The sequence below is a fragment of the Sphingobacterium sp. N143 genome (assembly GCF_030325625.1).
Taxonomy (GTDB): domain Bacteria; phylum Bacteroidota; class Bacteroidia; order Sphingobacteriales; family Sphingobacteriaceae; genus Sphingobacterium.
This window is the reverse complement of sequence record NZ_JACAIS010000001.1, coordinates 230,686-346,028: the sequence shown is the minus strand read 5'-3', so window position 1 is coordinate 346,028 and position 115,343 is coordinate 230,686. Positions and strand designations below refer to the sequence as shown.

Annotated in this window: 115 protein-coding genes, 1 tRNA gene and 1 riboswitch (2 of these 117 only partly in view); of the genes, 51 read left to right on the top strand and 65 right to left on the bottom strand. The window is 40.8% G+C overall.

What is annotated here, in order from left to right:
* The 4 genes in view from yajC to HX021_RS01450 are tightly spaced (at most 60 nt apart) and all read right to left on the bottom strand, a layout consistent with a single transcriptional unit that may run on beyond the window.
* A protein-coding gene (gene yajC / locus HX021_RS01465; protein ID WP_286587770.1) for a preprotein translocase subunit YajC crosses the window boundary here: on the bottom strand, positions 1–74 show its 5' end (the start). Its footprint begins 244 nt before the window's first position; only the first 74 of its 318 coding nucleotides appear in the window; the start codon lies at positions 72–74; its stop codon lies off the left edge, out of view.
* Positions 75–100: 26 nt separating this feature from the next.
* On the bottom strand, positions 101–562 hold the full coding sequence (locus tag HX021_RS01460; RefSeq protein WP_286587768.1) for a DUF1573 domain-containing protein: 462 nt from the start codon (positions 560–562) through the stop codon (positions 101–103).
* A gap of 17 nt (positions 563–579) precedes the next feature.
* The gene (gene nusB, locus HX021_RS01455; protein WP_286587766.1) at positions 580–1,527 is read right to left on the bottom strand and encodes a transcription antitermination factor NusB; all 948 of its coding nucleotides are present in this window, start codon (positions 1,525–1,527) and stop codon (positions 580–582) included.
* Between the two features lie 60 nt (positions 1,528–1,587).
* Complete coding sequence (locus HX021_RS01450) at positions 1,588–2,667, bottom strand: Glu/Leu/Phe/Val family dehydrogenase (protein ID WP_286587765.1); 1,080 nt, start codon at positions 2,665–2,667, stop codon at positions 1,588–1,590.
* A 181-nt stretch (positions 2,668–2,848) separates the two neighbouring features.
* Here HX021_RS01450 and HX021_RS01445 point away from each other — a divergent pair, with 181 nt between their 5' ends.
* Both HX021_RS01445 and HX021_RS01440 read left to right on the top strand, forming a co-directional pair.
* Positions 2,849–4,630, top strand: coding sequence for an ABC transporter ATP-binding protein (locus HX021_RS01445; protein ID WP_286587764.1), 1,782 nt, complete (start codon positions 2,849–2,851; stop codon positions 4,628–4,630).
* A 115-nt stretch (positions 4,631–4,745) separates the two neighbouring features.
* Positions 4,746–5,090: a magnetosome magnetite crystal formation protein family gene (locus HX021_RS01440; protein WP_286587763.1), complete on the top strand. Its 345-nt coding sequence runs from the start codon at positions 4,746–4,748 to the stop codon at positions 5,088–5,090.
* 143 nt (positions 5,091–5,233) lie between these two features.
* On the opposite strand, the gene HX021_RS01435 is transcribed toward HX021_RS01440, so the two are convergent.
* From HX021_RS01435 to HX021_RS01410, 6 genes are all read right to left on the bottom strand, one after another.
* Positions 5,234–6,469, bottom strand: a complete 1,236-nt coding sequence (locus HX021_RS01435) for an MFS transporter (RefSeq protein WP_286587761.1) — start codon at positions 6,467–6,469, stop codon at positions 5,234–5,236.
* Positions 6,470–6,551: 82 nt separating this feature from the next.
* The gene (locus tag HX021_RS01430; protein ID WP_286587759.1) at positions 6,552–7,643 is read right to left on the bottom strand and encodes a dipeptidase; all 1,092 of its coding nucleotides are present in this window, start codon (positions 7,641–7,643) and stop codon (positions 6,552–6,554) included.
* A gap of 1 nt (position 7,644) precedes the next feature.
* Positions 7,645–8,751 (bottom strand): D-TA family PLP-dependent enzyme, encoded by a 1,107-nt coding sequence (locus tag HX021_RS01425; protein ID WP_286587757.1) that lies wholly within the window; start codon positions 8,749–8,751, stop codon positions 7,645–7,647.
* 9 nt (positions 8,752–8,760) lie between these two features.
* A complete protein-coding gene (locus HX021_RS01420; RefSeq protein WP_286587756.1) occupies positions 8,761–9,225 on the bottom strand; it encodes a RidA family protein in 465 nt (154 codons plus the stop codon).
* 33 nt (positions 9,226–9,258) lie between these two features.
* On the bottom strand, positions 9,259–10,587 hold the full coding sequence (locus HX021_RS01415; protein ID WP_286587755.1) for a GntT/GntP/DsdX family permease: 1,329 nt from the start codon (positions 10,585–10,587) through the stop codon (positions 9,259–9,261).
* Positions 10,588–10,935: 348 nt separating this feature from the next.
* The gene (locus HX021_RS01410) at positions 10,936–12,405 is read right to left on the bottom strand and encodes an aminoacyl-histidine dipeptidase (protein ID WP_286587754.1); all 1,470 of its coding nucleotides are present in this window, start codon (positions 12,403–12,405) and stop codon (positions 10,936–10,938) included.
* 81 nt (positions 12,406–12,486) lie between these two features.
* Here HX021_RS01410 and HX021_RS01405 point away from each other — a divergent pair, with 81 nt between their 5' ends.
* On the top strand, positions 12,487–14,016 hold the full coding sequence (locus tag HX021_RS01405) for a glycoside hydrolase family 130 protein (protein ID WP_286587753.1): 1,530 nt from the start codon (positions 12,487–12,489) through the stop codon (positions 14,014–14,016).
* Here HX021_RS01405 and HX021_RS01400 read toward each other — a convergent pair.
* Entirely contained in the window at positions 13,964–16,201 is a 2,238-nt protein-coding gene (locus HX021_RS01400) for a glycosyltransferase family 4 protein (RefSeq protein ID WP_286587752.1), read from the bottom strand. The two genes, HX021_RS01405 and HX021_RS01400, sit on opposite strands and share 53 nt — an antisense overlap.
* 154 nt (positions 16,202–16,355) lie before the next feature.
* Between HX021_RS01400 and HX021_RS01395 the strand changes: the two genes are divergently transcribed.
* Together HX021_RS01395 and HX021_RS01390 are read left to right on the top strand one after the other, a co-directional pair.
* On the top strand, positions 16,356–16,946 hold the full coding sequence (locus HX021_RS01395) for a sugar O-acetyltransferase (protein WP_286587750.1): 591 nt from the start codon (positions 16,356–16,358) through the stop codon (positions 16,944–16,946).
* Between the two features lie 217 nt (positions 16,947–17,163).
* Positions 17,164–18,660, top strand: a complete 1,497-nt coding sequence (locus HX021_RS01390; RefSeq protein WP_286587739.1) for a DUF3943 domain-containing protein — start codon at positions 17,164–17,166, stop codon at positions 18,658–18,660.
* Here HX021_RS01390 and HX021_RS01385 read toward each other — a convergent pair.
* A complete protein-coding gene (locus HX021_RS01385; protein ID WP_286587738.1) occupies positions 18,634–19,056 on the bottom strand; it encodes a GNAT family N-acetyltransferase in 423 nt (140 codons plus the stop codon). The two genes, HX021_RS01390 and HX021_RS01385, sit on opposite strands and share 27 nt — an antisense overlap.
* Positions 19,057–20,562 (bottom strand): NAD(P)H-hydrate dehydratase, encoded by a 1,506-nt coding sequence (locus tag HX021_RS01380; protein ID WP_286587736.1) that lies wholly within the window; start codon positions 20,560–20,562, stop codon positions 19,057–19,059.
* Positions 20,563–21,165: 603 nt separating this feature from the next.
* Between HX021_RS01380 and hmpA the strand changes: the two genes are divergently transcribed.
* The 3 genes from hmpA (at position 21,166) to HX021_RS01365 (ending at position 24,752) form a co-directional block, all read left to right on the top strand.
* Positions 21,166–22,368 carry an NO-inducible flavohemoprotein gene (hmpA, locus tag HX021_RS01375; RefSeq protein ID WP_353621003.1) on the top strand — a complete coding sequence of 401 codons (1,203 nt, stop codon included), beginning with the start codon at positions 21,166–21,168 and terminating at the stop codon, positions 22,366–22,368.
* Between the two features lie 108 nt (positions 22,369–22,476).
* Positions 22,477–22,932 (top strand): RrF2 family transcriptional regulator, encoded by a 456-nt coding sequence (locus tag HX021_RS01370; RefSeq protein WP_286587734.1) that lies wholly within the window; start codon positions 22,477–22,479, stop codon positions 22,930–22,932.
* Positions 22,933–23,999: 1,067 nt separating this feature from the next.
* The gene (locus HX021_RS01365) at positions 24,000–24,752 is read left to right on the top strand and encodes a GNAT family N-acetyltransferase (RefSeq protein WP_286587732.1); all 753 of its coding nucleotides are present in this window, start codon (positions 24,000–24,002) and stop codon (positions 24,750–24,752) included.
* A 145-nt stretch (positions 24,753–24,897) separates the two neighbouring features.
* On the opposite strand, the gene HX021_RS01360 is transcribed toward HX021_RS01365, so the two are convergent.
* A complete protein-coding gene (locus HX021_RS01360; RefSeq protein WP_286587730.1) occupies positions 24,898–25,320 on the bottom strand; it encodes a cold-shock protein in 423 nt (140 codons plus the stop codon).
* 328 nt (positions 25,321–25,648) lie between these two features.
* Here HX021_RS01360 and HX021_RS01355 point away from each other — a divergent pair, with 328 nt between their 5' ends.
* Positions 25,649–25,930, top strand: a complete 282-nt coding sequence (locus tag HX021_RS01355) for a GNAT family N-acetyltransferase (protein ID WP_286587729.1) — start codon at positions 25,649–25,651, stop codon at positions 25,928–25,930.
* Positions 25,931–25,985: 55 nt separating this feature from the next.
* On the opposite strand, the gene leuS is transcribed toward HX021_RS01355, so the two are convergent.
* Positions 25,986–28,769 (bottom strand): leucine--tRNA ligase, encoded by a 2,784-nt coding sequence (gene leuS, locus HX021_RS01350; RefSeq protein WP_286587727.1) that lies wholly within the window; start codon positions 28,767–28,769, stop codon positions 25,986–25,988.
* Positions 28,770–28,987: 218 nt separating this feature from the next.
* Here leuS and HX021_RS01345 point away from each other — a divergent pair, with 218 nt between their 5' ends.
* The 5 genes from HX021_RS01345 to HX021_RS01325 are packed head-to-tail and all read left to right on the top strand — an operon-like array spanning position 28,988 to position 32,687.
* Entirely contained in the window at positions 28,988–29,866 is an 879-nt protein-coding gene (locus HX021_RS01345) for a cell division protein FtsX (RefSeq protein WP_286587725.1), read from the top strand.
* 2 nt (positions 29,867–29,868) lie between these two features.
* A complete protein-coding gene (locus HX021_RS01340) occupies positions 29,869–30,114 on the top strand; it encodes a DUF3098 domain-containing protein (RefSeq protein WP_286587723.1) in 246 nt (81 codons plus the stop codon).
* Between the two features lie 15 nt (positions 30,115–30,129).
* Positions 30,130–30,924 carry an undecaprenyl-diphosphate phosphatase gene (locus tag HX021_RS01335; RefSeq protein WP_286587721.1) on the top strand — a complete coding sequence of 265 codons (795 nt, stop codon included), beginning with the start codon at positions 30,130–30,132 and terminating at the stop codon, positions 30,922–30,924.
* A gap of 10 nt (positions 30,925–30,934) precedes the next feature.
* Complete coding sequence (gene truB / locus HX021_RS01330) at positions 30,935–31,657, top strand: tRNA pseudouridine(55) synthase TruB (protein WP_286587720.1); 723 nt, start codon at positions 30,935–30,937, stop codon at positions 31,655–31,657.
* A 55-nt stretch (positions 31,658–31,712) separates the two neighbouring features.
* Positions 31,713–32,687, top strand: a complete 975-nt coding sequence (locus tag HX021_RS01325; RefSeq protein ID WP_286587718.1) for a bifunctional riboflavin kinase/FAD synthetase — start codon at positions 31,713–31,715, stop codon at positions 32,685–32,687.
* Positions 32,688–32,800: 113 nt separating this feature from the next.
* Here the strand turns inward: HX021_RS01325 and aroQ are convergent, their stop codons facing one another.
* Both aroQ and HX021_RS01315 read right to left on the bottom strand, forming a co-directional pair.
* The gene (gene aroQ / locus HX021_RS01320; RefSeq protein ID WP_286587716.1) at positions 32,801–33,220 is read right to left on the bottom strand and encodes a type II 3-dehydroquinate dehydratase; all 420 of its coding nucleotides are present in this window, start codon (positions 33,218–33,220) and stop codon (positions 32,801–32,803) included.
* Between the two features lie 154 nt (positions 33,221–33,374).
* Entirely contained in the window at positions 33,375–35,048 is a 1,674-nt protein-coding gene (locus HX021_RS01315; protein WP_286587714.1) for a gliding motility protein RemB, read from the bottom strand.
* A 196-nt stretch (positions 35,049–35,244) separates the two neighbouring features.
* On the opposite strand from HX021_RS01315, the gene HX021_RS01310 reads away from it, so the two are divergent.
* From HX021_RS01310 to HX021_RS01295, 4 genes are all read left to right on the top strand, one after another.
* Positions 35,245–36,660: a glycoside hydrolase family 125 protein gene (locus HX021_RS01310; protein ID WP_286587713.1), complete on the top strand. Its 1,416-nt coding sequence runs from the start codon at positions 35,245–35,247 to the stop codon at positions 36,658–36,660.
* A gap of 54 nt (positions 36,661–36,714) precedes the next feature.
* On the top strand, positions 36,715–37,539 hold the full coding sequence (murI, locus tag HX021_RS01305; protein WP_286587711.1) for a glutamate racemase: 825 nt from the start codon (positions 36,715–36,717) through the stop codon (positions 37,537–37,539).
* 70 nt (positions 37,540–37,609) lie between these two features.
* Positions 37,610–37,855, top strand: a complete 246-nt coding sequence (locus tag HX021_RS01300) for a hypothetical protein (RefSeq protein ID WP_286587709.1) — start codon at positions 37,610–37,612, stop codon at positions 37,853–37,855.
* A 127-nt stretch (positions 37,856–37,982) separates the two neighbouring features.
* A complete protein-coding gene (locus HX021_RS01295; RefSeq protein WP_286587708.1) occupies positions 37,983–39,236 on the top strand; it encodes a PQQ-dependent sugar dehydrogenase in 1,254 nt (417 codons plus the stop codon).
* 407 nt (positions 39,237–39,643) lie between these two features.
* Here HX021_RS01295 and HX021_RS01290 read toward each other — a convergent pair whose 3' ends face one another.
* Positions 39,644–39,772 (bottom strand): hypothetical protein, encoded by a 129-nt coding sequence (locus HX021_RS01290; RefSeq protein ID WP_286587706.1) that lies wholly within the window; start codon positions 39,770–39,772, stop codon positions 39,644–39,646.
* A 45-nt stretch (positions 39,773–39,817) separates the two neighbouring features.
* Entirely contained in the window at positions 39,818–40,291 is a 474-nt protein-coding gene (rlmH, locus tag HX021_RS01285) for a 23S rRNA (pseudouridine(1915)-N(3))-methyltransferase RlmH (RefSeq protein WP_286587705.1), read from the bottom strand.
* A 233-nt stretch (positions 40,292–40,524) separates the two neighbouring features.
* On the opposite strand from rlmH, the gene HX021_RS01280 reads away from it, so the two are divergent.
* Positions 40,525–41,430 carry a DUF3078 domain-containing protein gene (locus HX021_RS01280; protein ID WP_286587703.1) on the top strand — a complete coding sequence of 302 codons (906 nt, stop codon included), beginning with the start codon at positions 40,525–40,527 and terminating at the stop codon, positions 41,428–41,430.
* A gap of 123 nt (positions 41,431–41,553) precedes the next feature.
* Here the strand turns inward: HX021_RS01280 and dnaB are convergent, their stop codons facing one another.
* Positions 41,554–43,164: a replicative DNA helicase gene (gene dnaB / locus HX021_RS01275; protein WP_502958991.1), complete on the bottom strand. Its 1,611-nt coding sequence runs from the start codon at positions 43,162–43,164 to the stop codon at positions 41,554–41,556.
* 430 nt (positions 43,165–43,594) lie between these two features.
* Here dnaB and ubiE point away from each other — a divergent pair, with 430 nt between their 5' ends.
* The 6 genes from ubiE (at position 43,595) to HX021_RS01245 (ending at position 47,894) form a co-directional block, all read left to right on the top strand.
* Positions 43,595–44,335 carry a bifunctional demethylmenaquinone methyltransferase/2-methoxy-6-polyprenyl-1,4-benzoquinol methylase UbiE gene (gene ubiE, locus HX021_RS01270; protein WP_286587699.1) on the top strand — a complete coding sequence of 247 codons (741 nt, stop codon included), beginning with the start codon at positions 43,595–43,597 and terminating at the stop codon, positions 44,333–44,335.
* A gap of 76 nt (positions 44,336–44,411) precedes the next feature.
* Complete coding sequence (locus tag HX021_RS01265) at positions 44,412–45,173, top strand: SDR family oxidoreductase (RefSeq protein WP_286587697.1); 762 nt, start codon at positions 44,412–44,414, stop codon at positions 45,171–45,173.
* Between the two features lie 9 nt (positions 45,174–45,182).
* Complete coding sequence (locus HX021_RS01260) at positions 45,183–45,632, top strand: GatB/YqeY domain-containing protein (protein ID WP_286587695.1); 450 nt, start codon at positions 45,183–45,185, stop codon at positions 45,630–45,632.
* Positions 45,633–45,705: 73 nt separating this feature from the next.
* Positions 45,706–46,164, top strand: a complete 459-nt coding sequence (locus HX021_RS01255; RefSeq protein ID WP_286587694.1) for a GNAT family N-acetyltransferase — start codon at positions 45,706–45,708, stop codon at positions 46,162–46,164.
* A gap of 9 nt (positions 46,165–46,173) precedes the next feature.
* A complete protein-coding gene (locus HX021_RS01250; protein WP_286587692.1) occupies positions 46,174–46,548 on the top strand; it encodes a DUF423 domain-containing protein in 375 nt (124 codons plus the stop codon).
* A 6-nt stretch (positions 46,549–46,554) separates the two neighbouring features.
* Positions 46,555–46,617, top strand: a riboswitch (Fluoride riboswitch).
* Between the two features lie 35 nt (positions 46,618–46,652).
* The gene (locus HX021_RS01245; RefSeq protein ID WP_286587691.1) at positions 46,653–47,894 is read left to right on the top strand and encodes a chloride channel protein; all 1,242 of its coding nucleotides are present in this window, start codon (positions 46,653–46,655) and stop codon (positions 47,892–47,894) included.
* Between the two features lie 83 nt (positions 47,895–47,977).
* On the opposite strand, the gene mgtE is transcribed toward HX021_RS01245, so the two are convergent.
* The 4 genes from mgtE to HX021_RS01225 form a co-directional block, all read right to left on the bottom strand.
* Positions 47,978–49,294 carry a magnesium transporter gene (gene mgtE, locus HX021_RS01240; protein ID WP_286587688.1) on the bottom strand — a complete coding sequence of 439 codons (1,317 nt, stop codon included), beginning with the start codon at positions 49,292–49,294 and terminating at the stop codon, positions 47,978–47,980.
* A 167-nt stretch (positions 49,295–49,461) separates the two neighbouring features.
* The gene (gene pepE / locus HX021_RS01235) at positions 49,462–50,172 is read right to left on the bottom strand and encodes a dipeptidase PepE (RefSeq protein WP_286587687.1); all 711 of its coding nucleotides are present in this window, start codon (positions 50,170–50,172) and stop codon (positions 49,462–49,464) included.
* A gap of 79 nt (positions 50,173–50,251) precedes the next feature.
* The gene (locus HX021_RS01230) at positions 50,252–50,428 is read right to left on the bottom strand and encodes a type II toxin-antitoxin system antitoxin (RefSeq protein WP_286587685.1); all 177 of its coding nucleotides are present in this window, start codon (positions 50,426–50,428) and stop codon (positions 50,252–50,254) included.
* A gap of 10 nt (positions 50,429–50,438) precedes the next feature.
* Complete coding sequence (locus tag HX021_RS01225; protein ID WP_286587683.1) at positions 50,439–51,302, bottom strand: SPFH domain-containing protein; 864 nt, start codon at positions 51,300–51,302, stop codon at positions 50,439–50,441.
* A 76-nt stretch (positions 51,303–51,378) separates the two neighbouring features.
* On the opposite strand from HX021_RS01225, the gene HX021_RS01220 reads away from it, so the two are divergent.
* From HX021_RS01220 to rimK, 4 genes are read left to right on the top strand one after another with little or no spacing between them, the layout of a single operon-like run.
* Positions 51,379–51,882 (top strand): DNA-deoxyinosine glycosylase, encoded by a 504-nt coding sequence (locus HX021_RS01220; RefSeq protein ID WP_286587682.1) that lies wholly within the window; start codon positions 51,379–51,381, stop codon positions 51,880–51,882.
* Positions 51,883–51,935: 53 nt separating this feature from the next.
* Positions 51,936–53,114 carry an AIR synthase related protein gene (locus tag HX021_RS01215; RefSeq protein ID WP_286587681.1) on the top strand — a complete coding sequence of 393 codons (1,179 nt, stop codon included), beginning with the start codon at positions 51,936–51,938 and terminating at the stop codon, positions 53,112–53,114.
* A 6-nt stretch (positions 53,115–53,120) separates the two neighbouring features.
* Entirely contained in the window at positions 53,121–53,624 is a 504-nt protein-coding gene (locus HX021_RS01210; protein ID WP_286587679.1) for an ATP-dependent zinc protease family protein, read from the top strand.
* A gap of 44 nt (positions 53,625–53,668) precedes the next feature.
* Positions 53,669–54,604: a 30S ribosomal protein S6--L-glutamate ligase gene (rimK, locus tag HX021_RS01205; protein ID WP_286587677.1), complete on the top strand. Its 936-nt coding sequence runs from the start codon at positions 53,669–53,671 to the stop codon at positions 54,602–54,604.
* A gap of 39 nt (positions 54,605–54,643) precedes the next feature.
* On the opposite strand, the gene HX021_RS01200 is transcribed toward rimK, so the two are convergent.
* The 5 genes from HX021_RS01200 to thrS form a co-directional block, all read right to left on the bottom strand.
* Complete coding sequence (locus HX021_RS01200; RefSeq protein ID WP_286587676.1) at positions 54,644–55,090, bottom strand: DUF3060 domain-containing protein; 447 nt, start codon at positions 55,088–55,090, stop codon at positions 54,644–54,646.
* Positions 55,091–55,221: 131 nt separating this feature from the next.
* On the bottom strand, positions 55,222–55,566 hold the full coding sequence (gene rplT / locus HX021_RS01195; RefSeq protein WP_046674462.1) for a 50S ribosomal protein L20: 345 nt from the start codon (positions 55,564–55,566) through the stop codon (positions 55,222–55,224).
* 99 nt (positions 55,567–55,665) lie between these two features.
* Positions 55,666–55,866 carry a 50S ribosomal protein L35 gene (rpmI, locus tag HX021_RS01190; RefSeq protein ID WP_002993964.1) on the bottom strand — a complete coding sequence of 67 codons (201 nt, stop codon included), beginning with the start codon at positions 55,864–55,866 and terminating at the stop codon, positions 55,666–55,668.
* A gap of 39 nt (positions 55,867–55,905) precedes the next feature.
* Entirely contained in the window at positions 55,906–56,466 is a 561-nt protein-coding gene (infC, locus tag HX021_RS01185; protein WP_077435368.1) for a translation initiation factor IF-3, read from the bottom strand.
* Between the two features lie 11 nt (positions 56,467–56,477).
* Positions 56,478–58,403, bottom strand: a complete 1,926-nt coding sequence (thrS, locus tag HX021_RS01180; protein WP_286587669.1) for a threonine--tRNA ligase — start codon at positions 58,401–58,403, stop codon at positions 56,478–56,480.
* A gap of 321 nt (positions 58,404–58,724) precedes the next feature.
* Here thrS and HX021_RS01175 point away from each other — a divergent pair, with 321 nt between their 5' ends.
* Positions 58,725–59,348, top strand: coding sequence for a 7-carboxy-7-deazaguanine synthase QueE (locus tag HX021_RS01175; protein ID WP_286587668.1), 624 nt, complete (start codon positions 58,725–58,727; stop codon positions 59,346–59,348).
* 75 nt (positions 59,349–59,423) lie between these two features.
* On the opposite strand, the gene HX021_RS01170 is transcribed toward HX021_RS01175, so the two are convergent.
* From HX021_RS01170 to HX021_RS01160, 3 genes are all read right to left on the bottom strand, one after another.
* Positions 59,424–60,671 carry a WG repeat-containing protein gene (locus tag HX021_RS01170; protein WP_286587666.1) on the bottom strand — a complete coding sequence of 416 codons (1,248 nt, stop codon included), beginning with the start codon at positions 60,669–60,671 and terminating at the stop codon, positions 59,424–59,426.
* A 149-nt stretch (positions 60,672–60,820) separates the two neighbouring features.
* Positions 60,821–61,891 carry a Gfo/Idh/MocA family oxidoreductase gene (locus HX021_RS01165; RefSeq protein ID WP_286587664.1) on the bottom strand — a complete coding sequence of 357 codons (1,071 nt, stop codon included), beginning with the start codon at positions 61,889–61,891 and terminating at the stop codon, positions 60,821–60,823.
* Positions 61,892–61,915: 24 nt separating this feature from the next.
* Positions 61,916–62,506 carry a phosphatase PAP2 family protein gene (locus tag HX021_RS01160; protein ID WP_286587662.1) on the bottom strand — a complete coding sequence of 197 codons (591 nt, stop codon included), beginning with the start codon at positions 62,504–62,506 and terminating at the stop codon, positions 61,916–61,918.
* Between the two features lie 319 nt (positions 62,507–62,825).
* Between HX021_RS01160 and hisG the strand changes: the two genes are divergently transcribed.
* Positions 62,826–63,677 carry an ATP phosphoribosyltransferase gene (gene hisG / locus HX021_RS01155; protein WP_286587660.1) on the top strand — a complete coding sequence of 284 codons (852 nt, stop codon included), beginning with the start codon at positions 62,826–62,828 and terminating at the stop codon, positions 63,675–63,677.
* 20 nt (positions 63,678–63,697) lie between these two features.
* A complete protein-coding gene (hisD, locus tag HX021_RS01150) occupies positions 63,698–64,984 on the top strand; it encodes a histidinol dehydrogenase (protein ID WP_286587658.1) in 1,287 nt (428 codons plus the stop codon).
* Between the two features lie 112 nt (positions 64,985–65,096).
* On the opposite strand, the gene HX021_RS01145 is transcribed toward hisD, so the two are convergent.
* Genes HX021_RS01145 through HX021_RS01135 form a run of 3 tightly spaced genes read right to left on the bottom strand, consistent with a single transcriptional unit; the run spans position 65,097 to position 67,877 of the window.
* Positions 65,097–66,011, bottom strand: coding sequence for a YARHG domain-containing protein (locus HX021_RS01145; RefSeq protein ID WP_286587657.1), 915 nt, complete (start codon positions 66,009–66,011; stop codon positions 65,097–65,099).
* Positions 66,011–66,646: a DUF2306 domain-containing protein gene (locus tag HX021_RS01140; protein WP_286587655.1), complete on the bottom strand. Its 636-nt coding sequence runs from the start codon at positions 66,644–66,646 to the stop codon at positions 66,011–66,013. The genes HX021_RS01145 and HX021_RS01140 overlap by 1 nt, the downstream gene beginning before the upstream one ends.
* Before the next feature lie 7 nt (positions 66,647–66,653).
* Positions 66,654–67,877 carry an ABC transporter permease gene (locus HX021_RS01135; RefSeq protein ID WP_353621002.1) on the bottom strand — a complete coding sequence of 408 codons (1,224 nt, stop codon included), beginning with the start codon at positions 67,875–67,877 and terminating at the stop codon, positions 66,654–66,656.
* A gap of 205 nt (positions 67,878–68,082) precedes the next feature.
* Between HX021_RS01135 and queA the strand changes: the two genes are divergently transcribed.
* The gene (queA, locus tag HX021_RS01130; RefSeq protein ID WP_286587651.1) at positions 68,083–69,132 is read left to right on the top strand and encodes a tRNA preQ1(34) S-adenosylmethionine ribosyltransferase-isomerase QueA; all 1,050 of its coding nucleotides are present in this window, start codon (positions 68,083–68,085) and stop codon (positions 69,130–69,132) included.
* Positions 69,133–69,218: 86 nt separating this feature from the next.
* Positions 69,219–69,902, top strand: a complete 684-nt coding sequence (locus HX021_RS01125; protein WP_286587649.1) for a 2-C-methyl-D-erythritol 4-phosphate cytidylyltransferase — start codon at positions 69,219–69,221, stop codon at positions 69,900–69,902.
* A gap of 6 nt (positions 69,903–69,908) precedes the next feature.
* Here the strand turns inward: HX021_RS01125 and HX021_RS01120 are convergent, their stop codons facing one another.
* The 9 genes from HX021_RS01120 to HX021_RS01080 form a co-directional block, all read right to left on the bottom strand.
* Positions 69,909–70,064 carry a lmo0937 family membrane protein gene (locus HX021_RS01120; protein WP_286587647.1) on the bottom strand — a complete coding sequence of 52 codons (156 nt, stop codon included), beginning with the start codon at positions 70,062–70,064 and terminating at the stop codon, positions 69,909–69,911.
* A gap of 79 nt (positions 70,065–70,143) precedes the next feature.
* Positions 70,144–70,911, bottom strand: coding sequence for an MBL fold metallo-hydrolase (locus tag HX021_RS01115; RefSeq protein ID WP_286587646.1), 768 nt, complete (start codon positions 70,909–70,911; stop codon positions 70,144–70,146).
* Positions 70,908–71,219, bottom strand: a complete 312-nt coding sequence (locus tag HX021_RS01110) for a hypothetical protein (protein ID WP_286587645.1) — start codon at positions 71,217–71,219, stop codon at positions 70,908–70,910. Before HX021_RS01110 ends, HX021_RS01115 begins: the two co-directional genes overlap by 4 nt.
* Positions 71,220–71,321: 102 nt before the next feature.
* Positions 71,322–72,449, bottom strand: coding sequence for a glycosyltransferase (locus HX021_RS01105; RefSeq protein WP_286587643.1), 1,128 nt, complete (start codon positions 72,447–72,449; stop codon positions 71,322–71,324).
* 6 nt (positions 72,450–72,455) lie between these two features.
* The gene (locus HX021_RS01100) at positions 72,456–73,406 is read right to left on the bottom strand and encodes a glycosyltransferase family 2 protein (RefSeq protein WP_286588504.1); all 951 of its coding nucleotides are present in this window, start codon (positions 73,404–73,406) and stop codon (positions 72,456–72,458) included.
* A gap of 97 nt (positions 73,407–73,503) precedes the next feature.
* Positions 73,504–74,106, bottom strand: a complete 603-nt coding sequence (locus HX021_RS01095) for a DUF4199 domain-containing protein (RefSeq protein WP_286587641.1) — start codon at positions 74,104–74,106, stop codon at positions 73,504–73,506.
* 4 nt (positions 74,107–74,110) lie between these two features.
* On the bottom strand, positions 74,111–74,785 hold the full coding sequence (locus HX021_RS01090) for a hypothetical protein (RefSeq protein ID WP_286587640.1): 675 nt from the start codon (positions 74,783–74,785) through the stop codon (positions 74,111–74,113).
* A 3-nt stretch (positions 74,786–74,788) separates the two neighbouring features.
* Complete coding sequence (locus HX021_RS01085) at positions 74,789–76,057, bottom strand: dihydroorotase (protein ID WP_286587638.1); 1,269 nt, start codon at positions 76,055–76,057, stop codon at positions 74,789–74,791.
* Positions 76,058–76,273: 216 nt separating this feature from the next.
* The gene (locus tag HX021_RS01080; RefSeq protein ID WP_286587637.1) at positions 76,274–76,843 is read right to left on the bottom strand and encodes a UbiX family flavin prenyltransferase; all 570 of its coding nucleotides are present in this window, start codon (positions 76,841–76,843) and stop codon (positions 76,274–76,276) included.
* A gap of 348 nt (positions 76,844–77,191) precedes the next feature.
* Here HX021_RS01080 and HX021_RS01075 point away from each other — a divergent pair, with 348 nt between their 5' ends.
* On the top strand, positions 77,192–77,842 hold the full coding sequence (locus HX021_RS01075) for an ankyrin repeat domain-containing protein (RefSeq protein WP_286587635.1): 651 nt from the start codon (positions 77,192–77,194) through the stop codon (positions 77,840–77,842).
* Here HX021_RS01075 and HX021_RS01070 read toward each other — a convergent pair.
* Together HX021_RS01070 and ribD are read right to left on the bottom strand one after the other, a co-directional pair.
* Positions 77,839–79,122, bottom strand: a complete 1,284-nt coding sequence (locus tag HX021_RS01070; protein ID WP_286587633.1) for a DUF2851 family protein — start codon at positions 79,120–79,122, stop codon at positions 77,839–77,841. The genes HX021_RS01075 and HX021_RS01070 overlap by 4 nt on opposite strands.
* A gap of 70 nt (positions 79,123–79,192) precedes the next feature.
* The gene (ribD, locus tag HX021_RS01065; protein WP_286588502.1) at positions 79,193–80,239 is read right to left on the bottom strand and encodes a bifunctional diaminohydroxyphosphoribosylaminopyrimidine deaminase/5-amino-6-(5-phosphoribosylamino)uracil reductase RibD; all 1,047 of its coding nucleotides are present in this window, start codon (positions 80,237–80,239) and stop codon (positions 79,193–79,195) included.
* A 34-nt stretch (positions 80,240–80,273) separates the two neighbouring features.
* Here ribD and prmC point away from each other — a divergent pair, with 34 nt between their 5' ends.
* Positions 80,274–81,134 carry a peptide chain release factor N(5)-glutamine methyltransferase gene (prmC, locus tag HX021_RS01060; protein ID WP_286587632.1) on the top strand — a complete coding sequence of 287 codons (861 nt, stop codon included), beginning with the start codon at positions 80,274–80,276 and terminating at the stop codon, positions 81,132–81,134.
* 118 nt (positions 81,135–81,252) lie between these two features.
* Positions 81,253–81,325, top strand: a tRNA-Lys gene (locus HX021_RS01055).
* Between the two features lie 175 nt (positions 81,326–81,500).
* Here HX021_RS01055 and HX021_RS01050 read toward each other — a convergent pair.
* Positions 81,501–82,046, bottom strand: coding sequence for an OmpA family protein (locus HX021_RS01050; protein ID WP_286587630.1), 546 nt, complete (start codon positions 82,044–82,046; stop codon positions 81,501–81,503).
* 286 nt (positions 82,047–82,332) lie between these two features.
* Here HX021_RS01050 and HX021_RS01045 point away from each other — a divergent pair, with 286 nt between their 5' ends.
* The 3 genes from HX021_RS01045 to HX021_RS01035 all read left to right on the top strand — a co-directional run bounded on the left by HX021_RS01045 (position 82,333) and on the right by HX021_RS01035 (position 84,082).
* Positions 82,333–82,500 carry a hypothetical protein gene (locus tag HX021_RS01045; RefSeq protein WP_286587628.1) on the top strand — a complete coding sequence of 56 codons (168 nt, stop codon included), beginning with the start codon at positions 82,333–82,335 and terminating at the stop codon, positions 82,498–82,500.
* Positions 82,501–82,580: 80 nt separating this feature from the next.
* A complete protein-coding gene (locus HX021_RS01040) occupies positions 82,581–82,757 on the top strand; it encodes a hypothetical protein (RefSeq protein WP_286587627.1) in 177 nt (58 codons plus the stop codon).
* Positions 82,758–83,038: 281 nt separating this feature from the next.
* Positions 83,039–84,082: a LacI family DNA-binding transcriptional regulator gene (locus HX021_RS01035; RefSeq protein WP_286587626.1), complete on the top strand. Its 1,044-nt coding sequence runs from the start codon at positions 83,039–83,041 to the stop codon at positions 84,080–84,082.
* 120 nt (positions 84,083–84,202) lie between these two features.
* On the opposite strand, the gene HX021_RS01030 is transcribed toward HX021_RS01035, so the two are convergent.
* From HX021_RS01030 to HX021_RS01015, 4 genes are read right to left on the bottom strand one after another with little or no spacing between them, the layout of a single operon-like run.
* Positions 84,203–85,057 (bottom strand): hypothetical protein, encoded by an 855-nt coding sequence (locus HX021_RS01030; protein WP_286587625.1) that lies wholly within the window; start codon positions 85,055–85,057, stop codon positions 84,203–84,205.
* Positions 85,054–85,437, bottom strand: a complete 384-nt coding sequence (locus HX021_RS01025; RefSeq protein WP_286587622.1) for a GntR family transcriptional regulator — start codon at positions 85,435–85,437, stop codon at positions 85,054–85,056. The genes HX021_RS01030 and HX021_RS01025 overlap by 4 nt, the downstream gene beginning before the upstream one ends.
* 1 nt (position 85,438) lies before the next feature.
* Positions 85,439–86,254: a hypothetical protein gene (locus HX021_RS01020; RefSeq protein WP_286587620.1), complete on the bottom strand. Its 816-nt coding sequence runs from the start codon at positions 86,252–86,254 to the stop codon at positions 85,439–85,441.
* Entirely contained in the window at positions 86,238–87,089 is an 852-nt protein-coding gene (locus tag HX021_RS01015) for an ABC transporter ATP-binding protein (RefSeq protein ID WP_286587618.1), read from the bottom strand. The genes HX021_RS01020 and HX021_RS01015 overlap by 17 nt, the downstream gene beginning before the upstream one ends.
* A gap of 676 nt (positions 87,090–87,765) precedes the next feature.
* Here HX021_RS01015 and HX021_RS01010 point away from each other — a divergent pair.
* Positions 87,766–88,239, top strand: a complete 474-nt coding sequence (locus HX021_RS01010) for a hypothetical protein (protein ID WP_286587616.1) — start codon at positions 87,766–87,768, stop codon at positions 88,237–88,239.
* Here the strand turns inward: HX021_RS01010 and HX021_RS01005 are convergent, their stop codons facing one another.
* Genes HX021_RS01005 through HX021_RS00995 form a run of 3 tightly spaced genes read right to left on the bottom strand, consistent with a single transcriptional unit; the run spans position 88,240 to position 91,018 of the window.
* The gene (locus HX021_RS01005; RefSeq protein ID WP_286587615.1) at positions 88,240–89,016 is read right to left on the bottom strand and encodes an enoyl-CoA hydratase/isomerase family protein; all 777 of its coding nucleotides are present in this window, start codon (positions 89,014–89,016) and stop codon (positions 88,240–88,242) included. It lies immediately after the preceding gene.
* A 9-nt stretch (positions 89,017–89,025) separates the two neighbouring features.
* A complete protein-coding gene (locus HX021_RS01000) occupies positions 89,026–89,865 on the bottom strand; it encodes a hydroxymethylglutaryl-CoA lyase (RefSeq protein WP_286587612.1) in 840 nt (279 codons plus the stop codon).
* A gap of 4 nt (positions 89,866–89,869) precedes the next feature.
* Positions 89,870–91,018, bottom strand: coding sequence for an acyl-CoA dehydrogenase family protein (locus HX021_RS00995; protein WP_286587611.1), 1,149 nt, complete (start codon positions 91,016–91,018; stop codon positions 89,870–89,872).
* Positions 91,019–91,171: 153 nt separating this feature from the next.
* Here HX021_RS00995 and HX021_RS00990 point away from each other — a divergent pair, with 153 nt between their 5' ends.
* Positions 91,172–92,779: an acyl-CoA carboxylase subunit beta gene (locus HX021_RS00990; protein ID WP_286587610.1), complete on the top strand. Its 1,608-nt coding sequence runs from the start codon at positions 91,172–91,174 to the stop codon at positions 92,777–92,779.
* Positions 92,780–92,861: 82 nt separating this feature from the next.
* Here HX021_RS00990 and HX021_RS00985 read toward each other — a convergent pair whose 3' ends face one another.
* Positions 92,862–94,790, bottom strand: a complete 1,929-nt coding sequence (locus HX021_RS00985; protein WP_286587608.1) for an acetoacetate--CoA ligase — start codon at positions 94,788–94,790, stop codon at positions 92,862–92,864.
* Positions 94,791–94,942: 152 nt separating this feature from the next.
* Positions 94,943–95,989, bottom strand: a complete 1,047-nt coding sequence (locus HX021_RS00980; RefSeq protein ID WP_286587607.1) for a ferredoxin--NADP reductase — start codon at positions 95,987–95,989, stop codon at positions 94,943–94,945.
* Positions 95,990–96,164: 175 nt separating this feature from the next.
* On the opposite strand from HX021_RS00980, the gene HX021_RS00975 reads away from it, so the two are divergent.
* Entirely contained in the window at positions 96,165–96,881 is a 717-nt protein-coding gene (locus tag HX021_RS00975; protein ID WP_286587606.1) for a superoxide dismutase, read from the top strand.
* A 59-nt stretch (positions 96,882–96,940) separates the two neighbouring features.
* Here the strand turns inward: HX021_RS00975 and HX021_RS00970 are convergent, their stop codons facing one another.
* Together HX021_RS00970 and pyrE are read right to left on the bottom strand one after the other, a co-directional pair.
* On the bottom strand, positions 96,941–97,339 hold the full coding sequence (locus tag HX021_RS00970; RefSeq protein WP_286587604.1) for an SRPBCC family protein: 399 nt from the start codon (positions 97,337–97,339) through the stop codon (positions 96,941–96,943).
* A gap of 15 nt (positions 97,340–97,354) precedes the next feature.
* A complete protein-coding gene (gene pyrE, locus HX021_RS00965) occupies positions 97,355–98,011 on the bottom strand; it encodes an orotate phosphoribosyltransferase (RefSeq protein ID WP_286587602.1) in 657 nt (218 codons plus the stop codon).
* A gap of 22 nt (positions 98,012–98,033) precedes the next feature.
* On the opposite strand from pyrE, the gene HX021_RS00960 reads away from it, so the two are divergent.
* The 4 genes from HX021_RS00960 to gloA2 all read left to right on the top strand — a co-directional run bounded on the left by HX021_RS00960 (position 98,034) and on the right by gloA2 (position 100,950).
* A complete protein-coding gene (locus HX021_RS00960) occupies positions 98,034–98,621 on the top strand; it encodes an NUDIX domain-containing protein (protein WP_286587601.1) in 588 nt (195 codons plus the stop codon).
* A gap of 57 nt (positions 98,622–98,678) precedes the next feature.
* Positions 98,679–99,395 (top strand): 3-ketoacyl-ACP reductase, encoded by a 717-nt coding sequence (locus tag HX021_RS00955; protein ID WP_286587599.1) that lies wholly within the window; start codon positions 98,679–98,681, stop codon positions 99,393–99,395.
* A 99-nt stretch (positions 99,396–99,494) separates the two neighbouring features.
* Positions 99,495–100,556, top strand: coding sequence for an NADH:flavin oxidoreductase/NADH oxidase (locus HX021_RS00950; RefSeq protein WP_286587597.1), 1,062 nt, complete (start codon positions 99,495–99,497; stop codon positions 100,554–100,556).
* Position 100,557: 1 nt separating this feature from the next.
* A complete protein-coding gene (gloA2, locus tag HX021_RS00945) occupies positions 100,558–100,950 on the top strand; it encodes an SMU1112c/YaeR family gloxylase I-like metalloprotein (RefSeq protein ID WP_286587596.1) in 393 nt (130 codons plus the stop codon).
* 82 nt (positions 100,951–101,032) lie between these two features.
* On the opposite strand, the gene infB is transcribed toward gloA2, so the two are convergent.
* The 4 genes from infB to HX021_RS00925 form a co-directional block, all read right to left on the bottom strand.
* On the bottom strand, positions 101,033–104,170 hold the full coding sequence (infB, locus tag HX021_RS00940) for a translation initiation factor IF-2 (protein ID WP_286587595.1): 3,138 nt from the start codon (positions 104,168–104,170) through the stop codon (positions 101,033–101,035).
* A gap of 103 nt (positions 104,171–104,273) precedes the next feature.
* A complete protein-coding gene (gene nusA / locus HX021_RS00935; protein ID WP_286587594.1) occupies positions 104,274–105,515 on the bottom strand; it encodes a transcription termination factor NusA in 1,242 nt (413 codons plus the stop codon).
* A 5-nt stretch (positions 105,516–105,520) separates the two neighbouring features.
* Entirely contained in the window at positions 105,521–105,985 is a 465-nt protein-coding gene (gene rimP / locus HX021_RS00930; RefSeq protein ID WP_286587593.1) for a ribosome assembly cofactor RimP, read from the bottom strand.
* Positions 105,986–106,126: 141 nt separating this feature from the next.
* A complete protein-coding gene (locus tag HX021_RS00925; protein WP_286587592.1) occupies positions 106,127–106,903 on the bottom strand; it encodes an XRE family transcriptional regulator in 777 nt (258 codons plus the stop codon).
* Positions 106,904–107,004: 101 nt separating this feature from the next.
* Here HX021_RS00925 and HX021_RS00920 point away from each other — a divergent pair, with 101 nt between their 5' ends.
* Positions 107,005–107,328, top strand: coding sequence for a GIY-YIG nuclease family protein (locus HX021_RS00920; protein WP_286587591.1), 324 nt, complete (start codon positions 107,005–107,007; stop codon positions 107,326–107,328).
* A gap of 101 nt (positions 107,329–107,429) precedes the next feature.
* On the opposite strand, the gene HX021_RS00915 is transcribed toward HX021_RS00920, so the two are convergent.
* A complete protein-coding gene (locus HX021_RS00915; RefSeq protein WP_286587590.1) occupies positions 107,430–109,799 on the bottom strand; it encodes a penicillin-binding protein 1A in 2,370 nt (789 codons plus the stop codon).
* Positions 109,800–110,183: 384 nt separating this feature from the next.
* Here HX021_RS00915 and rpoN point away from each other — a divergent pair, with 384 nt between their 5' ends.
* The 3 genes from rpoN (at position 110,184) to HX021_RS00900 (ending at position 113,970) form a co-directional block, all read left to right on the top strand.
* A complete protein-coding gene (gene rpoN, locus HX021_RS00910) occupies positions 110,184–111,650 on the top strand; it encodes an RNA polymerase factor sigma-54 (protein ID WP_286587589.1) in 1,467 nt (488 codons plus the stop codon).
* A gap of 276 nt (positions 111,651–111,926) precedes the next feature.
* Positions 111,927–112,802, top strand: a complete 876-nt coding sequence (locus HX021_RS00905) for a carbon-nitrogen hydrolase (RefSeq protein WP_286587588.1) — start codon at positions 111,927–111,929, stop codon at positions 112,800–112,802.
* A gap of 91 nt (positions 112,803–112,893) precedes the next feature.
* Positions 112,894–113,970, top strand: coding sequence for an agmatine deiminase family protein (locus tag HX021_RS00900; RefSeq protein WP_286587586.1), 1,077 nt, complete (start codon positions 112,894–112,896; stop codon positions 113,968–113,970).
* Between the two features lie 73 nt (positions 113,971–114,043).
* Here HX021_RS00900 and agaR read toward each other — a convergent pair whose 3' ends face one another.
* Positions 114,044–114,805, bottom strand: a complete 762-nt coding sequence (agaR, locus tag HX021_RS00895; RefSeq protein ID WP_286587584.1) for a transcriptional repressor AgaR — start codon at positions 114,803–114,805, stop codon at positions 114,044–114,046.
* Between the two features lie 185 nt (positions 114,806–114,990).
* Positions 114,991–115,343: the 3' portion of a Rossmann-fold NAD(P)-binding domain-containing protein gene (locus tag HX021_RS00890; protein ID WP_286587583.1), read on the bottom strand. 433 nt of this gene lie beyond the right edge of the window; the window shows 353 of its 786 coding nt (coding positions 434–786); its start codon lies off the right edge, out of view — the gene reads right to left on this strand; it ends in the stop codon at positions 114,991–114,993.

The window sequence follows — 115,343 nt, the reverse complement described above, 5'->3', positions numbered from 1 at the left end:
ACCACGACGATCAAGACCATTGGTAAAAAGCTCATCATATTTCCGCCTGCTGCTTGTAATAATACTGTGTTCATCTTCTGTTATATCGTTTAATAATTTGTTATTTCGCTAATACTTCACCTTTCAACTGCACTGTGGTCATGCCATTGGAAGCATTGGACTGAATGGTAATAATCTTCTGTTGCTTACCGACCTGCCCTTCGCTATTGAAGGTTACGTGAATATCTGATGTTCCCCCCGGCAAAATCGGGCTTTTTGAAAACTCAGGCTGTGTACAACCACAGGAGGCTGTCACCTTGGATAAGATAACGGGTGCATCACCTGTATTTTTTAACACAAAGGTATGCTTTACCTGCTCCCCTTCTTTTACCTGACCAAAATCAAATGCCGACTCTTCAAATTCTACCTTCCCCAATTGGGCCGCAGCTTTAGAAAGACTGTCTGTCGCTACCACCTCACTCCCGGTCTTGGTTCCCGCTTCGTTTTCCTTTTGAGCATTTCCGCATGAAAAGAAAAACACTGCTGCCAAAGCTACAACTGAATATTTGCTTAAGTTCTTCATTCAAATAATTTATTTTTTTAATCCTTTAGTCCTCTACCCGCTTTCTGAATTCTTCCTTGCTGATTCAGATCGTTCAATATTTTATCCAAGATACCATTGATAAAGGTATTGCTCTTCAATGTGCTGAATACCTTAGAGATTTCAATATACTCATTTATTGTTACTTTCACAGGAATAGATGGAAAATTCACCAATTCGCATATCGCCATGCGCATCAATAAGGTATCCATCAATGCGATACGGTCTGATTCCCAATTTTTTGTTTTTTCAGAAATCAGCTTCTGATATTCATTCGTATTGCGAATGGTCTTCCCCAATAACGCAACGATATACTCGCTATCATCCGTCCAATTTTGCGTGATTTCGGCAAGCTTATTTTTACGCGGATCTTCTGAACTAAAGTTCTTAAAGGTCTTGGCGATCAATGCTTGTAGCACTTCCTTATCTACCGGCCAGTTGATAAATTTCTCTTCAAAAACCTGTTCAATTACCGGTGATTTCAGAATAATCTTTTTAAAGATATGCTTAATGATATCTTTCTCTGTTCCGATCGAACGGTCGTCTTGTTGTAAATATTCCAAATAGGCTTCGGAATCTTTTAATTGCAAAAACACCGTACGGACGATCTCTGGATCAAAGCTCCACGAAATCTTATATTTTTTGACCCCTTCAGCATATTGTGGATTCTGTCTCAATGACTCAATAAAAGTATTTGTACTTAACTTGGTCGTCAAAGACAGGTCTTTTTCGGTAGGCAAAAATTTATTGGCCCTACCTTCAGCATCGATCAGTACATAATCAGCAACTTCATCCAATAGGTTCAGTGTCCAGATGTACATCTCATAGACTTCATCCACATTTTTTAAGAGTGCTTTTTCAAATGTTTTGATGTCTTTGTCTTCTGAAAGACTGTACGCATAAAGCGTTTGCACTACTTTTACCCTCAGGTGTCTCCTGTTTAACATAGTAATTTTAAAGAACGATTTTTTATAAAATAATAAATAAGAACGATTTTGGATTGAAGACTATCTTTTGATTTTTTTAATATCTTGGATACGTTTCTCCGCGATGCGATTGGCCGCTTCAAAAGTAGAAATATTTTCTTCTTTTGATTTTTTCAATACGTCCCTGGTCGCATTGTATATATTTTTGATCACAAATTCCGTGTGATCAACACCATAATTCTGAATTTCGGAATAACAGCTGATCAAGGCTCCGGCATTGATCAAATAATCCGGTGCGTACAATATACCTCTTTCATGAAGGATAGTACTTGTCGCTACCTCATCTTTCAACTGGTTGTTTGCCGAACCGGCAATAATTTTGCACTGCATCTTCTGAGCCGACTCCGGATTGACGGTTCCGCCTAATGCACAAGGTGAATACACGTCAAACTCATGATCAAACACCTCATTATATGGCACTGGCTCGGCTTTATATTTCGCTGCCACTTTAAGCATTTTCTCTTCGGTGATGTCGCTCACGTAAACGCGGGCATTTTCTTCACGCAACATGGCGATCAAACGCTCACCAACGCCTCCTACGCCATGTACAATAACCTTTTTACCGGCAACATTTTCTGATCCATACAATTCCTTTAAGCAGGCTTTTATCCCAAAATAAACACCTTGTGCAGCGAAGATCGAAGGATCACCGACACCGCTTCCATGAATTGCTTTTGGTAAACCAGCTACATGGTCAGTCTCTGTATAAATATGTTCTAAGTCACGTTGGGTGGTACCCACATCCAGTGAAGCAATGAAATTACCATTCAACCCTTCAATAAACTGGCCCAGACGGCGCAATAAAACCTCCGATTTGTCCAGACGGCTGTTGCCGATGATAACCGCACTCCCACCACCTAAATTTAATCCGGTGATCGCAGATTTATAGGTAATGGCCTTGGATAAACGTAAAGCATCCTCAATAGCTTCTTCTGTAGTTTCATATGGCAGCATACGAACACCGCCTATAGCTGGCCCCAATGTGGTGTCATGGATAGCAACAATAGCTTTCAGCCCTACTATTTCATCATTACAGAAAAATAAGTTTTGATGGCCAGACTGGCTCATCAATTCAAAAATAGAATTTTGAGATGTTGACATAAAATGTACTACTCTAATTTGTTTTAATTTTTTAAGGTACTTGATGCAAAAGTAGGAAAATTATTCGTTGTGCATAACAACTTTTTTTATCCATGACTTAACATTTGATTTCCTAATGACAGTAATTTCGTTGAAATCATAAAGCATTTTGATGAATTAGTCCTACTTTTGTATTCGTAATATGAAGGATCTTGCCTACTTAAATAAGTACTTTTACAAATACCGCTGGAAACTGATTCCAGGGGTCATTTTTGTCATCATATCCAATTATTTTGGGGTATTGCCCGCGAAAGTCATTCGTGAAGCATTTGACTTGGTTCAGGAAAACATCTATCTATACCGTTTGTTTGATGGCTTTGACAGGCAGGAACTCATTTATAAGGTATTTGGTAGCAGCCTATTATTTTTTGGTTTTGTGGTCCTGTTGCTTTCTTTGCTGCGTGGTATTTTCCTGTTCTTTATGCGGCAGACCATTATTTTGACCTCCAGATATATTGAATACGACCTCAAAAACGAAATTTATAATCATTACCAGGAGCTTAACTTCGGCTTCTTCCGCAAAAATAATACAGGTGACCTGATGAGCCGTGCCACGGAAGATGTCAATCAGGTGCGCAATTACCTGGGGCCCGCCATTATGTATGCGATCAATACCATCGTCCTATCCATCATGGTCATTTATGCCATGTATAGTGTCAATGGACGGCTGGCAACCTACGCCCTGGCCCCTATTCCTGTCCTTTCTGTCATCATCCTGTTTGTCAATAAAATCATCAACAAACGTAGTCTAAAGATACAGAAACAACTGGCCAATCTTTCTTCGTTCGTACAGGAGACCTTTGCCGGGATACGTGTGGTCAAAACCTATACCCGGGAGCAAAACAAAATGCAAGAATTTGAGAAGGAGAGCACCATATACCGCAATACAGCGCTGGACCTGGTCAAAGTACAGGCTGTCTTCTTCCCGCTCATTCTCTTGCTGATCGGACTCAGTACGGTCATCACGATCTATATCGGCGGCATCGAGGTAGCCAAAGGAACAGTAACGGCAGGGAATATTGCCGAATTTATCATTTATGTCAATCAATTGACGTTTCCGGCCATGTCTTTGGCCTGGGTGACCTCGCTGGTACAACGTGCTGCCGCATCACAAAAACGTATTAACGAATTTCTAAAGACGGAATCTCCAATAGTCAACGGTAAAATAGATGCCGAAATAGCCGGAGCCATCAAGGTCGATAACATCTCATTTACTTACCCTGAAACAGGTATCCATGCCATTAAGAATGTCTCCTTCCAGATCCCCATTGGCAAGACGCTCGCGATTATAGGGAAGACAGGTTCGGGAAAATCAACTTTGGCCAACCTCCTTCTCCGGATGTATGATATCGATAAAGGTAACATCCACTATGACGGTCATGCCATCAAAGAACTCAATTTCAAAAGCCTGCGCCAACAGATTGGTTTTGTGCCACAGGACGTATTCTTATTTTCGGATACAATTGCCAACAACATAGGCTTCGGACTTGATCATTTTACACAGCAACAAGTTGAACAGGCTGCAAAAGATGCTGCTGTATATGATAACATCATAGCCTTTGACCAAGGCTTCGAAACTGCTGTGGGCGAACGTGGAATTACACTTTCAGGCGGTCAGAAGCAGCGGGTTTCCATTGCCAGGGCATTGATAAAAGAACCTAAAGTACTGATTTTTGATGATTGCCTGTCGGCTGTCGACACCAAGACCGAAGAAACAATCCTGCGTTCATTAAGTCGCATTATGCAGGGAAAAACATGTATTTTCATTGCTCACCGGATTTCAACGATCAAAAATGCGGATCATATTCTCGTGATGGATCAGGGCGAAATTGTGGAACAGGGCACGCATTTCGAATTAATGGAAAAAAGAGGGGAATATTTTGAACTGCACGAAAAACAGCTCCTGGAAAGCGTCGAAGGATAACGACCATCAAGTTGTACAAAATTAAATATCCCTGAATTCCGCTAAGGAAAACAAGGGATATCTCTCCTAAATTTGCCTTATATATTTAAGTCAAACATTTTATCGAATACAGATCATGGAGAGAAATCCTATTCAAAGCACCTCATCAAATGATGGTAAAACCGTTGCCATCATCTCTTATCTAACAATAATCGGCCTTATTGTGGCTATCATTATGAACAATAAGGAAAAGACATCACTGGGTCAATTCCATATCAGACAGAGCATTGGAATTTCAGTGACAGGGATGGCTTTGGGTTTATTGCGTTTTGTACCCGGAATTGGCGGAATCGCAATCAGCATCGTTGGGGTAATCCTACTTATCGCACTTATCCTGGGGTTATTGGCTGCTTTTTCTGGGGAGAAAAAGGCACTACCTTTCATCGGTGAAAAATATCAAGAATGGTTTAACATGATTTAAACCATCACGCCAGCCATATGCAGCACCTTGCCATACAAGGTGCTGCATATGGCCTTTTGTGCATCCTGCATCAAGCACTTAGTCCAAAAAGCATTCCTTCTGTGCCTAGGCTTGATAAAGGCAACAAGTCCCCCCTATCTATCCTAAAGATGTGCTTGTAGGCTCTTCTCTTCCTTGAAAAAAACGGCAAACAGCAGAAGACAGCACAGTGATATGCCCGCCGGAATAAACCATAGATATTCCCAAAATTGATCGGCAAATGCTGCTTTCAGATAATCGGATACTGCTCCAGCCACCCAAAAGCCAATAAGCATCCCCACACCGTACATGGCGATGGTAATAAGCCCCTGTGCAGAAGATTTATATTTGGCACCAGCGATACGATCAGTATAAATCTGACCAACGACAAACATAAAGTCATAACAGATACCATGCAGAATGATTCCCAAAACCAGCAAATAGGCTTTTTCCTGACCATCACCAAAAGCAAAGAATATATACCGCAAAGCCCAGGCTGCAATGCCCAGCAAGATCATTTTTTTATAGCCCAAGTGCCGAAAGAAAAAGGGGATCAGCAGCAGGCAGATCGCTTCTGAGAATTGTCCCAATGCCATTTTTGCCGTAGGATTGGGCATACCAACATTAACTAAAAATGGATTGGCATTTTGGTAATAGAATGAGATTGGAATACAGATCACAATCGCAGTGACAAAAAATATCAGGAAACTACGTTGCTTTAATAGGCCCAATGCATCCAGCCCAATGGCTTTTCCAAAATCAAATTTTTCTCCCTTAAGGCGTACCTTTGGTGGAGTCTTCGGCAGAAACAGGCTAAATAACGCCAACAGAAGTGAACACCCCGCCCCCATAATAAAAGTATTGTGCAATGCCCCCTGCGCGATGGCTTCAGGCGCATCCCAACGGAATAAATAACTGATCACCAGCCCCGAACATATCCAGCCGATCGTACCCCAGACGCGGACACCCGGAAAATACTTTTTTGGGTCGGCAATATGTCGGAATGCAATCCCGTTAGAAAGCGAAAGTGATGACATGTAGGCCATGAAATACACAAAAATATAAGGATAGAAATGACTGGCATCCGGAGCTTGAGACATGCCATATAGCAATACTGCACCTATAAGGTGTAACACCGCAAGGACACGCTCAGCATTGAAATATCGGTCGGCCACAAACCCTACAAAAAAAGGCGCAAATACAGCTCCCAGCGATTGTGTGGAAAATATATTGGCCACCTCCATACCTGATGCATGCAACGATTTTATCAGGTAGGTACCCAAGGTGACAAACCAGGCGCCCTTGATAAAATATTCCAAAAACATCATTAAAGATAATTGGAGTCTTAAAGTGACTGTCATAAGGATTAGATTTTCTGTGTTAGCTACTAAATTATAATTTATTTCAAGAGCATCGATGCAGGATTTTTTCCTGTTTTTTCTTTTAGGCAGGCAGTACGTTGCGCATAAAATTCAGCCAGTTTTTGGACGCGATTCTTTCGAGATCCTCTGCTGTATACCCGCGTTTTGCCAACAAACCAAAAACTTTCTGTATATCAGCAATGGTCTCCAGATCATACGGACATTGTTCTCTCCCAAAAGCACCATCAAGATCACTTCCCACACCCACATGGCTGACATTGCCGGCCAGTTGACAGATATGATCAATATTATTGGCCATGATCTCCATGGAGCAATTGCTGGATTTAGGATCAGACTTGCCCCGCACCCAGTTGGGTACCATCATCCAGGCATCCAAAGCAACGCCTATGACAGCTTGTTTTTCCACCAAAATTTTAATCATTTCGTCACTGAATTGCCTGTTATGGTCCACAAATTTCCGACAATTGTTGTGACTGGCCCATATGGCACCGTTATACCTACTCATGGCATCCCAAAAAGCATCATCATTGAGATGTGTCGCATCCAATATCATCCCCAACCGTTCCATCTTCTGAAGCAGCTGTATCCCCTCTTCATTGAGTTTTCCCGAAGAATCGGTTCCATTGGCATATCTGCCCGGTCCATAATGTGCCGGTCCAATGGCTCTTAGCCCATAGTCATAGGCCACATCAAGGTAACTTAAATCCACTAAAGAATCAGCTCCTTCCAAACTCAAGAGGTAGCCAATGGGTTTGTCCTCAATCTTTTCTTCACTGGACCATAGCATAAGATGCTGATCCAGATCGGTTTTTGTTTTGATCATTGTCATTTGACCATCGGCTTCCATGGCTTTATACCAAGCCAGCTGAGCTTGGGTCTGGGCCCAGGCCTGCTCGGGGGAATACCATCCCGGCAGTGGGCTTTCTGGTGCTACATAGCGCGCAATCTGGGTAGCTACCACCAAGCCAATATGGCCTTTGCGCAGCTCCTCAAAGGTAACAGTAGCCCGCCCCCGATCCGGCTTATCATCCATACCCATCTCCCGTCTGTTCAGCACTGAAATAGGCAACCGAAGGTCCCGGTTCCACTCCATGGCATTCATACTTAAATCCAGGTGTGCATCTACCAAAAAAGGCATTTCAAATTCGTACATATCAATAGTTTATCTTTTTGTTACGGGCCAGCACCTTCCAGGTGTGGCTGTCCTTACCCTCACCAGCCACCTGCAACTCGCCATAGCAGGCAACCGTTGGACAAATATGCCGTGGTACGCAATACAATGCCTCCCCTATCTTAAAGTCGGAACTATCCTCCACTTCGACGACCAGATGCTCTTCACTTTGCATCTTGATCGCACCGATACGCGGGTCATAAAATTTTACCCTCGGCTGGGGGGATTCACTGGCCACGGACTTATAACCGAGATCCAGGCAGAGATGCTTTTTATCCACAATGGAAACCACACGTGTCAGAAGTACTGCGGCGATCAAAAAATCTTGTTCCGGGTAGTTTTCAGCATAACCAAAATCCCAAAACACAAAAGTCCCGGGGCTACATTCAACATCCGTCCTGGAGGCATGAAAAGGAAAACTGGGTGATCCACCAATGACTTTTGTCAATGCCCTGGAAGTCGTTGCCTGAGCAATCAGATAGGCCGTTTCAAGCATCTCATACGAACGTTCACATTGCTGCGCACGCTGCTGGTAATCTTTATCGTGGATATGCCCATCATAGCCATGTACCCCAACAAGTTGAAGCCCCGGCAAAAGATGGATATCCATCAACAAGCGCTCCATATTGTCTAAAGCAATCCCGGTACGGCCCATCCCCACATTGACATCGACATACACATCAACACAATGCCCTCTGTCCATGCTTCGGTTGGAAATTTCCTGAGCCGCATCCACATGATCGACAAGACAGGCAAAATGTGTATCCGAAAAGGCTTCCACGAGTTGTAGAAAACGGTCAACCTTCGGACCAACCGGCTGATAGGCCAACAGCACGTCTTTTGCACCAATAATACCCAATAACTCTGCCTCCGCAATAGTTGCGCATTTAAATTGTTGTATCCCACTGGCCATCATTAACTGGCAGACTTCTGCACATTTATTGGTTTTGATATGGGGCCGCAATCTTTTCGGATCCCCATTCACAAAACGCAAAGCCCGATCAATATTCTGAACAACCCGATCGGGATAGACCAGCAATGCGGGTGAATCTACTTGATCGCTATGATCTATACGATACCAAGTTTCCATAAGCTGCAATTAATATAGCTCAAATAATGCTTCTATTTCGACGGGAATGTTATCGGGTAAAGAACCAAAACCGACTGCACTCCGTGTTCCGATACCATTTTCTTCGCCCCAGACCGCAGCAAATAATTCGCTGCAGCCATTGATCACAGCTGGATGGTATAGAAAATCTGCTGTACAGTTTACCATACCCAATACCTTGATAACACGCTTGACCTTGCTCAAAGAGCCTAAATTGGTCTTAATGGTCGACAACATGGTCAAGCCAACCTGTCTGGCAGCAAGTTTACCCTCTTCAGGACTGATATCATTGCCGATCCGTCCAATAATGAGTTCGGCATTGTCCTGCACAGGTCCATGTCCTGAAAGATAAAGATACTTTCCATCGATAACATAGGGTTTATAAACACCTTTGGGCGCCGGTGCTGGTGGTAATGTTAAACCTAATTTTTCAAATTGTTCATCTGCATTGTACATCTTTAAGTGATTTTTAGAGTTATAAAATAATAGCTAATATAAAATTAATTGCAATAGCAAAACGGCAAGCAGCCCAACAATAGAAACGATGGCTTCCATCATCGACCAAGAAAACAATGTATCCTTGATGCTGAGGCCAAAGTATTCTTTAAACAGCCAGAATCCTGCATCATTGACATGGGAAAACATCAAGCTTCCGGCCCCAATGGCCAGCACCATCAAATTGGGGTCTACCTTTCCTGCCGTTACAATGGGCAGCAGAACCCCGGATGCTGTCAGTGCAGCCACAGTCGCTGAACCGACACAGCCCCTGATCACCGCTGTAATCAGCCAGGCCAAAAATATGGGTGAGACAGGAAGCTGCTGCAAGATATTGGCCAATAAAAGACTCACGCCACTATCTTCCATGACCTGTTTAAAAATACCTGATCCGGCAATGATCAGCAGGATCATCGCAATATCCTTAACCGCCGATTCATAGATTGACATCACCTTGACCATAGACCGTCCCAACCGCAGTCCTAAGAGATAGGTGGCTACAACAATAGCAATGACCATGACCACGGTCGGGTTGCCAATAAACTTCAGCCAGTGCTGTATTGCGGCGTTGTCTGTATGATAAATATACGGAATCAGGGTAAACAGGATGATCAACAATACGGGCAATAGGGCAACAGTTAAACTAGTCGCCATGGTTGGGCGCCCATAGGCCTGCTGATCGACATGCTCCTCTGGCTGGAAGATCGATGCCTGACTCGGCAGCATATTTTTCAGACGCCGCCCAAAAATGGGACCGCCCAAAATAATGGCCGGAATAGCAATCAACAGTCCATAGATAAGTGTCATGCCCATATCGGCATGAAAAAGCGCTACCAAAGCAACAGGTGAAGGATGGGGCGGAATAAATCCATGGGTAACGGACAGGGCGGCCAACATAGGCAAACCGATATATACGGCGGGCAATTTATACCGATAAGAAATTGAGAATATTAAAGGTACAAGTAGAACAAATCCTATACCATAGAACAGGGGAATACCGACCACAAAGCCGGTCAGCATCAGTCCCCATTGTAGGTATTTCTCTCCCATCAAACGGACCATCTGTCCCGCAATAATTTCTGCTGCACCACTTTCAGCCACAATCTTCCCCAACATCGCACCTAGCACAATGATCAGGGTTAGGCTACCCATCACTCCGGCAATCCCGGTTTCAACGGTACCGACCAACTGCGCCGGAGAAATACCTAAACAGAGACCCGTGAGCATCGAAACGATCAAAAACGAAAGAAAGGCATTGATCTTAAAATAAGTAATACATAAGATGAGCAAACAAATGCTGATGACTATGAGGATTATGGTCATTATATCATGATTAGGTTTACCTCTCCATTAAAGAAAGGTTTAGTAAAATGCGGTCTAGTAAATCATTTTTTCACGTTTAAAGTACAATTATTTTTCATTTTCTGCAAGAAAAATAAAAAATAATTGAAAATATTACCTTACTTCTTTAATAAAATCGTTAATCCATGCATCAATTCATCCAGCCTATACCTATAGCGGTTACTGTATGCACAGACACAAAAAAGGTATGGCTTTGGCCATACCTTTTCGTTCAATTATATTCTTTTTTCCTATGCTTCTTGGCCTGTTACGCTGTTTAGGGGTATTAACTCTTACAACGGATAGCGCTAGGATTTATAAAACTCCTCTTTATTTTTTACGGGGAATCTCTTTGAGTATCTCCAGCACGAAATTCCAGAATTTCTGCACAGAGGATACCGAAGCGCGTTCTGCCGGAGAGTGCGCTCCCAATATGGTAGGACCGAAAGAGATCATATCCATGCCAGGGTAATTTGTCCCCAAAATACCACACTCTAGCCCTGCATGGCAAGCCACCACTTCAGGTGCTGTACCATGTTGTTTTTGATAGATGGATTTGAGTACTTCCAAGATTTCAGAGTTTGGATTCGGTGCCCAGCCTGGGTAATCACCTGAAAACGCTACAGCAAAACCTCCCAATTCAAAGGCTGCCTGCAGGGAATGCGCCAGATCAAGTTTGGATGTTTCGACAGAAGACCGTGTCAGACATTTGATGACAATCTGCTCCGCCCCTACTTCGACTTTTGCAATATTATTGGATGTTTCGACTAAATCTTCAAAATCCGCACTCACACGGTATACACCATTTAACGCAGCATAGACACTATTGATCAAATTTTCTTGTGCAGCAACTGGAACAAGGGTGGTATACGATACATCTTGTGGCTCAATAAGAATTTCCATTCCTGGTTCTGTAGTAGCAAATTCTTGTTTGATATCTTGTGCCATCTGTGTCAGTTCTTGTACAAAAACAGGCCGCTTATCTTCACTAATTACGACTTTTGCAACACTCTCTCTGGGGATCGCATTGCGGAGGCTTCCCCCAAGCAAGGACGAAATGCGCAATCCATAACGTTCATTGGCCTTAAACAGCAGACGGTTCATCAGCTTGTTGGCATTGGCAAAACCTTTGTGGATATCCATACCAGAGTGACCGCCATGCAACCCTTTTACCGTGATCTCAAAAGACAGCATTCCTGAAGGACAGGGCTCTGGTGTATACGTTTGTGAAGCCGTTACATCAATGCCGCCGGCACAACCAATATCGATTTCAGTATCATTTTCAGTATCCAGATTCAACAGGATCTCACCAGACAATAGCCCACCTTTCAATCCCAGGGCTCCCGTCATTCCAGTTTCTTCATCGATGGTGAACAGGGCTTCGATAGCAGGGTGAACAATGGTTGTCGACTCCAGAATGGACATGATGGTAGCGACCCCCAACCCATTATCTGCCCCTAAAGTGGTGCCCTCTGCTTTCACCCAGTCTCCATCGACATACATTTTAATTCCTTCGGTATCGAAATCAAAAACGGTATCATTATTTTTCTGATGAACCATGTCCAAATGTGATTGCAGCACAATGGTCTTGCGGTCTTCCATCCCCTGCGTTGCAGGTTTCCTGATCAGCACATTTCCGATTTCATCTACATGTGTTGCTAAGCCCAACGAGTTTCCGAAATCGACCATAAAGGCAATGACCCGGGCTTCTTTTTTGGATGCACGTGGCACAGCATTTAAAGCAGCAAAGTTTTTCCAGATTGCTTTTGGTTCTAATTTATCTAAATTATTTTCAGCCATATTAAAAATTTTCTTTCGCCAAAGTTACTCCATTTTTACAATATATCCTGCGATTATCGCTCTTCACAAAAACAAAAGCCAATGTCTATTCGTTCTTACCACAGGAAATCCGAAAAGAACATCAACATGCACAGACCCGTAAAGGTAGAACGAAAAGACATCTATTTTAAACCGGATAAAAAAAGGGTTTTGGCCCGATTTTTCTCTCTAGGTGATGACCGTACGATCAAAGTGATCAAACGTCTCCTTGCACTGACAGAGATGGAACGCAAAGAAGTCTTTGGGCAGGTGCTCCGAAGTTATACAAAAAGACATCGTAGTATTGTCAATATCTTTGAACGTAATTATAACCGCGTCAGCCACTTGTTGGAAAAAATCCCTTTTCAAAAAGAACAGTTAAACCAACTGGACAAGCTATTGATCGGTTCGTATTTTACGATGGAGTACTCGATCGAGTCGGCGGCACTATTCAACCCCTCCATAGTGGAGCACCCTGACCAGACCGAGCTTTTCAAGGGGGAAAAGCGTGTGATACTCAGTTTCAGGGCTACCGGAGAAGGACATGTATCTTCCATCGTTTTTAGGTCTGGAACCCTTGATGTCGACAATAATATACACATCGATTATATCGGCAATTTATTGGATAAACCTATTCAGGTCAAAAATCACCGGTATCATAAAGAATCTTTTTTGAAGAAGATGAACGAGCTCCATGCCGAACCCACCGAGGTCAAAACCAAACTGGAGGAGAAGCTGACGGCAACATTTACCTATGAAGAGCTCAAGCGGTACATCGATGAGGTCAGACAGACAAGTGAGGATAACCTGGAAAATATAACCTTCTTGCAACAGGCATTATGGCTGGCTTCCTCGCACTATGAAATGACATTTTCTTTAGACACTTCCATTTCGGAGCGCGTTATTTTCCCTATTGCCGACACAGAAAAACGGGGCATTGAAGATGCCCGTTTTGTACAGTTCAAGGATGAAAAAGGAGAAAACATCTATTATGCCACCTATACGGCCTATGATGGATTCAGTATTCTACCCAAACTGTTGGCCACAAAAGATTTTTATCACTTTAAAGTGAAGCCTATATACGGAGAAATTGCCAACAAAGGGGCCGCTCTCTTTCCCCGGAAGATCAATGGCCGATATGCGATGCTCTGCCGTATTGATGGTGAAAACAATTATATCGCGTATTCACATAACATCAATATCTGGCAGGAAACCGCCATCCGGATTCAGCAACCTGAATACCCTTATGAATTTGTGCAGATCGGGAATTGCGGTTCGCCGATCGAAACGCAATATGGCTGGTTGATCCTGACCCACGCCGTGGGCCCCATGCGTGAGTATGTGCTTGGTGCAGCTTTATTGGACCTTGACAATCCACATGTAGAAATAGGACGCCTGCACAGCCCATTGATGACTCCTAATGATAAGGAAAGGGAAGGCTATGTCCCCAACGTGATCTACTCCTGTGGAGCCCTGGTCCATAATGAACATCTTATTCTTCCTTATGCCATGTCAGACTATGCCTCTACCTATGCCACGATCAAATTGGAAGATTTGTTGCTGGCGATATTAAATCCTGATCGTTATCAATAAATGTACGATAGACCACGATGTACGCCAGGTAAAAACAGAGGGTGCTCTCTGCTCCTTGGTTCCGATTGATCCCATAGGATTCAAGTCCGTCACAACAGCCTTTTGTTTCCTCATCATATAATCCTAATTTGAGGTCATTTTCTCCCAGAAACCAGCGGAATGATGCGACCATCCGTGCAAAATAGGCTTTTTTGCCGGTCAGACGAAAGGCTTCACGATACATAAACACCATGGCAGTGACGTCGAGGGGCTGTTGGCCAAATTTACTGGCATGCTTCCCCTGCTTGGCCCACTCCTGATTTCCGACCAAAGAAAGTGCACCATTTTGAACGGTCATGCTTTCCAAAAAATTCAGTGTCAGCAGACCGACCTGTTTAACCCCTTCATCATTAAGAAATGGATAGGAAGCCAGTAAAGCATAGGGCAAAATGGCATTGTCATAGGCCAGTACTGCCTCAAACCAATTCCAGTTTTCATCAGAACTGGCTTCATATTCATGCAGCAACTTTCCAATCAGCTCCCGCATCAGCTCGATCATGACCTCATCATTGGACTGATGGTGCAGATATTCAGCAATCCCCAGTACGGTATACGCAATCGCCCGATTCGACCGAAGCGCTCTGAAATGTGGTACCGACCTGAAAAATAATTCATGCCCCAATTGGTAATAGCTGGTCAGATTTGTCTCCCGCAGGAGCACACCCAATGCCAAAATTGTTCTTCCAAAAGAATCTTCAGAGCCTACTTCATCCAAAAAATGATGCTGAAAGCTCATAAAATTATGAAACAACCCATCCGCACGCTGATGGTAATAGATATAACTTAAATACGTCGAAATACGCCGGTCTAGTTTTTTATCCGAGAAATCCCGTTGTGCCAATAGCGTCACCAGCAATGCTCTTGCGTTATCGTCCAGACAATACCCTTCTTTATAGTTGGGCAAGGAATAGGTGGCGTGTTGCAAAATACCGACCTGGTTGGTCAAACGGTCAATATGCTTCCAGCTAAATTTGGGCATCTCATCTTTTGTGAATGCTCCATTTTCTTTTAAACCATCCTGGGTGGGGATTACTTTTTCCAATAATCGGGTATAGCGGAGGCCTATATTTTTCCAGGTCATTTCCTTACCTAAGGCCCGGGCGTTGTCCCTCAAAATCGCCCGATATTCCGTATTGGAAAATACTTCGGTCAATGTTGCTGCCATCTTTCCCGGGTTCTTAAACTCCACCAGTACCCCTCTCCCTTCGGACAACAGCTCCTTGGCATGCCAATACGGGGTTGACACCACGGCAGCCCCAGCTCCAATGGCATAGGATAATGTCCCACTGGTGATCTGTGCCTCGTTAATATAGGGTGTCACATACACATCACAAGCACATAGATACTCCACAAGATCAGATTGACTCACAAAGGAATTGACAAATTGAACATGTGGTCCTAACCGGTAGCGCTCAACCAAACCTTGCAAATATTCCCGATACTCTTCTCCCGAATGTGCAAGTACATTGGGATGCGTTTTACCGACAACCAGGTAGATGAGGTCCGGTTCATGCTTCACCACTTCAACAAGCGATTCAATCACGGTCTCAATACCTTTATTACGGCCTAAAAAGCCAAATGTCAACAAAACCTGCTTGCCTGAAAGTCCTTTTCTAGCCTTTGCCTCCTCATGATCCAGATAAAACTCCGGAACTCCATGATGTATAAGCCTTACTTTTGTGGTATTGACCCGATAAACAGTTTTTAGCAGTGTAATCGCATAATTACTCATCACGATCACAATGGAAGCCCGTTTTACAATCTCGATCAATATCGCTTTTTCATCCACGTTTGGCTGCTCGAGGATTGTATGCAGGTTGACAAGCAAAGGGATATGCAATGCATTGATCAAGGATAGAATGTACATGCCACTGTTTCCTCCAAAAATACCATATTCATGTTCCAATATAACGCAATCGTAGCCATTTTCATTGATATAACTGGCAGCTTCAAGATAAGAAAGCTGCTGCTGTTGATCGATCCGAAAAACCACTTCATTGGGATAGGTATAATCACCGTCCGAAACAGCAAAAACATGCTGGACAAGCTCTTGATTGTGCAAAGCCACCGAATGTAGCAAATCTGATGTAAAGGTGGCTATCCCACATTCTTTGGGCAGGTATGTACTTATATAAGCAATCTTCATTGGAATAATTTTATATTGAATGTAGTCTTCTAAGAAACTGCAGCATGTATATGCTCCATTATCTAAATGCTTGTCAACGCAAAATTGTTTGTCAGTACCGTATTTATTAAACAGGAATTGATAGATTTGTTACAAATCATAAAATAGACGCTGCATGAACTCATCAAAGGAAAAAATGATTGCCGGAATCCCTTACATCGATTCAGACGGACAGTTATTTAAGGAACGACAGTATGCAAAAGAGGAACTCAAACGATTCAATGATGCAGAGCCAAAACAAATCAAGTTCAGAAAACAGATCATTCAAAAATTATTTAAATCTACCGGAAAGCGGTTCTTTTTAGAACCTCCATTCCGCTGTGACTACGGTTATAATATTTCCATTGGTGAGAATTTTTACAGCAATTACAATTGTACAATTTTAGACTGTGCTCCGGTAACGATCGGAGAAAATGTACTGTTTGGTCCCAATGTAAGCCTTTTTACGGCCGGTCATCCCCTGCATTTTGAAGCGAGAAACCTGGGCTGGGAATTTGCCTCTCCCATTGTTATTGAAGATAATGTATGGATCGGTGGACAAGTGGTCATTAACCCTGGAGTCCGCATCGGTAAAAACACGGTTATCGGGTCAGGTTCTGTTGTCACCAAAGATATCCCCCCTGATGTTGTTGCTGCAGGAAATCCATGCCGTGTCATCCGCCATATTACCGAAGCCGACCGGAAAGATTATACTGCAGACCAATAATCAATGTGCAGCGCTGCCAAATCTGCACGGGAACATTTATCCTGTGCAGCACTAAAAATGAATAGGCCAAGGCTTAGCGGAGGGACAAATACGCTTATCAATATGATGACTACATATCAAATGAAAGTCATAATCTCTGATATGAAGGATTGACTTATGGACCTATTGTATGAAAACTTCTAGTTTTGTGCTATCCTGTTTTTGACTAAGGCTATATATGATAAGACATTTAACTTTCCTTGTTTGGCTACTCCTTTATTTGACCTGCTCTTTACCACAAGAAGCATTGGCACAGTATAGCAGCACAGCTTCAAAACAGAACCATCAATTTGTCGCACCGCACATCACTGATGCATACAATGATTTCAAAAAAAACAGTGTAAAAACTTATCAAGAAAGCTACCCCCTTGGGATCCAATCTGACACCGTTTTCCACAACCCCAAAAGATTATGGACGCGCGCCGGAATCGAGTGGTTTTCTTTTCAGGCATTACCCGCCTCCTTTAATTATTTTGTGCGACAGGATCCTTATTCACATATCACTCTTAACAATTGGTTTAAGCATCTGAATCCAAAAGCCTGGGCCTGGGATGATAATGCTTTTGCAACCAACCAGATTGCACACCCTTATCATGGTCAGTTATATTTCAATGCATTCCGCTCCAACAACTTTAAGTTTTGGGAATCTTCGGTGGCAACTGTTGCCGGAAGCTTTTTATGGGAAACTGCCGGCGAAACCCAATCACCATCCATCAATGATCTTGTCAATACATCCTTTGGTGGAATTATTTTAGGGGAGATGACACATCGCCTCTCCCAAAATGTACTGTCCAGACCAACGCATTCAGTAGCTGAACGTCAAAGTAAAGAGTTTCTGGCATTTTTGATCAATCCTGTCAACGGCTTAAATCGCTTATTGGATGGCCGTTGGGGGCGAGTGGTTAAAGGCCAGGTAATTGACAGTTCCCGCGTACAGGCGGAGTTTGACCTTGGCGTAAAACGCTTTGACGCAAAAGAAGGGAACATCATTGAGAAGGGAAAAAACGATATTTATGCACGGCTGAAGCTATTGTACACCAACGGGGAAGTTGACCAAAAAAAACCATTTGATGACTTCTATGTCAACCTTGAAGTGGGATCCGACGACAGTTCTTTTGTCAATTCACTGAATGTTTATGCCTCACTATATGGCAAACGTATTTTCAAGAAAATTCCGGGCCGACATCTGGGCATCGTTTCTGCAAACTATGATTTTATCCACAATGAAGCATTTTTCTATGGCGCCCAAAGTGTGAATTATAATATCATTTCCAATTTTACCTTTGGAAGAAACAATAAATTGACCACAACCATAGGTGGTGGCCCTGTTATCCTGGCGGCTGTACCCGATCCGTACCTACTCTTTGGTGATAGTCGAAACTACAATTATGGCCCTGGAGCTGATCTACGTGGATCCATGGACATCAGTGTCTGGAAAAGATTAAAATTGGGGATAAATTATCATGGCGGTTATTTTGTCACGATCAGTGGTAATGATTCGCATTATTTTCTACATACCGCAGCCGGATCTGCAAGTCTAAGATTATTCAAAAATTTTTCCCTAAATGCCAGTTCTGGCTATTTCCGGCTGGAGGGAAATTTCAAGGATTATCCTGATATTGATAAAGATTACCCTTTTGTCCGTCTATCACTGGGATACAATGTCACCTTCTAAAGAGCATGAAAATAATGTTCTCCCATTTTCTTCTTTTGCCAGTGGCCTAAAACCAATGTTCATCCAAAAACGGCTGTGTTCATCATCTGATCTCACCAAGATGCGATTCCCCTGCAATGTCCGGACAAATTGCTGCGCATACCGTACTAGCGCATACCCTACTCCTTGTCGTCTAAAAATTGGCCGGACAGCAAAAAAATGAACTGTATATTCATCATCCCGCCTGGTTAAGGTCAATACACCGACGACTTCATCTTTATGATAAGCCGCAAAATGGGAGGCGTTGAAGTCATCCTCCAACATCACATCGGCAAGACTCCCCTCAGGAGAAAAGATTTCTTTTCTCAGCTTCCAAGTGCGGGCAGCAAAGACCTGTTCAACATACCAGTCTGACATTTAACCTCCTTCTAATTCCATAAATGCTGCTGGAAGCTGGCCGATGATATCCGATGGCAATAAAGAGTATACGCCTATTGATTGTACGGCAATATCCGCGGCCCTGCCATGTATATATACCCCCATAATCAACGCCTCTTTGGAGGAATACCCCTGCCCCAACAATGCAGTCAATATACCTGTCAGAATATCGCCGCTACCACCTGTGGCCATACCGACGTTCCCAGTGCTATTAAAGTAAACATCACCTTCAGGCATAACCATGGCGCTATTTGCCCCTTTTATCAAAACATACAGCTGGTATTTGGCAGCAAAAGCTTTTACCTTTTCGATTTTCTCAAAATCATTTTGCCAGTTTCCCAAAATGCGACTGAGCTCCTTCGGATGTGGTGTCAGTAGACTGCCTTTAGGAACAAAGGCCCACAAATCAGGTTCTTTGGCCAGAATATTGAGGGCATCTGCATCCAATACCAGAACACTGCGTCCGGCCTGCAGGATAAACTTTTTTAAAGCATGGCGGGTATTTTGATCGGTCCCCATCCCAATACCGATACCAATGGACTGATACGCATCCACGTTGGGCAGCTGAGAAATCATGTCTTCCTGCGGATCAGTGATGACCATTGCTTCTGGCACAGCAGTTTGAATACTGCTGCAACCGCAAGAAGGGATATACGCAGAGGCTAAACCGCAGCCTGCACGTAAGGCTGCCCGCAGCGCCAATTGTACTGCCCCCATTTTGCCCCGACTCCCCCCTATAATTAACGCGTGACCAAAAACACCTTTATGATCAAATTTCTGTCGTTTTCGATAAAAGGACTTCAGCAGCTGTTGATCGACATAACCATAGGCCATCCTTACCGCTTCCAGTGCATTTAGGCTCAAACCTATGTCCAGAACTGTAAATTCTTTAGCCCATAATTGATTTTCAGGCAACAGTAGTCCCAATTTGGGAGCCTGAAAGGTATATACCAGGTCCGCCTTTACAATGGGAGCTGATGGCCTGGTCGTCTCATCTGCCAGTAAACCCGAAGGCATATCTACGGCATAAACAGTCGCTCCGCTACCATTGATGCAGGAAATAAGGCCATTCCAGCTTTCATCGAGAGCCTGCTTCAGACCATAACCAAATAAACAGTCCAATACAATTACATCTGTAGGAATAACGACCAGATCCGCCGGTGTTATTTTTTGGATAATATGCGCAGGAAGACGTTTTTGGTTGCTGAGATTAGCTGGAGAATAATTATTTGTGTCAATCAAATAAACTCTTACATGAGCCTGCTTTTGATCCAGTAGCCTGGCAAGCACCAAACCATCCCCGCCATTGTTTCCCTTGCCACAGAAAATATAAAAAACCTGCTGTTCTAAATTGGGATAAGCCAATCTGATCTGGTCAAAAACCCTGGTTGCGGCACGTTCCATAAGATCAAGGCTGCTGATCCCCTGATCTTTTATAGTTTCACCATCCACCCAATTCATCTGGGAAGCTGAAAGTATCTTCATATTGCACTTATTTTAAGAAACAGCGCACAAACTGTTTCACCCATGCTAATTTACCCAGAAAAAAGAGCACATCAAAGGTTTGAATGAATCAGCAATGACGAACTCGTGCTTTTAATTATGCTAAGCCCGTAGTAAACATGGACCAGGATATTATCCGAACACCTGAATGGACTTTCTATGCCCAAGACCTGAAAAACATGACAGTAGCCCGAAAACAAAAGTGCACCCGAAAACAAGTTTCGGGTGCAACACGATAACAATAATCCAAAAACGTGCCATGACAGGTCCCACTGTCCTTACGATTATAACATGTCATTATGCTGTCCAGAGTTCATCACATCAACAGGTATAATCAAGTCACTCTACCAAATTAACAGCAATAGCTTTTAAATCCTACAATTTTCTACGCAATCGATGGCGTAGAATACAAAAAATAATAAAAGATATTTTTGTCTTCTATTATTAATTCCTATTTTTGTACCCGATAGTCATTTGCAAATGTACCCTATCAACGAAGGAACGCTCCTCAAAAGTGAGGAAGACAATTTTTTAATCCCTTTTTTAATAAAATAAAAGACAAAAAGGTATTTAAATATTTTATTTATGATAACTGAAGCACAAAAAGATTTAATCAAGGGCACGATACCTGTTTTAAAAGAACATGGAGTTGCTTTAACCAGTCATTTCTACAAACGCATGTTTACGCACAACCCTGAGCTTAAACATATTTTCAATATGGGTAATCAACAAAATGCCAGACAACAGACAGCCTTGGCCACAGCAGTGCTCGCTTATGCGGAACATATCGATAATCCATCGGTTCTTTTATCCGCTGTCAAGCACATTGGCCAGAAACACAGCAGTCTGAATATCCGCCCTGAGCACTATCAAATTGTGGGGAAACATCTTTTGGCTTCTATTCAGGAAGTATTAGGCGATGCTGCCTCAGATGAACTGATCGAAGCCTGGAAGGTTGCTTATTTTCAATTGGCCGACTTGATGATCGGGGTTGAAAAAGAGATGTATGACCAAATGATCCAGCACGACGGTGGCTGGACAGGCTGGAAGCCTTTTAATGTCGTAAAAGTTGTAGCTGAAACTGCCGAGATCCAATCGATTTATCTTGAACCTACGGATGGTGGAAAACTTCCCGTACATACTCCCGGCCAATATGTAAGTGTTCGTGTTTTCCTTCCTGAGCTCCATCTTTACCAGCCCAGACAATACAGCCTATCAGATGCCAGCAATGGAAAATATCTGCGTATATCGGTTAAAAAGGAAGCAGTCGAAGGAAAACCTGATGGTATGGTGAGTAATTATATACACCAGTATTTTCAAGTCGGAAAACAACTTGAACTGACAGCACCAACGGGTTCCTTTAATCTGGTTGAAAATGAACATCCGCATATCTTCATCAGTGGTGGGGTCGGACAAACACCGTTGATCGCGATGTTGGAACATCTAGTCAGCCGGGAAGGCCAAAACACCATTACTTGGATCCATGGCTGCCGAAATAATGATCTGCATGCTTTTAAAGATAGGATCCAAGTATTGGAAAGTCAATACCCGAACATCACGTGCTTCTCCTTCTATGATGAAGCTCAACCGATAAATAACGGTGCAATCCCGGGATGGGTTGACTTGGCCAAAATAGATTCCGATCATCTCCCGCAGCAAGCTAACTATTATTTATGTGGACCGGCAGGATTTATAGAAAAACATTTTCAATATTTGACTGGCCAAGGTATCGACGCCAGCAACATCCATTTCGAAGAATTTGGTCCCGCTTCTTTACAGTTGAACTAGCCTATTTCACATAAATTCAGGACACCTGAAATAGCCATCCGCATTTTTTGTATCAATCGTGGATGGCTATTATTGATTTTGTACCTTTGTAAAAAGTAAGAACAGATTATGGGTATTTTTTCCAAAACATGTGAATATGGTCTTCGTGCAGTTTTTTTCATCGCACAGAGCTCTCAGGAAAACAAGCGTGTCGGCATAAAGGAAATAGCCGAAAATATCCATTCCCCCGAAGCCTTTCTGGGTAAGATATTGCAGAACTTAAGCCGGGCAGGAATTATCCGCTCCATGAAGGGGCCTGGCGGCGGGTTTTATCTGGACCTGGAGGATATGTCAACACCACTATCGGATGTCGTCAAGGCTATTGACGGTGAGAGCCTATTTGTTGGCTGTGGTATGGGACTGGAATTCTGTTCAGAGCAGTATCCATGTCCTTTACATCATGAATTTAAAACCATCCGTAACAACCTCTCCGAAATGCTCCAAAAAACAACTGTTGGCCAATTTAATGATGACCTGATCAAAGGGAAAATCTTATTGACGAAATGCCATATCAGCCCGAAATGAGAATTCTTTTGCGTAAACACAAGGGCTACTGTTCAGTAAAAGTGCCATGATGAGTCAAGCCAATAGCTGAAGGTTTGGGAATCACAAAACATCTATTAAAAGATAACATAAACTACACCAAACTATTGATTTATACGGTTATATAGTAAACAAAAAAATCCAACAATCTTTCCCATTTATTTTACACTGTTTAAAATGCTCCCCGTTATCTACCGCTAACGGAATTCTACAGATCAGTAATATACTTTTATTGTTCCCTTATGGGATCGTTTTGCAGGCCTTTTAAACTAAATACCTGGAAACGATGTATTTCTCAAGATATCGTCTCGATTTAAGCCGTCTAAAGAAAAATTCACCATCGATTTTTCAACCATTCTGAACCTTTCCTTTGGGTTAAAAACGGGCCTTACGATCTCTACATTTAGTCAAAAAGACCAGAATTTCATTCTTAATACGAAATCGGTATAATCGATAGCCAATACGGCAAATAATTTTACGTTAGTATCTATAAAGCAAAATATTAAAAAGTTCATATAATGTATAAATTAAGGATAAAAAGCAACAAAAAAGCGTTATTTTTTATTGTAAAACAAGTGGATATTATTTTATCCACATACTTTTTCAGGTTCAACCTTCTTTTTTGCTTCTTAAATCACTCTCGCTATAGTCCTCCCTATGAACCATTTTTTTCATGATTACACTTTCCATCAGGTATGCCTGATACTAGTTCGAACGCCCTAAGTAGGTCGAATTATCTTACTTTCACAAACCCAATTCATCTTCCGCCAACCATAGCACTCATTTAAGCTCTTTTAAAGCTCTCAGGCCTAATTTTACACCAGTAGACCACCCACACTAGTATAAAACCATAAAACCGCAGGAGATGAGCTAAAACACCTTAACTCCCCCCCCCTACTCCATCGCTTTTTTATCGGGCCATAACCGTTTGGCTTGTCCATAGTTTTTTCACGGATTTTTTTTCAAATCTCCCTTAGCTCTTAGGAAAGAACTTTATAATTGTCTAAATTGGACCTAATAATCAAACACAGCAAGTACCCCCAAACATCATGATAACATTACTTCCATTTGAAAAAACTGATCTTGACCGATTCAAATCATGGATAAAATCACCAGAGGAGCTACTTCAATTTGCTGGGCCATACTTTTCATTCCCCATTACGGACAAACAATTGCAGCATTATCTGGAGGATCCAAAACGCCGTCCATACAAAATTACGCTACTGGAATCCGGTATGGTCATCGGGCATTGTGAACTTAATTTCGAAAGGGATATCCCGCGCTTATCACGTATATTGATCGCCCAAAACACAGAGCGCAACAAAGGGTATGGAAAGCAGACTATACATGCCCTGCTAAAGCTTCTTTTTATTGATGACAGGTACGATCAGGCGGACTTAAATGTTTATTCGTGGAACAGCAATGCGATCCGATGTTATGAAAATGTGGGATTCCGGATCAACGAAGAAGTCACATCGGAAACTGTCGTCGGAAATGAAACCTGGAAGGGATTAAACATGCAGATCTCAAAATCCGACTGGATAAAACAGGCGACATTGGAAGTGGATATTCACTGTCCAACATGCCCCAGCTGTGAAAAAGAGAAGAGACCTGATAGTGGCTTTCTGAGCCTACTGAGCAGCCCTGCAAGAAATGCATTATTACAACAAGGTATCGACAGCATGGAGAAACTGGCAGGTTTTACTGAAAAGGACCTGTTGAGATTACATGGCTTCGGAAAGGCTTCCCTTCCGCCACTACGGCAAGCGCTATTTGAAAAAGGTTTAACGTTTAAAGAGTGAGTACCGCCGCCCATACATTTGGGGGGACTGTTGCCTGCGCAACGCCTACAAATAACAATCCCCCGGTGGGCTGCTGGGCAAAGCTCAACTTCCTCCGAGGGATTTATATTTTTCCTGGCTTCTGCGAGAGCCGGATATGTATTGATTAATATTCGATCAAAACTTCAGTTACTTGAGTCCCTTGTTTGGCACTTTTGAATTTAAACTTGACTTTCTGATTAAGATTTAATTTCTGCCCTACAAGACGATCATTAAAATAAACGGATTGTTGTGTTTCATTATCCCGGATGAACCCGTAATTGGATTCTGTATTGTAATGGACAACTTTCCCAAAAGAATAGTCATCTTGGGTGCTGGCAGAGGCCGGAGTTTCACCCTCTTTTAATTTGACGGGTGGCTTGTCTGAGATATTCCCGTATTCATCAACATAAGCAAACAGCTCTTCCAAAGATTTTCCTTTATCGTTGTTTGTTTTGTTGAATTCTTTTTTCTCAATTTTCTGTTGTTTTTTGAGTAGTTTCTTTTTTTCTCGTTCTTTTTTGTTAAATGTAATTTGGCTTTTGCTCATTCAATATGGATTAAAATAAATTTTCCCGAGGAGGTTACGGACCTTTAGAGCTTTGTTGAAAAGATAAAAATGCGATATGTACTTAGGAGATATGCTGCAAATATACAAAAAATTTGCAATAATTGACGACAGGCATCACTGTTCCCAATCGAACGCTGCATTTATTCCCTGCAGCCTAGGTTCCTTTTATTTTTAGCCTCCTTTTTGCCCAATGCCATCATGCCAACCCGCTTAAATAAGCAGCAATATCCTCGTCTTCGGAATCTGAAAAATTGCAAAATTTCATAAAACAAAAATATCTTTTAGACGTTATTTTGAAAAAAACACTATGGAAGTAAAAAACATCGAGAGAGACGACAAAGGGAATTTTATTGCTGAGGTTGACAATAATGAAGCTGGAATTTTGGAATATACCTGGCAAAATGAAAGTGAATTCACAATAGATCACACAGAAGTTTATGATGAGTATAAAGGCATGAGTGTAAGAAAAAAGCTTGTTCTTGAAGCTGTGGACTATGCACGAAAGAACGATGCCAAGATTATCCCCAACTGTCCCTATGCAAAATCAATTTTTGATAAAACAATCGCTTTTCAGGATGTGCTAGCATAAAAAAGCCGTTTTATCATCAGGATAAAACGGCTTTTTTATGCTAACCGAGTATAGATTAAACGACAATATTGATTATTTTTCCTTTTACAAAAATAATCTTTTTGATCGGTTTTCCATCTAAATGCCGTTGTACATCAGCATGTGCCCTGATCGTGTCTTCCACGGCTTTTTGGTCCAAATCCAACCCTAACGATAGATTAAATTTCATCTTGCCATTGAAAGAAACGGGGTAAGCAAATTCAGATTCAATTAAGTACTCCGGATGAAATACGGGATATGCAGCATACGATAGTGTTCCGGCTTCATTGCCCAATAAATTCCACAACTCTTCGGTGATATGCGGAGCATAAGGCTGAAGCACAATAATCAGTTGCTCCAGTATTTGACGTTTATTGCATTTCAAATCAGTCAGTTCATTGACACAGATCATAAAGGCCGAAACGGAGGTATTGAATGAGAATCGCTCAATATCTTCTTCGACTTTCTTAATGATCTTATGGAGTGCTTTAAATTCTGCTTTTGACGGCTCCTCAGCTGACACCGCAAAGTTACCTTCAGCATCATGGAATAAACGCCATACTTTGCGCAGGAACTTATAAACACCCTCAATACCATTGGTATTCCAGGGCTTAGCCTGTTCCAATGGTCCTAAGAACATTTCATAAAGGCGCAATGTATCAGCTCCATATGATGCGATGATATCGTCGGGATTGACGACATTGAATTTAGACTTGGACATTTTCTCCACTTCGCTACCACAGATGTATTTACCCTGCTCCAATACAAATTGAGCATTCGCAAAATCAGGTCTGAAATTTTTGAATTTTTCCAGGTCCAGGATATCATTAGACACAATATTAACATCCACATGCAATGGAATAGTGTTATAATCATCTTTTAATCCATATGACACAAATTGGTTCGTCCCTCTCCCCTCGGCATCAAGTACACGGTAAACAAAGCTAGATCGGCCTTGGATCATCCCTTGATTAATAAGTTTCCGGAACGGTTCTTCTTCATTGTGATAGCCTAAGTCTTTTAAGAACTTATTCCAGAAGCGGGAATATAGCAAATGCCCGGTCGCATGTTCAGAACCACCTATATATAAATCAACTGCTTTCCAGTAGTCAACCGCTTCCTTGGCGGCAAAGTTACCTTCATTTTTGGGATCCATGTATCGGAACCAGTACCATGAAGACCCCGCCCATCCAGGCATCGTACTCAACTCATACTCATATTGGTCCTCATACTTCCAACCTTTGGCACGTCCCAAAGGGGGCTCTCCTGATTCTGTTGGCAAATATTTATCCACTTCGGGCAATAATAAAGGCAACTCCTCTTCATTTATCAAATAAGGCAAGCCATTTTTAAAATAAACCGGAACAGGCTCACCCCAATAACGCTGACGTCCAAAAATAGCATCACGCATACGGAAATTGATCTTTGCCTTTCCCAATTTCAATTCTTCCAACTTCGCAATCAAAGCAGGCACAGCCTCTTGATAAGTCATACCATTGATGAAACCCGAATTGATATATTTTCCGTCTTTGTTCGGATCTGCTGCTTCATCGATATGCTGCGTATCTGAAATAGGTATAATTTCTAAACCGAAATGTTTGGCAAAAACATAGTCACGTTGATCACCGCTAGGCACTGCCATAACAGCTCCGGTACCATAGCCTGCCAGAACGTAGTCTGCAATCCAGATCTGTACATCCTGTCCTGAAATGGGGTGTTTGGCAAAGGATCCAGTAAAAGCTCCTGACACTGTTTTTGTGTCGGCCATCCGGTCCAATTCAGATTTTTTGGAAGTTTTTTCAATATAAGCCTCTACTTCAGCTTTTTGCCCTGGCGTAGTCAATGCCGACACCAATTCATGTTCTGGCGCCAGAACGACAAAGGAAACCCCAAAAATCGTATCTACACGCGTGGTAAAAACCTCAATTGCAGTACCTAATTGGGGTACGGGAAATTTCACCGAGGCCCCGACTGATTTCCCAATCCAGTTGCGCTGCATTTCAACCAAAGGCTCCGGCCAATCAACCGTATCCAATCCTTGTAACAAACGGTCGGCATAAGCAGTAATACGCATAGACCATTGCATCATCTTTTTCTGTTCAACTGGATAACCACCACGCTCGGACACACCGTTGATGACTTCGTCATTGGCCAATACCGTACCTAAAGCTGCACACCAGTTTACCGTACTTTCGCGCAGATAAGCTATACGATACTTTAACAGCTCACGCTGCTGCTGCTCCTCGCCAAAGGATGTCCATTCTTCAGCACTGAATACGGATACATCTTCATCTGAAACAGCCTGAATGGCTGCTGAACCACTAGCAGCAAATTTAGCGATCAATGTTTCAATAGGCTCAGCTTTATCTGATTCTTTATTATACCAAGAATCAAATAATTTCATAAAAATCCATTGGGTCCACTTATAATATGCAGGATCGGAAGTACGCACTTCCCTGCTCCAGTCATAAGAGAAACCAATATTGTCCATCTGCTCACGATAACGGTTGATATTCACCTCCGTGGTTACAGCCGGGTGCTGTCCCGTCTGAATCGCATATTGTTCCGCAGGAAGTCCAAAAGAATCATAACCCATCGGGTGCAATACATTGAAACCTTTCAGACGCTTGTAGCGCGAAAAGATATCCGAGGCAATGTAGCCCAGTGGATGCCCCACATGCAGTCCTGCCCCAGATGGATAAGGAAACATATCCAATACATAGTATTTTGGCTTTTGATGCGAATCTGATGTCTTATAAGTCTGGTGATCCGCCCAAAACTTTTGCCACTTTTTCTCTAATGATGTGTGATTATAATCCATTTTTGTTCGTAAGGAATTTTTATGACTTGCGAAATTACGATTTTAATACTGAAATTTGATAAAAGTTTTGTAGTTTGAACAATAAATTATAGTATTGAAAAGTTATTTAAACGTAGGTAGAAAACAAAGTTCGAATTGATTTTTATCAAAGTAATTACAAGATAAATTCGAAATCTTCCGCTCAATTAGTTACTTTCGCAAATAAATTTTTGCTTATTATGTCAGAATACGAATTAAGCACACAAAAAAGAAAAACAAAGTCTGTATATGTTTCTACAGTCATCAGTATCGCACTGGTACTGTTGGTTACAGGTATGTTGGGATTGCTCTTGGTGCATGCTAAAAATCTTTCAAAATATGTTAAAGAAAACATTGTCCTGAATGTTATTGTCAATGATGGCACCAGCGAAGGCGATGTACTTTCATTACAAAAAGATCTTGAAAGGGATCCTTATGTTCTCCGCACGGAGTATATCAGCAAGGAATTAGCGGCAAAAAACCTAAAAGAAGATCTAGGCGAGGATTTTGTTCAATACCTTGGTCACAATCCACTGCTACCATCGTTGGATGTCTATATGAAAGAAAATTATGCGAATACGGATAGTATTAAAACCTTCATTGACAAGATTTCCAGAAACAATAAGATAAAGGAGGTGGTCTATCAGGAATCGTTGATCGATATGCTCAATAAAAACGTCCGCATCATTGGAATCATTGTATTGGCATTTGCCGTGATCTTATTGATCATTGCAGTAGCCTTAATCAACAATACGATCCGTTTAGCAATTTACTCTCAGCGTTTCCTAATCAAAAGCATGCAACTGATTGGTGCAACCAAGAATTTTATCCGTAAGCCTTTTATCACTTACGGTATCATCCATGGTTTACTGGGTTCGTTGATTGCAATTTTACTATTGATCTTAACCCTCAAATTTGCACAGCAACAGATACCTGAACTTGTGTTTCTACGCGACTGGTTTGAATTTGCAGTCATCTTTTTGGGTGTGATTCTCATTGGCATCCTCATTTCCGGACTTAGCACCTATTTTGCAGTAACAAAATATTTAAAAGCTCAATCTAACGATTTATATAGATAAAAATGGCTCAACTAAAGAAATCTACTGAATCTGTCAATAAAAGTTCCTTTGTGTTCTCCAAGATAAATTACCAACTTTTCATAGCAAGTTTGGTTATCGTGGTCATTGGTTTTGCATTGATGTCAGGCGAAACTGACATTTATAGCTTTACCAAGATCACCATAGCTCCTATTGTTGTCGTTATCGGATTTGCAATAGGTTTTGTGGCAATTCTGTATCGTCCCAAAACAAATAAAACTGAAGAATAATCTTAATTCAAACAGATGTCTATTATTGAAGCTATTATCCTCGCCATAATCGAAGGATTAACGGAGTTTTTGCCTGTCTCCTCCACAGGACACATGATTATCGCTACCGCCCTCATGGGAATTCAGCCCTCAGCGTTTGTCAAATTGTTTACCATTGTTATTCAGTTAGGAACGATACTATCGGTTCTCGTTTTATATTATAAACGTTTTTTCAAAACGCTCTCATTTTATTACAAACTGGTCATAGCTGCCATACCGGCCTCCATTTTAGGCTTATTGTTCAATGATTATATTGATGCCCTTTTGGAGAGTCCATTAATGGTTGCCGTTATGTTGGTGATCGGTGGTGTGGTGTTACTTTTTGTGGACAAATGGTTTAATAAACCCACTGTTGAAGATTCGGATAATGTATCCTACAAGCAAGCCTTTATGATCGGTGTTTACCAATGTTTAGCCTTGATTCCGGGCACATCAAGATCTGCCAGTACAATCATTGGCGGGATGGCCGAAAAATTGACCCGTAAGGCTGCTGCTGAATTTTCGTTTTTCTTAGCCCTTCCCATGATGTTTGGGGCTTCAGTTGTTAAACTATTAAAGTTCTTTAAAGAGGGCAATACGTTTACAGGTGAGGAAATCAACCTGCTCGTCATTGGCAACCTGATCGGTTTTGTGGTAGCAATTATTGCGATCAAATCTTTTATTGGCTTTTTAACCAAATATGGGTTTAAGGCTTTTGGCTGGTATCGGATCGTGGTCGGGCTAATTATCTTGGTCCTTCTGCTTTCAGGACATAGTTTACAAATTATCTAAAATTTTTTTCATGGAAAACATAGAGGTGGGTGACGGTCCAGCAAAGTTCAATTTTGCTGAAGGTGAGATGTTGTTGATAGATAAACCTTTAACATGGACGAGTTTTGATGTTGTTGGTAAAGTCAGGAACTCCCTGAAACCGTTAAAATTAAAGGTAGGTCATGCAGGAACTTTAGACCCCTTAGCAACGGGATTATTGATTGTGTGTACGGGTAAATTAACCAAGAAGATTGACAGCTACCAGGCTGAAGATAAAGAATACACCGGTACGATCACCTTGGGTGGCACCACCCCTTCATATGATCTCGAAACAGCCATTGAGGAGGTATTCCCCATCGAGCATATCACAGAACAAATGATCTTCGAGGCCGCAAAAACTTTTGAAGGTGACATACAGCAGTTCCCACCGGCACATTCGGCGATTAAAATCAATGGTGAACGTGTTTACGAAAAAGCACGCCGTGGTGAAGATGTAGAAATTAAATCCCGACAGGTCCGTATCAATAGCTTTGCTATTGAAAAGATAGAACTTCCGCATGTATATTTCCGGATTTCCTGCTCCAAAGGAACATATATCCGATCATTGGCCCATGACTTTGGCAAAGTATTGCACAGCGGATCACACTTAAGTTCTTTGCGACGCACCAAAAGTGGTGATTATAAGGTCGAAAATGCATGGAATCTTGAGCAGCTTATCGCTGAAATAAAACGTCATAAAGAAATCATTAAATAATCTTGTCGGTCCATTTTATTGATTCTTTATCTTATTTTTGCAAAAAATCCTATAAATGAAAATCTACAGAAGTTTAGAAGATTTCTCCCCCGTTGAAAATGCAGTTGTTACCATCGGTACTTTCGATGGTGTCCATATCGGTCATCAAAAAATATTAGCCCATTTAAAAGAAGCGGCACAGAAAATTAAAGGTGAGACTATATTACTCACCTTTTTTCCTCATCCCCGGTTAATCATCAATCCGGATGATGACAGTTTGCGGCTGATCAATGATATTGAAGAAAAAGTAAATCAATTGAGCAAAGTAGGGATAGACCACCTGATCATCATTCCTTTCTCACGCGATTTTTCCAACCAATCTCCAGAAGAATATATTAGCAATGTACTTGTAGGTAAATTGGGCACAAAGAAAATAGTGATTGGATACGACCATCATTTCGGCAAAGACCGCAAAGGTTCATTGGGGGATTTAGAGCAATTTGCTTCTATATTTGATTACAGTGTCGATGAGATTCCAGAGCAGGATATCAATGATATCGCTGTTTCCTCAACCCGCGTGCGTGAAGCACTTATAAAAGGGGATATCAAAACGGCTAATCTCTATCTGGGCTATCCTTTCGAATTAACAGGCACTGTTATCCGTGGCGATCAGATCGGCAGGACAATTGGATTTCCAACCGCAAATCTTCAAGTACATGAACCACATAAATTAATACCTGCTTATGGTATTTATGCCGTGGAGGTCTATATATACAACCATATCCAAAATATCACCACAGGTGAATATCGTGAAGAAAATCCTGTATCTATCGCAAAAGGCATGGGCTATATTGGCACACGCCCCACTGTAGATGGTATGAATAGGGCTATTGAAATCAGTCTATTTGATTTTGATCAAGATATTTATGGTAAAACACTCCGGGTCAAATTTCTTCATTTCATCCGTCACGACGAACGATTTGATTCCTTGGAGGAAATGAAAGCTCAAATCAAGGCTGATGAAACAGCTATCCGGAATCTTATCGGCTAAATTTTTCAGGACAACTTTGCTGGAAAGGTATAAAAAACTGCCCCTATAAAGAAAATACCCCAAAGAAATATTCGCTTCCTTGGGGTATTTTTTTAATTATTGCGACCGATTGATCACACTAAAAGTGCTTCTATGCCAAGTCGGTAACTATCCAAACCAAAACCGCAGATCACACCTTTACAGTTTTTTGCAAGAAAGGAATGATGGCGAAAATCCTCACGCTGGTGAACATTGCTGATATGTATTTCGATCACCGGGGTGTTGACAGCTGCAATAGCATCGCCTAGTGCTACCGATGTATGTGTATAGGCGCCCGCATTCATCACAATCCCATCGTAGTCAAATCCGACCTCATGAATCTTATCAATCAATGCTCCTTCCGAATTGCTCTGGAAATATTCGAGTTGAACTGACGAAAACCGTTGCTTCAATTCCTCAAAATAACTCAAGAAGTCTTGGCTGCCATAGATTGATTTTTCTCTTATTCCCAGCAAATTCAAATTAGGACCATTTAATACAAGGATTTTTTTCATTTGTATTTAATTTGTTTATTCATATATGTTCCTACAACTATCTAGTAAGTAATGGATATTCAGCGTTTAAGGCTTCCCTCATTTTCCAGTGACATTATCCTGGGCGGCCAATCCTTATCAGCTGGGATGCTCTGCTCGTTACCTAGATCCTATCCTATAAATCGTTGTAAATCGCCCTGAAGCTTGAACGAAGTCCGAACGAAATCACACCTGATTTCGTGACAACAGGTTTTTCGTATTGTGCTTTGGCATAACGTTGGGTATACCCTAATTCCACACGAAGATTATATTTCGGATTGAGCACATAGGCAGCTTTTGCGTCAGCATAATAGATATTGTTCTTTATCCCCTGTCCGATATGATTTCCATATAAATTAGGAATGGTGGTATAGGGCTGAAAAATATTGCCGCCCATATTACTGCCGTCAGGTAGATCCAGGCCATTCTGCGTATACATCCCCTGTACAGAAAAATCCCAGCGGTCCCAAGCATAATTGACAAGACCAACAAGCTCCCTGAAATTAGCTCCTTTTGGGTGCGCCAATGGCTCTGCATTGTTGCTGTAATTTGAATAGGATTTAAAGTGCTGATAAGTATAAGGACGAGCCGTATTATATTCCGCTAAGAAATTCAGGTTTTTAACACCAAACATGTCGTATCCTCTGACTCCCAGTTGTGCACCCCATTTATTATGAGCATATCCATTTCCAGCAAAAAATTCTTTAGATGTAAATTCCCCCAGCAAAAACTGACCATAAACCGTTAGGTGGTAAGGCAATTTATACTTTGAGGTCAACCCCAAAAACATTTTATCCGGTGAAGTACGGTTGTTGCTTTCCACAGGACGTATAAAGATGATTGGGCTCAGATAACTAAAATCAAACCCTCTTTTGCCTGCGTCATCCTGTGCTGCCCAGACGACGGACTGGAAAAACCCAAGTGATAATTTATTGGTCACATTCCAATCCAGATATTGAAAGGCACCCCATTTCTTCCCATCACCTAAACGTGAATTATTTTGGCCCTCCATAGGATAAATACCAGTCAAATCCTGTCTTGGGTGCGTCGGATCGTTCATGTAGGCCCAAATGGAGGTATACTGCACATTTCCGATTGTTCCCGTTAATTTCAGATGGGCATAATTGGATGAAAAATCAGAAAGCAGCATCGAACGGTAACCATCTCCAATAAAGTTTTTATCGTAGGCCAAGGTTGCCTGAATATACTTATGTGCATCGTAGGTCATGCTCGCAGTGGCATACATCCAGTCCATTTTATTGTTAGACTGAAATTTTGTATTGCCCTGTCCGGGAACTACTTTATTTGCAACTATATAGTCATCCAGATATTTAGGAAACACAGCTTGGCTCTCAAATGCAGAGGTGTGAAAAGTAAATTTATCGCCCACAGTCAAACCAGCCTGGAAGCCTCTACTGTTCATCCATGTCTTGCGCTTATCTCCCTGCATGTCCTTTCCGATATAAAGATCCGGTAAAAAGTCAGCATAAAATGTATAATCATCCTTTTCAACCTGAATGAGATGTTCATTGAAAATCTTACGCATAAACCAGTTTGAAGAGGACACTGGCCTATTGGATTGGATTGAATCAAATTTGGTCAACAATAAAGAATCCTTGATGACAAACGGCTTAGCCGAAGTATGCATTCTCGTATCCGGAGAGTAGACCACATCATTCATTTTTTGGTAAAAATGATACGAATAGGGTTGGCTCTTGATTTGCCCAAAGCCTGTAAGCGAGACACCTACCCCGATGCCTGCCAGCACAACTCGAAGTAAATTATTTTTTTTTGATATATTAAGCCCCATAAAATTATTTCAAAGATTATTTTTTCTAGCAAAATGTATTCCTAACTGCAAATTAACCGAATAAAAATGACTTTATTAACATCTTCAGTCAATTTTATAATGCTAAATCGTATTTGCTGTTCCTTATATTCAAAAATATTTATATCTTGCATTTTAATAAATAACCCTATATAACAAAATAACGGTCCTTAAACCCATGAAACGCAGAACATTTATCCAAAACGCAACCTTGTTAACGGCAGGAGCGCTCACAAGCAAATTTTCTTTTGCTCAGGAACATTCTTTTCCTACAGTACGTACCCCCAAGGAGAAAAGGCTTTTTTCCAGTAAAGTAATCGAAGATGCTATTGTAGAATTTCAGAAAAATGTAAAAGACAAGGAACTGGCCTGGTTATTTAACAATTGTTTTCCAAATACGCTGGATACAACCGTATTTCCGTATGTGCAGAATGGCCGAAATTACACCTATGTGATCACGGGTGATATAGATGCCATGTGGCTAAGGGACAGTAGCGCCCAGGTGTGGCCCTATTTACCTTTTATGAAGAAAGACAAAAAATTGCAGGACCTGATTGTCGGCTTAATACAGAAGCAAAGCAAATGTATCAATATTGATCCTTATGCAAATGCATTTTACAACGACCCTACCAAAAAAGGAGAATGGTTTAGTGATCATACCGATATGAAGCCTGGCATACACGAAAGGAAATGGGAAATCGACTCACTATGTTATCCTATCCGACTGGCTTACCATTATTGGAAAGAAACAGGCGACAGCAGTCCTTTTAACGAAGAGTGGCTCGAAGCTCAGCACAAAATCTACCAAACATTTGTAGAGCAGCAACGTAAAGATAATCTAGGTCCTTATAAATTTGAACGAACCACATCAAGGGGCTCTGACACGCTACAGGTCGATGGATATGGCTACCCAGTCAATCCGGTAGGCCTAATTTGTTCCAGTTTTAGACCTTCGGATGATTCCACTATTTTTTCATTTTTGATCCCTTCTAATTTGTTTGCCATTGTCAGTCTCAGACAATCCGCTGAAATACTCAGGAAAGTTAAAAATGAGCAAGCTCTTGCCACAAAAATGGAATCACTCGCTGCCGAAGTGGAAACTGCCGTAAATACATATGGAATCATAGATCATCCCAATTTGGGAAAAATATATGCTTTTGAAGTCGATGGTTTTTCAAGTCATTTAATGATGGATGATGCCAATATACCGAGTTTATTGGCCCTTCCCTATTTAGGCGCTGTCGATGTAAATGATGAAATCTATCAACGTACCCGCAAATTTGTTCTATCTGAAAAAAATCCTTTTTTCTTCAAAGGGACCGCAGCAGAGGGTATCGGTGGCCCACATATCGGCCGTGATATGATTTGGCCAATGTCGATCATTATGCGTGCCCAAACTTCGTCAAATGATGAGGAAATTCGTCATTGCATCAAAATGTTGATCAAAACGCATGGTGAGACAGGATTCATGCATGAATCTTTCCATAAAAATGATCCAAAAAAATTCACAAGACATTGGTTCGCATGGACTAATACATTATTTGGCGAATTAATTTGGAAAATATACAAAGAGAAACCATCTTTGCTTCAATAACAACCGAATCTTATAACGCGATGTTATAAGTACGGTAACTTATAACATTGCGCTATGGATAATATATCGACTTCAGGTCCTATTGGTATTTTCGACTCTGGTTATGGTGGGCTTTCCGTATTTAAAGAGATCCAGCAACTGCTTCCACAATATGATTATATTTATCTAGGCGACAATGCACGCGTGCCTTATGGCACCAGATCTTTCGAAACTGTTTATAATTACACCAAACAATGTGTTTTTAAACTATTTGATTTGGGCTGCAATCTTGTCATCCTGGCTTGTAATACGGCTTCTGCAAAAGCCTTGAGAACAATTCAACAAAATGACCTTCCTCCTGGGAAAAAAGTGCTGGGTGTCATTAGGCCAACGACCGAAATCATCCATAATTATACTGAAACAAAAAAAATCGGTATTCTCGCAACGACAGGAACAGTAAATTCTGAATCTTATAAGATTGAAATACAGAAATTCCATCCAGAAATTGAGGTGTTTCAGCACGACTGCCCATTTTGGGTGCCATTGGTAGAAAATAATGAAATCAATACAGAAGGTGCTCATTATTTTGTGGAGAAAGATATCCAGGAATTGCTCAAACAGTCCGATGAGATTGATACAATTGTATTAGCCTGTACACATTACCCCCTCCTGCTTCCTGTGATTGAAAAATACGTACCAAACCATATTCGCATCATTTCGCAGGGCCCAATTGTCGCAAAAAGCTTAAAAGAATATCTCAATAGGCATGTTGAAATAGAAAACTCTTGTTCCAAAAAAGGACTATTGGCTTTCTATACAACAGACGATCCAAGGGACTTTGAAAATAAAGCAAAAATATTTTTTGGTAAGCCTGTTGATGCGAGTCACATCAGTGTTTAAAATCGTAAAAGCAATAATTCTTAAAACTTTTGCTACTTTCCTTTCGTTATTGTAGGTAAAGGAGGGCAACATGAAAAAGAATTTTATAACCATAGCATATAATCCAGATACACAGCACTGTGAATCAAAGGAGTTTTCAAGTATTCAGGAAAGCTCCGATTATTTCAAGACTTTTGAAACTTCTGCACAGCCAAATTATATCCCAGTATGCATCTATAATTTAAACACGAATACTGTATTAGATGTCAGTGATTATTATGTAAATAAGGATAAAGAACTTCAGCAAATTCTCAACCATTGCCTGGAGGGAAAATAACCTCTTGCCTTATTTTTTCAGTTTTCTATTTAATATATTATAGTAAATTTATTACATTCGATAAAATGACATCTCGTTATTTTTTAATATCTTCAAACTGACAACCAGACTAAACAAGTCATTAACAATGAAAACCAAACTGACACTAAGCCTTATAGCAATATCGTTAGGATTGACAGCATGCAATTCTAACCAGGCGAACTCAAATTCTAGTTCAGACAGTACTGCCAGCACAGCTCCGGATACGACAAGTTATCCACCAGTGGAAACACAGAAACCAAATTCGGATTACAAGCCAGCCTTTAATGGGCAGACTCGAATAGCTGGCGCAAAAACCAGCACTGCTTATGAAGGTAAAGTAATAGCCGAAGGATTAAAATCCCCATGGGGAATTGTTTCGTTACCTGACGGTAGGTTTTTAATTACTGAAAAAGAAGGCGATTTACGCATTGCCGGTACAGATGGAAAATTAAGTGAGCCTATCAAGGGGCTACCAGCAGTAAATAGTAGCGGCCAAGGTGGATTGCTTGGACTGAAGCTGGATCCAGATTTTGAGTCCAACCGTATGGTTTATTGGGTATTTTCGGACAATACACCTTCGGGCACTTTAACGGCTGTTGCAAAAGGTAAGCTTTCGGCAGATGAAAAATCAATTGAGGATGCTAAGGTCATTTATCAAGCAACACCAGCACATAAAGGTAACCTGCATTATGGTGGACGTATCGTTTTTGACAAAGAGGGAAATATTATCTTTAGTACCGGGGAACGCTCGGATTTAGAAACAAGACCTTTGGCGCAGGATTTAAATGCAGCTTTGGGAAAAATCTTACGTATTACCAAAGATGGGCAGCCTGCCCCGGGAAATCCATTTATAGGCCAATCAAATGTGCGTCCTGAAATTTACAGTTATGGACATCGTAACCCACAGGGGCTAGCGTTACACCCTGAAACAGGAGATTTATGGGAAACGGAATTTGGTCCACGTGGCGGGGATGAATTGAATAGAATCCAGGCCGGTAAAAACTATGGTTGGCCAACCATCACCTATGGCATAGAATACAAAGGTGATCGGGTTGGTGAGGGCATACAACAAAAGGAAGGCCTGGAACAGCCTGTTTATTATTGGGACCCCGTGTTATCGCCAAGTGGAATCACCTTTTATACCGGCCAAAATATTCCTGAATGGAAAAACAACCTGTTCATCTGTGGACTGAGTAGCACCCATATTGCCCGGATTATCTTAAAAGATAACAAAGTAGTTGGCGAAGAACGCTTGCTCGGCAATGAGGGACAGCGGTTTAGGGATATCACACAAGGAAAAGATGGCGCACTGTATGCGATAACTGATATCGGAAAACTCTATAAAATAGATAAAAAATAAACATTAAAAAAGTAGCTCCAACATTGGAGCTACTTTTTTAATGTCAGATAACCTCAATGTATCTCATTTCAAAGTAATACCATAAAGCAAACCTGATAGGTAAAGGAGTTTGGCTTGATTGTTGATCTATAACTCCTGTATCAACAAATTAATATATGGTAAAAAAAGAAAAAATGAAAAAATTATTAGCAATCAATCCCTTATCATTCTATATGACCAACTGGGGATTTGTCAACAACACCAACCCAAAAAGAACGCGCAAAAACTGCCAGACTTCCCCCAAGAATTAAGCGTTCTTACATTAAAACATTTCACTAAATTTTTTAAAAATCATCTGCTGATATCCTCCATACGGATATTAAGTAAGAGATTTATTCTTTTGCTTATTCCGTAACAGAGGGTATCCATTACGCAAAATACAAGGCCAATAGAATCACGATGATGATACATGCGATCATAATGTATTTATTCCGCTGGCTATTTTTCTCTCCTTCATCACTTTTATAGTGATAATCACGTTTGTTCGGCAAATTCATAAGTCTGTTTTTAATTAAAGATGAAGTTACGGACTTTTTTCCATATTATTCATGATGGTAAGGTTCTCCTTTCATGATGGAAAATGCGCGATAAAGCTGCTCGATAAAAAATAAACGGATCATCTGGTGCGAGAATGTCATCTTTGACAATGACATTTTTGAATGTGCACGGTCGTAAATCTTTTGATCAAAACCATATGGACCACCGATAATGAACACCATATGCTGTACGCTATTAACCATCATTTTTTCTAAATAGGCTGAAAAATCCAATGAACGGAATTCCTTTCCGAATTCATCCAATAGGATCACCAGATCTTGAGGCTGCAATTGTTTTAGGATCAAAATAGCCTCCTTATCCTTTTGCTGATCTTCCGACAGGTTTTTACTATTTTTGATATCCGGGATTACCAGCATATTGAAATTCACATAAAACTTTAATCTTTTGATATATTTTTCGATTCCTTCAATCAAGTATTTATCATCAGTTTTTCCAATACAAAGTAGTGTTATTTTCATCAGTACATGTTTTATTTAACATCTATCCATCTTCTATTAAGGTATTTATCTCAACTGGGGATGATCAAGCCGCTACAACGACCTCTCCCTTTGGCTCAGCCATTCCCCAAGAAACAAAGTTCTCATTTTATTTAATATATAAGTAAATAAAAAACCGCAAAACAATAAACAAATTTATTCGTTTAGTTATAAACATTTATTTTTGCTACATACGCAAACCACAACTTTTTAATATGAAAAAAATAAAATCTATCTTTCTAATTGCCTTAAGTTTAATCAGCTACCGAAGCTTCAGCCAGGAAGCTCCTACCGAAACTCCAATCGACAGCACGAAAACATGGACTATTAAAGGTGAAAACACTTTCTTAATCAACCAAAGTTCATTTTCCAATTGGGCTGCAGGGGGTGTTAATTCATTTTCAGGAAATCTAACCCTCAATTACGATTTCAATTATAAAAAAGATAAATGGTCCTGGGACAACAAAGTTTTGGCAGCCTATGGTCTCACGTTTCAAAAAGAATCGGATTGGCGCAAAAACGATGATAGATTGGTACTGAACAGTTTATTAGGTCATCAAGCATCTCAGTATTGGTTATATACTTTTTTCCTGAACTTTAATACCCAATTTGCAGATGGTTATGACTATACCCAAACACCTAAAGAACGTATTTCAAGATTTCTTGCCCCAGCATACCTGAGTTTCGGACCGGGTTTTGCCTATAAAAAGTCAGACAACTTGAGATTTAACTTATCCCCTGCTGCATTAAGATTTGTCTTTGTCAGCGATACCCTCCTTTCGACACGATATGGCGTGGACCCAGGCAAAAAAGTACGAACTGAGTTTGGAGCTTCTTTCGACGCCTACTACAAAGTCAATTTGATGGAGAACGTATCTTTTGAAAATATCCTGAAATTATATTCAAATTACCTGGAAAAACCGCAGAATATTGATATCGACTACACCGCTAATCTTTTCATGAAGGTAAATAGGTTCATTACAGTCAATGCGGGTGTACAAATGGTGTACGATGACAACACGGCTATTCCAATCATTGAAGAGGGTAAAGAGATTGGAAAAAGAAATTCTGCCCTTCAGATCAGACAGATTGTTGGTGCTGGGGTAACTTATAAGTTCTAATTACTTCTGTTGTCCCCTTGCTTATGGTATAAAGCAACATCACTTAACCTGTAAACTTTAAACAGAAAAAAAGCCGAAATATGATTTCGGCTTTTTTTCTATACTGAATTTTATAATATTTGATTAGAAAGGTGCGTCATCTGGCATATCGTTCATCCGAGATGGCATAGTTATGCCACCACTAAAACCAGCTCCGCCAAAATCATCTGCAAAATTCGGTGAAGGGTTTAAAGCTGAAGCAGAAAACGTGGCTGGTGCATCGCCAAAGCCGTCACCGCCTCCCATCCCGGAGAATTCATCTTCCAGATCGACAAATTTCACAAATTTACCAACGAAACGTAACGGAACAATCCCCGTTTCACCATTACGGTGCTTCGCAATAATAACCTCACCTACTCCCGCTGTTGGACGGCCTTCCTCATCTTCTGTTAAACCATAGTATTCTGGTCGGTACAAGAAAAGAACCATATCCGCATCCTGCTCAATTGAACCTGACTCCCGCAGATCGGATAGCATGGGTCGTTTACTGTTACCTGGGCGTGATTCTACCGCACGACTCAACTGCGACAGGGCCAATACGGGTATATTCAATTCCTTGGCCACTGACTTCAAAGCACGGGAAATACTACCGATCTCTTGTTCACGGTTTCCTCCGCCTTTGCCTTCTGCTTTACCGTGCATCAATTGCAGGTAATCGACAATCACCATCTGGATATCATATTGTGCTTTCAACCGCCTACATTTGGCCCTAAATTCAAAAACGTTTAATGCTGGTGTATCATCTATGATGATTGGAGCTTCCGTCAATCGGCCAATACGCGAATGCAACTGTTGCCACTCATGGTCCGCAAGGTTGCCTTTCTTTAACTTTTCCTGCTCGATCTCTGTTTCTCCTGCAATAAGACGATTCACAAGCTGTACCGAGGACATCTCCAAGGAGAATACCGCTACAGCCTTGCTATGGTCTACCGCAGCATTACGTGCAACGGATAATACGAAGGCTGTTTTCCCCATGGCAGGACGGGCCGCAATAATCACAAGATCTGAAGGTTGCCATCCGGATGTCATACGATCCAAAGCAGTCAGCCCTGACGGGACCCCTGTTAAACCATCTGTTCGGTCACGCAACATCTCCAGATTGGAAATTGCTTCACGCATAATATCGTCCATCTTCCTGGAATCTCTTCTCAAGTTGTTCTGCGCAATGTCAAACAAACTCTTCTCGGCGTGATCCAACAGATCAAAGATGTCTGAGGTCTCATCATATGAACTATTAATAATCTCTGTCGAAACTTTGATCAATTCCCGTTGAATATATTTCTGGGAAATAATACGTGCATGATATTCAATGTTGGCTGCCGATACTACCCGATCTGTTAATTGCGTAATATAATAGGCACCACCGACCATTTCTAATGCACCCATCCGTCTGAGTTCTGATGTAACAGTCAGAATATCAATTGGTGATGTTTTTTGAAATAGACCAAAAATAGCTTCAAAAATTTTCTGATGGGACTCTTTATAAAAAGATTCAGGTTTTAAAATATCGATAATTTCACTCAGCGCATTTTTCTCCAGCATCAATGCCCCCAAAACAGCCTCTTCAAGATCCACTGCCTGTGGCGGTAATTTACCTAAACCACTGACCAAATTGTTTAATTTGGTACGGCGTTCCCCATAATTACCCCGTTTATTGTTCTCCGTATTGCTCGCTTCAAAATTGCTTTCGTTCATCATGATATTATATCAGAAATATAATTTTCCCGCCTTAAATTTAAGATGGGATAACAAATGTATAAAAAATAAAATTCACCACCATGCTGAATTACAAACAGCATAATCTGGCGATCTTTACATAACAATCAAAACGCTTTGATGAGCACGGGTTTACAGAAATAATTTTCAACACATAATGTTGAAAACATGTTGAAAATAAAAAACGACACCTAAAAATCAACGGGTTAAAAAATGTGGATAACTTATTTCAATGTGAATAATATCATTTAACAAAAATAGTGGAGCGCTGTATTTTGTTTTTTACGGCCTTATTACTTTTAACCTGTGTGAAGGAAGACGTCCGCAACACGATACTGGTTCGATTTTATGTAGAAAACAAATCCATCGTTTAAGCAAAAAAAATACGCTTATATTGTATATTTGTAGAATGACGCACGATTCATCAACATTGAAACCCTATAAAGACACCAATGACGGTAAGAAAAAGCAAGTCGCGGATATGTTTAACAATATCTCCCATTCATACGATTTCTTAAACCATTTTATGTCTTTGGGGATTGATATTATATGGCGAAAAAAGGCTATTAATGCCTTAAAATCCATCAAACCGCAGCTCATGTTGGATGTAGCAACAGGAACCGGCGATTTTGCCCTGGAGTCCATAAAAATATTAAATCCAAAAAAAATAATTGGTGTCGATATTTCTCAGGGTATGCTTGATGTAGCCAAAAAGAAAATAGCGAACAAAGGTCTGGAGCACCAATTTGAGGTTCAATTGGGTGATTCTGAAAGGCTTCAATTTGATGATAACACTTTTGATGCGGTTACTGTTGCCTTCGGAGTTCGTAATTTTGAAAATTTAGAAAAAGGTCTGTCGGATATCCATCGGGTTTTAAAGCCAGGAGGAAAAGCAATTATTCTGGAATTTTCGAACCCTAAAAAGTTCCCGATAAAACAGCTCTATAATTTTTATTTCAAATATGTTACTCCAACCATTGGAAAGTTTTTCTCAAAAGATTCCAGTGCATATGAATATTTACCAGAATCAGTTGCCCAGTTTCCAGATGGACAGAAATTTGTAGCCATCAATAAGAAGGCTGGATTTGAGGAAACCATTGTAAGGCCACAGACCTTCGGTATCTGTACCATTTATATCGCTACCAAATAAAGCGCGAGCATGGTCTCCGACGGGCAATTGTTGCCAAAGGCAGAGCTTTCAATCCATATATTCAATGTAACAACATATGACAAAGACAGTTTTCATCACAGGAGCAAGTTCAGGAATAGGCCAAGCCTGTGCCGAAGTATTGGCAAAAGAAGGTTATAACCTTTTACTGTGTGCCCGTAGGTTAAATCGGCTAGATGCACTAAAAGACAAATTGATCAGCACCTACCCCAGTATTAAAATTCATACTTTTGAGTTAGATGTAAGAGATGCAGAACAAGTTCAGCAACAAATCGAAGGCTTGCCCCAAGAATGGAAAAAAATTCATATATTAATAAATAATGCAGGGTTAAGTCAGGGATTGGACCCCGTTCAGGATGGCGATATTGGGGATTGGGACAGAATGATCGACACCAATGTCAAAGGCCTGTTGTATGTCAGCAAAATGGTCATTCCGTTAATGGACACTGACAATGGTGCTCATATCGTCAATCTAGGCTCTATTGCAGGAAAAGAAGTATATCCTAATGGGAATGTCTATTGCGCAACGAAACATGCTGTAGATGCCCTAACAAAAGCGATGCGCATTGACTTACTATCCAAGGGTATCAAAGTGACTTCCATTGATCCGGGAATGGTTGAAACTGAATTTTCAGAAGTCCGTTTTCATGGGGATAAAGAAAGGGCAAAAAATGTCTATGCTGGGGTACAACCTTTAACTGGAACAGACATTGCCGAAACCATCCTTTTTGTCATTACAAGACCTGCGCATGTCAATATCAACGACTTATTAATCATGCCAACAGCTCAGGCCACAGGTACGATTGTCAATCGAAAATAATTAAATATCATGTCATTAGAAACACAAATAAATCAAGACATTAAAGCAGCAATGATTGCTAAAGATACGGCAAAACTGCGTGGACTGCGCGCTATCAAAGCTGCGATTCTTTTAGCAAAAACAGAAAAAGGCCATACCGAAGACCTTAACCAAGAGGCCGAGATAAAAGTTTTACAAAAATTGGTAAAACAACGCCGTGAATCTGCTGAAATTTATAAAACACAAAACCGGGAGGACCTTTACGAAATTGAAGTTGAAGAAGAGAAGGTCATCGAAGCCTATTTGCCCAAGCAATTGAGCCGGGATGAGGTTGAGTCTATTATTAAAGTCATCATTGCCGAAACAGGAGCTTCCTCCATTAAGGATATGGGAAAAGTGATGGGCGCAGCAAATCAAAAATTGGCTGGACAAGCAGACGGAAAGACAATTTCTGAAGTCGTAAAAAGCCTATTGGGATAATTTTAATTGGGATCAGATGGATCAAGGGCCAATTTAAATGAGCACTTGATCCACTTGATTCTTATCTGTTAGCATGATGGATTATCAGTGGAATCTTAAGAAGTTTGACGAACTTACCAATATAGAGCTCTATCGTATTTTAAAATTACGAACTGAGGTGTTTGTCTTGGAACAAGAATGTTTATATCCTGAATTAGACGATAAAGATTATGCCTGTCTCCACCTCTGGGCGCAACAGCAAGGAGAAATTGTTGCTTATACACGCTTAGTTCCACCGGGGCTCTCCTATCCTGAGCCATCCATAGGACGGGTCATTGTTGTAAAAGAAGCTCGGGGCACTGGCATCAGTCAACTGCTGATGTATAAGTCTATCGAAACTATTTTCGCACAATTTGGGCCAAATGATATTCAGATTGGGGCTCAATTTCACCTAAAATCCTTTTATGAAAAACTAGGGTTTGCGCAAAAATCTGAACCTTATCCAGACTATGGAATTCTTCACATCGATATGATCAAATCCACTCTTAAATAGACAATACGCATGAATAGCACCGTTATTATAACCGCGGCATTACTAGGAGCTTTGGCAATTCTACTTGGCGCTTTTGGCGCACATGCTTTCAAAAAAATCCTCTCAACAGAGAAATTAGCATCTTTTGAAGTAGGTGTTCGATATCAAATGTATGCAGCTCTTACGCTCTTAGTCATCGGTTTTAATTTTTCTTTTGAATATCAATCTGAACAAGTTATCTACTATCTCATCACTTCAGGAACGCTATTGTTTTCAGGCAGTATTTATTTTCTTTCATTTGCTGAGTATTGGAAGAAAAACCTCAAATTTCTTGGCCCAATCACTCCTTTGGGTGGTCTGCTGATGATCGCAGGTTGGGTTGCAATTATCATTCGCTTTTTATAACTTTGGTATAGATATGGCAATGATGTCTGCCCTTAACCGCTTTAGTAAGCTGATGACGTCTACTTTTTTATAAAAGACAACAAATTTTATATATAGGTAGACTTATGGTTTTTAAAGAATCAAATCAACGCAATTTTCCTTTTTTAATTAAATGGCTGATCACTTGTAGTGCAGTAGGCTTTATTGTCGGGTCTATTTGTGCATTTTTTTTATTCTCCCTCAACTGGGTAACACAGTATCGCGAAGCACAGCAATGGATCATATATGGACTTCCTGTTGCCGGTTTAATTATCGCGCTATCGTATAAATATTGGGGCAATCCTTCCAGCAAAGGTAATAACCTCCTCATCGAAGAATACCTTCACCCCCAACGCCGGATTCCATTTGTCATGGCTCCCCTTGTTCTATTCGGCACTTTACTAACGCATCTATTTGGCGGGTCGGCAGGTCGTGAAGGCACGGCTGTACAAATAGGCGGAGCCATTTCGGATCAGTTCAACCGTTGGTTTGACTTTAATAAAACAGAACGCCGCATCCTGATTTCCATTGGTATTACTGCTGGTTTTGCGGCCGTTTTTGGTACACCGCTCGCAGGGACCATCTTTGGACTTGAAGTTCTTCTGATAGGCAAAAAAAGATATTTCGGGATCCTCCCCTGTCTTTTTACAGCTTATATCGCAAATTTCAGCTGTCAATTGTGGAATATTCCACATACGCATTACCCTATCCATGACATCATCCCACCTGTATCTCTCACCAATATAACACTTAGCTTGGCGGCCGGTATCCTTTTTGGTATCACCGCATGGTTATTCACATGTGCCGGGGACTTCTTTAGTGCCCAGTTTAAAAAAATAAATTCTTCCCTGCTGAGGCCTGTTATAGGTGGGGTCATCATTGTTGTAATTGTTAGCCTGCTCCTGAAAAACACGAAATACATTGGCTTGGGTATCCCAATGATCCAGGATGCATTTATCAACCCGGCAAATTATTACGATTTTATGATCAAACTGTTGTTAACGACATTTACGCTTTCAGCCGGATTTAAAGGTGGAGAAGTCACCCCCCTGTTTTTTATCGGTGCAACACTTGGCAGTGCATTAAGTGGCATTATCCCTTTGCCCATTGGCCTATTGGCTGCCATGGGTTTTGTCGCCGTATTTTCCGGTGCAACCAATACACCTTTGGCCTGCATTGTGATGGGCTATGAACTCTTTGGCTGGCAACCTATCCCATTTATTGGGATTGCCTGTATAGCCGCATTTTTATGCTCAGGAAAGAAAGGCATCTATATCGCCCAAAAAGGAGGAATAAAAGAAAAATTGTACCGACGCTTAAACATATAGATACTACATTTGTTTCAAAAAGCGTAAAGGCAGTTCATATCTTTAAGTTCTTTTATCACATGGCTATTTCCCTGAAGAAATCACTACAACAATTTTCCCTGTAAAAAGAATGCTGCTACGGTAAAATAAATGATCAGTCCGGAAACGTCCACCAATGTTGCTACGAAAGGAGCTGATGCCGTGGCTGGATCCAATCCAAATCGGCGTAGAATAAAAGGAATAAATGACCCCGATAAAGTCCCCCAAAGTACGATAAACAACAAGGAGACTGCGACTGTAAGACCTATGGCTATCCAATAGGGACCATAGTCATATAAGCCTAGAAAATGCCAAGCAAATATGCGCAAGAAGCCAATCGCGCCTAATATTCCGCCCAGAATCAATCCGGAAGAAACCTCCCTTTTCATGACATACCACCAATCTTTAAGTTTCAGTTCGCCCAAAGCCATGGCGCGTATAATTAGCGATGCTGCTTGAGAACCTGAATTTCCACCACTAGAAATAATCAAAGGCACAAACAGCGCCAGCACAACAGCCTTTTCCAATTCGCCTTCAAAGAATCCCATCGCTGAAGCTGTCAGCATTTCACTGAAGAACAAAATGATAAGCCAGCCTGCCCGCTTCTGGATCAATTGGAGCAAAGGTGTTTTCGTATAGGCCAGATCCAATTCTTCCATCCCCCCGAATCGTTGTATATCCTCCGTATCACGATCCTCAATCCTATCCAGCACATCATCAAATGTCACTATCCCGACCAGCACCCCCGCATCTGTAACAATGGGCAAAGCACTTCGGTCGTATTTTTGAAAAATTTCGAAAGCTTCTTCCATCGGTGTTGAAGCTTTGATTGCTGCAAAATTGTAATCAATAAGATCTGCGATCTCAGTTGAGCCATCCGCCAAGAGCAATTGGCCGATTTTCAAGTCATCGATCAGCACATTCTTCTCATCGACCACATAAATAAAATTAAGCGTTTCAGCCTTCCTACCAAATACTTTAATATGCCTAAATACATCATCCACGGTATAATAAGGACGTACCTGAACATACATTGGCGTCATGAGCCTGGCAATACTATCCTCGTTATAGCCAATTAATTCCAAAGCCATTTGCTTCTCCCGCTCATTCAGCAGATTAATCAAGTATTTGATCAGATCATCAGGCAATTCTGAAAGCAGTTCATTTCGAGTATCCGGTTTTAAATTATTCAGCAGTTCAGACAGCTCCTGCTCGGTCATTGACTTAATCAACGTATATTGGACATCAACTTCTAAAAACGAAAAGATCTCTAACCTATCCGTTAAAGGATAGGTCATAAAATTTGAATGGTGCTCACCCTTATTTAGTCGCGATATTTCTTCCGCAATATCGGCTGGGTGCAGTGCTGATTTTTTTTCCATTGGAAGAGATTTTAATGGATTTAGCGCAAAAGTAGCGTATTTTGTATGATTTTCAACAATCTACAAAAGTATTTTTTAGGAAAGAAAGACTTTAATAAACATAATAAAGGCTAGCGACCGCATGAATCCCCTTTAAGGTACAATAAAGAGCTAAATTTTACAATATCTTAAAAATTTATTAATCCCGGGTTAAGCTCCTCCGCTTCCAGATTAGGTCTGAATAAACGAGCGGTCAAACGCCCTTCCAATCGCACTTCACCGTGGCAAACCTTTAGCCAGCTTCCTTCTCGCAATCCGATGACGGGCTGTGCATTAAACTGATGAAACTCCTGAATACGGGTTTCTCGGGTTTCTCCTTTATGTGTGGAACCTAAATCTGGATCCAAATAATGTGGATTAATATTAAAAGGTAGCAAGCCCAACGCCTCGAAACTTGGTGGATAAACAATGGGCATATCATTTGTTGTACCAATAGTCAATCCCGTCAGATTTGCACCAGCAGACGTGCCTACATAGGGAACTCCTTTTGCTACCTGAGCCCGCAACTGCTGGATTAAATCGAGCTCATATAAAGTTTTCAATAACAAGAATGTGTTTCCCCCACCCACAAAAATTGCTTTTGCCTCTTGAATTGCCTTTTTCTTATCGGAGAATTCGTGCAATCCCCTCACTTGAATATTTTTATCAGCCAAAGCACCTTTTACTTTGGCAGTATAGTCATCAAAAGATATTCCTGAGGGCCGGGCAAAAGGGACAAACAAAAGCTCGTCTGCTTGAATAAATTTCACAAAGTCATCCTTAATATAGGCAAGGAATTCACTACCATAAATTGTACTTGTACTGACAACCAATAAATTATGCAGGGGATTAATAACCATAACTTGCTTCTTAAAATAAAAAATATACCTTTTACTTCGTTCTTAACAAAGTCAAAGGTACATTTTTGGTCCTGATTCTTTACTTTTTATCCACAGACTTTTTTTCTGTGCCCAATCTTTTATTTTCTTGCAGCGCCCGATGTAAAAGATATTCTATCTGTCCATTAACACTTCTAAACTCATCTGCTGCCCATTTTTCCAAAGCTTTGTACATTTGGTCGTCCAGACGCAGCATAAAGTTCTTCTTATCTGCCATTTTATTAAGTTTATTGATACAAAGTACCGGTATTTACGATTGGGGTTGCTGCTTTCTCTCCACAAAGTACCACCATAAGATTGCTCACCATAGCCGCTTTCTTCTCATTATCCAATTCAACGATATCTTTTTCGGACAATTTATTTAGCGCCATTTCAACCATTCCAACAGCACCGTCAACTATTTTGGCACGCGCAGCAACAATCGCTGCGGCTTGTTGTCTTTGAAGCATGGCTCCCGCAATCTCAGAAGCGTAAGCTAGATGACTGATCCTGGCTTCCTTAATAATAACTCCTGCTGGGGCCAAGCGCTCTGATAATTCCTTTTCAAGAATATGATTGACTGTATCACCACCTTCCCGCAGGGTTATCTCAGCACCTTCATCTTCCAGATTATCGTACGGGAAACTCCCGGCCAGATGGCGCACAGCAGCTTCACTTTGGGTACGCACATAGGAAGTATAATTACTAACGTCATAAGCAGCCTTATAAGTATCCCCTACCTGCCAGACAATAACGGCACCGATCTCAATAGGATTCCCCATTTTATCATTTACTTTTAAAGTCTGTCCTTGTAAGTTATCCGAACGTAAACTAATTTTAATCGTAGAGTATAAAGGGTTGACAAAAAACAAACCGTTCTCCTTCACTGTGCCTACGTACTTACCAAAAAAGTTCAGTACCCGTGAATGATTGGGATTAATAATCATCAAACCTTTCAAAATGAAAAAAGTGAGGATCATTAGGATAATGCCCAGTACGACATAAAGAGAGCTCTCTTCCACATGGACAAATGAAAATATGGCCGCTATAAAAGATACTACAGCAATCAATAAGGCTAAATAGCCTGACATTGGTTTAATTAATTTTTCCATAATTTATTAATATATATTTGATATCATTTTAATATCATAAATATATAAATAAATTAGCACAAATTTCAAAGAAAAAATGAAATGTTTATTTTTGGTTATGCTCAAAAAATCCTTTCCCCCATTGATAAGCACATCAACTCACACGCTTATACTCGGTTCATTACCGGGCGATAAATCATTGGCGCAACAAGAATATTATGCACATCCCCAAAATCGATTTTGGAAAATCATTAAGCACCTGTGTCAGGCACCTGAGGTTACACAATATACCGACAAGGTAAGCCTTTTACACAGGAATGGAATCGGCCTTTGGGATGTTTGCGCTGAAGCTTCCCGTCCAGGGAGTATGGATTTAGCCATAAAAGATGAAAGCCCTAACCGGATTACAGAACTTCTGGAGGAATACCCTTCCATTACGAAAGTCATTTTTAATGGTCAAAAAGCACACAATTTATATCTGAAGCATTTTATGAAAAAGAAAGGTGTCAGGTATTTGTGTCTCCCCAGCACAAGCCCTGCCAATGCAAAAACCAACCTCGAGAATCTGATTGAACAATGGCGTATTATTATAAGTAATTAAAATACGTAAATAGGGTTCATTAATTCAACGCTATTGCGTATTTTTGCCCTAAGATGTCAGATTTAAAATACAATCAACGAGGCGTATCCGCAGGAAAAGAGGATGTGCACAATGCGATAAAAAATATCGACAAGGGTCTGTTTCCCAAAGCGTTTTGTAAGATTATCCCCGATATTTTGGGTGGCGATCAAGAATGGTGCAACATTATGCACGCAGATGGTGCTGGAACCAAGTCTTCCTTAGCTTATGTATATTGGAAGGAAACCGGTGATATTTCGGTTTGGAAAGGTATAGCACAAGATGCGATCATAATGAATATTGATGACCTCCTTTGTGTTGGGGCAACCGATAATATTCTTCTGTCATCTACTATTGGAAGAAATAAGAACCTTATTCCCGGAGAAGTCATTGCGGAAATCATCAATGGTACAGAAGAGATATTGTCTGAGCTCCGTGAATTAGGCATTGGCATCTATTCTACTGGTGGTGAAACTGCTGATGTCGGGGATTTAGTCCGTACGATCATCGTTGACAGTACTGTAACTTGCCGAATGAAGCGTGAAGAAGTAATTTCAAACCACCGTATCAAAGGAGGTAATGTCATCGTTGGTTTGGCATCCAATGGAAAAGCGAACTATGAAAAAGAATACAATGGTGGAATGGGCTCCAATGGACTAACTTCGGCGCGCCATGATGTATTTAATAAAAAAGTGGCCGAGAAGTATCCAGAAGCATATGATCCTGCAGTACCTTATGAACTTGTTTTTGCTGGAAGCCAACATTTAACCAATGACATTCAGGTTGAAACTGGTGAGAAGATAACAGCCGGCAAACTTGTGCTTTCACCTACTCGCACTTATGCGCCAATTATCAAAAAAATATTGGACAAGTACCGGTCGCAAATTGATGGGATGGTCCATTGTTCAGGGGGAGCACAAACAAAAGTATTACACTTCGTAGACAATGTACATGTCATTAAGGACAATCTTTTTCCAATCCCTCCGCTCTTTGCGCTGATACAAAAAGAGTCCAATACAGACTGGAAAGAAATGTACAAGGTATTTAATATGGGGCATCGCATGGAACTATATGTTCCTGAAGCCATCGCCGCAGACATTATTGCAATAGCGGAATCATTTGGAGTTCCGGCCCAGATTATTGGCCGTGTAGAAGAATCTGCGTCCAAAAAGGTAACTATAAATTCTCCTTATGGAGAGTTTGTCTACGAATAAAAGATAATGGCACTGATCCGCATGAGCTGGATCAGTGCTTATTTTTTCCATGTGGTAACAATGAAAGAAAAACTTCTCGTCGGTTGGAAAGAAACACTCGATTTGCCTGAACTGGGAATATTTGGCATCGAAGCCAAAGTCGATACTGGTGCAGCGTCCTCGGTCTTACATTGCAATTCCTATAACATTGTTCATGAAAACGGGCAAGACTGGATTATCTGTGAATTAGTCATTGATTTTGAAACCGGAGAGACAAAAAAGCTTAAATTAAAACTCTATAAAACAAAACTGGTTAAAAGCTCTTTCGGCCAAGAAGAAAAGCGCTATTATATCCGGACAACAGCAAAATTATACAACCAAGTTTTTGACATGAAGATTTCCTTAAGAAATCGTTCAAAGATGACTTATCCTATGCTTTTGGGAAAGAACTTTTTGTACAGAAAATTTTTGGTGGACGTTTCCAAAGAAAATCTTGCGATGAAGGCCTTGGCAAATAAAACAAATAGCTAAGCTATTTTGTTATCTTAACACATACTATATTCAATATACAAATCGTGAAAATTGCCGTATTATCGACAGTAAAGAGTTTATACTCGACTCGTCGTCTCGTAGAAGCTGCGCAACAAAGAGGTCATGAATGCATTGTTATAGACCACAGTAAATGTTATGTTGGCATTCAACAAGGTAAACCCAGTATTCATTACAAAGGTCAGGACCTCAGCGATATTGACGCTATTATTCCACGGATAGGAGCCTCAGTAACATTCTATGGTTCTGCAATCGTTAGACAGTTTGAAGTCATGGACGTGATTTCCGCAAATCCGAGCCAGGCTATTACCCGGTCAAGAGACAAATTGAGATGTTTGCAAATTTTATCCGGTGCCGGTATCGGACTTCCCATTACCGGTTTTGCTCGGACAGCTTCGGACGTGGACGATCTCATTAGCATGGTTGGTGGCGCCCCTTTAGTGATTAAACTCCTGGAAGGCACACAAGGGATTGGTGTTGTTCTTGCCGAAACCAAGAAAGCAGCGTCGTCCGTCATTGAAGCCTTCTATGGCCTTGGCAACAATATTCTGATTCAGGAATTCATTAAAGAATCAAAAGGTTCTGACATCAGAGCTTTTGTCGTTGACGGTAAAGTTGTTGGTGCCATGAAACGTACGGCTAAAGAAGGGGAATTTCGGTCAAATATACACCGGGGTGGCACCGCTCAGGTGATACGGCTGACCAAGGCAGAAAGGGAAACCGCCATTGCTGCTGCCGCTCAATTAGGTCTCACCGTATGTGGCGTCGATATGATCCCTTCCGATCGCGGACCATTGGTATTGGAAGTTAATTCTTCTCCCGGATTGGAAGGAATAGAGAAAGCAACCAAAAAGGATATTGCATCTGAAATTATTCAATATATCGAAAGACAATATGAATTAAAGCAAGTCCAGAAACCAAAGATCATTAAGAAAAAGAAAAAGCGGGAAAGCAAATTATAACGCGATAAGCCATTAATTGTATGGCTTATCGCTGGCATGTTATTTCATTTTCATCACCATATTATCTGCACCTTCTGTGGTAACACTGGCCTGGCCAGATTTGTTCTTGGAAGACCTATAATGTACATGGTTCTTGATCCCTTCGATCTGAATCGTTTCCACAGCACGTAAGTTAATCATATTGTTCGCTCCATCAATAGTAACAGTTGACACATCAGCACCTGTCACTGTATTTCCCTTACCCTCGATCACGATCTTTCCTACGTTGCCCCGTATCACCACTTTATTATCCATACCTTCTATCTGGATAGTCTCACCTCCTTTTGCTTCAATTGTCCGCGTATTTCCCTTTCCCTCAATGGAGATAACCTTATCTTGTTGGCTGAGCACAGTAGGCATCCGATCGATCTGATGTAAGTCTTTGGCGATCACCAGGCCTCCCGCTAACAGAAAGGCAAATCCAATAGCAATAGTTGTTCTTTTCATAATTTTTATATTTTTAGATTACCGCACAAAAATCAAACCTAATATATTTTCCATTCAACTATGGACACAAAAAAAAGGAGCCTAAATGGCTCCTTTAATATCTCTAACAAATTGATAGCGGATTAAAAACTCTATTTTACTGCGTCTACAACTGCTTTGAAAGCTTCTGGGTTATTTAAAGCTAAGTCAGCTAAAACCTTACGGTTCAAACCAATGTTTTTAGCGTTTAATTTACCGATCAATTGGGAATAAGAAATTCCGTGTTGACGAGCTCCAGCGTTGATACGTTGAATCCATAAAGCTCTAAACTCGCGTTTTTTGGTTTTACGATCGCGGTAAGCGTATTGTAAACCTTTTTCTACTGTATTTTTAGCAATAGTATAAACTTTGCTACGTGATCCAAAGTAACCTTTTGCAAGGCCTAGGATTTTTTTGCGTCTTCTTCTTGAAGCTACTGCGTTAACCGAACGTGGCATATTTTTAAAATTAGTTTGGTAAAAGGTGTCATGTATTTCAATGAACTTACAACCCTGTACCCGGTTAAAAAATTATTATTAAATAAAATCGAATAAAACTTATTTACCGATAGCAAGCATACGTTTAACGTTGCCCATATCGCCATCAGATACATAACTTGTTTGTGTTAAGTTACGTTTACGTTTTGTGCTCTTTTTTGTCAAGATGTGGCTTTTGAAAGCGTTTTTTCTTGCAATTTTACCTGTTCCAGTCAATTTGAAACGTTTCTTTGCGCTGGAATTGGTTTTAACTTTTGGCATAATACTTATAAATTTTATATCAATCTGTTAGAATTCTTATTATTTTTTAGGAGCCTTTGGAGCTACTGTCAAAAACATACGTTTTCCTTCTAATTTTGGTAAAAGCTCTACCTTGCCGTAATCTTCCAATGCCTGAGCGAAACGTAACAACAAAATCTCACCTTGATCTTTGTGTACGATAGCACGACCTTTGAAGTGTACGTATGCACGCACTTTCTCACCACTTTCAAGAAACTTAATCGCATGTTTCAATTTGAAATCAAAATCATGTTCACCAGAGTTAGGTCCGAAACGGATTTCTTTGATAACAGTCTGTTTTGCATTAGCTTTGATTTCCTTTTGTTTCTTCTTCTGTTCGTAAACAAACTTACTGTAGTCGATAATCTTACAAACCGGCGGTACAGCATTTGGCGAAATCTCCACTAAATCAAGTTCCAACTCATCAGCCAACTCTAACGCTTTGCGTGTAGGGTAAACTCCTTGTTCCACATTATCTCCTACCAAACGTACCTCAGGCACTTTGATCAATTCATTAATGCGGTGATCTGGTTCTTTCTTTCTCATTGGTGGTCTTGGACCACCGGGTCTTTTTAATGCCAAATGTTTAAAAATTAAACGGTTATTTCCTTAATTAATATATCTCTAAATTCGTCAGCAGTCATTGTTCCTAATTCTACTGAGCCATGTTTACGTACAGAAACTGTGCCATTTTCCACCTCTTTTTCCCCTACAATCAACATGTAAGGAAGCTTTTTCACTTCGGCGTCTCTGATTTTCCTGCCCACCTTCTCGTCACGTAAGTCTATCAGTCCGCGAATATCGGAATTATTTAGCGAATTCAAAACATTTTGCGCATATTCTTCGTATTTTTCTGACACTGGCAAGACGATAAATTGCTCAGGAGCAAGCCATAACGGAAATTGCCCAGCACAATGCTCGATCAATACAGCCACAAAACGTTCTAAAGATCCAAATGGTGCACGGTGAATCATGACCGGGCGATGTTTCATATTGTCACTGCCGGTATATTCTAATTCGAAACGCTCCGGTAAATTGTAATCTACCTGAATGGTTCCCAACTGCCATTTACGCCCCAAAGCATCCTTCACCATGAAATCAAGTTTCGGACCATAGAAAGCAGCTTCCCCATATTCTACAACCGTTGGTAAACCTTTTTCTTCAGCTGCTTCAATAATAGCGGATTCCGCTAGGGCCCAGTTCTCATCGGTACCAATATATTTTGTACGGTTCTCAGGATCACGTAACGATACTTGCGCCGTATAATCATTAAATCCAAGGGCACCAAAAACATACAGAACTAAATCAATGACTTTTTTAAATTCATCTTTAACCTGGTCCGGACGACAGAACAAGTGCGCATCATCCTGAGTAAACCCTCTTACACGCGTTAAACCATGTAATTCTCCAGATTGCTCATAACGATATACCGTACCAAACTCAGCAAAACGCACAGGTAAATCTTTATATGAACGCGGTTTTACCTTATATATCTCACAGTGATGTGGACAGTTCATCGGCTTCAATAAAAACTCTTCGCCTTCAATTGGCGTTTTTATTGGCTGAAATGAGTCGGCTCCATATTTTTCATAGTGACCTGAGGTCACATACAGTTGCTTGTGTCCAATATGAGGAGTGACAACAGGCTCATAACCCGATTTCAATTGTGCTTTCTGCAAAAAATCAATCAGTTTTTGACGTAATGCAGCCCCTTTTGGTAACCACAAAGGTAGCCCGGCTCCAACTTTTTCAGAAAAAGCAAACAATTCAAGCTCCTTACCTAATTTACGGTGATCACGCTTCTTTGCTTCCTCAATAAATTTTAAATATTCTGTGAGCTCGGATGCTTTGGGGAAAGTGACACCATAAATACGTGTCAATTGCTTACGGGATTCATCACCCCGCCAATAAGCCCCGGCAACATTCATCAGTTTGATCGCTTTGATAAACCCAGTATTTGGAATATGTGGACCACGGCATAAATCGGTAAAGTCCCCTTGTGTATAGAAAGTAATCTTTCCATCTTCTAAATCCTTGATTAGATCCAGCTTGTACTCATCGCCTTTTTCAGTAAAATAAGCTAAGGCATCAGCCTTTGAAACAGCTTTACGCGCAAACGTTTCTTTACGTTTAGCAAGTTCCAGCATTTTATCTTCGATTGCTTTGAAGTCATCTGAAGAAAACTCCCGATCACCGAAATCAACATCATAATAAAAACCTGTTTCAATCGCTGGGCCAATACCAAACTTAATGCCCGGATACAAGCTTTCTAACGCCTCGGCCAATAAGTGAGCCGAGGAATGCCAAAAGGTCGATTTGCCTTTTGTATCATTCCAGGTTAATAGCTTAACACTGGCATCTTCTTCAATGGCACGGGCAGAATCCCATACTTCACCATTCACCTCAGCCGCCAGAACATTTCTCGCTAGCCCTTCAGAAATTGACAAGGCAATCTCCGCTGCAGTGATTCCTTTTTGATATTCTCTTACGGAACCATCAGGTAGTGTAATTTTAATCATTTACAACTATGATCTTTTTATTGTTAAAAAATAGAAAACATAAAACAACATGTACAATTATGTTATTACACTTATGTTTTCAACAAATAATCTGTGATACAAATTTAGCAAAAATTCTGACAATAAATAGATTTTACATGGTCATATTGCCACTCCACCGATAATATTTCCTTCTCCTAGGTTAAAGCTAATTTGGGGAAACTGTCAATGTCCACCAATTTACTGCATACTATAAAAAATGACATGATTACTACCTTAAATCAGCGGATACATGGAGCATCTTGTTAATATTTGCTATCTTTGCAGACTCAAATTTTAACTATGTCGAATCAAGTACCAGAAGACGGAACACAATTACCTTTGATGGAAGAATTTTACACCATCCAAGGAGAGGGGTACCACACCGGGACTGCTGCTTATTTTATACGATTGGGCGGTTGTGATGTAGGTTGCCATTGGTGCGATGTAAAAGAAAGTTGGGATGCATCCATTCATCCCCTTACAGCCGCAGATTCAATCATCGAAAACGCAAAAAAATATCCTGCTAAAACGGTCGTTATTACAGGTGGTGAACCACTTATTTATAATTTAGATTATCTCACAAAAGGGCTACACGAAGCGGGGATCAAAACATTTATTGAAACATCTGGAGCATATCCGTTAAGTGGAGAATGGGATTGGATATGCCTTTCTCCAAAAAAATTCAAGGCCCCACGCAAGGATGTTCTCGAGGCCGCTGGTGAACTCAAAGTTATTGTTTTCAATAAAAGTGATTTCGCCTGGGGGGAAGAATATGCCCAATTGGTCGGACCAAATTGCAGATTATACCTTCAGCCGGAATGGTCCAAATCGAAAGAAATGACTCCTTCCATCATAGATTATGTCAAAGAAAACCCAAAGTGGGATATCTCATTGCAGACCCACAAATTTCTAAATATACCTTAACTGGTCAATAAAAAGCCTTCAACGATCAAGTTGAAGGCTTTTTGCTAGATTTTAATCAGTCGGATAGCATTGCTATTACTTTACATAATCCCGTACGAATTCCTCCAATTCCAGTGTCTTAGTTTCCTCTCCTTCCTTATCTTTCACCAAAACCTTACCCGCACTATCCACATCCAACAAAAACAGATTTGGCTTGACAACAACTTTTCCTTTTTCGTCCAACAGACCGGTCTTACCGTCTTCTGAAAACATCAGGTAATTATTCAGAAACTTACTGATATTTTCCTTTTTATCCAACAGAACCTTGCCATCCTGCGAGACCAGTCCAAAGCTTCCATCTTGCTGGAAAATTGCCAACTGTTCATTTGCTGGTGTGAGCCAGTCAAACCCTGTTTTATTGATTTTATTCCCCTGTTTATCCAATAACCAGAAAAAGTTATCCTTATCTGAAACAATGGCAGTATGATCATTAAAATACGCCAAAGAGAAAAGCGAGCAAGGCAAGACTTCTTCTCCGGACATTTTTTTGATACCGTAATACTCGTCATTGGTTTCTTTATCTTTTAGCACAATCCATTTGAGCGACTTATCCAATGGAAAAGTATCCTCAAATAGACCTACATCCTCCCCCTCTTCCATCGCATTTTCGCCAGATATATCCACTACCTTAACCCCTTGGGGCAACTGGAAATCCTTATCCGAGGAGACATTGGTCACTTTAATCGTTTCAAAGCCTATATCCTTATTTTCTCCCAAAGCTAATTTAAGCACAGCGCCCGGAAGATCATTCACAAAAGAAAACGCCGTCAGATAATAGGCCGGTACAGCTTCGGAATACCAAACAGTCGCTGCTGCTGAATCTGTTTGGTTTTTTATAAACAATTTGGCCTTCTTACAGGTAATGCCCGCAACATCCTCAATCTCGCCCATATCTTGTATCCATACATAAGGGACTTTGGGCTCTTCGAGTTTATCACTAACGACCTTATACAAAGGATAATAAGATTCTGCAGTTACAATATCGTCACCGGTGGCAAAAGAATAGGTCTTTGCCAATTTCCGGTCCAAAATAGCATGTTCTGTTTGATTGACAACCGCAGCAGAACGATCTGCATCAGCCAAGATTTCGACATTTTTATAAGCGGTCTTTCCTTTTAGAAAGGGCTCATAAAACTCTTTTGCAAATTCAGGAATCTCATTTTCAAATTCCTCAGGTGAGATTTCTCCTTTAAAAACCAGTTCCATTTGCCATTGCTTATCTTGTCCATGCACTACCGGAATTGAAAGACCCAACAACAAAACTACTTCGAATAAATTCTTCATAAGAATGATAAATATGAAGCTAAATAACAAAAGATAGACCAAAAAGCCTATCTTTCTACTACATTTTTTATTTAATTCATTTTTGCTTCCACATCATGTTCATAAAAGGTACAAAAATGTTCGATACAGCTGGTTTATAAGGCATTTATTTACAACACGATCATTTTCTTCGTTTTCACAGCTTCGTCACAGGCCAATGCGATATGCAGGCTGTTGATCGCATCCGCCATGGAAGTGGATAGGTCCAGATCATTCCATATTGCTTCCTGGAAGAATCGTTGTTCCCGGTTACATAACTCCTGATGATCGGGTTCATCCGATAAGTCTACCCACTCATCTTGCTTGATAAATTCGTTGTTCATATCCAGATCAGCATAATGGACCCGGAGGCTTTCAGTCTGCGTATGTGCTGCTACAGAATCTGATTTACCTTCATTGCCCGCTTTATCCGCTACAATTGACACCGAACCTTTCGGTCCAAAGACATCCTTTACAAAAAAGGCATTTTGGCTCACCATTGGTCCCCACCCAGCTTCATACCAGCCCACGGAACCATCTTCAAAGTGCAATTGCAATTGCCCATAATTATAGTTCCAATCAGGAACATCCGCTGTTAGACGGGCACCAATTGCAGAAACCCGAACCGGCTTGGCTCCTACCATTTGACACATGACATCGATGTAATGAACTCCACAATCAACGATCGGGCTCAAGTTAGACATCAGGTTTCGGTGTACGTCCCACATATAGCCGTGACTTTGCTGATTTAAATTCATACGCATCACCAAAGGTTTCCCCATCGTTTTTGATAGCTCAATAAACTTCATCCATGAAGGATGATAACGCAAGATATAGCCAACCACTAATTTTTTATTGTACCGCACCGCTGCATCAACTACTTCCTGTGCCGAAGCCACGTCCTCTGCCAATGGTTTTTCGATAAAGACATGAGCTCCTGATTCAAAAGCTTTGATCGCATAGTCCCGATGTGTATCCGGATAAGTGGCAATACAGACGGCCTCCGGACTAGTTTGCAACAATGCTTCTTCATAAGAATCAAAGAGCGGATAGGCCGCCCCTAATTCTTGATTAAGCTTATATTTACTGCCGCCTCTGGCCACCAGTCCCACAATCTCAAATCCGTCCAGATCATGATAGGCTTTTGCATGTGAGGCTCCCATATTTCCACAACCTACAACTAATATTTTAATCACTTTCATTACGTATTTCTTTAAATTCAATCTTTATTTTCTTAATCCATCCAAGGCAAAAGCAGACCCAGCACCTAATGCTGCCCCTGCAAGTACATCTGATGGATAATGTACACCAAGATACATCCGAGAGTAACCAACACTTCCGGCCCATAATAGTGAAGGTGCGACAACATACCATTTGGAATAAGCACGGGACAATGCTGAGGCTGTCGCAAAAGCTGAAGAGCTGTGGCCAGAAGGAAAAGAATACCCACTTGCTGTCCTGACTGAGATAAAATTTGGATATTTTCTAAATGGCCTACTGCGTTTGAACACATGCTTGAGCCCTACATTGACCAGTGCTGTTACCGCTGTACTACTGGCTACATAAAGTGCATTTTGGCGCATCGCTTTGTCTTCGCGGATAGCTCCGGCAACCAATAAACCAACCGGTACTGCAACCTGGACATAATTATTGATATCAGAAAGCACCTTGAAGGTCTGGGTCTGTGGTTCAGTCCTTGTCTCAGCAATGGATTCCAGGATCCGGATATCCAATGTAGAAGCTGGTCTTTCTTGTCCTATCGAGTGGCGACAAAGACAAGTCATCCAACACATAAAAATAAATGCAATTCTTTTCATTGCTTAAAAATAAGGAAATTTACAGTAGTATCGGTAAAGCTAGACATCTTTAGTCAGACAACGTCAATTGTTGAAGGAGCAACATTAGTAAAATCTAATCCTTTCACTTTTTAAAATGATAATTTTGCATTTCCCATTAATTTACTATACATTTGCTCTCAGTTATTAATACAAACATGGTCTATACCTACGTACATCATTTTCATTTGCATCATCGCCATTGTGGCGATATGTTGATTTAATGTGTTCTTACGTAGAATACCCTCCCTCTTGTTTGATTTCTTATTATTAATAATTTACTGCTAACATTTATAAAGCGTTGAAAAATCTTAAAATTGCTATCCAAAAATCGGGTAGGTTAAACGAAAAATCTGTTCAATTACTGAAAAACTGTGGTTTGGATTTCGAAAACTACAAAAGTTCCCTAATTACTACTGTGGGCAACTTCCCCCTGGAAATATTATTTCTCAGAGATGATGATATCCCGGGCTACGTCGAACAGGGAATCGCTGATCTTGGTATCGTAGGTGAAAATATCATCGATGAAACGGAATCCAAAGTTGAATACATCAAACGACTTGGCTTCGGAAAATGCACTTTAAAACTAGCGATCCCGAAAGATAGTTCCATTCAAGATATCAAAGACCTGAACGGCAAAGCAATCGCAACCTCTTACCCCAATATTCTCAAAAATTTTCTGGACGACTATAAAATTGATGCCGACATCCGCCTGATATCAGGTTCGGTAGAAATTTCCCCCGGCTTAGGACTTAGTGATGCAATATGTGATATTGTGTCAACAGGTGGAACATTGAAAAGCAATGGTTTAAAACCTTTTGCCGATGTCAAAAATTCTGAAGCAATATTGGTTGGAAGAGAAGGTCTTGAGGGCAATGAAATTCTTATCGAATTAGTCCAACGGATCGAATCAGTCCTTTTGGCCAAAGAAACCAAGTATGTTGTTCTGAATGTGGAAAAGAAAAACCTTCCAGCCATTACTTCGTTATTACATGGTGTAAAAAGCCCAACGGTAGTACCTTTGGCAGAAGAAGGCTGGGTGGCTGTACACACCGTCATCACGGAAGACGACTTTTGGGATAAGATCAATAAATTAAAAGCTGAAGGTGCCCAAGGTATTGTGGTCATGCCGGTTGAAAAAATCATTCTTTAAATTTCATGTGCGAATACACCATGTTAAAAAAATATGATTATAAATCGTTAAAAAAGACGGAACTCCAACAATTAGTTACACGAAACACGGATCCCAACAATGCGATCCAGGAGATTGTACAGGATATTATCCAACAGGTACAACAGCAAGGAGATACTGTTTTGCGTGAGTATGCAGCAAAATTTGATAAAGTACAGCTCGACAAGCTCTTTTTGGATGCGGATGACATTGATGCATTAGCTGCCACAATACAGCGGGATCAACAACGCGCACTGGAAATCGCTTTCCAGAACATTCACAAATTTCACAGCACCCAGCTTAAAAGAGAGCGCACGGTAGAAACGATGCCCGGTGTGAAATGCTGGCGGGAAATACGTCCCATTGAAAAGGTAGGACTTTATATTCCCGGTGGGTCAGCTGTTTTACCCAGCACTTTATTGATGTTAGGCATTCCAGCCCGCATTGCCGGCTGCAAGGAAATTGTCGTCTGCTCTCCGCCCCAATCCAATGGAAAAATTAACGGATTCGTTGCATACTGTCTTAAATTACTCCAGATTAACCGCATCTATCTAGTAGGTGGGGCCCAGGCTGTTGCTGCCATGGCTTTTGGGACCCAATCCATCCCCAAAGTAGATAAGATATTTGGTCCTGGCAACCAATTTGTCACCAAGGCGAAATCCATTATACAGGGGCTGACCAATGTGAGCATTGATATGCCAGCTGGGCCATCTGAGGTTTTGGTAATCGCCGATGAATCCGCGAATCCAGCCTATGTTGCCGCAGATCTTTTGGCACAAGCTGAACATGGTATCGACAGTCAGGCAGTACTAGTTGCAACTACTGGCACCATGGTAGATGCTGTCAACAGACAACTTGAAGCACAGCTTGCCGTATTGCCCCGCAAAGAACTTGCGGCAAAAGCCATCGAAAATTCATATGCCGTCGTCGTGGACAATCTTCAGGAGGCTATTCAATTCTCAAACGAATATGCACCCGAACACCTTATTCTGGAAACGGAACAATGGCAAGCCCTGACAAGATATATCAGCAATGCCGGTTCGGTATTTTTGGGGCATCTTACCCCTGAAAGTGCCGGAGATTATGCTTCTGGCACCAACCATACATTACCGACTTCAGGTTACGCACGTTCATATTCGGGCGTATCAGTAGATTCTTTTGTCAAAAAGATCACTTTTCAGCATATCGATCAAACTGGATTGCAACAGATCGGATCGACCGTTGAAATACTTGCCGAACTCGAAGGACTGCAAGCTCATAAAAATGCGATTTCCATTCGAAAGAAATAACTATTCCAAGATATAGCGCAAAACAGCATCGCATCATGCACAAAGAGTGGGAGGCAATCCCCCCACTCTTTGTATACGACCTTCTTCCCGCGGATTTTAGCATAATAACAAGCTATCGACCAAAGGTATCGTAGTTATCGGTGGCATATTTTTCAAATCTGCTCAGCAATGCAATATTATCTTTTTCCAACTGGCTCAGATCTGCACTTACATCTTTTGATATTGGAACATACCAATCCACGGGGTCAAAAAACTGTCTGATGCTGGGTTTGGTAAAAGCATAGCCATGTCGTGCAAAAATAGTATTTCGGATAATTTCTAAATCCAGCTTCTTCAGGTTCTTCAGATCTTTTTCAGTTAATTTCTGTTTAGAGGCATTTACGCTAAATACAGCTGGCGATGCAGACCGGTAATATTCCATGACATAGGTGTAAACTGAATCTCCTTCAAATTCCGTTGCCTCTTTCTTTTTCGCATTGGTCCAGTCTACCAATACGCCATACTCATCATCCTGTTTGTTCAACATAAGATTTGGATTATAAGCAAACTGCTTTTTCAGAAGCTTAAAATTTCTTTTCTTAATTTTCACATCCTGATCATAGGCCGTCCATGTTCCCATAAGCGTATCGTTTTTAAGCTTTATTTCAAACCGTCCATCAGATTTTTTGTCACCGGGTTCATCCAACAACAATTGTATCGTATTACCTTCACCTTCAAGCTTTCCTGTCAATGCTCGCAGATTTCCCCGCACCACATTTTGTCCCAGTACAGCACCCTTATCCGTAATTTTTTTTATGATCAAATTGATCTTAGGATAATAATCTGAAGACATTAGCTCCATTTCTTCGCTAAGGGATGTTTCATCTATAGAAAAATCCCCCACCCAATTCCCATATAATTCTTGATGCGCTTCCTGTTCTACGATCAGAGAATCCTGTTGGTTCACAACAGTACTTTTCTTTTCGGTCCTGTCTTTACAGCCTAACCATACTGGCAACAGTAATAATAAGTAGATATTTTTTTTCATTATTCTTTTTTTCGATAAATGATATATTCTGCAAGCAACAAATTGGGTACCCATCCGAGCCAGGCAATGATCTGATATACGTCCATAGGATTCGGATGAAACAAATAGACCAACAGTACTTTCCAAAAACGTAATGTTATCGCCGAACAGGTCAGGGCAAAACTACGTATCATAAAATTTCGGTGCACATTAAATTTTTGCTGAACCGCTGAGCGGACTCCACGCCAGGTAAAATAAAACCAGCCAATACCAAGTAATTCAAATGAAATAACCGATGACAGGCCACCGTTGGCCACTGCGCCAATCAACAATCCCGAAGGTGCCGCACATCCCAAAATACTGAAAACATAAAGATATCCTATCCCTCGGTGCAACCGTGGAAAGTTCTTAAGAAGATAGGAATTGAACTGTGTAAATCCAGCAGGTAAGGCCAATACAGCAGAACAAACATGGGCATAAAAAGCATAGCGATACCACCAAATTCCGTCAACTTCAGTTTGCTTTATCATCAGAAAGTTAGCGTCCAATGTAAAACCATGGTATCTCCAGGTTATCTCTATCATCAACAGGCAGCTGTAGGCAAACAATACGAGCCACAATCCATTCCAGACCGAAAATTGAGCTTTCTTGTACATGTCCTTTCTATTTACTCCGGATAGCCTCTACAGGATCCAGGCGCGAAGCCATTAGTGCGGGTACAATACCTGATATCAAACCAATGAAGGTCGAAAGCGAAACCGTAAGAATGACCATCTTCAGGCTGACGACAATGGCGACTCCTGTAGCCAACTGAACGATAAAGGCGAGAAAATAGACAACCGCAAGGCCGATTCCACCACCTAGCAAGCAAAGTACGACCGATTCAATCAAAAACTGCGATAGGATAAAGAAATTCTTTGCTCCCAAAGCTTTCTGGATCCCAATGATATGGGTGCGCTCTTTAACACTCACAAACATAATATTAGCAATACCAAAACCTCCGACTAAAATCGAAAAAATACCAATGGAAAATCCAGCAAGGTTAATGATACCGAAGAGCTGGTCCAAGGCCCCCGTAATCATAGTTGTCTGATTTATGGAGAAATTTTCTTCCCGCTGTGGGGAAATGCGCCGGATTGAACGCATCAAAGTTTTTGCCTCGCTCTCAGCCTCCCCCAAGGTATAACTGGATTTGATCACCATGGCAATACTTGGGGAGAAATTATCATAATTGACAAGGTTCCGTGCCAGTTCAAAAGGAATAAAAGCCGTATCATCGGGGGAGGTATTGATCAGCACACCATTTCCCTCCTTTTTCAAAACTCCGACCACCTGTATCTTTCGTCCCAACATGCTTATATACTTACCGACAGGCTCTTCATTCGGAAAAAGACCTTCCGCAATATTGGCTCCCAATACCGCAACAAGAGCACCACCTCTGGATTCGCTTTCAGCAAAATAACGTCCATCCACAATATTTAAATTCTGGATATACAGATTCTCATAGGTTGCTGCATTCACGGAAGATCCCTGGGCAGAATTGTTCTTGTATTTGATCGTGGTATTACCAATATTGATCATGTAAGCCATATATTCGGCTGTGGTCATTCGACTTCTTAAATCGAGGTAATTGTTGTAGGTAGGTTCAGGCCTGTTCAGATATTTCCACCAAGGGTAATTTGGGCCACCATCCCACGGCCATTTTTCAATATAAAGCGTTTTGCTTCCAATCTTTTTAACGGATTCTTCAATATTATTCCGTAAGGTATCCACTGCGGAAAACACACCTATAATGGTAAATATACCAATAGTCACGCCCAACAGTGAAAGCATGGTACGTGTCCGATTGTCTTTCAATGCTGAAAATGCAAAATGACAACTTTCCAATATTAATCGAAGGAATAACATAATCGTATCCTAAAATACAATATAGTTTTGATTTAATGTCAAAATCAATAAAAATATATGTATAAAATAGAAATAAGACCTTTCTATACCCGAAAAAATTATAACTTTGTATGCTTTTTGCAACCTAGTATTTGGTGCACTGTAATGCACTGAAAGGTAGACATTAATATATATATCATTAAAGATGAAGTTATCTCAATTTAAATTCAACTTACCAGAATCATTACTTGCTTCTGAACCTTCTGAAAATCGCGACGAATCGCGTTTGATGGTCTTACATAAAGATACTGGTAAAATTGAACACAAAATTTTCAAAGATGTATTGGATTATTTTGACGACAAAGATGTCATGATATTGAACAATACAAAAGTTTTTCCAGCGCGTCTCTATGGTAATAAAGAAAAAACTGGAGCTACGATTGAAGTTTTCTTGTTACGCGAATTGAACAACGAGCTTCGTCTTTGGGATGTATTGGTAGATCCAGCACGTAAAATCCGTGTGGGCAATAAGTTATATTTTGGAGATGAAGATCTGTTGGTCGCTGAAGTTGTTGACAACACCACTTCGCGTGGCCGTACGATCCGGTTCCTATTTGATGGTACCGATGAAGAATTCCGCCGTAATATCGAAATTCTGGGAGAAACACCATTGCCAAAATATATCAAGCGTAAAGCTACACCGGAAGATAAATTCCGTTATCAAACTATTTATGCTAAAAATGAGGGTGCTGTCGCCGCTCCTACTGCTGGTCTGCACTTCTCCCGCGAGCTGATGAAACGTCTGGAGCTAAAAGGTGTGGATTTTGCCGAGGTTACGCTGCACGTTGGTCTGGGAACCTTCCGTACTGTCGAAGTGGAAGATTTAACAAAACATAAAATGGACTCTGAGCAATTCATCATTACGGATGAGGCAGCGAGAGTTGTCAATAATGCGATCGATAATAAACGTCGCGTATGTGCTGTAGGAACAACCTCTATGCGCGCCATAGAATCTTCAGTCTCTGCAGATCATCATTTAAAAGCCGCCTCAGATTGGACTAGTAAATTTATCTATCCGCCTTACGATTTCAGTATTGCAAACTCCATGATCACCAATTTTCACACGCCAGAGTCTACATTATTGGTTATGATTGCTGCATTTGCAGGATATGAAAATGTGATGAACGCATATGAGGTCGCTGTAAAAGAAAAATATAGATTCTATAGTTATGGTGATGCCATGCTGATTATCTAAGCGCATTCCTATGATTGAAATAATAGAGAACGTGGATGGCCTGAAGCTGTCCACGTTTTTTAGATAAACGTACCCAATCTCCAATTATGAATTTTGTAATTATTGTTGCCGCTGGAACCGGAAACCGAATGAATAGCGATCTGCCCAAGCAGTTTATCGAGTTAAATGGTAAACCAGTAATTATGCATACCATTGATCGGTTCTTCCAATCCGATGAAATGACGGAAATAGTCGTGGTGATTAGTCAGGAAATGGAGGTTTTTTGGAAAGATTTATGCCTAAAGCACCAATTCAGCATTCCAGTTCACTTAGCATTTGGGGGGAATACTCGTTTTTCGAGCGTCAAGAATGGCATCCAGTACATCCAACAGAATTTTAACATAGGTCCTGCAGACTACATTGCTGTACACGATGGAGCACGCCCCATAATTTCCAAGGACTTGATCTCAAGAGCCTTCCAAGGGGCTTATGAACATCAAGCCATTGTACTGGCACAAAAAAGTATAGAATCGGTACGGAAAGGAACGCCCACTTCGAATCAGGCCATTGACAGGGACCAGATCTGGATGATACAAACACCACAAGTGTTCCAGGCAGCATTACTGCTAGATGCCTATCAGCAAACCGAAGATCCCCTCTTCACGGACGATGCTTCAGTAGTTGAAAAAATGGGCAAGCACATTTCAATGGTTGAAGGAGATTCAAAGAATATAAAAATCACCTATCCACAGGATCTGCAAATTGCCCAGTTTTATCTATCCCTCATTTAAGACTCATCAGGCATTGCCACGGATCACGCGCAATAATACCACGATTATGGCGATCACCAAAAGAATGTGGATAATATTATTTCCACTTGCATAACCTCCAAAAAAGCTGATTGCCCAGATGATGACCAAAATAACAGCGATGATATACAATAAGTTTCCCATTTTTCTATAATTTAATACCTAATTTTTGTTTATATAGGTATAACAAAGAGAAGGGCCCTATAGTTTTATATTAAATGGATTAATCTATATCGAGTTTCAATCTATCATAAGCTAAGAACATATTTTCAGGAAGTTCTTTTGACACCTCTTCATGCAGCCCCATACGATGGCTGATATGTGTAAAATAAGTTTTGTCTGCCTGGATATCCTTTGCAAAACTGATCGCTTCCTCGAGAGTCAGGTGAGAAATATGCGATTCTTTCTGTAGCGCGTTTAAGACGAGAACCTTGACCCCGGACAATAATTTTTTCGACTCTTCAGCAATGAATTTCGCATCTGTAATATAGGCAAAATCATCAATCCTAAATCCTAAAACAGGCATTTTGTAATGCAATACCTCAATAGGCATAATTTCTTTTCCAAATAAAAGCAGCGGTTTTCCAGCCTGTATCTCTTCCAGGTCTAATCGTGGGGCGCCCGGATATTTAATTTCAGTAAAAGCATAATAAAACTCACGTTTCAGCGCTTCATGCAGTGCTTCCGTCCCATAAATAGAAATGGATGAATGCTGTTGATAATTGAAGGCTCGCACATCGTCCAGGCCAGCAATATGATCTTTATGTGAGTGGGTCATCAACACCGCATCCAGATGCATAACCTTCTCCCGCAGCATTTGATACCTAAAATCAGGACCTGTGTCCACTACTAAAGTATGTTGATTATATTCGATCAGAATGGAAGAACGTAATCGCTTATCATGTTTGTCTGCTGACTGACATACCTGACATTGGCACGCGATAACGGGTACCCCCTGTGATGTTCCGGTTCCTAAAAATGTTATTCTCAAACTACAGCTTTTGATTTCAGTACTTCTTCATAAATCGGAAAAAGTTTTTCAGAGATAGCTTCCGAATCAATCTCCACTTCCAGAAGAATATTCCACAAAGATTGAATCTTGATATCAAGATTCGAAAACTTATTCACGACCACAACTTTCGTTGCCTGCAACATACAGGCACCCGTACGGAATGAACCTTTTTCATACCTCACTTTATAGCCCTGTTCCTTAAAAAATTCTTCAATCCTTGCTAAACTGCTTTGTGTAAACGGCAACAAAATCTCTCCTTCTTTTAAATTTCTTCCTCGGTCTCCCAAACTTAGATAAATTTGCTTTTATATACAAATTTATTCGTTCATGCCCATAGAAAGGGCATCCTTTACTTTATCTTAACCGATTGTATGCTATGATTCAGCGGTTCAATCAGCAAGTTTCAACAATTCATTACTGAAGGTATCCCAGCTATACTTTTTCTTTTCGTCGATAATATTGTTTCTGAATTGGTCTTCTTTCCCCTTCTGATAAAAAGAAGCAATTCCATGCGCAATATCCTCGCTATTTGGTTCCACCACATAGCCGACATAATCATCTTTTACCAACTCAGGCAATCCCCCAACATTGCTGACGATCATGGGCAAATCAAAATGATAAGCAACCTGGGTGATACCACTTTGAGTTGCACTGCGATAAGGCAACACCACACAATCAGCCGCTGAAAAATATCGTCCCACCTCCTGGTTCGGAATAAAATCAGTATGCATATAAATAGACTCTGTCAGCTCATACTTTTTGATAAGTGCAAGATAGGGAGCTGGATCACCATAAAATTCTCCGGCAAGCAATAGTTTGACATCAAGTGCGCGAATCCGTTTATCAGCCATAGCTTCCAACAACATATCCAGTCCTTTATACTGTCGAATAAATCCAAAAAATAAGATCACATGATCCTGCTCATCAATCTTCAGTAATTTACGGGCTTCCTGCTTCGTCAGCTGCTGTCCATAATTATCATAAAGTGGGTGTGCTGTATAGACAGCCGGCATTTGTGGGCACAGGACCTTTAAATCGGCCAGTACACTTTTACTCATGGTAACACAAGCATCGACAGATTTTAGAAAATATCGAATTAACATCGGGTCGCCAAATCGTTGCTCATGAGGAATAATATTGTCCGCTATACAGACAATCTTTGTATGCTTATTTTTCCGTACTTGCCGTTGGATTGTCCCCAAACAGGGACCAAAAAAAGGCATCCAAAACCGCACGATAAGTAAATCATATCGTGCTTTTTTAAGCTCCCTTCCTACCTTAAACCAATTGAGGGGGTTAATGGAGTTAACTTTAGATTTTATATTCAAACCTGCCGGAGGTGGCTCATCAGAATACTGTGACTTTCCGGGAAAGAGAAAATTAGGGTATTGTAAGGTAAAAGAGTATATATCCACTTCATGTCCAAGTATCTGGAGATGGGATGCCAATCGTTCGTTGAAAGAAGCAATCCCACCGCCCCTTAAGGGATAAGCGGATCCTAAAATGACAATGCGCATAGTGGATTAAATGACTTTCTCAATCTGATAATCATTCCGTTCTGAATTACTTCTAGACACTAATTCAGCCAAAAAACCCGTCAAAAACAACTGCGTCCCCAAAATAATGGCCGTTAAGGCAAAGAAAAACAGGGGTTGATCTGTTATATCACGAAACGGTGTCCCATTGGCAATACTCATCAATTTATGACAAATTAAATAGATGGAAATAAATAATCCAGCAAGAAAGCTCACAACGCCCATAACACCAAAAAAATGCATTGGTCTTTTAGCAAACTTGCCTACAAAAAATATAGACAGCAGGTCCAGAAAACCTTTCACAAAACGACCAGGCCCAAATTTTGTGGTCCCGTATTTCCGGGGATAGTGTTGAACGATCTGCTCTTGTATATTTGTAAAACCGGCCCATTTTGCAATTACCGGAATATAACGGTGCATCTCGCCATAAACCTCTATATTTTTGATCACCTCTTTTTTATAAGCTTTAAGACCACAGTTAAAATCATGTAAATTGTGGATTCCTGACATCGATCTTGTCACCCCATTGAACAGTTTAGTCGGAATCGTTTTTGTCAACGGATCATAACGTTTTTGTTTCCAGCCAGAAACCAGGTCAGCCCCCTTATTCATCACCCGATCATACAATTCAGGAATTTCATCAGGGCTATCCTGCAAATCAGCATCCATTGTAATGACAACATCACCTTGCGCAGCAGCAAATCCAACATTCAGAGCAGCAGATTTACCATAGTTACGTCTGAATTTGATCGCTGAGATATTGCTATTCTGTAGCTTCAATTGCTCAATGATCTTCCAAGAATTATCTTTACTGCCATCGTCCACCAAAATGATTTCATAAGAAAAATGATTGGCAGTCATAACACGATCAATCCAAGCCGTCAATTCGGGTAAAGATTCTTCCTCATTAAATAATGGAACAACAACAGAAATATCCATGTGAATGTTAATCATGCTAAAAATATACTATTTTAATACAAACAAAGGTATTACTTTTTCCAGTAATACCTTATGCAATATATCTTATTTATAAATTCTAATTAGGTTCCTGCTTAAACACCAGTTTTTCACGTTTTGTCAATGCAGACAGTAACAGTGCAAAAACAAATTGAAACAGTAAAGTAATCGCCAGCCCCTTAAAAATCTGACCGAAGGTTATCTTCCCGATGGAATCAACTTGCTTTTCCAGTTCTGCAATTTTTGAATCAATTATTTCATCAGGTATATTATTTTTCTCCATATACTCAATGGTCACATTGATGGTATGGGTCACAACCTTTTCTTGTAGCGTAGGGTTGATAAAATTAACATATAATTGGGTTCCAATGGTCGAAATAATGGTTGAAATCGCCAACATCATAAAGATGGATTTCAGCGCGATGGAAAAACTCCAATACCCCCCATTTGCCTTTCGAAGAGAAAAGGATAATACAGCTGAGATAAAAACAAAAACACCTGTATTGACGACAAACGACATGGACATTACCCCCCAAAAGGATGCCAGATCTTTGACAATAAACAGGACCAGCAGTCCTAAAACAAAAGAAATTACCCCCAGTATTATACCATAGATAATACTTTTTTTCTTGTCAAATACTGCATCAAATCCTGCATTGCTTGGGTTGATTGAATCCGCCATAAGATTAATTATTATAGTAAGTACTCACAATTCGGTAAAGCGCAATATCAAAGGCTTTATTACCTGAGGCTGCAGCATATTCTTCAAACTGCTTCTCCGTTGGTTTCAACTCACTAAAGAAACTCATCATCGGATAAAACAGTTCATAGACTTCACTTCTTGGATTGATTCCTTTTGCTACTTTCGCTATTTCAGCATATGGGCTGTCTACCAGAATCTGGTTGGCGATAATATCTTCATAAATTTCATGTTCATCTTGGAACTCATCTTCATCAACCAGCAAAAACTCTTTTAAGAAATCATCCAGTTCAGGCTCAATCTCGTCATCTTTGCATTCCCCTAAATAAAGAAAAATATTTAACAGTTCCGTTCCACGGTCTATTGTTTCATCTTCAATGGCCTCCCATTCTTCGGAATCCAGATAATCTTCTTCCAGTTTCTGTACATCACTTGAAAAGAAATTCATCAATAGCAGGTCCACATAGACCTCCCGGAGTTCGTCAAACAAGGGGTAGTCATCGAATGATTGGTCCAAAAGTTCCAATTTCTCAAGATATGAGGCATCTGTATTAAATACTTGGATGAGTTTTGCTGAAAATTCAGCAGCTGTAGAAATCCCATCAACATTGCCATAATTTAAAATGCCGGCCTCTACGGCAGCTTTTATATTTGCTTCCATGGTTTAATCGTTTTTTATGATTTGATTATTATTGATGACCAATTCGACAGCGCCCTTTAATGTCTGTCCGAATAATGGAGAATTTTTTGATTTAGATTTATTTGTCTTCTCGTCGAAAGTCCAGGCTTTCGTAAGATCAAATAGTACAAGATTTGCCATTGCCCCCACCTCAATTGACGGAACATCAAGCGCCAAAATTTGTCGTGGTCTAACGGCTAAACTATTCACAATCTGCTCCTCTGTCAATCCTGCACGGACGAGCAAAGGCAATACGGTTTGTAAACCAATGATCCCATTTTTAGCAATATGGAATTCAACATTTTTAAATTCAATCTCCTGCGGGGTATGTTGCGAAACAATAGCATCGATCACACCATCCTTCACTCCTTTCAGCAACACTTTGGCGTCCGCTTTTGTACGTAATGGTGGGCTAACTTTATAATTGCTATCAAAACCAATGATATCCTCATCGGTAAAGACCAGTTGATGAGCCGCCACATCGCAAGTTACCCGGAGCCCCTTGGCTTTTGCTTTCTTGATCAGCTCTACGGCCTCTGGTGTACTAATTGATGCAAAGTGAATTGGCGCTTCTGTATATTCAGCAAGATATAAATCACGTGAGACCATCAAAGACTCTGCAAGGTTAGGGATCCCTTTCATGCCCAAATAGGTACTCATAGCACCTTCATTCATTTTGTTCCCTCCGGCCATGGATTCGTCTTCGGCATGTGAAAAAATCAAGCCTTCAAACCCTTTCGCATATAAAAGTGCCCTGCTCATCAGTCCTGCCTGCTGCACACTTTTATTTCCATCACTGAAAGCAACAGCCCCAGTTTGCTTCATATCATATAACTCTGCTAGCTCCTTCCCTTCTCTTTTTTTGCTAATTGCACCGATAGGATGCACATCGACAATATTTCCCTTTGCTACGTTCACAATTAGGGCCACTTCGGAACGGCTGTGAATGGCAGGTTCGGTATTTGGCATGACGGCCACCCCAGTAAAGCCTCCTGCGGCGGCGGCGGCAGTACCGGTGATGATATCTTCTTTCGTTTCTAATCCCGGTTCCCCAAAATTAGCATGTAAATCGAAAAACCCAGGTGCCAAAATTTTTCCCGAACCATCGATAACCTCTACATTCTTATCCGTGGGTTTGACAGTCTTTCCAATCTGCACGATTTTCCCTTTCTCAATGAATATATCAACAGTTTGCTGATGAAATTCGTTACCTGGCAAAATTACTTTAGCAGAAGTAATCAATAAGCTTTTCATATATGAATGTGATTGAAATTAATAGGATACAAATTGTTTAGTAAAGCATGGAACGTATTTGGTCTAATCAAACAAAAAACGTATTTATGACTATAAATCGTATAGTTATAAATAGATTTTTCGCGCGATGCTCCTGATTGCTTCATTTCGAGAAACAAAGTTACAAAATACAATTTTATTATAGAACACTAAAAATAGATTTCAGCCCGCAGTCACTTAGGAGTTTTCTCCCCATTGATAATGTTTAAAATCAAATCCTGCAAGGCTCAAAACACGATCTACAACCGTTTCGGCCAGCTCCTCCATATTCTTCGGCAAGCTATAAAATGAAGGAGACGCTGGGCAAATTATCCCTCCAGCCTCTGTGACCAATTTCATGTTCTGAATATGTATAATACTCAAAGGTGTTTCACGGGTGACTAAAATCAATTTCCTACGTTCCTTCAGCATCACATCTGCAGCACGTGTTGTCAGATCTGAAGAGCTCCCATAAGCTATCCTTGATAAGGTTCCCATAGAGCATGGACAAACGATCATGGTATCGTACCGTGCTGACCCTGAAGCAAACGGTGCAAAAAAGTCATTTTTGTCATAAAACTTAAAAGGAACATCCTGATAACTCTCATCACCTAATTCCGCACGCCAAACATCTTTGGCATTATTGGACATCACAATACCTATTTCGGCAATTTGAGATTTTAATGCATGTAGTTTTTCTAATAAAACCTTAGCATAGATAGAGCCGCTCGCTCCTGTAATGGCAATAACAATTTTTCTTTTGGACATCTCTTTTAAATATAAAAACAAAGCTATAAAAAAAGGGTCGTAGTGAGAAACACCCGACCCTACATCTACCTATGAAAAACATGCCCTTGGGAGGGGCTTAACAAAAGTACATCTACTTTTTAATTTACAAAAGTTTTAGGTGCATTACTACACATTTGTGTACAAAAATTGGCCAAAAAATCCTTTTTCCTCCTATTACAGCCACTGCACTCCGGTTAAAACAGCCATTTTTTTATTTTCCACCCCAGGTTAGCATAACAGGACTACATAAATAAATTCGGCTACCGAACAATTATTTTTCATGAATAAAACTTATTTTAGTGGAAGAGTTACGAAATTTATTAGAAAATGAACCTTTCTGTTTTAGAACAATACATTGAAGAAGGCAAAAGTCATGACATCGATCTATTATTAATTGGAAATCCCGAATTACTACAGGAAACGACCAGTCACGGCATATCACCTTTACTCTTAGCCTGCTATTATAATAAACCACAGATCATCCGAATACTTTTACAACATACCAAATCAATGACTATCCACGAGGCCTGTGCTGCGGGATTGACCTCTTATGTAGAGGCCATCATACAACAGCTTCCATCAGTGGTCAATGAATGGTCTTCTCATGGATTCACACCTTTAGCGCTTGCCACCTATTTTAACAAGGCCGATATTGTTCGTCTGTTATTATCCAAAAAAGTAGATCCAAACGTTGTTACCAAAAATGAACAATTCACCTATCCCCTGCATATCGCGGCATCCAACAATAATGAAGAAATTGGGAAACTGCTCATTGAAGCTGATGCCGATGTGAATGCAGTACAAGCTACGGGTGATACAGCACTTCATTTTGCTGCCCAACATGGAAATATAGAATTGATCATTGCGTTACTGGAATTTGGTGCAGATACTAAAATCGCTAACCTCTCCGGATTTATACCTGCAGATCTCGCGTATGAAAAGGGATACCGGGAAATAGCTGAAATTTTAAAAAATTAACCATTTCGTAAAATCACGGCCCCAATTCTACAATTGAGGCACTGTTTTTTATCACAGTACCACTTTTTAAGCTGCAATAAAGACTGGCTTTGAGATGCATTTTGTACAGGCCAACCATACTCCTTAAACTTCTCTATTATAACATTCCTTTCCACAGGGAGCAATTCTAGAAACCGGATCGCCTTATCCATATATTTTTCAATTCCGTAATATTTTCCATAGGCAAAAAGGAAGGTGACAATAACATTAATGATCAGCACATCAATTGTGCCTTTACCAATCTTTCCGGCATGCTTCGTGCGAGTCGGCCCGGTAAAAGAAAAATGATCTCTCCAATAATCATTTAATGTATTGAGCTCAAATAATGACCGCGCTTCTTCAATCCCTTCTACATCCAAGATCTTCGAAAGGCTGAGTGATTTGCCACTGAATAAAGCGGCTAGTTGGGCTACACGCAGTTCCGGAAAGTTATATGGTCGCATCCTCAATTTCTTCCAGTTCCCATTGATTACGACAAGATCATGAATAGCTTTCTGATAATCAAACTCATCGATCAATTGCCGGGTATATTCATCTGGGTGATCCCGGGGCAATAAACCACTGATCCCGAAAAATAAAGCCTCTATTTTAAAAGGATCAAAACGATACTTCTGTAAAACCTGAAACGGCAGTTTTTCCCCTAATTCTTGAAACATATCAACGTTTACGCTCAACCCCATACCCCGGCACATCCATACCCAGAACACTCGTTCCCAATCGTTATCTGCCTTTGCTAATATTGAAAATACATCCAGTATTTTCATTTCCAGCCGTTCATAAGACAAAGCGTCCAACCACATCGATCGCTTGAATGTATCTACCGAATCTAGCTGGGCTTGACAAGGAATCCAATAAGCCCTGGTCATCATGTTTGCATACTTCATCAGCAGATCCTGATCTACATAGGCTGAAAGTTCCAAAGTAGGAATGACAGTTCCATCCTTGCGATAGATCACCTGGTCATTTATCCAAACAACATGTAAGACGACATTATTGTAAGAAACATCATATTGATGATGATGTCTATTCCAGTCCGAGGCTCGGACATGCATTTCTATATGGCCAGCCCATTCTTCATTCCCCAGAATGATACGTGCCATCTTAAAATCGGGCCCAGCATTCAGATTATGCTGTCCCACATTGACTACGGACAATGGAACACCCTCAGTAGACTCCAAAGCTATTGTATTGAACAACCGTAGTTTCCAGATAAACTGCATTAAGTTTTCTGTCACCATCATAAAATGTAACTTTAGAAAATTAAATCAGGCAGATAAAGATTTATAATCCCCTAAATATACGATTTTATGGTTATCCTTTTATATAAATTGTCAATAGATCATTGGCGATCATTTTTCTGTCTACAATCTGTCCTTTAAGTCGGGGTGCAGCCACGCCTGAATCCAACCGTTGATCGGATTGAAAGACACGGGCTTCATCCCACAATCCGGCATCGATAAACAGTTGTAATGTTGCCGCTCCACCTTCAACTATGATCGATTGTACATCCATTAGATAGAGTTGATAAAGAATATTTTGAGGAAGATATAAGCTATAGTTTTCGAGCTCAATATGCTTAATATGCCCTTGCCAGTCAGTTTTTTTTGCATTAAACACAATGGTGTGAGCTTGCTCATCAAAAATTTTGGCATCAGCTGGGATCTTCAGATCGCGGTCTATCAAAACACGCAAAGGATTATTTCCTTTCCAGTGACGCACGGTTAGGCTAGGGTTATCAATACGTGCGGTATTGCTCCCCACAAGAATGGCATCTTCTTCCGCTCGCCAACGATGAACCAACTGCTGACTTGCGGCATTACTGATCCAAATCTGCCTATCTTTCTGTCCTATAAAAGCATCCTTCGACTGAGCCCATTTTAAAATGACATACGGGCGATGCTGACCAATCCGCGTAAAAAAGCGACGGTTCATCCAGATCGCTTCTTTTTCCAATAAGCCAACCTCCACCTCAATCCCGGCCTCCCGCAAAATCGCAATACCTTTACCATTGACCTTGGCATAAGGATCCAGACAGGCCACAAAAACTTTCTGCGGCTTGAGATCTGCGATCATATTTGCGCAAGGTGGTGTTTTCCCAAAGTGAGCACAGGGCTCAAGGCTCACGTAGAATGTACTGCTGGCTAAACGGATCCCTGCCTCTTCACCATAGCTATTTAAAACTTGTTGAACAGCATTTACTTCAGCATGTGGCCCTCCATAAGGAGATGTATAGCCCTCCCCAATAATCTGATTATTGTCAACAATAACTGCTCCAACCATTGGATTGGGACTTACCGAACCAGCTCCCATTTGAGCCAGCTCCAAACAACGTTGCATATATCGCCGGTGCATATCCATAGGTACAAATCTATGAAAATCGTACCTTTGATGCATGAGAATACTTCAAGATTTCGAATTATTATTTCAACAAGAATTACAGTCCCTATACGATAAGGATGAAATAAAGTCTATTTTCCTACTTATTGTGACGGACCTATTTGAACTAAACAGACTTAGCTATCCACTAAACAAAACAAAAGAAGTATCTGATCGACATGCTTTGCGGTTCAAGGAAATTCTCCAAGATTTAAAAAAGCACCGTCCCATACAATATATTCTTAATAAGGCTGATTTTTATGGCGAAATCTTTGCGGTCAATGAACATGTATTGATACCTCGACAAGAAACAGAAGAACTGGTTGATTTAATTATCAAAAAACATCGAAGTTCCAAAAATCTAAAAGTAATTGATATCGGAACTGGTTCTGGTTGCATTCCCATTATATTGTCAAGGCATTTAGACCACGCAGAAGTAACCACGGTCGATATTTCCAAAGAGGCAATCAATACTGCAAAAGGAAATGCACAACGAATAAATACACCCGTTCAATTTATCAATGCGGACATACTGGAATGGGAATATATCTTCTCAGCGCAACAATATGATATTGTCGTATCCAATCCGCCCTATATCACGCCAAAGGAAAAGCAACATATGCATCAAAATGTATTGGCTTATGAACCTGAAATTGCTTTATTTATCGAAGAAAGTGCTCCCTTGATTTTCTATGATGTTATTTCATCATTTGCAGCGACGCATTTGGTCCCCAATGGTGATCTATATTTTGAAATCAACCAATATTTGGGAGCGGAAACAAAAGAACTAATCGAAAAAAAAGGATTTACGGAAGTTCAACTGATCCAAGATATCCATGGTGCAGATCGCATAATCCATGCAAAAAAGAAGGTTTAATTTAAAATAATTCATTTCGTCCTTAAGCAGTTATCCTACGTAAAACAAAATTTAGACACGATAATTTGGAGTATATCAAAAGAAATTTTACCTTTGCATCACTTTCAAAAACAGAAAGGATTCCGTAGCTCAGCTGGTAGAGCAATACACTTTTAATGTATGGGTCCTGGGTTCGAATCCCAGCGGGATCACAAAAGAAAAGCTAATCGAACGATTAGCTTTTTTTTGTTTAACGGCACCCGGATTCGATCCAATGGAGGCTCAGGGATTACGCAGGGGAGCTGCGGGGCTGAGCCAACTATCTCGTTCAGGGATAAGCTGGGGGCATGCGGGACTGAACAAATCCCAGGGACTTCGAAAATCTTGTTATTGTACGACCGAAATTTCTACCCGTCGATTTTGTTCCCGCCCGCTTTCTGTATCGTTGGATGCAACCGGTTTGGAAGCACCAAATCCTCTGGTGCTGAGATTTTCGGATGGCACTCCGGCGTTGACGATATAGAGCTTCACTGCATTGGCCCTATCCTCAGATAGGGATTGGTTGTATTCGGGCGTACCCTCGACGGATGAATGACCATTGATGATAAAATTGGCAGAAGGATCTTTCTGCATTTCTCGGACAACGTTGTCCAACACGGCATAAGACTCGGTTTTGAGTACACTAGAATCAAATTCAAACAGAACGTTCTTGAAATTGAAATTCGGTTTTTCGACCACCGGTTCAGGGTCTTTCCGCGGTTCTTCCTGAGCAATGACAGGTTTTTCCACTACCTTTACGGGTTCTTCCCGAGCGGGTGTCTGTTCAATCTGGCTACCTGGGTTAACCACGATTTTTTTGGACTTGCAGGCAGATAGGTTTAAGATCAATAGAACGCAACTTGTTGCTAAAAGACTTTTTATTATACGCTTCATAGTATGTTCCTTTATTAACGTGTATACCCCAAAGGTACTATATATTCTTTTAACATCCCTAGCAAAACGCATGATCTTGACTGTACGCCTTACCACTTGGATGTAAACTGTTATTTTATTGCTCCGTCAATAAACCTGCTGTCTCGGCAGACAGCTTCTTTTCTTATCATTGGATGGTAACGATATTATATCTTTTCATCTCCTCTTTAAAACGGCAAAATAGTTGTAACAAAGGGACGGATTGATAGACCGAAAGGAGTTCGCTTTGCAAATAACCGCAACTTATATGCATGTCGCGATGACGCCTCCTGAAGACAAGCAAATGTATCATCAAGCATATGCCAGCTTAAAATGGTACGACGAACCCGTTCGCAGATGGTTAGGAAAAAGGCTTGATCCAGTAAAACCATCGAGCATAGAGGTCTATAATGGAAAAGTAGGAGACTATACTTAAGGCGGTAAATATTTACATTTACAAAACTATTTGCACTACCGATTGTCATTCTTCTAAAGAACGATCAAAATATAGCTGTTATGAAAAAAACACTCCCCTTTGCAATGATGCTGAGCACATTATTACTGATGACAAGCTGTTCGGTGATAGAAAGTATTTTTAAAGCTGGAGTCTGGACCGGGATATTGATTGTCGTCATCGTTGTTGCACTCATTATCTGGCTTATCAGCAAACTGTTCGGTGGGCCAAGAGATTAAATCCACAAACGCTGCTTGTCCCAATTTTATCTTCGGAAAGATGGTCTATCTTGTCCCTTTTTTTATTAATGGATCTTTAACAAAAGGTCCAAAAGATTCTTTTGCATGCTATTAAGGAGGGTTTTTATTATCTCCATTTGAATACCTTTTTTTTATCTTATCTTTATGGTTCACTAATTCGTTATCTAAATTAAGTAGACCTGCAGCACATCATTTGTAAATATGACAACCTATCATCTGATGGAGCATGGACAACATCATCAAACGGAAGAGAAGAGAACATGAAAAGAGTTACTTTAAAAGAGATCGGAAAACAGCTTAACCTTTCACCGGGCACTATTTCGAAGGCTCTTAATGATAGCCATGAAATCAGTACTGAAACAAAAAAGATGATCCTGGCCTATACACAAAAAATTAACTACATACCGAATTTTTCGGCCAAAAGCCTGAAAACGGGACGCTCGAATACCTTGGCGATCATTGTGCCCTTCATTTCGAGCTCATTTTTTTTCGACTTCTATGAAGAAATTTCACTGATTTTAGCACAGACCAATTACAAGTTGATCCTCCTGCAAACCTTTAACGACGAGAAGAAAGAAAAAGAGGCATTAGAACTCTGTATCCAAAGTAACATAGAAGGCATCATTATCTCACCTGTAAAAAATGACTCTAGCCTCCCCCTTCTCATGTATATCATGGATCAGATATGCCCTATTATTATATTTGACCGAATAAATCACCAACTCAATACCTTTAAGATCGGGATACAGAACAATAAAGTCATTTATCAGGCTACCGAAGAAATGATCAAAAACGGCAGAGATCATATTGTTTTGTTATTATGCAAGGATATCGGAGGAAATGCCAACAGAATCAAGGGATATAAAGATGCCCTTTTTAATGCTTCGATCCCTTTCAATGCAACGAACATTGTCGAGATCTCCTACGCAAGCCCTAAAGATGATATTGATGCGGAACTGGAAAAAAAAATCAGCCTGTTGTTAGCAAGCGAACAAGCGCCAAATGCACTCTTATCATCAACAGATACTTTGTCCTTAAAAGTGCTGCATATACTAAATAAACTGAAGGTAAAAATTCCCGATGACATGAACTTAATTGGTTTCAGCAATACACCCTTTGCCAATAGCCTAAATCCATCCTTAACGACAATTGCCCAGCCTACACGGCTTATGGCAGAGAAATCGGTAGAACTCCTCTTACAGATGCTAAAAAAGAAGAACAGAAAGAATTATTTCGAATTTGAAACTTATTTTCTGGATTGTGAGATCGTACACAGGCATTCTACCTCAGCCGTTGTGAAATAACTTACATCAATTTTCTGTTCACCTTAACCCCAATTCAAAAATCCAGAAAAAGGTCAACACGCTATGGCATATTGACCTTTTTCTGCTAGCTTCTTGCTTTCAGCTAGCCACCCTGGGTGTTTATTTAATTAATGTACGAAGGGCATGTACCGGTAGGTCTATCTTAGTATCATTCGAGAGATTACCCTGCAATGTCCCCCATTGCAGGCTATCCAGCCGGACCGAAGTCATCCCCTCAGTTTTAATGTTCAGCGTATTCACTTTCGCAACAGGAGCTCTCTTACTAAAATATACCTCAGAGTTCCTGGCCAGGATAGATGCACTTTCATAACTTAATCCTGGCAGACCTAAACTGGTATTGGTTACGTCAACAAATAAATGATTTACCGGGAGAGTAGCCGCACTGGCATCCCGATCAGGTGAACCAAAATTATCAATAATTGAATTTGTGAGCTTCAGGTTAAGGGTATTTATAGCCGACTTCCCATCCAACGAAAATGCTTCAATACTATCTCCTTCGATCGTGAGTTCGTCAAGCTGGGCCGAAAACTCATTCATGCTTGCTTTCTTTAATTTGAGAACTTTCAGATCCGGTGAAAAAATATAGATAGGCTTATAGTACTGATCACTACCTGCTAAAAATTCCACCGTCAGGTATCCATCAGCATTCACCTTGGTCCGCACATAATCAGCTTGATCTTTACTTACTTTGATCAAAAATCGTTCACTCTTTACCAGGTATACATTTAATCCATTTGCGTTGGCCCCGAGAATATGAAGCTTATCAAATTGCGCTGTGGGAAATGATTTAAAATAAATGTCCTTTGCATCGGCACTTGTGACTTCCTTTTCAATATTCGCATGGTAAACATTCGTATCGATACGGGTTATGCGAACAAGATAGGAAGCTATAAGGGTCGGAACCACAAACATTGTGATGGCCAGCCCAATGAGTAATTTAGTACTTAATTTCATAATTCGTTTTGATTAAAATTCTGATCAACAAATTGTTTGTAGCGCTGCTCCAATTCATTCAATCCAATTTCCAACAAGTAGATATTTCTAAAGAAAAGAGGCAGATCTTCCTCCAGAAAGATCATTTTTCGATATGATTTAACATTCTTGACAGAATCTGCCGTCAAGAAAAATCCAATCCCCCGTTTGTTTGCGATAATCTCCTTCTGCTGCAGCATATCATAGGTCCGCATAACTGTATTCGGATTCACTTCCATCTGTACCGCCAGCTCCCGAACAGAGGGAAGCTTATCGTTCACATGCCATGTCTCCAACAGAATATGGTCACATACGTACTCAGCAATCTGAAGATAAATCGCTTTATTTGCACTAAATTCCATACTAAATCTCCTTCTCTTTTAACCGTAAAAATGCAATGAACCAAAATATCAGTGTAAGCAATGCACCCGCGGCAGCGATCAGACCAAAGATGTGATTCGAATCTGACCAATAGTTGTTCTCCATATTGCCCGTTGTATTTTCAGTCAGTGTTTTCATCAGGAAGACAAATAGGGACATCCAGACCACGCAATAAACAACAAGTGCAACTGCCGTTTTGATATATTGGTAACTTTGAAAAATAATACTACCCATTAAAAATATAGCATTCAATAATAGGGGTAACAAACAGAAATAATACGCCGCTCTAGGATAATCTACTTTAAAAAAATATGGCCAGTCATCTACAGTCACCTGATTACCGTTCACGCCCACTTCCGTCTTCACTGCAAGTCCAAAGCTTCGTACGTAAGACACAAATGCAAAATCAATCACATAATAAATCAATAAATACGAACCAATACTGACAATTACGGTATAAAAAATCCCGACCACAAATTTCTCCAGCTGCGAAGCCGGGATCATCAATTCAAATATTGCACGAGTTTTTCGGCCCAGATCGGCAAAATAACTGCTCGAAATAACCGTAACAAAGAATAGTCCCAAAATACAGAATAAAGGTGCCCTGAAATTCAATAATGAATGGACAGGAAAAAAATTATGCTTCATACTGTCATAGTTAGAACCAATATTGACTGCATAGAAGCCAAAAATCACACCTGCCATTATACCAATGGACATGAGATAAATCCGTCCAAAACCAATCCACTGCCGACGGATTAGTCCAAAAAAGCGTGTCGAGTTAAATAGATTTGACATATTCATCCAGGTTAATAAGGTTGGTAATTTTTTCTTTTTGTAACAGTACAGCATTGAACAGCAGCTCCAGGTCCAATCTAGAGTCATCAGTAAATGAGTTGGGAAGAATCACATTGAACCCACCTAATCCTTCTTCTGAATAAAGCACATCAGAGGTTAGGGCTTTGACTTTTTTAAAACATAGCCGATCAGTGATCACCTGTACCGGTGCATTTAAGGCAACTTTATGGTCATCCAATAAAATAACCGCATCAATCAGATTGTCCAGGTCACGGACTTGATGGGTAGAGATAATCACACAGCGATCATCCGTTATTGCCGAAGCCATGATCCTTCTAAACTGTGCCTTTGATGGAATATCCAGACCATTTGTGGGTTCATCCATAATGATGATTTTGGTCCTCGATGCCAAGCCAAAAGAAATAATGTATTTCTTTTTCTGCCCATAACTCATCTCTGCCAATTTTTGCGCCATGGGAATGTCAAACTCCTCCACCAGGCGGTGAAAATAGTCCCGATCAAAGTTCGGGTAAAATCCTGCATTGGCCTTTAAGAATTGATCCGATTTCACGGCCGGAAGATAAAACTCCTCTGGAATAAAACTGATCTCCTGCAACAATGCGGGCTCCCTCCGATTCGGGTTATGTCCCAACACTTCAACCCGCCCTGAAAGCGGATACACAAGACCGGCAATATTCTTAAGCAAGGTGGATTTCCCTGCCCCGTTCTTTCCCAGTAAACCGTAGATGTGCCCCTCCTTCAATTCGAGATCCATACCAAGGAAAAGAGGCCGAGATTTACTATAACTGAAATTTAGATTTTGGATAGTAACCATACTACTGTATTATATAATTAATACACTAATATAGATATTATGTTGCCCAACTTCCAAAATTATTTTTAATAAAATAGTTCCACTAGCCATACTGCCCCAAAAAGTAACAGCTATAAAGAAAGCTAATTATTAAACAGAACAATAAGTTTATATAGATAACCATAAGTACCTGACAAAAGATATTTTATTTATTTAATTACGAAATTCGCAATGAGAAAAAACTATATTTTTTGTTCCATTATCAGCTTTTCGGAGTGCTATCAGCATGATCAAAAAAGTAAAAAAGCAGCCTAATAAGCAGAAGTCTCCCATAACTAAATCACCGTATAATGGCAGGAAATCATTAAAAAACCCAAAAAATCAGAAAAAAACGAACCTAGAAGAGCCGCCTATACAATTTTGCTCAACAAGGATTGATTTTAACAGAAAGGAAGAGCTACCCATTCACTCAAAAACGGATAAAAACCATCAAAAACAGGCATTAACCCATAGTTAAATCCTACTTTTTAAAAACATAAACAAACTTAAAATCAAATAGATACATATGTTATTTAAATAAAAAGTTAAAACATAAAAAACACCTTTATTCCTCCCGGCTTTCCATGCAATTACCCTTGATCCGACGCTATATTTACAGTAGTTTTAATCTTATTTTATTATCATCTTTGTTCACAATATGGATTACATTTACCCTTTAACCTTGACATTACATTCCTTCTGGCGATGGGTGGTTTTGTTTTTACTTGTCCTGAGTCTGATACGTTTTTGGTATAAAAGAACAGCGCAGCTCACCTTCACTCCTACCGATAGATTATTAAAAAAGGCTGCAGTAATTGCCTTTTATATCCAGACAATATTCGGGTTAGTGCTGTATGTTTTGAGTCCGATCACCCATTATTTCTTACAGCATTTCCATACGGCGGTCCACCTTAGGCAGATCCGTTTTTTTGGTATGGAACATAGTAGCATGATGGTCATCGCCGCGATCTTGTTAACAGTCGGAAGTATGAAAAGTAAAAACGCCGATACAGATGATCGACGTTTTAAAATTTTATTGATTTGGTTTGGAATTGGCCTATTGATTGTACTCAGTTCAATCCCCTGGGCATTCTCTCCGTTGACAAGCAGGCCCAATTTTCGATCGTTCTAATCAGTAATTTCTCCAGATAGCTTTTCGTTTATTGCGCATAGCCTCCATCCCTTCTTTGAAATCCGCCGTTTGACGCAGGGCAGCAAGCTCATCCAGAAGAAATGCATACTGCTCTTTGAATCGATTTTCCTTAAGTTTACGGAGCGCAATAAAGCCTCTGGTTATTGCTAAGGGGGCATTGTCAACAATAGACTTTTTCAACTCATCCAGCCGAACTTCATTGCCATCCAAGATACCATACAGCAGACCTTGCTGTAAGGCCTCTTCTGCAGAGAAAGATTTTCCCTGTATGCAAAGGTCCATGGCTTTTCGTTCAGGCATATATTCCAGTAATAAAGCCAATACCTGAAATGGAAACAGTCCTATTTTTACCTCAGGCAGCGAAAAACGTACCTGCGGACAGGCGAATAAATAAGTACAAGACAAGGCGATCAGAAAGCCCCCAGCGATCACATCCCCCCGTACGACACATATGGAAGGCTTATCTAAGCCCGCAAACACTTCAGCTAAGGACTTTTCCACCCTGGGGATGTCTGGGTTTGGAATATCTACTTTAGGGTCTTCAAAGGCCTTTAAATCCATTCCAGCACAAAATACGGGGCCCTCAGCCTCTATTTGAATCAAACGAACCTCCGGATCCTGATTGGCCTCATCTAAAGCATAGGCAATCTCACTGACCATTGTAGGACTGAAAGCATTTCTTTTCTCTGAGCGTGCAAGTGTCAACGTAAACACATGTTCTTCGCGATGTACCTTTACAAAATTTAATTTTTCCATCTATGCCTCTTATAAGATTAATTGTCGAAAACTATGTTCTAACGCCAGAGCTTCAGCCATACTACCACGTCCAAAATAACGCAATAGAAGTTCTGAAGGAATATTTCCAACCAGGTCATCTTTGGCAAATGGACAGCCTCCATAACCGAGCAATGCGCCTTCAAATTTGCGACAGCCAGCTTCATAAGCTGCTTCAATCTTTGCTAGACTATCCTCCTTCCTGGCATGAAAATGGGCTCCCATTTTAAGATCAGGAAAACGGGTTCCCATATGATTAAAAAGATCAGCGATCTGGGCAGCATCCGCCTCAGAGGTTGTATCCGCTAATGAAAAATCCCGAATACCAAGTTGTACAAGTCTATCGACCCACTCATCAACCAATACAGGCGACCAGGCATCGTTGTATGGATTACCAAAAGCCATACTGATATATAGCGCCAACGTTTTACCATGTTCGTCTGCAACAGCTTTCATCTCACGCAATTGTTGATAGGAAGCTTCCAATCCCATATTGGTATTTCGTAACTGAAAAGTCTCCGATATAGAAAATGGGTAGCCTAAAACATCGATTTTTTCCTCCTGTACCGCCTCTTTCACCCCCCTAAGATTAGCTACAATCGCCAACAATTTCACCTGCCCCTTCTTCTGGATGCCCTTCAAAACCTCTTTGGTATCCGCCAATTGAGGCACTGCCTTTGGTGAAACAAAAGAGCCAAAATCAATCAGGTCAAATAAACCGCTATCTATCAGTTTATTGATATGTGTGACCTTTTTCTCTGTTTCAATAAAATCATGAAGGCCCTGAATAGCATCCCTTGGGCAGTCAACCAACACAACCTGATCTTTCATCTTATTATAAAATATCTTTCTCAATTTCTCGGGCGATCACCATTTTTTGAATACTGGAAGTCCCCTCTCCTATCGTACACAACTTGGCATCCCGAAAAAACTTTTCTGCAGGATAATCCTTTGTAAAACCATATCCGCCAAAAATCTGTACCGACTCATTGGACACACTTACGGCTGTTTCGGAAGCGTACAACTTGGCCATCGCACCAATTTTGGAAACTCGTTCACCATGATCTTTCAGGTAGCCTGCCTGCCGCGTCAACAGTTCACTTGCCTCCACTTGTGTTGCCATATCCGCAAGCGCAAAAGAAACTGCCTGGAATTCATAAATTTTCTTCCCAAATTGCTCCCGCTCATGTGCATATTTTAAGGCACACTCATAAGCCCCACGTGCTATCCCCAACGAAAGTGCTGCAATCGATATCCGACCCCCATCCAATAGTTTTAGTGCCTGTACAAAGCCCTGCCCTTCTTCACCAACCAGCTGATCTCGATGAATTCGGCAGTTATCAAAAAATAGACAGGCCGTTTCTGAGGCACGCATCCCCAATTTATTCTCTTTTTTACCTGCCGTAAACCCCGGTGTCCCCTTCTCCACAATAAATGCAGACATCCCCTTTTTATCGCCTTTTGTTCCGGTACGTGCAATTACCACCGCAACATTAGCACTTATGGCATGTGTAATAAAGTTCTTCGAGCCATTCAACACATAATAATCACCATCTTTTTCGGCAAAGGTGGTCATACCACCGGCATCCGAACCTGATCCCGTCTCTGTAAGCCCCCAGGCACCGATCCATTCCGCGGTTGCCAACTTCGGAAGATAACGTTTCTTTTGTTCCTCATTGGCAAAACTCAAAATATGATTTGTGCATAAAGAATTATGTGCCGCTACCGACAGTCCGATCGATCCACAAACCTTGGAAATTTCATCCAGGACAGTAATATATTCCTGATACCCCAGACCCGATCCGCCATATTCCTCCGGAACAATAACGCCCATGAATCCATGTTCACCTAATTTTTTAAAAACTTCTACTGGAAATGTCTGGGCTTCGTCCCATTCCATCACATAAGGTTTGATATGATGCTGTGCAAAATCGCGTGCACTTTGTCTGATCATATCCATTTGTTGTTTATTTTCAATAAACATAAGCACAAATATTAAATTTACAATCGGTAATACAATTCAAATATATCAAAATATTTAGGAATAAAATTGCAAATATTTTAAAATTTTATTTTAAATTTATCTAAAAATAAGAAATTCTTAATTAAACAGCTTTTTAAACCAAGATTATAAACTATGAAGGAGCTACTCGCATTACTTCGTCAAAAAAGAGATAACCTGAAATTGGGTGGGGGCATCGATAAAATAAAAAAGCTCAAGGAAAAAGGTAAGATGTCGGCCTGGGAAAGAATAACATATCTCCTTGATCCGGATCGTGAATACCTTGAAATAGGCATGTTTGCCGGAGAAGGGATGTACGAAGAGCATGGGGGCTGTACCAATGGAGGTTGTGCCGCAGTACTTGGTTATGTTCAAGCCAAACTTTGTGTTATTGTCTCCAATGATGCGACCGTTAAAGCAGGTGCATGGTTTCCGATCACCGCAAAAAAAAATCTTCGGGCGCAGGAAATCGCCATGGAAAACAATTTGCCCATTATCTATTTAGTCGATTCTGCCGGCGTATTCCTTCCCATGCAAGATGAAATTTTCCCGGACAAAGAGCATTTTGGACGTATATTTCGGAATAATGCACGCATGTCTTCCATGGGTATTCCACAAATTGCAGCGATTATGGGCAGTTGCGTCGCCGGCGGGGCTTATCTCCCGATTATGTCGGATTATGCTTTTATTGTAGAGGGAACGGGATCGGTATTTTTGGCAGGTCCTTATTTGGTCAAATCAGCTATTGGCGAAACTGTCGATGCCGAAACTCTTGGCGGGGCCTCCACCCATGCGGAAATATCAGGCGTCACGGACAATAAATTTCCCGATGATCAAAGCTGTTTGAATGCCATAAAAAATGTAATCGACAAACTGGGTGGGCATCCTAAAGCAGGTTTCAACCGAAAAGAAAGTTTGCCCCCAAAAACCAATCCGGAAAAAATCACCGCGCTCCTTCCTGAAGACCGGACAAAACCGTATCGCATGCAGGATATCCTAGATGCAATTGTTGATGCAGATACACTGGAAGAATACAAACCTGATTACGGAAAGACCATTGTATGTGCACTTGCCCGTGTCGATGGCTGGGCTGTGGGGATTGTTGCCAATCAACGTGAAATTAGCAAAGCTAAGAAACCGGGAAATACGATTGAAATGCAGATGGGTGGTGTCATATACAGTGATTCGGCAGACAAAGCTGCACGCTTTATCATGAACTGTAACCAACAGAACATCCCACTTGTTTTCTTGCAGGACGTTACTGGATTTATGGTGGGCAGTCGCTCAGAACAAGGCGGCATCATTAAAGACGGTGCAAAAATGGTCAACGCTATGGCTAACTCTGTTGTCCCAAAATTCACATTCATCGTCGGCAATAGTTACGGAGCAGGCAATTACGCCATGTGCGGAAAGGCTTATGACCCCCGTTTGATCTATGCTTGGCCAAGTGCCCAAATGGCTGTCATGAGCGGTGCTGCCGCAGGCAAAACACTCTTTCAGATTCAGGAATCGGCACTAAAAGCCAAAGGGCAGGACATCAATGAAGAAGAAAAGAATATCCTTCTCAAATCCATCGAAGACCGGTATAACGAGCAATTAAGTCCATATTATGCCGCTGCAAGGCTCTGGGTTGATGGCATCATTGCCCCCCAAGAAACCCGAAAGGTCATCAGCATGGGAATAGAGGCTGCCAACGAGAAACCGATCCTAGAACGATATAATGTTGGCGTGATTCAGGTATAAACAAAATAAAAAGCCCTCACTCCACCATAAAGTATGCTGTGGGATGAGGGCTTTATCGACCGCAGGAAGTGTCCCTCCCGGATTAAGGTCTGATCCATATTTTACTGATCTCTTCAAAACCATCAATCGATGCTGGATTTCGCATCACATCCTTTGATACCGCTTTTTCCACCGGAATCCCTGAAAAAATCTTTTTGATGGGCAGTTCCAATTTTTTTCCACTTAAGGTATATGGAATAGCGGCCACTTGAAAAATTTCATCAGGTACATGACGTGGACTATATTGCTGGCGAAGAGATCGCTTAATTTGGTCTTTCAGTCCATCGTCCAGCACAGCATCTTTTACCTGAACAAAAAGCAGCATGTCCGATGAACCATTATCGTGGTCAACACAAATGACCAAACTGTCCACCACACCTGCTGTTGTATTCAGGACATTATAAATCTCGGCAGTTCCAATACGGACACCGCCCCGGTTCAGTGTTGCATCCGAACGCCCATACATGATAATACCATCATGTGCAGTAATTTTAATCCAATCCCCATGATTCCAAATACCCGGATATTTATCAAAGTAGCTGGCATGGTACTTCTTATGCCCTGGGTCGTTCCAAAAATAAATCGGCATGCAGGGCATTGGAGCTAGGATAACCAGCTCCCCCACCTCTTCATAAACGGCATGCCCATTCGCATCAAATGCTTCAATCTTAGCACCCAATGTTCGGCATTGAATTTCACCTGCATATACATCCAACAAGGTACAGCCCGATAAAAAGGCACTGCACACATCTGTTCCACCACTCAATGAGATGATCTGGCTCCTTGGAAAAGTTGCATTGATCCATTCAAAAGTATCTGGTGGAAGTGGTGAGCCCGTCGAACCTATTGTTTTCGGATGATAAGCAAGTGAAGCCAGATCCTCATCCTGACAAGAGATTAAATAAGCAGCCCCAGCACCGAAATGATCCACAGCACTTTCTTTTGCAAAGCGCCACAGACTGCGTTTATCCGGATAATTTGTTGCCCCGTCATAGATACATAAGGTGTTTCCCATTAAAAGGGCTGAAAGCGCGTAATTCCACATCATCCATCCCGTTGTAGAATACCACATAAACCGCTCTCCTTCTTGCACATTTTGATGCAAACCAAGTGCTTTCATATGCTCCAGCAACATGCCCCCTACCCCATGTGTGATGGCTTTCGGCTTACCCGTCGTTCCGGATGAATACAAAATCCAGATGGGATCTTCGAAAGAAACAGCCGTAAATTGGAGTTCCATATCTTTGATGGTCCCATTCATGATCATGTCCCAGGTGGCATCGTGAATAAAAACACAGGCCTGCAAAGAAGGAAGTTTCTCAGCAAGGCTCCGTATACTATCCTCCTTCTCGAAAAGGCGTCCATTGTAGGAGTACCTGGAATCAGCGAAAAGAACTTTTGGTTCAATCTGTTCAAAACGATCCTGAATACTGGCCTCACCAAAATCAGGAGAACAGCAGGTCCAGATCGCTCCAATTGAATTTGTTGCCAAAAATAAAGCGATGGCCTCGATACCATTAATTAATACACCTGCCACACGGTCGCCCCTTTTGACCCCTTTTTCCTGCAGAAACAATTGCAGGCGGCGTACCATGTCCTTCAATTCTTTCCAGGAAACCTCTCGTCTGGGTGTTTGCTCTGACTGGAAGACAAGAGCAGGTCGTTTTTCTGTCGCTTTTCTAAACACATGCTCGGCATAGTTTAATGTTGCTCCCTTAAACCAGTGGGTGTCAATAAAACTCCTTGAATCTGTAGCAGGCTGTAAAATCACTGAAAAATCAGCGTGAAACTTGACATCAAAATAAACCGCTATGCTCTTCCAGAAATCAGCCACATGGCTTGTGGACCACTGCCAAAGGTCATGATACGACTGAAAAGATAGCTGATGTTCCTTTTCGATATACTGCTTAAACTTATAAATCTCAGATTGAGATTGCTGCTCTTCTGACGGGTGCCATAGTAATTTCCCCATAATATTTGGATATAAAAACGGTTATATCCAAACTTAACTAAATTTGCATTCAATTGCAAAATATAATTATGCAATACAATTAATCAAGTTTATTAAACAGCAACTATTCCGCAGTCAGCTGATCAGCAGGCAATAGTATATATGCAGGTTTATCAGAATACTTCAATCTCCGTGTCATTTTCGATAGGATGCCCAGTACACAATAATACGCGTCCATTCTCGACTTCACGATCAGTCAATACTTCGTTATAGTCCATGCGCACCTTTCCCTTCACACATTGAGAAATACAGGTACTGCACATACCCGACTTGCAGGAATAAGGTAATTTGATTTTATGATCTAGCCCAACATCCAGAATGGACTTATTGTAGGGAACCTCCAGTTCATAGGTTTTTCCCTGAAAATGCAATTTGATCTGATAAGATGTCATATCCACTTCCCTTTCGGTCTCATCGTCGTCATCTTCTTCATTTTCGGGCAATAAAAAGGTCTCCCGCTTGATTTGACTAGACTCAAAGCCCATTCCTAAAAGCGTAAAACGGCATAAGTCCATATAAATCACGGGTCCACAGGTATAGAACAGCGCATCTTCTGCCGCGCCGACCAGATGATCTTTGACAATAGCGAGAATATAATCCCTGTTCAACCGGGCTTTCATCAGATATTTGCTGTTGGAATAGATCCATACAATCGTGAGGCGATCCGGATACTGTATGGCCCACTGCTCCAGTTCTTCCCGAAAAGGTGTCTGCTCAGCAGCACGGTTACTGTAGACCAATACGATTTTTGAGCTGTTCTCCACTAACAACGCTGTTTTAAGAATCGAATACAACGGAGTGATGCCAATACCAGCAGCAAATAAAAATAAAGTTCTCACCTGATGCGGTTCAGGTTCATAGGTAAATAAGCCCTGGGGTTCCATTGCCTGAACAATATCACCCTCCGCAACCTGATGGTGGAGTAGTCTGGATATTTCCCCATTTTCCACACGCTTGACCGTGATACTGAGCGGTTCATCATAGTCCGGAGAGCTGTTGAATGAATACGAACGGCGGACTTCCCGGTCACCAAACAGAAATGAAAGTGTGATGAATTGTCCAGCTTTATATGGAGGATAATTTCCAGCTAATGGTTCTAACTGAAAAGTAATGTTATTATTAGGTTGAGGAATTATTTTTGATATCCTTAATGCATACATAAGCCAAATATACTGTAGGATTCTGGCTTACACAAATGTAAAGCAAGAATCAGGACACAGCTATCCAGATTGAATTGATAACAATTTTGTTGTATTACAATTGACAGACAATTCACACACAATAATTGTAAAATTTCGCGTTATATTTATATCAAAAGAATCATAGTAAGATTATATGCAAACACGCAGAAACTTCCTTCAAAATGCAGCAAAAGCCACATTGGGCATTGCTGTATCTGGATCAATATTACAAGATATTGCTTCCGCGAAAGCAACTGAATTAAATGCCGCTACATTAACATTTTCTCAAGTCAAGTTACCTTTCAGTTATGCAGCATTGGAGCCCAATATTGATGCGTTGACGATGGAAATCCATTATACAAAGCACCATATGGCCTATATTAATGCGATCAATGAAGCTATTGTTGCTGAGCAGATTGCAGAAAATTCAGAAGAACAGCTTTTAGCCAATATATCAAAGTATTCACCAAAAGCCAGAAATAATGCGGGTGGGGCTTGGAACCACAATTTCTTTTGGGAAAGTTTAGCTGAGAAACCCAGCCAACCTTCTGAAAAATTAGTGACGATGATCAATACAGCTTTTGGATCCGTAGACAAATTCAAAGAACAATTTGCTGCTGCGGCAGCTTCTCGCTTTGGTTCAGGATGGGCTTGGCTGATCCTTGACGATTCGGGCAATCTGAAAATCACTTCCACGCCGAATCAGGACAATCCACTGATGGATGTTGCTGACATAAAAGGCATCCCTATTTTAGGGCTTGATGTATGGGAGCACGCTTACTACCTGCATTACCAAAACAAAAGAGCAGACTATATTAAAAATTGGTGGAATGTCGTCAACTGGAAAAAAGTCAATGAACGACTAGCATAAATAAAAAAGCTCGGGCAATATCGCTCGAGCTTTTTTATTTATGTTTTGAATCGTATAACTTATCCCAACAGTTCTTTGAGCTTATTCACCTGAAAATCCACCAGCTTTTGAAGGGGGCCAGCAGCAATCATCTTCATCATCATGTTCAGGTCTGCATCAATAATAAACGTAGCTTTCGTCGCAGTACCAGTTAGCTCCTGCAGTTCCCATCGCAAGGCTACCTCAAAGGGAGCTTTTTCAGATGGTACCAATTTGATGATTTCATTCTCCACACGCTGATCTACACGAAGGGCCAGTTTTGCCATATTTTGAATGGTAAACCGTGCTTCGTCAGCAGTCGAGGACCAATTATAAATATTCTCCGGCATCAACTGTTCATGATTATTGAGGTCAGTCAAAAAAGCGTAAACTTCACTGACGTTCTTATTGATTTCCGTGCTGTTTTGAATAGTCGTCATCACGATAAATTAAAGTTATCCCTGTAGAAAATTTTCGCCCCAGCTTTCCGGATTCAATCGCCATTTTTTTAAAATTTCGACATCCTCTTCCAGCACATAACTATTTTCAGCAGCGACCTGAATCAGTGCGTCATAATTACATAAACTAAAATAAGGACATTTTGCTTCCGCAAAATTATCGGTAGCTTGTTGCAATCCGTAAGTAAATATGGATACCAATCCAACAACATTGCAACCTGCCTCGCGTAACGCTTTAACCGCTACTAAACTACTTTTACCAGTTGAGATCAGATCTTCGATCACAACCACTCGCTGACCACTAACAACCTCACCTTCGATCATATTTTGGCGGCCATGATCCTTCGCTGAGCTTCTTACATAAGAAAATGGTAGGCCCAGATCCTGTGCGACCAAAACACCTTGTGGAATACCTGCCGTAGCAACTCCAGAAATCATATCTACTGATCCAAATTCTTCTTGAATAAGCTTAGAAAGCTTCTGACGAATATACGTGCGTATCGCTGGATGAGATAAAGTGATACGGTTATCACAGTAAATTGGAGACTTCCAACCCGATGCCCATGTAAAAGGACTTTTAGGTTGCAATTTTATTGCTTTAATTTGCAATAAGGATTCAGCAACTTTTTGTTCAACCTCATTTAAATTATTCATGGCGCAAATTTATAAAATTTATATGAACGAAACTGTGCTAATTTTAGCAGATTTTGTTCCTTCGAAAATTAAAAACCCGCAAACAATTAGTATTCAAGACATTGAACTTCAAAAACTTTTCAAACAATCTGAAATTGATAAAGATCCCAAAACATATCTCTACATCAATAAAGATTATGAGACTGTGTTTCAAAATCTAAAAAGTAAGCTGAAAGTTATTAAAGCTGCCGGTGGGCTGGTCAAAAATGGTGATGGAGACTATCTTTTTATCTACCGCCTGGGCAAATGGGACCTTCCAAAAGGCAAAGTAGAGGACAATGAAAAGATGCGTGAGGCAGCAGTACGTGAAGTGGAGGAAGAGTGTGGCATTAAAATCAATTATTTAGGCAAGAAGATCAGCACCTCGTATCATACCTATTACTTACGCAGCGGGGAATTTGTATTGAAAACGACCAATTGGTATGAAATGGGGGTCAATAAGGTTCCTAAACTGATCCCACAGACCGCTGAGGACATCACAAAGGCAGAATGGCGTCACATCGATCAATTTGATGACATACGGGCAAATACCTACCCCATTATTGAAAATATCATTAAAAAAGCAAAATAGACTGTCTTTTGAGGTTCATCTGACAGTAATCCACAGGATCATCCTTACTTTTATATTATGGAAAATATAACAGGAAAAAGAGCCTTAATTACAGGTGGGGCAAAAGGATTGGGTAAGGCCATTGCTTTCGCGCTAGCTCAGGAAGGTGTACATGTCGCCATCACAGGCAGAAATGAAGCAGCACTGAAAGATACCGCTGCCGAACTCGCTCAATTGGGAACAGAAGTCACTTATGCCGTATTTGATATAGCTGATTATGTATCCGTAGAAAAGCAGATCCATAAATTGCAGGAAACTTTTGGCAGTTTTGACATCCTGATCAACAATGCCGGAATATCTTCCTTCTCATCCGTTTTGGACATGCATGTGGATGATTGGACTGCGATTATCAATACCAATCTTTTAGGAACCTATTTTGTTACAAAAGCTGTCTTACCACAGTTAATTGAAAAAAATCAAGGTGATATTGTCATGGTATCTTCTACCGCAGGGCTAAATGGCGCAGCAACAACATCTGCTTACAGTGCGTCAAAATTTGGTGTGATCGGATTTGCTGACTCCTTAATGCGGGAAGTGCGCAAAAACAATATTCGTGTCTGCACTTTAATGCCCAGTACAATTGCTTCAGATATGTCCAAAGAATTAGGACTTACAGATGGCAACCCCGAGACCGTACTACAGCCAGCAGATTTTGCTGAACTCATTGTCGCCAATCTGAAACTACCACGAAGAGCCATGCTCAAATCGGCCTCTTTATGGTCCACCAACCCCTAACAACCGCTTAGTGATTGGTCAACCAGGAGTCAAAGGTTTTAACAATACATCTTTTGGACAGGAGTATAAACAGCTCCTGTCTTCTTTAAACAAGCAATTATGAGTCAACTATTTTCATCTATAACGATCGGTTCCTTACAGTTAAAAAATCGTTTGGTCGTATCGCCCATGTGCCAGTATTCGGCAGAAGATGGCTTTGCCAACAATTGGCACCTGGTTCATTTAGGTCAATTTGCCATTGGTGGCGCCGCAGCAGTCATACAAGAAGCCACAGCAATCAGCCCTGAAGGTAGAATCAGTTATGGCGATCTTGGGCTATGGAGCGATGATCATTTGGAGAAATATAAAGAAATCACCACGTTTATTAAAGAGAACGGGGCTGTTCCCGGTATACAGCTCGCCCATGCGGGCCGCAAGGCCAGCAGTAATAAACCATGGATCGGCCGTGGCCAATTTGCCCCTTCAGACCCCCTGGGATGGCAGACGCTAGCTCCATCTGCACTGGCCTTCCATAGCGGAGATTATGTCCCACAGGAGCTTAAAATAGGTCAAATCAAAGAATTGATTGAGCAATTCGGTGAAGCCGCTAGAAGGGCTGTACAGGCCGGCTATGAGATTATCGAGCTCCATGCCGCCCATGGCTATCTCATTCATCAATTTCTCTCCCCATTGAGTAATCTCCGGGAAGACGAATTTGGCGGTACATTTGAAAATAGGATCCGTTTCTTAACTGAAATTATAAACAGGGTACAGCGCGAAATAACAAGCCAAAGCCTCTGGGTACGTATTTCTGCGACAGACTGGGCAGAAAATGGTTGGGATCTGGATCAGTCCATTCTCCTGTCCCAATTGCTTACTGAGCAGGGCGTGGATGTCATCGATGTTTCCAGCGGTGGTTTGGTTTCCTATCAAAAGATCGATGTTGGCCCCGCCTATCAGCTCCCATTTGCTACAGCCATCAAAGAAAAAACAGGCAGCACAACTGCTACTGTTGGCCTGATTAAAACAGCGGCTCAAGCCGCCGAGATCATTGAGCAGAACAAAGCCGATTTGATCTTAATTGCACGGAGCTTTTTGGATGACCCCCATCTTCCATTACATTTCGCAAAAGAACTATCCGTCGATACACCCTGGCCAAAACAATATGAAAGAGCAAAATAGGATGAAATTAAGTTTAAAAAAAATTCACCATATTGCGATTATCTGCAGCAATTATGAGCGATCAAAAAAATTCTACACAGAGGTTCTGGGACTGGAAATTTGGCAGGAACATTATCGTGCGGCGCGTGATTCGTATAAATTGGACCTAAAACTCCATGACAATTATATCATCGAGCTATTTTCTTTCCCTACGACGCCAGCTCGCCCCAGTTTCCCTGAAGCAGCAGGGCTCAGACATCTAGCCTTTGAAGTCGATGATTTGACCGCAGAAATAAATAAACTGGAAGAGGCAGGTATCCCACATGAAGGAATCAGAATCGATGAGCTTACACAAAAAAGGTTCACTTTCTTTTCCGATCCCGATCAGCTTCCCATTGAACTGTATGAACTATAGTCCCGAATGTCCGACAAAAAAGACCAACAAAAAAGGCATTGATGAAAATCAATGCCTTTTTATATGATCGCAAATCGACTGATTACAATTTACGTTTTACTTCTACCTGTTCGTAAGCTTCCACGATATCGCCGACTTGGATATCATTGAAACGGTCAATATTTAGACCACACTCATATCCTTGGGCAACTTCTTTCACGTCATCTTTAAAGCGTTTCAATGAAGCCAGTTTACCTGTATGGATCACAACACCGTCCCTGATCACGCGGATATCATTGTTTCTATTGATCTTACCTTCACGGACCATACATCCAGCGATGGTACCAACTTTAGAGATTTTAAATGTTTCTCTGATTTCAACCTCAGCAACAATTTTCTCTTCAAATTTCGGTGCCAGCATACCTTCCATCGCAGATTTGATCTCTTCGATCGCGTCATAGATAATGGAGTATAAACGCACATCAATCTGTTCGTTTTCAGCCAGCTTACGTGCATTTTGCGTTGGGCGAACTTGGAAACCGATGATAATCGCATCCGAAGCAGATGCCAATAATACATCTGATTCAGAGATTGCACCCACCGATTTATGGATGATATTTACTTGGATCTCGTCAGTAGACAATTTCAATAAGGAATCTGACAATGCTTCAATAGAACCATCCACATCCCCCTTAACAATAATATTAAGTTCTTTAAAGTTACCGATAGCCAGACGACGACCAATTTCATCCAATGTAATGTGCTTAGTGGCACGCATACCTTGTTCACGTTGCAATTGAAGACGTTTGTTGGCCACTGTTCTCGCTTCAGACTCGCTTTCAAGAACATAAAGCTTGTCACCCGCTGTCGGAGCACCAGCCATACCCAAAATTTGCACTGGTACCGAAGGGCCAGCTTCTTTTACACGTTCACCTCTTTCATTGGTTAAGGCTTTCACCTTACCTGAATGTGAACCCGCTAAGATAGGATCTCCAACGCGCAGTGTTCCGCCTTGGATCAACACGGTAGTCACAATACCACGGCCTTTATCTAAAGCCGCTTCGATCACGGAGCCCACAGCACGTTTCTTCGGATCAGCTTTCAGGTCTAACATTTCAGCTTCCAAAAGAACTTTTTCCAATAGAAGATCTACATTTTCACCAGTTTTTGCTGAAATTTCCTGTGCCTGGAATTTACCACCCCAATCTTCCACTAAGATGTTCATTGCCGATAGCTGTTCACGGATTCTATCCGCATTAGCACCCGGTTTATCCACTTTGGTAAATGCAAATACAATAGGAACACCTGCAGCTTGTGCGTGATTGATAGCCTCTTTTGTTTGCGGCATGACGGCGTCGTCCGCTGCAATAACAATAATAACAATATCTGTTACCTTAGCACCACGGGCACGCATTGCTGTAAAGGCTTCGTGACCTGGTGTATCCAAAAATGTAATTTTACGGTTATCATCCAGTTTTACAGCATATGCACCGATATGTTGTGTGATACCACCTGCTTCGCCGGAGGTTACATTTGCCTTACGGATATAATCCAACAACGATGTTTTACCGTGGTCAACGTGTCCCATGACAGTCACGATCGGAGCTCTGGATACCAAATTTGCTTCAGTATCTACTTCTTCAAGCTCAGCTGTTTCCTCATCTTCGGGCTTAATAAATTCAACCTGATAGCCAAATTCATCTGCTACGATCGTTAAGGTTTCAGCATCCAGACGTTGGTTGATCGATACGAACATTCCCAGACTCATACAAGTCGCAATGATCTGTGTTACTTGAACGTCCATCAAATTGGCCAATTCATTTGCGGTTACAAACTCCGTAACACGCAATACCTTTGCCATCATTTCTTGCTCCATTGCAGCTTCTTCGGCATGTAAAGCGACATCGTCACGCTTTTGGCGTCTTAGTTTAGCACGTTGCGCAAATTTACCGGATTTACCTGCACCACTTAAACGAGCAAGTGTTGCTTTGATTTGGTCTTGGATTTCCTTCTCTGAAGGTTCCTCCTTATTTTCAACAGGTCTTCCTTTTCCTCTATTGTCAAAACGCCCATGTTGGGGTCTGCCGCCTTGTCCAGGCCTACCTTGGTGTTGGTTATTTCCACCTTGTCCAGGTCTACCATGATGCGGGTTGTTCCCTTGGCGATTGTTCGGATTGGCATTATTCCCCTGATTTCCACCTCGGTTGCCTTGTTGGTCCCGATTATGGTTATTATTTCCATCACGCGGGCCGCGGTTCTGGTTGTTATTACCATGACCTTGTCCTGCTCCTGCACTTACCGGACCATTCAGATTCGTACGCTTACGCTTACGTTTCTCATTGTTGTTTCCAGCATTTGACGATGATGCCACAGGTTTGTGGGAAGGTCTTGCAGATGGTAATTCAATCTTACCAATGACTTTAGGACCTGTTAATCTTTCTGCGCGGGCAGAAATGATATCGTCACCTTCTTTTTTCTCAGCCTCCACCTGTGGAGTAACTGGTACAGCTTTAGTTGCTGTTTCGTCTTTTTTCTTTTCTTCTACCTTCACAGGTTCAGTTTTTGTCTCTACAACCGGGGTTGTCTTTACTTCAGTTTTATCTACTTCAGGTTTAGTAGCTTCGACCTTGGGTGCCACGACTTCCGCTGTCTTTTCTATAACCTTAGGTTCTTCTTTTTTTGCTTCTGTATTGGATTCTTTAACTTCAGCTTCCTTCTTCACTTCAGCCTTCACTTCCGATTTTGCCTCTATTGGTGACTCTTTCGCAATGTTAGGCTGTGCTTTTGAAGGTTCCTCTTTTTTATTCTTGTTGCCGCCCCTATTCAATGCATCAAGATCAATTTTGCCGACCACTTTCATACCGCCTTGATGAACCGTTTCTTCGGGCTTGGCTGAAGGGACTTCCTTCACAGAAGGGATTTCTACAGTATTCTTAACCAAAATTTCCTTTGGCTCTTCATGCTCTTCAAAATCCTCGTTTTTAGATGATTCTTTAGGAGAAGCAGACGGCGACTCCTCACGACGAATTTTGCCAATAACAATTTGTTTAGCTTCATCTTTCAGTGATTTGTCTCCCTGAAACTCTTTTAACAGCACACCATACATCTCTCCGCTTAGTTTAGTGTTAGGCTTTGCTTCTACATCATATCCTTTTTTCACTAAACATTCAACGGCAGTATGTATCCCGATGTTGAGTTCCTTTGCTGCTTTAAGCAAGTTTGTTCCTTTTCCTTCAGTCATCTATAATATAAACTATTTTAATATAATTACAAAAATATGATTTTTTCCATCCATAAACAATTTATTCCGAATGTTAGATCGAAAAAATTCGACAAGCTGAATTTTATTCAAATTCAGCTTGTAATATACGTATGATATCTTTAATGGTGTCCTCTTCTAAATCAGTACGCCGTACAAGTTCTTCTTCACTTAGGGACAAAACAGATTTCGCTGAATCCAAACCGACACGTTTTAACTCATCGATCACCCAGCCTTCAATTTCATCGCTGAACTCTTCAATATCCACGTCCTCATCAAACTCATCATTTTCACGATAAACATCAATCTCATAGCCTGTTAATTTACCGGCCAATTTAATATTATGTCCACCACGACCAATTGCCAAAGATACCTGATCTGATTTCAGATATACTGCGGCAGTTTTGTTCTCCTCATCAATCTTAATGGAACTGATTCTCGCAGGGCTCAATGCACGAGCGATATAAAGCGAATGATTGGTTGTAAAATTAATCACATCAATATTCTCATTGCGCAATTCACGGACAATACCATGAATACGGGACCCTTTCATCCCCACACAGGCTCCTACCGGATCGATACGGTCATCATAGGATTCAACAGCCACTTTCGCACGTTCTCCTGGCTCACGAACGATCTTTTTAATTGTAATTAAACCATCAAAAATTTCAGGTACCTCGAGTTCAAACAAACGCTGTAAAAAAGCAGGTGCTGTACGGGAAATAATGATCTTCGGATTATTGTTCATCATATCCACCTTATGTACAACCGCACGGATTCCATCTCCTTTTTTGAAGTAATCGGCAGGAATTTGTTCCGACTTAGGTAATATCAGCTCATTGCCATCTTCATCCAGCACTAGAATTTCTTTTTTCCATATCTGATATACTTCACCGATAACCAATTCACCTTCTCTATCTTTATATTTCTTAAAGACTTCGTCTTTCTCCAGTTCCAAAACCTTTGATACAAGCGTTTGGCGTGCAGCTAAAATCGCCCGGCGACCAAAGCTCTCCAAGGTGATCTGTTCGATGAAATCATCCCCAACTTCCAAATCTTCATCATGCTTTCTTGCTTCAGCTAGTTCAATTTCTAGATCATCATCCTCAGAAAATTCATCTTCAACAACGACACGCGTTCTCCAAATCTCCAAATCCCCATTATCCGGATTCACGATAACATCCACATTTTCATCCGTACCAAAACGACGACGGATCATACTACGAAAAACCTCTTCCAATACTGTAATAACAGTAGGTCTATCGATATTCTTAAACTCTTTAAACTCTTGAAAAGAGTCTATCAGATTGATGTTGCTGTTACTCATTATTTTTAAAATGAAATTACCACTTTTGTTGTTTTTATTTGATCAAAAGGAAGTTCTTTTTCTACCTCTTGTATTTTTTTACCTTTTTCCTTTATTTTTTGGAGAATACGGATTTGATTTTCATCTGCTGCCAGCAATGTACCCTCTAGTTTCGTGTTATCGTTCAGCTTGACCTGCACGGTACGACCTATGTTTTTTTGATATTGCCGAATATGGACAAAATTCGAATCGATCCCCGGAGAAGAAACTTCTAAACGATATGCGTTATCAATCACATTTTCTTCTTCCAGATGAAAGCCGACATGCCTGCTAACCTGCGCGCAATCATCAATATTGACGCCATTATCGCCATCCAAAAGAATCTCTAAAATTCTATTGGGACGCATCTTCACACTGACAATGAACAAATCCTCGCGATCTGCTATTTTTTCTTTGATGAGTTCGATGACCCGTTTTTCTACATCCTGCATTGTTCTGTATCCTAGAAATGCTAAATTAATTGTAATTAAAAAAAGGGGGCAATACGAGCCCCCTTCCTTTCAGATATGCAAATATAGTATTTTATAAAGTAAAAAACAAATCCTCTACCCTAAGTGGACATAATTTCTTCATTATTTTGAATTGTCCACAACCGCGTTAATTGTTTTTTGCATTTGCGCCATCATACTCGTCAATGTTTCCATCGTCGGTTCAGGAGTCGGTTCCGGCAATTGTGTGCTAATAAACGCCTTCGCTTTCCATACTTCCAAAATATCCGATGTTTCTACCCAGTAAGGCTCATATGTTTTATTGTCAGAAACCAATTTGAGTCCCTTGTCTTCTTTAAACTTAAAAGCAATACGCTTGTAGACAACGCCATCTTCTTTCGAAACCACAATATAGGTCTGCCCCGGCTTAATGTCATGCCAGTTTTCTACATACTCCGCAACAATGACCGAACCTGAAGGCAAGGGCAACATAGAGTCTCCCTTAATTTCAAAGGCACGGAAAGTCCCCTGACCAAACATTGGCAACGAAAATCGTGGCAACTCAGCGACATATTCCGGATCACCATAACCGTTTAAATAACCCGCACTTGCTTTGACAGGTACAAGTTCAATATTTTCCCGATCATTGGCATCAACTGTAACACTTAATACCCGGAGATTAGACGCATTGCTTTTGGGCACAGGTTTCCACTTATCATCAATCACATCATTCGCGAGCTCATCCATGGTCAGACCATAAAATTCAGCAATTTTCTTCAGCAATTCGTATTTTGGCTCTGCTCGATCTTCTTCATAAGCTCCAACAGAAGCCCGTTTAATCTCCATGATATCAGCAAATTGCTGCTGTGTAATTTTCTTTCCTTTTCTTAGGAATTTCAAGTTGGACGAAATATTTGACATCTTATTTTTTCAAAAAATATTTTGCAAAAACTAATTTTATTAGTAATATTGTGCCAATAAAATTAGTAAATAAAATTTAAACGTCCAAATAATTTAGCATTATGGGTAATTTTATCGTATATATATTGACAGACAACAACAGAAGACACGTTGAAATTGACTTCACTTCAAATATATTTAGCACGGTTATCGCCTTACAGCAGTCCAATAATTTTATTTTTCATCAGGGCCCGCATTTAAATCGGATGGTTTATAGCGAAGCATTTTCAAACCTTGAAAATGCCAAAAGAAAAATGGATGAGCTGAGAGGATTCACCAGAATGCAGCTTGAAAGAATTATCCGCAAACACAATCCCAATTGGAATAACCTCTACCCCCAACAACATCAGGTTTACCAAAAAAGAAATACTTCTTATGCAGCCTAAGCCTGCTCATCAAATCAATTTCCGTTACCACCAAAACCCTCTTCCACAAAAAAACCACCCAACTTATGTTCGATGGCTCTATTTTGTCTGCTATCCTAGCATTACTCCTGAGTGGCCTGCTCTAATACTGCATTATTTTCATGATGGATACCCTCAGTGCTCCCTGTGGTAGGCTCTTCAACTGGTCCAATGAATTCACCTTCCTCCGTCTGCTCATCCAAATTACTTGAATCACTTTGTTCTGGCTCAGGCTCAACATATCGCGGTGTCACACATTTATAAGATTTTGTAATCTCAACGGTAGGTTCGGGAAATTTACCTTGTGTATACCCCAATGCCTTATCCTTATACACAGCTTCCATATATACCCCAAAAATTGGCAGTGCAGTGCGCGAACCTTCTCCTGTATGGGAATTCGTAAAATGGATGCTTCTTTCATCACAGCCTACCCACACACCCGTTACTAAATCCTTGGTAATGCCCATATACCAGCCATCCACATATTCAGAAGAAGTACCTGTTTTTCCTCCAATCTGATTTTCCTTGTCAAACAAGTCCCATTCCCACAACCCCTGTGAGGTCCCCCGGGGTTCTTCCATTCCCCCACGCAACATATAGGTCATTAACCAGGCATCTTGTTTATTGACAACCTGCTTCCGTTCAGCCTGAAAAGTGGCAACAACATTGCCATCATGGTCGACAATTTTTGAAACCAGCACCGGTGTAAGGTGCTCGCCATGATTCATCATCGTGGCATAGCCATTCACCATTTCAAATACCGACACGTCATTGGGACCAAGGCCAACGGAAGCGACAGGATTAAGCTTACTTGTGATACCACAACGTTGCGCCGCATCCACCACTTTAGCAGGTGTAACTTTTTCCGTCAGCTGCACCGTCACTGAATTAATGGACCTTGCCATCGCATGCCTTAGGGACATTTCACGGTACGAGAAATTCCAGTCTGCATTTTTAGGCTCCCACACTTCAATTGAATCCCCCTTGTCAATTTTAATCGTTACAGGTTTATCCGTAATTTTATCACAAGGTGTCATCCCTGATTCTAAAGCAGCGAGATAAACAAAGGGTTTGAAGGTAGATCCTGCCTGGCGCTTGGCCTGCATCACATGGTCATATTTAAAGTACTGATGATTGATCCCCCCAACCCAGGCTTTAATTTCACCCGAATATGGGTCCATGGACATCATGCCTGCATTCAGCATCATCGCGTAGTATTTCAACGAATCCATGGTTGACATCTCCTTTTCAATCTTACCACCGTCTTTCCAGTTATACACTTCCATTTTTTTCTTCTGATTCAGGAAGTAATTGATACTGTCTGGATGATTGGCATATTTCTTACTTAAAAAAGTATAATAAGGTGTCTTCTTAGCTAAATTCTCCAAAAAATTAGGGATGACTTTTCCCGATAGATCACGCCAGGGTTCCTTCCCTGACCAGGTATTGTTCAGGCGCTGCTGCAATTCCTCCATCTGTTTGGCCACAGCCGCTTCAGCATGTTTCTGCAACTTGGAGTTTATCGTCGTATAAATCTTCAGCCCATCGGTATAAATATCGTAATCATTTTCTTCCGCCCATTTCTCTAACCATTTTGCCACAGCAGCACGTAAATAGGAATCGCCACCAGCATTGACATCCTGATTATTTGTATTCAAAATAATTTTGGCCTTGACAAACTTATCATATTCATCTTTTTTTAAAAAGCCCCCCTTATACATTTGGCTCAACACCACATTTTTTCGATCAAATGACTTTTCAGGATTCCGGATCGGACTATATAAGGTAGTCCCTTTCAACATACCGATCAATACGGCTGCTTCATTCTGATCCAGCTGATTGGCACCTTTGGAAAAATAGCGCTTAGCTGCTGTCTCGATACCATAAGCATTGTTACTAAACGAAACCGTATTTAGATACATCTCCAGGATCTGGTTCTTGGTATAGCGCTGTTCCAGTTTATAGGCAGTCATCCATTCCTTAAATTTGGTAATCACTAAACCAACTACCGGTATACGGGTCAGCAGCCCCCCAGATTTGTTATAACGGGTACGATAAAGATTCTTTGCCAATTGTTGGGTAATGGTACTCCCGCCCCGTTTATCACCCTGCAAGGTCGAAACAATACCCGAACCCAGGCCTAAAAAATCAACCCCATTATGACTGTAAAACCGCACATCTTCTGTAGCAATCAACGCATTAATAACCGTCTTTGGAATACTGTCAAATGGGATCGGATTTCTATCTTCATCAAAATAACGCCCTATCAGCACACTGTCTGCTGTATACAGCTCAGTAGAAATATTAAGGCTGGGCATAATGATCTCTTTTTTAGTTGGAGAATACCCAAATAGCCATAAAAAATTAAGTTGTATCGCACAGATCAGGATGACAACAGAATATAATGCAATAATGAAATAGCGAAGAAATCTATTCTTAATACGTTTAAACATAAATGGAAATTTATCTTATCTTCAACATACCGCATCAACAAAAGGTTTTGAATCCGTCCAATATGTCCCTATATATATTTTCTGGGGCTAAATATACAACTAAATAAATCTCCCGAACCAACTATTTACATTTTTTAACACTCAAAAACAAGCGCTTCACAGCCAAGTATAGACCTTGGAAACAAGTCCAAAAAATAGGAAGAGGCGTCCCTTTCAACAAATCTGATCATTGCATGTTGAGCATCACCAAAATACCACATCAGTCTCAACAAGTTAAATCGCGCGTTCCACAAATATTATACCTACTTTTTATTTATTATCGATTTTATTTTAAAATAATACTGATATTTGTTTAAATTTAGAGTAAACAAGTCAACTATTAGCATGTTAAAACAGACATTACAACAAAAGCTATTACAAAAACTGTCGCCGCAACAAATTCAATTCATCAAATTGTTACAAGTTCCGACGGTTTCATTAGATGCCAGAATTAAGGAAGAATTAGAAGAAAACCCGGCTTTAGAAGATGGTAGTTTGACTAACATGACCGATCCAATAGAAGAATATCCAGATAAAGACCCGGACGACAATTTTGATAATGAGGAAAGTTTTGACTCGGATGACTTTAGTTTGGAGGATTACATACAGGAAGACGATTATAAGGACTACGGAAATGGCTACGATTACGGTGATGATGATGATGAACGGAAAGAGATGCCAGTAGCTATCCAGCATTCTTTTTATGAACAGTTGCAGCAACAGCTGGATCTCTTAGCTTTAGATGACAAGCACTTTTTAATTGGTCAGCAGATCATAGGCAGTCTGGATGATGATGGTTACCTGCGCCGCCCTATCATTAACCTGGTTGACGATCTTGCCTTTGGCCAAAACGTCATGACAGAGGAGCATGAAGTACTGGAAATGTTAAAAGTGATTCAGGATTTTGAGCCTGCAGGGATTGGTGCCCGTGATCTACAGGAATGTCTTTTAATCCAATTACAGAAAAAAGATCCCAATAATCCGACGATCAAACTTGCCATCCGGGTTGTTGCCAATTACCTGGATGAATTCACCAAAAAACATTACGATAAACTGGAAAAGTCGCTAGGAGTCTCATCGGAGGATTTGAAAAATGTTGTCAATGAAATATTAAAACTCAACCCTAAACCCGGCGACTCCGGCGCAGTGGCAGGCAAACAGCTACACATTATACCCGATTTTCATATCAGCAACAATGATGGCACACTCCATCTGACATTAAATGGCCGTAATGCTCCAGAGCTCCGCATAAGCCGCGATTATCAGCACATGTTTGAGCATTATGAAAAATCGGATCAGAAGGATAAAAAGATGAAAGAAGCTGTGCAGTTTGTCAAACAGAAGCTCGATTCTGCAAAATGGTTTATTGATGCCATCAAACAACGCCAACAGACGCTACTGAAAACAATGAATGCGATCATGGAATATCAATATGATTATTTCCTGACCGGGGATGACCGTAAGTTAAAACCGATGATCTTAAAAGATATCGCCGACAAGATCGACATGGACATCTCCACAGTGTCCCGGGTTGCCAATTCAAAATACGTACAGACTGAATTTGGCACCTTCTTGTTAAAATCATTTTTTTCCGAAGCCATACAAACCGATTCGGGAGAAGAGGTATCCAATAAAGAAGTCAAGAAAATATTGGAAGAATGCATTGCCAAAGAAAACAAACGAAAACCTTTGGCGGATGAAAAGCTCACCGAAATTCTCAAAGAAAAGGGATACAACATTGCCCGCCGGACCGTGGCGAAATACCGTGAGGCATTGAATATTCCCGTGGCCAGATTACGAAAGGAGCTCTAAGAGCTCCTTTTTGTTTATACCCACGGTCAAATCTACGAGCCTGTACCGCTTATGGCAACATATCTTTATCGCTATTTGAAGAAGGACTTTAGGCTACATGTTCGCGGATTTAGCGGGCCAAAGCCAGAATATGAAGTAGAAAACAGACTCAAAAGAGCATCAAAATAGAGCAACGATAAATACGCAATTGGCCATATTAATAATTTCGGTAAAATTTTAGACAGGCTCTAAATTAAGAATAGTATCTTTGTACTGAAATTAAACATGCATAAAGGAATGAGCAAGGTAAAAGTAGGAGTTGTACAGATGAGCTGTACCGCAAACAAACAAGAGAATCTCGAAAAAGCTATCGCCAAAGTAAAAGAAGCCGCTGCAAAAGGTGCGCAAATTGTGTGTCTGCAAGAACTCTTTACTTCTTTGTATTTTTGTGATGTAGAAGATTATGATAATTTCGCATTAGCAGAGTCCATCCCTGGCCCCTCAACAGATGCACTTTCCACCGTCGCTCGAGAAGCGGGTGTTGTTATTATCGCTTCATTATTTGAAAAAAGAGCCGAAGGACTTTACCACAACACAACAGCGGTATTAGATGCAGATGGGTCTTATTTAGGAAAATACCGTAAAATGCATATCCCTGATGACCCTGCCTTTTACGAAAAATTCTATTTTACGCCCGGTGACCTGGGCTATAAAGTATTTCAGACAAAATTCGGAAGAATCGGTATTTTGATCTGTTGGGACCAATGGTATCCTGAAGCATCACGGATCACCGCTTTGATGGGGGCCGAGATCCTATTTTACCCTACAGCAATTGGTTGGGCTACAGATCAGGACGAAGAAACCAACAATGACCAATACAATGCCTGGCAGACCATCCAGCGATCTCATGCAGTGGCCAATGGCGTACCCGTTGTCTCTGTTAACCGGGTAGGCTTTGAGCAGAATGGCGCCATGAAATTCTGGGGCGGCAGCTTTGTAACGAATGCTCAAGGTAAATTACTTTACCTGGGCTCTCATGACCAAGAAGAAGTTGAAGTTGTTGAATTGGATCTTAATGAATCCGATTACTTTAGAAAACACTGGCCTTTCTTGCGGGACAGAAGAATTGAGACCTATTCACCAATCACCAAACGTTTTATCGACGAAGACTAAAATGGTATATTAGAAGCCATTTCAGATCAGTCACACCTTCGTGCTGTGGTCCCGGATCTGAAGTGGCTTTTTTACATCCTTGAATTAAAGTATGGAACAACAAAAAACATTCTCACCGGCATATTTTGACAATTCTCCAAAAAAACAAGGTTTTTCATTTCCTGCCGAATGGGCCAAACAGGATGCCTTATGGTTAAGCTGGCCCCATAAAGAAGAATCGTGGCCCGGAAAAATCGAAACTATTTATCAGCCCTACTGCGAATTTATCAAAGCTGTGGCCCAGGGACAGAAAGTGCGAATCAATGTTGTCGATGAGAAAATGAAAGCTTTCGCCATTGCCGAACTGACGAAAGCAGCTGCAGACTTCGAGCATATTGAGTTCTATTTCAATCCAACCAACGACGCATGGTGCAGGGACCATGGCCCAGCTTTTGTCATCAATAAAGAGACCCATCAAAAAGCAGTTGTTGATTGGGGCTATAATGCCTGGGGCGGAAAGTACCCTCCTTTTGACCTGGATGATGTGGTCCCTACCCGTATCGCCGAACATTTCAGCTATCCCTTATTCACACCCGACATCGTCATGGAGGGCGGCTCCGTCGAATTTAATGGTGCTGGTACCGTGATGACCACCACTGCCTGTCTGCTCAACAAAAACAGAAACCCACACCTGACAAAAGAACAAATTGAGACCTATCTAAAGGAGTTTTATGGTCAGGAACAAGTATTGTGGCTTGGTGACGGTATCGTTGGAGATGACACCGATGGTCATATTGATGATATTACACGTTTTGTCAATCACAATACCGTATTGACAGTCGTCGAAGAAAATCCAGAAGACGAAAATTACAGCATTCTTCAGGAAAACCTGGAAACACTCCGTTCATTTAGATTGCCGAGTGGTGAGCCCCTTCATATTGTCGAACTCCCCATGCCTTCAGCGGTGATCTATGATGACACGCGATTACCAGCATCCTACGCTAATTTCTATATCGCCAATGAGGTAGTCATTGTTCCTATTTTCAATGACGCTAATGACCAACGCGCATTAGATATCATCCAGGACTGTTTCCCAACACGTAAAGTAATTGGCATCAACTCCGTCGATATTATTTGGGGCTTGGGGAGCTTTCACTGTTTGAGCCAGCAGGAACCAGCACTTGATTAAGAGTGTCAATTAAAAGTTGTAATCCTAAAAATAGTAAAAGCTGTATATCCGAGTTATACAGCTTTTACTATTTTTAGACAACGATGACGTTTACACCAGATTTTTCCAGTGATTCCACAAAACCGTCACTTACCTTATCATCGGTGATCAGCACATCAATCTTATCAAAACCACAGATCCGCCCAAAGCTGCGTCTTCCAAATTTTGAGGAATCAGCCAGTACAACAACCTTTTGCGCTGTATCGATCATAATGCGGTTCAACTGGGCTTCTTGGGCGCTTGAAGTCGACACACCATATTCCAGGTCTATACCGTCCACACCCAGAAATAATTTACTGCAATAGAAATCATGCAGCAGATTTTCGGCATATTTACCGGTCACTGAAGTCGAAGTCTTCCGTAAGGTCCCTCCCATCTGCATAATCTCGACCGAAGGATATTTAATCAATTCCATGGCCACGTTCAAAGCAGAAGTAACGACGGTGATATTGCCTTTGGGTGAAATCTGCTTAGCCAGAGACTGCATCGTTGTTCCAGAGGCAATGATGATCGAATCGTTTTCTTCGATCATTTCAGCTGCCTTTTTACCTATCCGATTTTTATCATCCGAACGGAGCTTTTCTTTTTCAAAGACGGTACGATCGGTCGTATAAGGATTATACTGCGTTGCTCCCCCGTGTGTTCTGAACAGCAGTCCACTTTCTTCCAACAGGGTCAAATCTTTTCGAATAGTCACGGAGGACACGCCCAATTCTTCACACAGATCAATGACTTGAACTATGCCCACTTCCTTTAATTGCTTTAGGATATATTGATGTCTTTCTACATTTGTCATCGCTCAATTTTAATATGATTTAAATTTATATCAGCCGGCGGTTAAACATGACCAACATTCAGCAGCCTTCTCCGTCAAAAGACTCATTTTCCACAGAACGACATGATTTGCATGGTTACGCTGTAGAACTGATGTTAAAATAATAAAATTATTTAATTTATTTGTTCCTTACAAAAGCAAAACAGCTAAAATTCCCTTGGATCAGGAAAAAGATAACGATATCCAAGTTCTTTTTGAAGCAAATTGCCAGAGACGACTTTCTGAAAAGCAGGACCTGTTTCAAATTTCGTCGGCAGCGCAAAACCATACTTCCGTGCAGATGCCACAACCACTTCCATCTTCTTCGGATGAACGGGGGCCACAACATTGTAGATCAGATGTGCAAGATTGTTTTCAGCGGCTAATCCGATCAATTTAACCACATCATCAAGATGGACAAAATTGGCAGTCTGCTCCCCTGTGGCGCAGATGCGATTGGCAAAATATTTAGCAAACACACGATCCTTGCCGAATAGTCCCCCTAATCGATACACATGGG

Bases quoted from the DNA above. Each gene is read 5' to 3' on its own strand.
- HX021_RS01460 (WP_286587768.1), bottom strand. From the start codon at position 562: ATGAAGAACTTAAGCAAATATTCAGTTGTAGCTTTGGCAGCAGTGTTT.
- nusB (WP_286587766.1), bottom strand. From the start codon at position 1,527: ATGTTAAACAGGAGACACCTGAGGGTAAAAGTAGTGCAAACGCTTTAT.
- HX021_RS01450 (WP_286587765.1), bottom strand. From the start codon at position 2,667: ATGTCAACATCTCAAAATTCTATTTTTGAATTGATGAGCCAGTCTGGC.
- HX021_RS01445 (WP_286587764.1), top strand. From the start codon at position 2,849: ATGAAGGATCTTGCCTACTTAAATAAGTACTTTTACAAATACCGCTGG.
- HX021_RS01440 (WP_286587763.1), top strand. From the start codon at position 4,746: ATGGAGAGAAATCCTATTCAAAGCACCTCATCAAATGATGGTAAAACC.
- HX021_RS01435 (WP_286587761.1), bottom strand. From the start codon at position 6,469: ATGACAGTCACTTTAAGACTCCAATTATCTTTAATGATGTTTTTGGAA.
- HX021_RS01430 (WP_286587759.1), bottom strand. From the start codon at position 7,643: ATGTACGAATTTGAAATGCCTTTTTTGGTAGATGCACACCTGGATTTA.
- HX021_RS01425 (WP_286587757.1), bottom strand. From the start codon at position 8,751: ATGGAAACTTGGTATCGTATAGATCATAGCGATCAAGTAGATTCACCC.
- HX021_RS01420 (WP_286587756.1), bottom strand. From the start codon at position 9,225: ATGTACAATGCAGATGAACAATTTGAAAAATTAGGTTTAACATTACCA.
- HX021_RS01415 (WP_286587755.1), bottom strand. From the start codon at position 10,587: ATGACCATAATCCTCATAGTCATCAGCATTTGTTTGCTCATCTTATGT.
- HX021_RS01410 (WP_286587754.1), bottom strand. From the start codon at position 12,405: ATGGCTGAAAATAATTTAGATAAATTAGAACCAAAAGCAATCTGGAAA.
- HX021_RS01405 (WP_286587753.1), top strand. From the start codon at position 12,487: ATGTCTATTCGTTCTTACCACAGGAAATCCGAAAAGAACATCAACATG.
- HX021_RS01400 (WP_286587752.1), bottom strand. From the start codon at position 16,201: ATGAAGATTGCTTATATAAGTACATACCTGCCCAAAGAATGTGGGATA.
- HX021_RS01395 (WP_286587750.1), top strand. From the start codon at position 16,356: ATGAACTCATCAAAGGAAAAAATGATTGCCGGAATCCCTTACATCGAT.
- HX021_RS01390 (WP_286587739.1), top strand. From the start codon at position 17,164: ATGATAAGACATTTAACTTTCCTTGTTTGGCTACTCCTTTATTTGACC.
- HX021_RS01385 (WP_286587738.1), bottom strand. From the start codon at position 19,056: ATGTCAGACTGGTATGTTGAACAGGTCTTTGCTGCCCGCACTTGGAAG.
- HX021_RS01380 (WP_286587736.1), bottom strand. From the start codon at position 20,562: ATGAAGATACTTTCAGCTTCCCAGATGAATTGGGTGGATGGTGAAACT.
- hmpA (WP_353621003.1), top strand. From the start codon at position 21,166: ATGATAACTGAAGCACAAAAAGATTTAATCAAGGGCACGATACCTGTT.
- HX021_RS01370 (WP_286587734.1), top strand. From the start codon at position 22,477: ATGGGTATTTTTTCCAAAACATGTGAATATGGTCTTCGTGCAGTTTTT.
- HX021_RS01365 (WP_286587732.1), top strand. From the start codon at position 24,000: ATGATAACATTACTTCCATTTGAAAAAACTGATCTTGACCGATTCAAA.
- HX021_RS01360 (WP_286587730.1), bottom strand. From the start codon at position 25,320: ATGAGCAAAAGCCAAATTACATTTAACAAAAAAGAACGAGAAAAAAAG.
- HX021_RS01355 (WP_286587729.1), top strand. From the start codon at position 25,649: ATGGAAGTAAAAAACATCGAGAGAGACGACAAAGGGAATTTTATTGCT.
- leuS (WP_286587727.1), bottom strand. From the start codon at position 28,769: ATGGATTATAATCACACATCATTAGAGAAAAAGTGGCAAAAGTTTTGG.
- HX021_RS01345 (WP_286587725.1), top strand. From the start codon at position 28,988: ATGTCAGAATACGAATTAAGCACACAAAAAAGAAAAACAAAGTCTGTA.
- HX021_RS01340 (WP_286587723.1), top strand. From the start codon at position 29,869: ATGGCTCAACTAAAGAAATCTACTGAATCTGTCAATAAAAGTTCCTTT.
- HX021_RS01335 (WP_286587721.1), top strand. From the start codon at position 30,130: ATGTCTATTATTGAAGCTATTATCCTCGCCATAATCGAAGGATTAACG.
- truB (WP_286587720.1), top strand. From the start codon at position 30,935: ATGGAAAACATAGAGGTGGGTGACGGTCCAGCAAAGTTCAATTTTGCT.
- HX021_RS01325 (WP_286587718.1), top strand. From the start codon at position 31,713: ATGAAAATCTACAGAAGTTTAGAAGATTTCTCCCCCGTTGAAAATGCA.
- aroQ (WP_286587716.1), bottom strand. From the start codon at position 33,220: ATGAAAAAAATCCTTGTATTAAATGGTCCTAATTTGAATTTGCTGGGA.
- HX021_RS01315 (WP_286587714.1), bottom strand. From the start codon at position 35,048: ATGGGGCTTAATATATCAAAAAAAAATAATTTACTTCGAGTTGTGCTG.
- HX021_RS01310 (WP_286587713.1), top strand. From the start codon at position 35,245: ATGAAACGCAGAACATTTATCCAAAACGCAACCTTGTTAACGGCAGGA.
- murI (WP_286587711.1), top strand. From the start codon at position 36,715: ATGGATAATATATCGACTTCAGGTCCTATTGGTATTTTCGACTCTGGT.
- HX021_RS01300 (WP_286587709.1), top strand. From the start codon at position 37,610: ATGAAAAAGAATTTTATAACCATAGCATATAATCCAGATACACAGCAC.
- HX021_RS01295 (WP_286587708.1), top strand. From the start codon at position 37,983: ATGAAAACCAAACTGACACTAAGCCTTATAGCAATATCGTTAGGATTG.
- HX021_RS01290 (WP_286587706.1), bottom strand. From the start codon at position 39,772: ATGAATTTGCCGAACAAACGTGATTATCACTATAAAAGTGATGAAGGA.
- rlmH (WP_286587705.1), bottom strand. From the start codon at position 40,291: ATGAAAATAACACTACTTTGTATTGGAAAAACTGATGATAAATACTTG.
- HX021_RS01280 (WP_286587703.1), top strand. From the start codon at position 40,525: ATGAAAAAAATAAAATCTATCTTTCTAATTGCCTTAAGTTTAATCAGC.
- dnaB (WP_502958991.1), bottom strand. From the start codon at position 43,164: ATGAACGAAAGCAATTTTGAAGCGAGCAATACGGAGAACAATAAACGG.
- ubiE (WP_286587699.1), top strand. From the start codon at position 43,595: ATGACGCACGATTCATCAACATTGAAACCCTATAAAGACACCAATGAC.
- HX021_RS01265 (WP_286587697.1), top strand. From the start codon at position 44,412: ATGACAAAGACAGTTTTCATCACAGGAGCAAGTTCAGGAATAGGCCAA.
- HX021_RS01260 (WP_286587695.1), top strand. From the start codon at position 45,183: ATGTCATTAGAAACACAAATAAATCAAGACATTAAAGCAGCAATGATT.
- HX021_RS01255 (WP_286587694.1), top strand. From the start codon at position 45,706: ATGATGGATTATCAGTGGAATCTTAAGAAGTTTGACGAACTTACCAAT.
- HX021_RS01250 (WP_286587692.1), top strand. From the start codon at position 46,174: ATGAATAGCACCGTTATTATAACCGCGGCATTACTAGGAGCTTTGGCA.
- HX021_RS01245 (WP_286587691.1), top strand. From the start codon at position 46,653: ATGGTTTTTAAAGAATCAAATCAACGCAATTTTCCTTTTTTAATTAAA.
- mgtE (WP_286587688.1), bottom strand. From the start codon at position 49,294: ATGGAAAAAAAATCAGCACTGCACCCAGCCGATATTGCGGAAGAAATA.
- pepE (WP_286587687.1), bottom strand. From the start codon at position 50,172: ATGGTTATTAATCCCCTGCATAATTTATTGGTTGTCAGTACAAGTACA.
- HX021_RS01230 (WP_286587685.1), bottom strand. From the start codon at position 50,428: ATGGCAGATAAGAAGAACTTTATGCTGCGTCTGGACGACCAAATGTAC.
- HX021_RS01225 (WP_286587683.1), bottom strand. From the start codon at position 51,302: ATGGAAAAATTAATTAAACCAATGTCAGGCTATTTAGCCTTATTGATT.
- HX021_RS01220 (WP_286587682.1), top strand. From the start codon at position 51,379: ATGAAATGTTTATTTTTGGTTATGCTCAAAAAATCCTTTCCCCCATTG.
- HX021_RS01215 (WP_286587681.1), top strand. From the start codon at position 51,936: ATGTCAGATTTAAAATACAATCAACGAGGCGTATCCGCAGGAAAAGAG.
- HX021_RS01210 (WP_286587679.1), top strand. From the start codon at position 53,121: ATGGCACTGATCCGCATGAGCTGGATCAGTGCTTATTTTTTCCATGTG.
- HX021_RS01200 (WP_286587676.1), bottom strand. From the start codon at position 55,090: ATGAAAAGAACAACTATTGCTATTGGATTTGCCTTTCTGTTAGCGGGA.
- rplT (WP_046674462.1), bottom strand. From the start codon at position 55,566: ATGCCACGTTCGGTTAACGCAGTAGCTTCAAGAAGAAGACGCAAAAAA.
- rpmI (WP_002993964.1), bottom strand. From the start codon at position 55,866: ATGCCAAAAGTTAAAACCAATTCCAGCGCAAAGAAACGTTTCAAATTG.
- thrS (WP_286587669.1), bottom strand. From the start codon at position 58,403: ATGATTAAAATTACACTACCTGATGGTTCCGTAAGAGAATATCAAAAA.
- HX021_RS01175 (WP_286587668.1), top strand. From the start codon at position 58,725: ATGTCGAATCAAGTACCAGAAGACGGAACACAATTACCTTTGATGGAA.
- HX021_RS01170 (WP_286587666.1), bottom strand. From the start codon at position 60,671: ATGAAGAATTTATTCGAAGTAGTTTTGTTGTTGGGTCTTTCAATTCCG.
- HX021_RS01165 (WP_286587664.1), bottom strand. From the start codon at position 61,891: ATGAAAGTGATTAAAATATTAGTTGTAGGTTGTGGAAATATGGGAGCC.
- HX021_RS01160 (WP_286587662.1), bottom strand. From the start codon at position 62,506: ATGAAAAGAATTGCATTTATTTTTATGTGTTGGATGACTTGTCTTTGT.
- hisD (WP_286587658.1), top strand. From the start codon at position 63,698: ATGTTAAAAAAATATGATTATAAATCGTTAAAAAAGACGGAACTCCAA.
- HX021_RS01145 (WP_286587657.1), bottom strand. From the start codon at position 66,011: ATGAAAAAAAATATCTACTTATTATTACTGTTGCCAGTATGGTTAGGC.
- HX021_RS01140 (WP_286587655.1), bottom strand. From the start codon at position 66,646: ATGTACAAGAAAGCTCAATTTTCGGTCTGGAATGGATTGTGGCTCGTA.
- queA (WP_286587651.1), top strand. From the start codon at position 68,083: ATGAAGTTATCTCAATTTAAATTCAACTTACCAGAATCATTACTTGCT.
- HX021_RS01125 (WP_286587649.1), top strand. From the start codon at position 69,219: ATGAATTTTGTAATTATTGTTGCCGCTGGAACCGGAAACCGAATGAAT.
- HX021_RS01120 (WP_286587647.1), bottom strand. From the start codon at position 70,064: ATGGGAAACTTATTGTATATCATCGCTGTTATTTTGGTCATCATCTGG.
- HX021_RS01105 (WP_286587643.1), bottom strand. From the start codon at position 72,449: ATGCGCATTGTCATTTTAGGATCCGCTTATCCCTTAAGGGGCGGTGGG.
- HX021_RS01100 (WP_286588504.1), bottom strand. From the start codon at position 73,406: ATGGATATTTCTGTTGTTGTTCCATTATTTAATGAGGAAGAATCTTTA.
- HX021_RS01095 (WP_286587641.1), bottom strand. From the start codon at position 74,106: ATGGCGGATTCAATCAACCCAAGCAATGCAGGATTTGATGCAGTATTT.
- HX021_RS01090 (WP_286587640.1), bottom strand. From the start codon at position 74,785: ATGGAAGCAAATATAAAAGCTGCCGTAGAGGCCGGCATTTTAAATTAT.
- HX021_RS01085 (WP_286587638.1), bottom strand. From the start codon at position 76,057: ATGAAAAGCTTATTGATTACTTCTGCTAAAGTAATTTTGCCAGGTAAC.
- HX021_RS01080 (WP_286587637.1), bottom strand. From the start codon at position 76,843: ATGTCCAAAAGAAAAATTGTTATTGCCATTACAGGAGCGAGCGGCTCT.
- HX021_RS01075 (WP_286587635.1), top strand. From the start codon at position 77,192: ATGAACCTTTCTGTTTTAGAACAATACATTGAAGAAGGCAAAAGTCAT.
- HX021_RS01070 (WP_286587633.1), bottom strand. From the start codon at position 79,122: ATGATGGTGACAGAAAACTTAATGCAGTTTATCTGGAAACTACGGTTG.
- ribD (WP_286588502.1), bottom strand. From the start codon at position 80,239: ATGGATATGCACCGGCGATATATGCAACGTTGTTTGGAGCTGGCTCAA.
- prmC (WP_286587632.1), top strand. From the start codon at position 80,274: ATGAGAATACTTCAAGATTTCGAATTATTATTTCAACAAGAATTACAG.
- HX021_RS01050 (WP_286587630.1), bottom strand. From the start codon at position 82,046: ATGAAGCGTATAATAAAAAGTCTTTTAGCAACAAGTTGCGTTCTATTG.
- HX021_RS01045 (WP_286587628.1), top strand. From the start codon at position 82,333: ATGCATGTCGCGATGACGCCTCCTGAAGACAAGCAAATGTATCATCAA.
- HX021_RS01040 (WP_286587627.1), top strand. From the start codon at position 82,581: ATGAAAAAAACACTCCCCTTTGCAATGATGCTGAGCACATTATTACTG.
- HX021_RS01035 (WP_286587626.1), top strand. From the start codon at position 83,039: ATGAAAAGAGTTACTTTAAAAGAGATCGGAAAACAGCTTAACCTTTCA.
- HX021_RS01030 (WP_286587625.1), bottom strand. From the start codon at position 85,057: ATGAAATTAAGTACTAAATTACTCATTGGGCTGGCCATCACAATGTTT.
- HX021_RS01025 (WP_286587622.1), bottom strand. From the start codon at position 85,437: ATGGAATTTAGTGCAAATAAAGCGATTTATCTTCAGATTGCTGAGTAC.
- HX021_RS01020 (WP_286587620.1), bottom strand. From the start codon at position 86,254: ATGTCAAATCTATTTAACTCGACACGCTTTTTTGGACTAATCCGTCGG.
- HX021_RS01015 (WP_286587618.1), bottom strand. From the start codon at position 87,089: ATGGTTACTATCCAAAATCTAAATTTCAGTTATAGTAAATCTCGGCCT.
- HX021_RS01010 (WP_286587616.1), top strand. From the start codon at position 87,766: ATGGATTACATTTACCCTTTAACCTTGACATTACATTCCTTCTGGCGA.
- HX021_RS01005 (WP_286587615.1), bottom strand. From the start codon at position 89,016: ATGGAAAAATTAAATTTTGTAAAGGTACATCGCGAAGAACATGTGTTT.
- HX021_RS01000 (WP_286587612.1), bottom strand. From the start codon at position 89,865: ATGAAAGATCAGGTTGTGTTGGTTGACTGCCCAAGGGATGCTATTCAG.
- HX021_RS00995 (WP_286587611.1), bottom strand. From the start codon at position 91,018: ATGTTTATTGAAAATAAACAACAAATGGATATGATCAGACAAAGTGCA.
- HX021_RS00990 (WP_286587610.1), top strand. From the start codon at position 91,172: ATGAAGGAGCTACTCGCATTACTTCGTCAAAAAAGAGATAACCTGAAA.
- HX021_RS00985 (WP_286587608.1), bottom strand. From the start codon at position 94,790: ATGGGGAAATTACTATGGCACCCGTCAGAAGAGCAGCAATCTCAATCT.
- HX021_RS00980 (WP_286587607.1), bottom strand. From the start codon at position 95,989: ATGTATGCATTAAGGATATCAAAAATAATTCCTCAACCTAATAATAAC.
- HX021_RS00975 (WP_286587606.1), top strand. From the start codon at position 96,165: ATGCAAACACGCAGAAACTTCCTTCAAAATGCAGCAAAAGCCACATTG.
- HX021_RS00970 (WP_286587604.1), bottom strand. From the start codon at position 97,339: ATGACGACTATTCAAAACAGCACGGAAATCAATAAGAACGTCAGTGAA.
- pyrE (WP_286587602.1), bottom strand. From the start codon at position 98,011: ATGAATAATTTAAATGAGGTTGAACAAAAAGTTGCTGAATCCTTATTG.
- HX021_RS00960 (WP_286587601.1), top strand. From the start codon at position 98,034: ATGAACGAAACTGTGCTAATTTTAGCAGATTTTGTTCCTTCGAAAATT.
- HX021_RS00955 (WP_286587599.1), top strand. From the start codon at position 98,679: ATGGAAAATATAACAGGAAAAAGAGCCTTAATTACAGGTGGGGCAAAA.
- HX021_RS00950 (WP_286587597.1), top strand. From the start codon at position 99,495: ATGAGTCAACTATTTTCATCTATAACGATCGGTTCCTTACAGTTAAAA.
- gloA2 (WP_286587596.1), top strand. From the start codon at position 100,558: ATGAAATTAAGTTTAAAAAAAATTCACCATATTGCGATTATCTGCAGC.
- infB (WP_286587595.1), bottom strand. From the start codon at position 104,170: ATGACTGAAGGAAAAGGAACAAACTTGCTTAAAGCAGCAAAGGAACTC.
- nusA (WP_286587594.1), bottom strand. From the start codon at position 105,515: ATGAGTAACAGCAACATCAATCTGATAGACTCTTTTCAAGAGTTTAAA.
- rimP (WP_286587593.1), bottom strand. From the start codon at position 105,985: ATGCAGGATGTAGAAAAACGGGTCATCGAACTCATCAAAGAAAAAATA.
- HX021_RS00925 (WP_286587592.1), bottom strand. From the start codon at position 106,903: ATGTCAAATATTTCGTCCAACTTGAAATTCCTAAGAAAAGGAAAGAAA.
- HX021_RS00920 (WP_286587591.1), top strand. From the start codon at position 107,005: ATGGGTAATTTTATCGTATATATATTGACAGACAACAACAGAAGACAC.
- HX021_RS00915 (WP_286587590.1), bottom strand. From the start codon at position 109,799: ATGTTTAAACGTATTAAGAATAGATTTCTTCGCTATTTCATTATTGCA.
- rpoN (WP_286587589.1), top strand. From the start codon at position 110,184: ATGTTAAAACAGACATTACAACAAAAGCTATTACAAAAACTGTCGCCG.
- HX021_RS00905 (WP_286587588.1), top strand. From the start codon at position 111,927: ATGAGCAAGGTAAAAGTAGGAGTTGTACAGATGAGCTGTACCGCAAAC.
- HX021_RS00900 (WP_286587586.1), top strand. From the start codon at position 112,894: ATGGAACAACAAAAAACATTCTCACCGGCATATTTTGACAATTCTCCA.
- agaR (WP_286587584.1), bottom strand. From the start codon at position 114,805: ATGACAAATGTAGAAAGACATCAATATATCCTAAAGCAATTAAAGGAA.